Source organism: Haloferax massiliensis, from assembly GCF_001368915.1.
GTDB classification, from domain to species: Archaea; Halobacteriota; Halobacteria; order Halobacteriales; family Haloferacaceae; genus Haloferax; species Haloferax massiliensis.
The window spans coordinates 115,343-227,817 of record NZ_CSTE01000004.1 but is presented as its reverse complement, the minus strand read 5'-3'; the positions used below and the strand labels follow the sequence as shown (position 1 = coordinate 227,817).

Annotated in this window: 83 protein-coding genes and 9 pseudogenes (1 of these 92 cut by a window edge); 47 read left to right on the top strand and 45 right to left on the bottom strand. The window is 61.8% G+C overall.

What is annotated here, in order from left to right:
- From BN996_RS16215 to BN996_RS16190, 6 genes and pseudogenes are all read left to right on the top strand, one after another.
- A pseudogene (locus tag BN996_RS16215) lies at window positions 1-191 on the top strand (molecular chaperone TorD family protein); the annotation flags it as partial.
- A complete protein-coding gene (locus BN996_RS16210) occupies window positions 188-1,087 on the top strand; it encodes a DUF8068 family protein (RefSeq protein ID WP_089780777.1) in 900 nt (299 codons plus the stop codon). The pseudogene BN996_RS16215 and the gene BN996_RS16210, both read left to right, overlap by 4 nt.
- Entirely contained in the window at window positions 1,084-1,914 is an 831-nt protein-coding gene (locus tag BN996_RS16205) for a HEAT repeat domain-containing protein (RefSeq protein ID WP_089780775.1), read from the top strand. The genes BN996_RS16210 and BN996_RS16205 overlap by 4 nt, the downstream gene beginning before the upstream one ends.
- A gap of 2 nt (window positions 1,915-1,916) precedes the next feature.
- The gene (locus BN996_RS16200) at window positions 1,917-3,215 is read left to right on the top strand and encodes a P-loop NTPase (protein ID WP_089780773.1); all 1,299 of its coding nucleotides are present in this window, start codon (window positions 1,917-1,919) and stop codon (window positions 3,213-3,215) included.
- Window positions 3,216-3,225: 10 nt separating this feature from the next.
- Window positions 3,226-3,861, top strand: coding sequence for a molybdenum cofactor guanylyltransferase (mobA, locus tag BN996_RS16195; RefSeq protein WP_167344156.1), 636 nt, complete (start codon window positions 3,226-3,228; stop codon window positions 3,859-3,861).
- 303 nt (window positions 3,862-4,164) lie between these two features.
- Window positions 4,165-5,718 carry a glycoside hydrolase family 43 protein gene (locus BN996_RS16190; protein WP_089780769.1) on the top strand — a complete coding sequence of 518 codons (1,554 nt, stop codon included), beginning with the start codon at window positions 4,165-4,167 and terminating at the stop codon, window positions 5,716-5,718.
- Window positions 5,719-6,224: 506 nt separating this feature from the next.
- Here the strand turns inward: BN996_RS16190 and BN996_RS19845 are convergent.
- Window positions 6,225-6,308 (bottom strand): annotated as a pseudogene (locus BN996_RS19845) (integrase core domain-containing protein); the annotation flags it as partial.
- Window positions 6,309-6,310: 2 nt separating this feature from the next.
- Here BN996_RS19845 and BN996_RS19840 point away from each other — a divergent pair.
- Window positions 6,311-6,961 (top strand): hypothetical protein, encoded by a 651-nt coding sequence (locus BN996_RS19840; protein WP_139043139.1) that lies wholly within the window; start codon window positions 6,311-6,313, stop codon window positions 6,959-6,961.
- A 50-nt stretch (window positions 6,962-7,011) separates the two neighbouring features.
- On the opposite strand, the pseudogene BN996_RS16185 reads toward BN996_RS19840, so the two are convergent.
- Window positions 7,012-7,677 (bottom strand): annotated as a pseudogene (locus BN996_RS16185) (IS6 family transposase).
- Window positions 7,678-7,922: 245 nt separating this feature from the next.
- Between BN996_RS16185 and BN996_RS16180 the strand changes: the two are divergent.
- The gene (locus tag BN996_RS16180; protein WP_089780767.1) at window positions 7,923-8,963 is read left to right on the top strand and encodes an NAD(P)-dependent alcohol dehydrogenase; all 1,041 of its coding nucleotides are present in this window, start codon (window positions 7,923-7,925) and stop codon (window positions 8,961-8,963) included.
- On the opposite strand, the gene BN996_RS16175 is transcribed toward BN996_RS16180, so the two are convergent.
- The 7 genes and pseudogenes from BN996_RS16175 to BN996_RS20570 all read right to left on the bottom strand — a co-directional run.
- Window positions 8,958-9,725, bottom strand: coding sequence for an SDR family NAD(P)-dependent oxidoreductase (locus BN996_RS16175; RefSeq protein WP_089780765.1), 768 nt, complete (start codon window positions 9,723-9,725; stop codon window positions 8,958-8,960). The genes BN996_RS16180 and BN996_RS16175 overlap by 6 nt on opposite strands.
- 126 nt (window positions 9,726-9,851) lie before the next feature.
- Window positions 9,852-11,150 (bottom strand): TRAP transporter large permease, encoded by a 1,299-nt coding sequence (locus BN996_RS16170; RefSeq protein WP_089780763.1) that lies wholly within the window; start codon window positions 11,148-11,150, stop codon window positions 9,852-9,854.
- Between the two features lie 48 nt (window positions 11,151-11,198).
- Window positions 11,199-11,750, bottom strand: a complete 552-nt coding sequence (locus BN996_RS16165) for a TRAP transporter small permease (protein ID WP_089780761.1) — start codon at window positions 11,748-11,750, stop codon at window positions 11,199-11,201.
- Between the two features lie 25 nt (window positions 11,751-11,775).
- Entirely contained in the window at window positions 11,776-12,846 is a 1,071-nt protein-coding gene (locus BN996_RS16160) for a TRAP transporter substrate-binding protein (RefSeq protein WP_226908779.1), read from the bottom strand.
- A 173-nt stretch (window positions 12,847-13,019) separates the two neighbouring features.
- A complete protein-coding gene (locus BN996_RS16155) occupies window positions 13,020-13,973 on the bottom strand; it encodes a mannonate dehydratase (protein ID WP_226908778.1) in 954 nt (317 codons plus the stop codon).
- Window positions 13,974-14,170: 197 nt separating this feature from the next.
- Window positions 14,171-14,944 carry an IclR family transcriptional regulator gene (locus BN996_RS16150; RefSeq protein ID WP_089780757.1) on the bottom strand — a complete coding sequence of 258 codons (774 nt, stop codon included), beginning with the start codon at window positions 14,942-14,944 and terminating at the stop codon, window positions 14,171-14,173.
- Between the two features lie 832 nt (window positions 14,945-15,776).
- Window positions 15,777-16,331, bottom strand: a pseudogene (locus BN996_RS20570) (IS6 family transposase); the annotation flags it as partial.
- Window positions 16,332-16,597: 266 nt separating this feature from the next.
- Here BN996_RS20570 and BN996_RS16145 point away from each other — a divergent pair.
- From BN996_RS16145 to BN996_RS16105, 9 genes are all read left to right on the top strand, one after another.
- Window positions 16,598-17,770: an outer membrane protein assembly factor BamB family protein gene (locus tag BN996_RS16145; RefSeq protein ID WP_310893649.1), complete on the top strand. Its 1,173-nt coding sequence runs from the start codon at window positions 16,598-16,600 to the stop codon at window positions 17,768-17,770.
- A gap of 665 nt (window positions 17,771-18,435) precedes the next feature.
- Window positions 18,436-19,086 (top strand): DUF8071 domain-containing protein, encoded by a 651-nt coding sequence (locus tag BN996_RS16135; RefSeq protein WP_089780753.1) that lies wholly within the window; start codon window positions 18,436-18,438, stop codon window positions 19,084-19,086.
- A 265-nt stretch (window positions 19,087-19,351) separates the two neighbouring features.
- Window positions 19,352-20,725: an ATP-binding protein gene (locus BN996_RS16130; RefSeq protein WP_042665786.1), complete on the top strand. Its 1,374-nt coding sequence runs from the start codon at window positions 19,352-19,354 to the stop codon at window positions 20,723-20,725.
- 126 nt (window positions 20,726-20,851) lie between these two features.
- Window positions 20,852-22,138, top strand: coding sequence for a PQQ-binding-like beta-propeller repeat protein (locus BN996_RS16125; RefSeq protein WP_089780751.1), 1,287 nt, complete (start codon window positions 20,852-20,854; stop codon window positions 22,136-22,138).
- 101 nt (window positions 22,139-22,239) lie between these two features.
- A complete protein-coding gene (locus BN996_RS16120; RefSeq protein ID WP_052368087.1) occupies window positions 22,240-22,752 on the top strand; it encodes a metal-dependent hydrolase in 513 nt (170 codons plus the stop codon).
- 748 nt (window positions 22,753-23,500) lie between these two features.
- A complete protein-coding gene (locus tag BN996_RS16115) occupies window positions 23,501-24,997 on the top strand; it encodes a glycoside hydrolase family 16 protein (RefSeq protein ID WP_167344155.1) in 1,497 nt (498 codons plus the stop codon).
- Between the two features lie 100 nt (window positions 24,998-25,097).
- A complete protein-coding gene (locus BN996_RS20240) occupies window positions 25,098-25,268 on the top strand; it encodes a hypothetical protein (protein ID WP_157837761.1) in 171 nt (56 codons plus the stop codon).
- A gap of 15 nt (window positions 25,269-25,283) precedes the next feature.
- The gene (locus tag BN996_RS16110) at window positions 25,284-26,144 is read left to right on the top strand and encodes a glycoside hydrolase family 16 protein (RefSeq protein ID WP_042665783.1); all 861 of its coding nucleotides are present in this window, start codon (window positions 25,284-25,286) and stop codon (window positions 26,142-26,144) included.
- A 119-nt stretch (window positions 26,145-26,263) separates the two neighbouring features.
- Window positions 26,264-27,190 carry an alkaline phosphatase family protein gene (locus BN996_RS16105; protein WP_089780748.1) on the top strand — a complete coding sequence of 309 codons (927 nt, stop codon included), beginning with the start codon at window positions 26,264-26,266 and terminating at the stop codon, window positions 27,188-27,190.
- Between the two features lie 10 nt (window positions 27,191-27,200).
- Here BN996_RS16105 and BN996_RS16100 read toward each other — a convergent pair whose 3' ends face one another.
- The 3 genes from BN996_RS16100 to BN996_RS16090 are packed head-to-tail and all read right to left on the bottom strand — an operon-like array spanning window position 27,201 to window position 30,408.
- Window positions 27,201-28,391, bottom strand: coding sequence for a glycosyltransferase family 4 protein (locus BN996_RS16100; RefSeq protein ID WP_089780746.1), 1,191 nt, complete (start codon window positions 28,389-28,391; stop codon window positions 27,201-27,203).
- Between the two features lie 2 nt (window positions 28,392-28,393).
- On the bottom strand, window positions 28,394-29,464 hold the full coding sequence (locus BN996_RS16095; RefSeq protein ID WP_089780744.1) for a GNAT family N-acetyltransferase: 1,071 nt from the start codon (window positions 29,462-29,464) through the stop codon (window positions 28,394-28,396).
- Between the two features lie 2 nt (window positions 29,465-29,466).
- The gene (locus tag BN996_RS16090; protein WP_089780742.1) at window positions 29,467-30,408 is read right to left on the bottom strand and encodes a polysaccharide deacetylase family protein; all 942 of its coding nucleotides are present in this window, start codon (window positions 30,406-30,408) and stop codon (window positions 29,467-29,469) included.
- A gap of 267 nt (window positions 30,409-30,675) precedes the next feature.
- Here BN996_RS16090 and BN996_RS16085 point away from each other — a divergent pair, with 267 nt between their 5' ends.
- The gene (locus BN996_RS16085; RefSeq protein WP_082256467.1) at window positions 30,676-31,941 is read left to right on the top strand and encodes a sulfatase-like hydrolase/transferase; all 1,266 of its coding nucleotides are present in this window, start codon (window positions 30,676-30,678) and stop codon (window positions 31,939-31,941) included.
- Window positions 31,942-32,029: 88 nt separating this feature from the next.
- Here the strand turns inward: BN996_RS16085 and BN996_RS16080 are convergent, their stop codons facing one another.
- Both BN996_RS16080 and BN996_RS16075 read right to left on the bottom strand, forming a co-directional pair.
- Complete coding sequence (locus BN996_RS16080) at window positions 32,030-33,529, bottom strand: glycosyltransferase family 2 protein (RefSeq protein ID WP_226908777.1); 1,500 nt, start codon at window positions 33,527-33,529, stop codon at window positions 32,030-32,032.
- Between the two features lie 223 nt (window positions 33,530-33,752).
- On the bottom strand, window positions 33,753-34,553 hold the full coding sequence (locus BN996_RS16075) for an FkbM family methyltransferase (protein ID WP_089780737.1): 801 nt from the start codon (window positions 34,551-34,553) through the stop codon (window positions 33,753-33,755).
- 194 nt (window positions 34,554-34,747) lie between these two features.
- Between BN996_RS16075 and BN996_RS16070 the strand changes: the two genes are divergently transcribed.
- Both BN996_RS16070 and BN996_RS16065 read left to right on the top strand, forming a co-directional pair.
- Window positions 34,748-35,929, top strand: coding sequence for a carboxylate--amine ligase (locus BN996_RS16070; RefSeq protein ID WP_042665781.1), 1,182 nt, complete (start codon window positions 34,748-34,750; stop codon window positions 35,927-35,929).
- A gap of 115 nt (window positions 35,930-36,044) precedes the next feature.
- Complete coding sequence (locus BN996_RS16065; protein WP_089780736.1) at window positions 36,045-37,514, top strand: flippase; 1,470 nt, start codon at window positions 36,045-36,047, stop codon at window positions 37,512-37,514.
- A gap of 12 nt (window positions 37,515-37,526) precedes the next feature.
- On the opposite strand, the gene BN996_RS16060 is transcribed toward BN996_RS16065, so the two are convergent.
- Window positions 37,527-38,531 (bottom strand): glycosyltransferase family 2 protein, encoded by a 1,005-nt coding sequence (locus BN996_RS16060; protein ID WP_089780734.1) that lies wholly within the window; start codon window positions 38,529-38,531, stop codon window positions 37,527-37,529.
- 79 nt (window positions 38,532-38,610) lie between these two features.
- Window positions 38,611-40,836, bottom strand: a complete 2,226-nt coding sequence (locus BN996_RS16055) for a DUF2206 domain-containing protein (protein ID WP_089780732.1) — start codon at window positions 40,834-40,836, stop codon at window positions 38,611-38,613.
- A 659-nt stretch (window positions 40,837-41,495) separates the two neighbouring features.
- On the opposite strand from BN996_RS16055, the gene BN996_RS16050 reads away from it, so the two are divergent.
- From BN996_RS16050 to BN996_RS16035, 4 genes are all read left to right on the top strand, one after another.
- Complete coding sequence (locus tag BN996_RS16050; protein WP_089780730.1) at window positions 41,496-42,434, top strand: NAD-dependent epimerase/dehydratase family protein; 939 nt, start codon at window positions 41,496-41,498, stop codon at window positions 42,432-42,434.
- An 817-nt stretch (window positions 42,435-43,251) separates the two neighbouring features.
- Window positions 43,252-44,205 carry an AEC family transporter gene (locus BN996_RS16045; protein ID WP_089780728.1) on the top strand — a complete coding sequence of 318 codons (954 nt, stop codon included), beginning with the start codon at window positions 43,252-43,254 and terminating at the stop codon, window positions 44,203-44,205.
- Window positions 44,206-45,124: 919 nt separating this feature from the next.
- Window positions 45,125-45,535: a cupin domain-containing protein gene (locus tag BN996_RS16040; protein WP_089780726.1), complete on the top strand. Its 411-nt coding sequence runs from the start codon at window positions 45,125-45,127 to the stop codon at window positions 45,533-45,535.
- A 119-nt stretch (window positions 45,536-45,654) separates the two neighbouring features.
- Window positions 45,655-46,488: a phosphoenolpyruvate hydrolase family protein gene (locus BN996_RS16035; protein ID WP_089780724.1), complete on the top strand. Its 834-nt coding sequence runs from the start codon at window positions 45,655-45,657 to the stop codon at window positions 46,486-46,488.
- Between the two features lie 61 nt (window positions 46,489-46,549).
- On the opposite strand, the gene BN996_RS16030 is transcribed toward BN996_RS16035, so the two are convergent.
- From BN996_RS16030 to BN996_RS16000, 7 genes are all read right to left on the bottom strand, one after another.
- Window positions 46,550-47,809, bottom strand: a complete 1,260-nt coding sequence (locus tag BN996_RS16030) for an outer membrane protein assembly factor BamB family protein (RefSeq protein ID WP_089780722.1) — start codon at window positions 47,807-47,809, stop codon at window positions 46,550-46,552.
- Window positions 47,810-48,045: 236 nt separating this feature from the next.
- The gene (locus tag BN996_RS16025; protein ID WP_042665774.1) at window positions 48,046-48,789 is read right to left on the bottom strand and encodes an ABC transporter ATP-binding protein; all 744 of its coding nucleotides are present in this window, start codon (window positions 48,787-48,789) and stop codon (window positions 48,046-48,048) included.
- On the bottom strand, window positions 48,786-49,544 hold the full coding sequence (locus BN996_RS16020; RefSeq protein ID WP_089780720.1) for an ABC transporter ATP-binding protein: 759 nt from the start codon (window positions 49,542-49,544) through the stop codon (window positions 48,786-48,788). Before BN996_RS16020 ends, BN996_RS16025 begins: the two co-directional genes overlap by 4 nt.
- Entirely contained in the window at window positions 49,544-50,686 is a 1,143-nt protein-coding gene (locus BN996_RS16015; protein WP_089780718.1) for a branched-chain amino acid ABC transporter permease, read from the bottom strand. The genes BN996_RS16020 and BN996_RS16015 overlap by 1 nt, the downstream gene beginning before the upstream one ends.
- Window positions 50,683-51,624 (bottom strand): branched-chain amino acid ABC transporter permease, encoded by a 942-nt coding sequence (locus BN996_RS16010; protein WP_089780716.1) that lies wholly within the window; start codon window positions 51,622-51,624, stop codon window positions 50,683-50,685. The genes BN996_RS16015 and BN996_RS16010 overlap by 4 nt, the downstream gene beginning before the upstream one ends.
- A gap of 279 nt (window positions 51,625-51,903) precedes the next feature.
- Window positions 51,904-53,319, bottom strand: coding sequence for a substrate-binding protein (locus BN996_RS16005; RefSeq protein WP_089780714.1), 1,416 nt, complete (start codon window positions 53,317-53,319; stop codon window positions 51,904-51,906).
- A 177-nt stretch (window positions 53,320-53,496) separates the two neighbouring features.
- The gene (locus tag BN996_RS16000) at window positions 53,497-54,708 is read right to left on the bottom strand and encodes a Tm-1-like ATP-binding domain-containing protein (protein ID WP_089780712.1); all 1,212 of its coding nucleotides are present in this window, start codon (window positions 54,706-54,708) and stop codon (window positions 53,497-53,499) included.
- 448 nt (window positions 54,709-55,156) lie between these two features.
- On the opposite strand from BN996_RS16000, the gene BN996_RS15995 reads away from it, so the two are divergent.
- Complete coding sequence (locus BN996_RS15995) at window positions 55,157-60,373, top strand: PVC-type heme-binding CxxCH protein (RefSeq protein WP_089780710.1); 5,217 nt, start codon at window positions 55,157-55,159, stop codon at window positions 60,371-60,373.
- Between the two features lie 117 nt (window positions 60,374-60,490).
- Here the strand turns inward: BN996_RS15995 and BN996_RS15990 are convergent, their stop codons facing one another.
- The 3 genes from BN996_RS15990 to BN996_RS15980 all read right to left on the bottom strand — a co-directional run bounded on the left by BN996_RS15990 (window position 60,491) and on the right by BN996_RS15980 (window position 63,373).
- Window positions 60,491-61,891, bottom strand: coding sequence for an alkaline phosphatase family protein (locus tag BN996_RS15990; RefSeq protein WP_089780708.1), 1,401 nt, complete (start codon window positions 61,889-61,891; stop codon window positions 60,491-60,493).
- The gene (locus tag BN996_RS15985; RefSeq protein WP_089780706.1) at window positions 61,888-63,084 is read right to left on the bottom strand and encodes an inositol-3-phosphate synthase; all 1,197 of its coding nucleotides are present in this window, start codon (window positions 63,082-63,084) and stop codon (window positions 61,888-61,890) included. The genes BN996_RS15990 and BN996_RS15985 overlap by 4 nt, the downstream gene beginning before the upstream one ends.
- Before the next feature lie 79 nt (window positions 63,085-63,163).
- On the bottom strand, window positions 63,164-63,373 hold the full coding sequence (locus BN996_RS15980; protein ID WP_042664437.1) for a hypothetical protein: 210 nt from the start codon (window positions 63,371-63,373) through the stop codon (window positions 63,164-63,166).
- Window positions 63,374-63,545: 172 nt separating this feature from the next.
- Here BN996_RS15980 and BN996_RS15975 point away from each other — a divergent pair, with 172 nt between their 5' ends.
- From BN996_RS15975 to BN996_RS15950, 6 genes are all read left to right on the top strand, one after another.
- The gene (locus BN996_RS15975) at window positions 63,546-64,325 is read left to right on the top strand and encodes a TatD family hydrolase (RefSeq protein WP_193310970.1); all 780 of its coding nucleotides are present in this window, start codon (window positions 63,546-63,548) and stop codon (window positions 64,323-64,325) included.
- A 3-nt stretch (window positions 64,326-64,328) separates the two neighbouring features.
- Window positions 64,329-65,204 carry a sugar phosphate isomerase/epimerase family protein gene (locus BN996_RS15970; protein ID WP_089780704.1) on the top strand — a complete coding sequence of 292 codons (876 nt, stop codon included), beginning with the start codon at window positions 64,329-64,331 and terminating at the stop codon, window positions 65,202-65,204.
- Window positions 65,205-65,249: 45 nt separating this feature from the next.
- Window positions 65,250-66,212 carry a UbiA family prenyltransferase gene (locus BN996_RS15965; protein WP_089780702.1) on the top strand — a complete coding sequence of 321 codons (963 nt, stop codon included), beginning with the start codon at window positions 65,250-65,252 and terminating at the stop codon, window positions 66,210-66,212.
- Window positions 66,213-66,306: 94 nt separating this feature from the next.
- Window positions 66,307-67,158 carry a sugar phosphate isomerase/epimerase family protein gene (locus BN996_RS15960; protein WP_042665264.1) on the top strand — a complete coding sequence of 284 codons (852 nt, stop codon included), beginning with the start codon at window positions 66,307-66,309 and terminating at the stop codon, window positions 67,156-67,158.
- 409 nt (window positions 67,159-67,567) lie between these two features.
- Window positions 67,568-69,490 carry a PGF-CTERM sorting domain-containing protein gene (locus BN996_RS15955; protein WP_089780700.1) on the top strand — a complete coding sequence of 641 codons (1,923 nt, stop codon included), beginning with the start codon at window positions 67,568-67,570 and terminating at the stop codon, window positions 69,488-69,490.
- A gap of 246 nt (window positions 69,491-69,736) precedes the next feature.
- Window positions 69,737-71,401 carry a multicopper oxidase family protein gene (locus tag BN996_RS15950; protein WP_089780788.1) on the top strand — a complete coding sequence of 555 codons (1,665 nt, stop codon included), beginning with the start codon at window positions 69,737-69,739 and terminating at the stop codon, window positions 71,399-71,401.
- An 11-nt stretch (window positions 71,402-71,412) separates the two neighbouring features.
- Here the strand turns inward: BN996_RS15950 and BN996_RS15945 are convergent, their stop codons facing one another.
- Together BN996_RS15945 and BN996_RS15940 are read right to left on the bottom strand one after the other, a co-directional pair.
- Window positions 71,413-72,018: a YqaA family protein gene (locus BN996_RS15945; RefSeq protein WP_089780698.1), complete on the bottom strand. Its 606-nt coding sequence runs from the start codon at window positions 72,016-72,018 to the stop codon at window positions 71,413-71,415.
- Window positions 72,019-72,211: 193 nt separating this feature from the next.
- Complete coding sequence (locus tag BN996_RS15940) at window positions 72,212-75,238, bottom strand: FAD-binding and (Fe-S)-binding domain-containing protein (protein WP_089780696.1); 3,027 nt, start codon at window positions 75,236-75,238, stop codon at window positions 72,212-72,214.
- A gap of 154 nt (window positions 75,239-75,392) precedes the next feature.
- On the opposite strand from BN996_RS15940, the gene BN996_RS15935 reads away from it, so the two are divergent.
- Both BN996_RS15935 and BN996_RS15930 read left to right on the top strand, forming a co-directional pair.
- Window positions 75,393-76,274, top strand: a complete 882-nt coding sequence (locus tag BN996_RS15935; protein WP_042665293.1) for a GAF domain-containing protein — start codon at window positions 75,393-75,395, stop codon at window positions 76,272-76,274.
- Window positions 76,275-76,527: 253 nt separating this feature from the next.
- Window positions 76,528-77,292 carry an IclR family transcriptional regulator gene (locus BN996_RS15930; protein WP_089780694.1) on the top strand — a complete coding sequence of 255 codons (765 nt, stop codon included), beginning with the start codon at window positions 76,528-76,530 and terminating at the stop codon, window positions 77,290-77,292.
- 85 nt (window positions 77,293-77,377) lie between these two features.
- Here the strand turns inward: BN996_RS15930 and aceB are convergent, their stop codons facing one another.
- The 6 genes from aceB to BN996_RS19835 all read right to left on the bottom strand — a co-directional run bounded on the left by aceB (window position 77,378) and on the right by BN996_RS19835 (window position 86,445).
- Window positions 77,378-78,688, bottom strand: a complete 1,311-nt coding sequence (gene aceB, locus BN996_RS15925) for a malate synthase AceB (protein ID WP_089780692.1) — start codon at window positions 78,686-78,688, stop codon at window positions 77,378-77,380.
- A 465-nt stretch (window positions 78,689-79,153) separates the two neighbouring features.
- Window positions 79,154-83,908, bottom strand: coding sequence for a glycoside hydrolase family 2 TIM barrel-domain containing protein (locus BN996_RS15920; protein WP_209446896.1), 4,755 nt, complete (start codon window positions 83,906-83,908; stop codon window positions 79,154-79,156).
- A gap of 938 nt (window positions 83,909-84,846) precedes the next feature.
- Complete coding sequence (locus tag BN996_RS20235; RefSeq protein WP_167344154.1) at window positions 84,847-85,005, bottom strand: DUF7970 domain-containing protein; 159 nt, start codon at window positions 85,003-85,005, stop codon at window positions 84,847-84,849.
- Window positions 84,978-85,388 (bottom strand): DUF7970 domain-containing protein, encoded by a 411-nt coding sequence (locus tag BN996_RS15915; protein ID WP_089780689.1) that lies wholly within the window; start codon window positions 85,386-85,388, stop codon window positions 84,978-84,980. The genes BN996_RS20235 and BN996_RS15915 overlap by 28 nt, the downstream gene beginning before the upstream one ends.
- Entirely contained in the window at window positions 85,385-86,260 is an 876-nt protein-coding gene (locus tag BN996_RS15910) for a ParA family protein (RefSeq protein WP_089780688.1), read from the bottom strand. Before BN996_RS15910 ends, BN996_RS15915 begins: the two co-directional genes overlap by 4 nt.
- An 83-nt stretch (window positions 86,261-86,343) precedes the next feature.
- Window positions 86,344-86,445, bottom strand: a complete 102-nt coding sequence (locus BN996_RS19835; protein WP_226908775.1) for a ParA family protein — start codon at window positions 86,443-86,445, stop codon at window positions 86,344-86,346.
- 342 nt (window positions 86,446-86,787) lie between these two features.
- Here BN996_RS19835 and BN996_RS20935 point away from each other — a divergent pair.
- From BN996_RS20935 to BN996_RS20855, 3 genes and pseudogenes are all read left to right on the top strand, one after another.
- Window positions 86,788-86,939: pseudogene (locus BN996_RS20935) on the top strand (DUF7837 family putative zinc-binding protein).
- 196 nt (window positions 86,940-87,135) lie between these two features.
- Window positions 87,136-88,176, top strand: a complete 1,041-nt coding sequence (locus BN996_RS15905) for an NAD(P)-dependent alcohol dehydrogenase (RefSeq protein WP_042665289.1) — start codon at window positions 87,136-87,138, stop codon at window positions 88,174-88,176.
- Window positions 88,177-88,261: 85 nt separating this feature from the next.
- Window positions 88,262-88,481, top strand: a pseudogene (locus BN996_RS20855) (hypothetical protein); the annotation flags it as partial.
- 103 nt (window positions 88,482-88,584) lie between these two features.
- On the opposite strand, the gene BN996_RS15895 reads toward BN996_RS20855, so the two are convergent.
- Window positions 88,585-89,943 (bottom strand): restriction endonuclease, encoded by a 1,359-nt coding sequence (locus BN996_RS15895; protein ID WP_089780686.1) that lies wholly within the window; start codon window positions 89,941-89,943, stop codon window positions 88,585-88,587.
- 215 nt (window positions 89,944-90,158) lie between these two features.
- Here BN996_RS15895 and BN996_RS15890 point away from each other — a divergent pair, with 215 nt between their 5' ends.
- Window positions 90,159-90,590, top strand: coding sequence for a nucleotidyltransferase family protein (locus BN996_RS15890; protein ID WP_187367385.1), 432 nt, complete (start codon window positions 90,159-90,161; stop codon window positions 90,588-90,590).
- A 260-nt stretch (window positions 90,591-90,850) separates the two neighbouring features.
- A complete protein-coding gene (locus BN996_RS20850; protein WP_345784709.1) occupies window positions 90,851-91,009 on the top strand; it encodes a HepT-like ribonuclease domain-containing protein in 159 nt (52 codons plus the stop codon).
- A 291-nt stretch (window positions 91,010-91,300) separates the two neighbouring features.
- Here BN996_RS20850 and BN996_RS15880 read toward each other — a convergent pair.
- From BN996_RS15880 to BN996_RS15865, 4 genes and pseudogenes are all read right to left on the bottom strand, one after another.
- Window positions 91,301-91,633, bottom strand: a pseudogene (locus BN996_RS15880) (IS5/IS1182 family transposase); the annotation flags it as partial.
- Window positions 91,634-92,328: 695 nt separating this feature from the next.
- A pseudogene (locus tag BN996_RS20845) lies at window positions 92,329-92,713 on the bottom strand (enolase C-terminal domain-like protein); the annotation flags it as partial.
- Between the two features lie 77 nt (window positions 92,714-92,790).
- The gene (locus BN996_RS15870) at window positions 92,791-93,855 is read right to left on the bottom strand and encodes a TrmB family transcriptional regulator (RefSeq protein ID WP_042663141.1); all 1,065 of its coding nucleotides are present in this window, start codon (window positions 93,853-93,855) and stop codon (window positions 92,791-92,793) included.
- A 108-nt stretch (window positions 93,856-93,963) separates the two neighbouring features.
- On the bottom strand, window positions 93,964-95,973 hold the full coding sequence (locus tag BN996_RS15865) for a DUF7997 domain-containing protein (protein ID WP_193310969.1): 2,010 nt from the start codon (window positions 95,971-95,973) through the stop codon (window positions 93,964-93,966).
- 97 nt (window positions 95,974-96,070) lie between these two features.
- On the opposite strand from BN996_RS15865, the gene BN996_RS15860 reads away from it, so the two are divergent.
- From BN996_RS15860 to BN996_RS15845, 4 genes are all read left to right on the top strand, one after another.
- Entirely contained in the window at window positions 96,071-97,561 is a 1,491-nt protein-coding gene (locus tag BN996_RS15860; RefSeq protein WP_139043136.1) for an extracellular solute-binding protein, read from the top strand.
- Between the two features lie 63 nt (window positions 97,562-97,624).
- Window positions 97,625-98,617 carry a carbohydrate ABC transporter permease gene (locus BN996_RS15855; protein ID WP_042662590.1) on the top strand — a complete coding sequence of 331 codons (993 nt, stop codon included), beginning with the start codon at window positions 97,625-97,627 and terminating at the stop codon, window positions 98,615-98,617.
- Window positions 98,617-99,843: an ABC transporter permease subunit gene (locus BN996_RS15850; RefSeq protein WP_089780684.1), complete on the top strand. Its 1,227-nt coding sequence runs from the start codon at window positions 98,617-98,619 to the stop codon at window positions 99,841-99,843. Before BN996_RS15855 ends, BN996_RS15850 begins: the two co-directional genes overlap by 1 nt.
- A 2-nt stretch (window positions 99,844-99,845) precedes the next feature.
- Complete coding sequence (locus BN996_RS15845; RefSeq protein WP_089780683.1) at window positions 99,846-101,024, top strand: ABC transporter ATP-binding protein; 1,179 nt, start codon at window positions 99,846-99,848, stop codon at window positions 101,022-101,024.
- A gap of 217 nt (window positions 101,025-101,241) precedes the next feature.
- Here the strand turns inward: BN996_RS15845 and BN996_RS15840 are convergent, their stop codons facing one another.
- Window positions 101,242-101,658 carry a DUF8025 family protein gene (locus BN996_RS15840; RefSeq protein ID WP_226908780.1) on the bottom strand — a complete coding sequence of 139 codons (417 nt, stop codon included), beginning with the start codon at window positions 101,656-101,658 and terminating at the stop codon, window positions 101,242-101,244.
- A 184-nt stretch (window positions 101,659-101,842) separates the two neighbouring features.
- Between BN996_RS15840 and BN996_RS15835 the strand changes: the two genes are divergently transcribed.
- Window positions 101,843-103,021, top strand: coding sequence for a PQQ-binding-like beta-propeller repeat protein (locus BN996_RS15835; protein WP_089780680.1), 1,179 nt, complete (start codon window positions 101,843-101,845; stop codon window positions 103,019-103,021).
- 140 nt (window positions 103,022-103,161) lie between these two features.
- Here BN996_RS15835 and BN996_RS15830 read toward each other — a convergent pair whose 3' ends face one another.
- Window positions 103,162-103,533, bottom strand: coding sequence for a hypothetical protein (locus BN996_RS15830; protein WP_226908773.1), 372 nt, complete (start codon window positions 103,531-103,533; stop codon window positions 103,162-103,164).
- Window positions 103,534-104,090: 557 nt separating this feature from the next.
- On the opposite strand from BN996_RS15830, the gene BN996_RS15825 reads away from it, so the two are divergent.
- Window positions 104,091-104,405, top strand: coding sequence for a hypothetical protein (locus BN996_RS15825; RefSeq protein ID WP_004043267.1), 315 nt, complete (start codon window positions 104,091-104,093; stop codon window positions 104,403-104,405).
- 112 nt (window positions 104,406-104,517) lie between these two features.
- Here the strand turns inward: BN996_RS15825 and BN996_RS15820 are convergent, their stop codons facing one another.
- On the bottom strand, window positions 104,518-105,189 hold the full coding sequence (locus BN996_RS15820; protein WP_089780678.1) for a DUF6735 family protein: 672 nt from the start codon (window positions 105,187-105,189) through the stop codon (window positions 104,518-104,520).
- Window positions 105,190-105,256: 67 nt separating this feature from the next.
- Window positions 105,257-105,466: pseudogene (locus BN996_RS20560) on the bottom strand (hypothetical protein); the annotation flags it as partial.
- Window positions 105,467-105,633: 167 nt separating this feature from the next.
- Between BN996_RS20560 and BN996_RS15810 the strand changes: the two are divergent.
- Entirely contained in the window at window positions 105,634-107,514 is a 1,881-nt protein-coding gene (locus BN996_RS15810) for an ABC transporter permease (RefSeq protein WP_089780676.1), read from the top strand.
- On the opposite strand, the gene BN996_RS15805 is transcribed toward BN996_RS15810, so the two are convergent.
- Window positions 107,515-108,444, bottom strand: a complete 930-nt coding sequence (locus tag BN996_RS15805; protein ID WP_089780674.1) for an ABC transporter ATP-binding protein — start codon at window positions 108,442-108,444, stop codon at window positions 107,515-107,517.
- A 165-nt stretch (window positions 108,445-108,609) separates the two neighbouring features.
- Between BN996_RS15805 and BN996_RS19830 the strand changes: the two genes are divergently transcribed.
- Window positions 108,610-109,215 (top strand): hypothetical protein, encoded by a 606-nt coding sequence (locus BN996_RS19830; protein WP_139043135.1) that lies wholly within the window; start codon window positions 108,610-108,612, stop codon window positions 109,213-109,215.
- 190 nt (window positions 109,216-109,405) lie between these two features.
- Window positions 109,406-111,751 (top strand): PAS domain S-box protein, encoded by a 2,346-nt coding sequence (locus BN996_RS15800; RefSeq protein WP_089780672.1) that lies wholly within the window; start codon window positions 109,406-109,408, stop codon window positions 111,749-111,751.
- A 163-nt stretch (window positions 111,752-111,914) separates the two neighbouring features.
- Here the strand turns inward: BN996_RS15800 and BN996_RS15795 are convergent, their stop codons facing one another.
- On the bottom strand, window positions 111,915-112,475 hold the 3' portion of the coding sequence (locus tag BN996_RS15795) for a DUF5305 family protein (protein ID WP_139043134.1). Its footprint extends 483 nt past the window's final position; only the last 561 of its 1,044 coding nucleotides appear in the window; its start codon lies beyond the right edge, outside the window; it ends in the stop codon at window positions 111,915-111,917.

Below are 112,475 nucleotides of genomic sequence, written 5' to 3'. Positions count from 1 at the left end.
ACGACGCGGCGCGGGCGCGGCTCGATTTCCACGACCGCCACCTCCACGTCGTCGCCGGGGGCTTGGCTGAACGAGCGGCCGACACGCCCGGCTCGGGCCTGTACGGCGAAGTCGCGGACTTCCTCGACCGGTTCGTCGCCGCCGACCAGCGCGCGCTCGCCGCGCGGTTCGAGGGAGGTGACGGCGCATGAGCGGTCGCGGAGTCGAAGATGCGGTCGGTTCGGCCTCCCCGTTGGCCGATATCACCGCGCTTCGGTCTCGAACGCCCGGGCGAACGTTTCGGATACTGGCCGGGATACTGGCGCTGTGCCCGGTCGCCGCGGTGACGGCGTATCGCGTCGGCCACAACGTTCCCGGCGGCCTCCCGGGGGGCGTCGCGACGCTCGCGGCGGACTGGTCGGGCCTCGCCGTCGTCGGGCCCGCGCTCGCGGCGCTGCTTCTCGCGTCGACCGCCGACGCCGGAGCCGAACGCGTGGGGCTCGCCTTCGTCGGCGGGTTCGGAGTCCTGGCACTCGTGACGGCGGCCGCGGCGTGGCAGCCGGCCGCAATCGGCGTTTCGGTCGGCTTCGCGGTCGTCGCGGCGGACAGGCTCGCCGCGCTCGGACGGAAACGAGAGTGGAACGGGGTCCGACGAGCCGCGCCGGTCGGCCTCGCCGCGGTTGGCGTGGCGACCTCCCTCGCGGCGACCGCCGGCGTGATGCCGGCGACGCTTCGGCCGCTCGGCTCCGGGGTCGCGCTCACCGCGGTCGGCGTCGTCCCGCTCGCTGTCGGCTGGGACCGAACCAGCGCGCTTGCCGGTGTCGCCGCGGGAGCGACTGTGCTTGCAACCGCCGCGAGCGCACCGTACGTCGCGGGGGCGGTACTGCTCGTCGGCGGCGGTGTCGTCGGCGTTCCGGCGGGTCTCGTCGCCTTCGCCGCGGCCGGCGGAACAGCCGGCGTCGTCTCCGCGCTCCGCGACGGTCGGCTCGCCGTCGCACTCGGAGCCGCGTTGTTCTGCGCGGCCGGCGTCCCCGCGACGGTGCTCCGAGCAACCGGGGTCGTCGTCGCGGCCGCGTTGGTCGCGTACGACGGGGGTGAGCGAGCGTGAGAGACGAAGAGGAGGCGACCGACGGACCCCCGGACCCACAGCTACACCCCGAACAGAGCCCCGGATTCGGCGTCGACCCCGCGGGTCTCGAAGACATCGAGGTCGACCGCGACGTGACCATCGGCGAGGCGACGCTCGCCGACCTCGGTGCGAGCGACACGGAACCCGTCGAGGACCACCCGGTCTCCGACCTGCTTGCGTCGCTCGCCGGCGACGACGCGGTCGAACGCCGGCGGGCCGCACTCGCGCTCGCCGAACGGGAGGGCGACGAGACTGTCGTCGCGGCGCTGTCCCGCGCGGCGACGACGGACGAGGACGCCGAAGTGCGGCAGTTCGCCGTGGAGGCACTGGCGAAACACGGCGGCGACCTCGCGGCCGAGACCGCGCGGGCGCTGACCGACGACCCCGACCCGTGGGTTCGGGCCGAGGCCGTCGTCGCGCTCGACCGCCTGGACCGGGCGGAACACGAAGCGGCCATCGAAGCCGCGCTCGACGACGAGCACCACGCCGCCCGTCGAAACGCGCTCGTCTCGCTTTTCAAACTCCGCGGCGAGGGCGCGTGCGACGCGCTCGTTGCCGCCGCCGCCGACCCGAGCGAGCGGGTGCGAGAGTGGGCGGCGCACCTGCTCGGCGGAATCGACAACGACCGGGCGGACGAGGCGCTCGATAGGCTGACCGACGACGAGCGAAGCGTCGTCCGAGAGACGGCGGTCCGGGCCCGCGAAGTCGATTCCGGAAGCTTCCGTCGCCAGTTCACGGGCGTCCTCGACGAGACCGACCGCACCCTGCCCGGCGAAGACGACCTCAACCGAACGCCGAACCTCTGACCATGAGCGAACACGACCCGACGAACCACGACCCGGCGAATAGCGAGCCAGACACCGAGTCCGAGCTTCGAGACCGCGTCGAATCCGCGCTCCGAGCCGTCCGAGACCCCGATGCCGACGTCGACGTCTTCGAGGCCGGGCTGGTCGAATCGATAGCCGTCGACGGGGCGAGCGTGACCGTCCGCGCGGCCGTGTCGGAGTTCGACGACGCGAACGCGACGCGGGTCATGCGCGCGATGGCGCAGGCGGTCCGCGACGTGCCCGCGGTCGAGGGTGCGCACGTCGAGCCCGTCTCGCCGTCGTCCGGCGACGGTGCGACCGGCGTGGACGCGTTCGACACCGTCATCGCCGTCGCCAGTGCCAAGGGCGGCGTCGGGAAATCGACCGTTTCGACCGGCCTGGCGTGCGCACTCGCCGGCGAGCGTCCAGCCGGGCTGTTCGACGCGGACATCCACGGCCCGAACGTTCCCTCGTTGCTCGACGTCGAAGGCCCCGTCCACTCGGACGACGAAGGTCACCCGCTCCCCGTTTCGGTGGGGGGCTCCGACGCCTCGCTCGACGTGATGAGCGTCGGATTGATGGAGTCGGGCGCGCCGCTGGCGTGGCGCGGTGCGATGGCGCACGACGCGCTGACCGAACTGTTCGCGGACACCGCCTGGAGCGCCGACGACACGCTCGTGTTGGACCTTCCGCCGGGGACCGGCGACGTGGTCCTGACCACGCTCCAAGAGATTTCCGTCGACGGCGTCGTCGTTGTGACGACGCCCTTCGAGTCGAGCCTGGACGATACGGCGCGGAGCATCGAACTCTTCCGCGACAACGGGGTTCCGGTTCTCGGGGCGGTCGTCAATATGGGCGAGTTCGCCTGCCCCTCCTGCGGCGACACTCACCAGCTCTTCCCCGGTGAGACCGCCGGCGAACGGCTCGACGCGACGGTGCTCGCCGAACTCCCGTTCTCCCCGCGGTTTCAGGAGACGCCCGCGCCCGGCGACACCGGCTCGGCGTTCGAGACGCTCGCGGAGTCGGTCTCCGAGGCGGCGGCGACCGCGTGGGATGTCGACGCTCCCGACGACGCACTCGACATCCGCGGGGACCCGCCGGAGCGACGGAAGGAGCGGGTCGCAGAACGGTTCACCGCGCTCGCGAGCGGCGAAGCGTTCGCGCTCGTCAGCGACCGCGACCCGACGCCAGTCCGGCGGTTCCTCGGCGGACTGACCGACCGCGACCCCGCGGAAATCGACGGGTTCAGCGTCGAACGCCGAACGCCGAACGACTGGCTGTTGACTGCGACGAAACCGTAAGCGAGGTCCGATGAAACGACAGCCACCGGTGACCGGCGTCGTGCTCGCCGGCGGCCGGAGCGAGCGGTTCGGTGAGGAGTGCAAGGCGGCGGCCAGTTTCGATGGACGCCCGCTCGTCGAACGCGTCGTCCGGCGCGTCCGGGCGGCGACGAGGCGTCGACCGATCGTCGCCGCGGGACCGCGCGACAAACGCGCGGCTGTGGACCGCGTACTGAGCGACGCCGACCCCGTGCGGTACGTCGCGGACGCGAACTGGTGTAACGGCCCCGTCGCCGGCCTCTGTGCCGCGCTCGACGCGGTTTCGACCGACCACGTCTTCGTCTGCGGTTGCGATATGCCGCTGTTGTCGGTCGCGGCCGTGTCGTGGCTCATCGACCGTCACGCCGATTCGGGCGCTGACGCGACGCTACCGGTCGATTCGGCGGGTCGCCGACAGCCCCTCCACGGAGTTTACCGAACGTCGGCGTTGGCGGCGCGGTGCGACCGGCGGCTCGGTTCGAACAGCCTCCGCGCCCTCGTCTCCGAACTCTCGGTCGACCGCGTCGACTCGTCGTCGGCACCCGACTCCCTCTCGCTCGAAGCGTCGATGGCGAACGTGAACACGCGAGAGGAGCTCGGCGGGCTCCGTCAACGGTTTGCTGAGTGAGCTTGCGGCTATTTCTGAGTCAACTGTGTTGTGCTATTAACTCAATATATCTGCCGTGAACATCATCCACGGCTACTCGAAACTGAACAAGAATAGATCGCATGATACAACGAAGACCGCTCGCGATCGATTCCGACAACGGCCTCTTCGGCCGCATCCTAATTCGGTGTTTCTCGGGTGAGATGTGACAAATATCTATCAAACGTATATTAGCGACAGACCGCTTAATGAGGACGTCCAACGCCGCGCACTCGAAGCCCCTGAACACAACGTTTATTCGTGCGTTACTTGTTGTCAGCTATCATGAAACACGCCTCGGCGGTCTGGGACCCGAACCTCGACGACGGCCGGTATCGGAACCCGGTCATCTACGCGGACTACTCCGACCCCGACGTCGTTCGCGCGGGTGATGACTTCTTCATGACCGCTTCGAGCTTCAACGCCGTCCCGGGACTCCCGATACTCCACTCGCGCGACCTCGTGAACTGGCGACTCATCAATCACGCCATCGACGAGTTACCACCGGATTTCGACCGTCCACAGCACGGAAACGGTGTCTGGGCGCCCTCGATCAACTACCACGAGGGGACGTTCTACATCTTCTACGGCGACCCCGACCGCGGCGTCTACATGACCGAGACCGACGACCCCCGTGGTCGGTGGTCCGACCTGACGCTCGTGCACGAGGCCGAGGGGTGGATCGACACGGCACCGCTGTGGGACGACGACGGGAACGCGTATCTCGCCCACGCGTTCGCGAAGAGCCGTGCCGGATTCAACAGCGTGCTCAACATCGCCCCGATGGCACCGGACGGGACGCACATCACCGGCGAGAGCAGGCAGGTGTTCGACGGCCACGACGACCACCCGACAATCGAGGGGCCGAAGCTGTACGAGCGGGACGGGAGTTACTACATCTTCGCGCCCGCCGGCGGCGTTAGCGACGGGTGGCAGACGGTCCTTCGCTCGGACGACATCTACGGCCCGTACGACGACCGAGTCGTCCTCGCCCAGGGGGAGACGCCGATTAACGGGCCGCATCAGGGAGCGCTCGTAGGCTTAGACGGCGGCGAAGACTGGTTCGTCCACTTCCAAGAGGCCGACCCGTACGGCCGCATCGTCCACCTTCAGCCGGTCGCTTGGACCGACGGGTGGCCCGTCATCGGTCGCGACGAGGACGGCGATGGGACCGGCGAGCCGGTTCGAACGCACGAAAAGCCCGACGTCGCTGCTGAGACGCTTCCGACGATGGTCCCGCAGACCTCCGACGACTTCGAAGCGGCCCGCTTAGGGCTCCAGTGGCAATGGCACGGGAACCCGAAGTTCGGTTGGCACTCGCTCACTCACCGTCCCGGCGCGCTCCGCCTGTTCCGACAGCGTGTCGATGAGTCTGAGAACCTGTGGACCGCCCCGAATCTCCTCCTCCAGAAGTTCCCCGCCCCGGCGTTCACGGCGACGACAGAAGTCCGATGCGGCCTCCAAGAAGAAACCGGACACGGGGGGCTTCTCGTCATGGGCTCCGAGTACGCCTACCTCAGTATCCGCGAGAGCACGGACGGAGTCCGCCTGATACAGGGACGTAACACCAACCCATCGGAGGGCGACCCCGATACGGTCGTCGAACGAGTCCCCCTCCGAGGCCCGTCCGCACGACTGCGGGCGACCGTCGAGGACGGGGGCCGCGTCCAGTTCGCGTACGCGACGGACGATGCCGGCTTCGAGTCGATTGGAGAGCCGTTCCAAGCCCAGCAGGGGCGCTGGATCGGTGCCAAAATCGGTCTGTTCGTCGCGCGGTCGACCGACTCTGGGGTCGGTGATGGCTACTGCGACTTCGAGTACTTCGAGGTCAGCGACTGAACTGTCTCCAGAGGGGCGCACGCTCTGCGCCTAATATAACAGGAATTTTATCAATAATGCCGAGAGGCATTGTCTAGTTAAGCCAGTTTGAGGAATGAGCAGGCCGTTTGAGTTAATTTGGGACGAAGCTCGCAGACCTGCCCAGCGAGTGCTTTGAGACGGGATTTCCCATCTTTAGAATATTCACACAGTGGTGATTTCACACCGAGATCTCAGGTTGGAGTGGTCGCACTATAGATGATCTAATACTAAGCCAAAAGACACATTATGTTGGGAAAATGTCGTTAAGATAACAAATGGATAAATTTTGGTTACTACGGCAAGCGGTTGCTATTGCAGGAATTCTGTTTTTCGGCTTGTTACTGGGACAGTTCATTACCCAAATATCTCTGCCAGCACCACGATATTACAAATTACTCATCGTAGACACTATCGAATATACCACAATTATAACATCTATACTATACGCGATTCGAAAAGGAACCAATTGAGTGATCTGGCACTGTCTAGTTAGTAACCTCCTCAACCGGTGTTCGCCCATCGAGCGCTTGATGCGGTCTCTGAAAATTGTAGTATTGCACAAATTTTATAGATGTCACGTGCGACCATATTTCAAGAAGATACAATGAGACATATCATTAAAACAGTAACCGCCTTTTTTCTAATCAGTACTTGGGCAACGATCCTATTTTCACCGGTATTAACCTCGATTGGCTTATCAGTTGAGTATATTTTAATGATCGGAGTTGTGATTGCAACTACCTCAGTATATCTTTCTAAAAGGCGTATTTCTAACAATAGACTGATTGAAGAGAATATGCTTTGGCAGAATCTGCTAATATACCTCTCTGTTATTCTTGGTTCTGGAATCGGGGTACAATATATAATGAAGTTTGTTTTCGGGGTTCTTAGTGATACCCCTCCGGAATGGTTTGCTATTGTGATCGCCTGTTTTTATGTTTTTTTACCACTCATACTTGCTACTTGGGTTATATACAAAGTGAATATAGGAGACACTGCAATACCGCCTCTGCTTCGCATTAATGAATGGAATAGAAGAGCTGATAGTGGTCTTATGCTTATTGTAGCTCTTGTCGCTTTAACTTATAGTGTGAATTTACTTCCTGCTCAATTGGTTATCTTTTCTCCCATCCTTAATACCGGTGCACTATTATTTGGTCTATTTCATGTAGTAATCCGACGCATTGGTGTCTTCCATCCCGAATTTGAGACAACGTCATAAGCGCTGTAGATAGTACCATCTAAACAGCCTTTTTGAATAAGTAGCACTGTCTAGTTAGTGACCTCCCCAACCGGTGTTCGCCCATCGAGCGCTTGATGCGGTCTCTGAAAATTGTAGTATTGCACAAATTCTATGAATCACTCGCGGACGCTTCCGTGACTGCCCACCCACGAATTATGGAAGCGGTCGACTCGCATTTTGAGGGTGTGAAACCACTTTTCGATGAGGTTTCGCTCTACATAGTCAAGCCGACCGCTCAATCCTAATCGAGAGAGGGCAGTCTGATAGCCGTAGCCATCAACGAGAAACACAGTATCTGAGAGATCGTGTTTCTCGGAAAGTCGATGGAGAAACGCAGCAGCCGGATCGGTACCATGTCGTCCAAACAATTCGACATCAAGAACCAGCTTCGTCTCGACGTCTATTGCAGCGTACAACCAAGACCACTCGCCATTGATTTTGACAGCGGTCTCGTCGACCGCAACCCGCTTCGGCGTTGCCTCAGGCGGGTTGTGACCGCTGTCAGCCAGTCGATGTACCCATTGCCAAACCGCTTGGTGGGAGCGTTCAACGCCGAGTAATCGAAGAATTTCTTTTGTCTCTCTGAGTGAACAACCGGTCGCGTGGAGCTGGACGGCGAACGCCCTGACGGGCGTTGCCGTCCGCTCACGCTCCCAAGTTTCTTCTAAATCCGTCGCAAAGCACTCGCTGAGCAGGTCTGCGAGCTTCGTCCCAAATTAACTCAAACGACCTGCTCGTTCCTCAAACTGGCTTAACTAGACAGTGCCCTGTCCGCAATCTTGTCAGAATTCCGACCACCGTCACTAAGACGAGAAGTGCCACCGGGAGCCTCGCGAGCACATCCCGACTCTCCGGGGTCAGACTCACTTCACCCACGCTATCGCTTACTGCGTCACCACACGGCAAAAGGAATATAACGGTAATTCTCTTCGGTACAAGCATGCGAACCTGCGAGCTCACAGATGTTAGTGAATTCACACTTGTCGATCGAGACCTCCCGACAATCGGTCCCGACGAAGTGCTGGTTCGAATCGACCGCGTCGGCATCTGCGGGTCCGACTTACACTACTACCAACACGGCGAAAACGGAGGCAACATCGTCGAGTTCCCCCACGTCCTCGGTCACGAGGCCGCCGGTACCGTCGTCGAGGTGGGAGACGGGGTCTCCCGCGTCGGTCCCGACGACCGCGTCGCCATCGAACCCGGTCTCCCGTGCGGAGAGTGCGAGTACTGCGTCGGCGACGGCACCTACCACCTCTGTGAGGACATGGAGTACATGTCTTCGCCGCCCGTCGAGGGCGCGCTGACCGAGTACGTCGCGTGGCCCGCCGAGTACCTGTACGCGCTTCCGGACTCGGTGTCGCTCCGCGAGGGGGCGCTCGCGGAGCCGCTGAGCGTCGCGATGCACGCGTGTCAGCGCGGCGGCGTCTCCGAGGGCGACTCGGTGTTAGTTACCGGCGGCGGTCCCATCGGTCAGCTCGTCTCGGAAGTCGCGATGGCCCGCGGGGCCGAGACGGTCGTCCTGACCGACGTAGTCCCCGAAAAGCTCGAACTCGCCGAGTCCCGCGGCGTCGACCACGCGGTCGACGTGACGGAGTCCGACCCCGTCGAGACGATTCGCGAACACGTCGACGAACGCGGCGTCGACGTGGTTCTCGAAAGCTCTGGCTTCGGCGGCGCTATCGAGACGACGACCGAGGCCGTCAAACGCGGCGGCACCGTCGTCTTCGTCGGCATCCCTCTCGAACCCGAGTTCCCCACCGACATCGTCGAGACAATCGGCCAGGAGTACGACCTGAAGGGGTCGTTCAGGTTCAGTAACACGTATCCGGCGGCCATCGAGGGAATCGAAACGGGCCGGTTCGACGTGGACAGTATCGTGACCTTCGAGTCGTCGTTCGAGGACACGCAGGCCGCCTTCGACCGCGCGGCCGAGCCCGAAGAAGTAAAAGGCGTAATCCGCGTCAGCGACGAGCTATAGCGCGTTGTCGTTGTAGCCGCCGTCGACGGTGATGACCGCGCCCGTCGTGAACGATGCCGCGTCGCTGGCGAGGTAGACGGCCGCGCCCGCAATTTCGTCCGGCGTCGCGACGCGTTCCATCGGCGTTCCCTCGTCTATCTTCTCTCGCAGTTCGGTTCCCTCGTTGAAGCCGTCGCCGGCGAGCGGGGTTTTGACGAACCCCGGCTCGATTGCGTTGACGCGCACGTCGGGCGCGAGGTCGGCCGCCGCGGCGCGCGTGAGCCCGTTCACGCCGCTCTTCGCGGCGCAGTAGGCCGGGCGCTCCTCGCGGGCCTGTCGCGCGGACATCGAGGAGATGTTCACGATGCTTCCAGACTCCATCTCGCGGCCGAAGACGCGGCACGCCCGGAAGACGCCCGTCAGGTTCACGTCGATGTCCTGGTTCCACTGGTCGTCGCTCATCTCGGAGACGGACGCTCTCGCGACCGACCCCGCCGAGTTCACCAGGATATCGATATCACCGATGGCGTCGCTGGCGACCTCGTAGAGGTTCTCTATCGACTCGTTGTCTCTGACGTCGCACGTCACTTCGGCGGTCTCTGCGCCGCGAGCGCGGAGTTCCTCGGCGGTCTCCTCGACGGCGTCCGCACTGCGACTCGTCGCCACCACGTCGGCGCCGTCGTCGGCGAAGGCGAGCGCGATAGCCCGCCCGATGCCGCTCGTACCGCCGATGACGACCGCGGCGCTATCCGATACGGTAACCGTGGGTGATGTCTCAACCATACTCGATTCGACCGGCCATGGCATGCTAACTCTTGCGGTCGACAGACGAACTCACGGCGCGAACCGCTCTCGTACTCCCGTCTGCGCGCCGCCGGTGGTCGTCTAAAAAGAAGATGGAGCAGTCGCTCAGGCGAGCCCTATCGCGCGGGGAAGCCAGAGGACGAGCTCCGGGAAGACGATAATCGACAGGAGGGTGAACAAAAGCGGCAGGTAGAACGGGACCATGTGCCGGGTGATCCGTTCGAGCGAGACGCCGGTGACGGCGTTGAGCACGAACAGGATGACGCCGAACGGCGGCGTGAGCAGGCCGATCATCAGCGTGACGATCATCACGACGCCGAAGTGAATCGGGCTGATTGCGGTCTGCTCGACGATGGGCAGGAACACCGGCGTGAGGATGGTGATTGCCGCAATCGTCTCCAGCATCAGCCCGACGATGAACAGGACGCCGGCGATGAGCAACATGAGCACGAGCGGGTCCGTCGACACGCCCGTGATGGCCTGTGCGAGAATCTCCGGGAGCTGTGCGCGCCGGATGAGAAAGCCGTACAGGGACGCCGCCGCGACGATGAACGTGAGCGTCGCGGTGTGAGTCATCCCCTCGTCGAACGACGCGACGAGTTCCTCCCGCGAGAGACCGTCGTAGAAGACGGTCCCGATGATGAGCGTGTAGAACAGCGCGACTGCGCCCGCCTCGGTCGCGGTGAACCACCCGCCGAGTATCCCGCCGATGATGAGCGCCGGAGTGCCGAGAGCCGGGAGCGCCCGGTAACACGTCCGACCGATTTCGCCGAGGGACCACCAGTCGCCTTTCTCGTAGCCGTTCCGATGGGCGTAGAAACTACACAGTATCATCAACCCGACGCCCATCACCAGCCCCGGGACGAGTCCGGCGATGAACAGCGTGCCAATCGAGACCTGCGCGAGAATCCCGTAGATGATGAGCGGGACGCTCGGCGGGATAATCGGGCCGATGATAGACGACGACCCGGTGACGGCGACGCTGAACCCCTCGTCGTATCCCTCCTCGCGCATCGCGCGGTACTCGATGGCCCCCAGTCCCGCGGCGTCCGCCGCGGCGGTCCCCGTCATCCCGGAGAAGATGATACTGGCGACGATGTTGACGTGGGCGAGCCCACCGCGAATCGGGCCGACGATGGCCTTCGCGAAGTCGAAGATGACGTCGGTCAGGCCGAGTTTGTTCATCAACAGCCCCGTCTGGAGGAACAGCGGAATCGCCAACAGCACGAACGAGTTGGTTCCGGAGACCATCGTCTGGGCGACCAGAAGCGGCTCGAACGGAATCGACGTGGTCCACATGAGGATGAGACTGGTCAGCCCCAGCGCGTACACGACGGGTACCTCGAACAGGTACAGTACGAGCAGGACGCCGATGAACAGGCCGAGCAGGACGACGTCGGCCATCAGCGGCACCCCTCTTGGAGCGGGCGCATCTCGGTGGCGGGTCGGCGTTCAGTCTGCATTTTCGTCTTCTCCTTTGATGTCCTCGATGATCGTTTCGGGCTCGACGGCGACGAGCCACAGGTCGCGAAGCGCGTAGATACCGATACAGACACCGCCGACGACGGCGGGGGCGTACAGCCACGCTTCGGTGAACGGCGGGTGCGACGGGAGCGCTCCCATGCCGAATCCCCGGTTTTGCAGGTACAGCGGGTACGCTCCCGAGACCATGACGCCGACGAACGCGAGGATGAGGAGCGTCCGGAGACCGGTCAGCACCCGGATGACGCCGTCGGAGAGCCGCGAGACGAGGAGGTCGAGCGAGATGTGCTGTCGCTTTCGACTGGCGACCGCCGCACCGAAGAACGTGATGTACACGAGCAGCATCTGCGAGAGGTTGACCGTCCACGGGAGGCTCGACCCGAGTATCGAACCCAAGACCCAGCGGGTCAGAATCTGCAACCCGACGACGAGTATCATCAGCACGTAGAGTGCCAACGCGATGGACGTGACCAGCCCGTCGAAAAGCCGGCCGAGTTTCGTTGCGAGGTTTACTTCTTCCATGGGTGCTCTACGAGTAAGCGTCCGCTCAAATGTTTCGCACTTCTTCGAGCGACGGTTCCCAGTTATTCTCGAACTGCGTCTGGAGCGGCTCCTTCGCCGCCTCTAACCACGCGTCGCGGTCGGGTTCGACCACGTTCATCCCCTGTTCTTTCAGCGCTTCGATGGCCTGAGATTCCGATTCAGAGATGCTGCTGCTGAGATCTTGGATGCTCGATGTCAGCGAGTCGACCATCGTCGTCTGGTCCTCGTCGGAGATGTTCGACAGCGCCTGAGTGCCGAGCGTGAACCAGCCCGTCGACGCGAGGTGCTTGGTCAGCGTGTAGTACTCCTGCACCTCGTACAGCGAGGACGACCGGACGGTTTCGGCGGGGTTCTCTTGGGCGTCGACGACGCCCTGTTGCAGCGCGCTGTAGAGTTCGTCGAACGCGACGGTCGTCGGACTCGCGCCGATACCGCTCCAGATGTTCACCCACGGGGTGAGGTCGGGCACCCGCAGGTTGACTCCCTGAATGTCCTCGGGCGTCTCGAAGGCCTTGTTCCCGCTCGTGTGTCGGTAGCCGCGGTACACCGGCTCGTTCACGAGCATCTGCTTGCCCTGCTCGCGGAGGCGCTGTCGGCCGTCGTCGAAGAACTCCGTCTGGAAGGCGCGTCGCTGCTGTTCCCAGCCTTCGAAGACGAACGGCGACTCGACCCAGAAGTTCTTGGGGTCGTAGTCGATGACCCAGCGCGTCCCGATGATAGTCCCGTCGATGGAGCCGATCTGCGTCTGCTCCATGACCTCCTTTTCGCCACCGAAGGACTCCTCGATGGTGATTGCGACCCGCCCGTCCGTCTCCGCTTCGACGGAGGACGCCCACTCCTTGGCCATCTCGTTGATGACGTGCCCGCTGGGGAAGACGCTCCCGATGATGAGCGATTGGCTCTGACCGCCGCCACCGCTCTCTGTCGTGTCGGTGTCTGAGCCGCCTGACTCGGTCGTACCGTCGTTTCCGGAGTCGGAACCGCCGCCCATGCAGCCAGCCATCGATGCGATTGCCCCGGTGCCAGTAAGTAGCCCGAGCTGTTCCATGAAGCTCCGTCGGCTTTGTCTACGCATACCATTCACAACGATTCTACACTGGTACTTATATCTATCGCAATAATTCATTTTAATAATATATCATAGGATAGATCTCATCTGCTCCGGGTAGTTCGACTCGTCACTCGTCGCAGTCGCCGGTAGTCACCGGTCGGGGGAGGCAAGATGAGGCTGACCGGTCGGATACGGTGTTACCGTCCGCGTTCGATGAGGCCCTTCATGTAGCCGATTGCGAACAGTCGGCCCATGTCAGTGTACCCCGCATGCGCTTCTGCTCGGTCCTCCTCGCCGAGCATCTTGGGGACGTGGTCGGGGCGAATCGCTCCGTCGAAACCGATGTCTTGGTACGCTTCCATCGCCGCCGCCATGTCCGTGGGCCCGTCGTCGTGCCACGTCTCGACGAACGACTCGGGTGTCCCTTCGACATCGCGGAAGTGGACGAAGTGAATTTTCTCTCCGAGGCGTCGAATCGCCGACGGTACGTCTTCGCCCATCGCGGCGAAGTTCCCCTGACAGAACGTGACGCCGTGGTTGGGGCTCTCGTGAAGTTCCAAGACGCGCTCGTACCGTTCGAGCGACGTGACGATGCGGGGGACTCCCCGAAGCTCCTCGACCGGCGGGTCGTCGGGGTGCAGCGCCATCTTGACGCCCGCCTCCTCGGCGACCGGCACGACTTCGTCCAGGAAGTACTGGAGGTTGTCCCACAGTTCTTCCTCGGTGATGCCCGCCGCGGGGTGGTCCTCGGCGCGCTCCAGCCACTCGTGGTCGTACCCGGTGACGAGCGAGTCACCGCGGTCCGGAATCGAATCGGAGGTTCTGATGACGCCGACGGGGTTTTCCGTCCACACCCAGCAGTACACGTTGATGCCGAGGCGTCCCATGTTCCGAAGCAGTCGTTTCACCGTCTCGATCTCCTCGTCTCGACCCTCCTGACCGAGGACCGTTCGCTCCATGGGCGGGCGGTCCTCGACGACGTCCAGCGAGAATCCGTGGTCTGCGAACCGATTTCGGGTTTCGAGTAACGTCTCGTACTCCCACCACTCGTCGACGCCCCAGAACCGTACGACGGCGCTTTCGACGCCGAGTTGCTTGGTGAGGGTCCACCGTCTGTCCGGGGAGGGGGGCAGCATCACTGCTGGATTCATACACTCACATTCCAGACTCACTCCGACTAAAAGCGTTTCGCACAGATGACGGTGGTGTCGTCCGCCGAGTCCACGAATCGACGTCGATAGCGCCTCTCTCACCAGTTCTAGGTCTATAACGTATCTTCGTGAGATTGTGGTCCACTCATAGTGGAACGGGTTCGTTGGACTCGGTGAAACGACCGGGTGGACTGCGCTCAGTCGTACGCGTACTTGACCTCGATAACGTTCTTCCGGTCTCTGAGCGCTGGGAACAGCTCGTCCACGATTCGGTCGTCGTTGAACCGCTCTTTCGGTCCAGAAAGCGACACCGCGCCGATGACCGTCCCGTCGCTGACTAACGGGACCGCAATTGACCGAATCCCGTCTCTCCGCTCTTCGTCTTCGAGCGCGTAACCCCGCTCCCGTATCGCCTCAAGTTCTTCGAGGAGCGCGTCTCGGTCGCTGATCGTGTGGTCGGTCTTCGCCGGAAGCCCGTACTCGTCGACGATTTCGGTCACCCGCTCGCCGGGGAGTTCCGCGAGAATCGCCTTTCCGAGCGCGGTCCAATGCATGTGCGTGAACTCGCCGATCGGCGCGTTGTCGTACACCGCCTTGTCGCCCTCGGCCTGGTAGACGATGACCCGCTGTCCGTTCTCTTCGACGCCGAGATTCGCCACCTCGCCGGTCGACTCCGCGAGGTCCTTGATTTCGGACCGCGACGCGTCGTACACGTCTAAGCGCCCCCGGGTGACGCTTCCGTCGCGGAGGAACCGAAGGCCGAGCCGGTACCCGTGTTCGTCCTTGACGACGTACCCCGCCGCTTCGAGGGTTTTCAGATGCACGTGCGCGGTACTGGTCGGCACCCCGAGCGCGTCCGCGACGTCGTTAATCCGCACCGTCCCTTGCTCTCGCAGAACACCGATTACCCGGTACGAGCGCATGACCGCCTTCACGCGCTTACCACCGTCTTCGCTTTCGTTGGGTGCCATAGTTCGCCTTTCGGAGCGGGACAGATAAATTCTACTGATGGTGGAAGCGCCCCGCGAAGCCGGTAGCTACCGCGACCAACGCCGTCGAACGTGGGGTTTCCCCTCACTGCCGTCGTACCGGTACCGTGTGGCGTCTCTCCGATGATTTACGAATATTCATAATTAATCCGAATCGGTGGGTGATTCGACGGGATAACTTCGATTCCCGCTCAATTAGACACCTGTGCTCGCGCGGCGCACCGGGTACGGAGCCGCTCGCTCGCATTGCTTGACTCTACTATTAGTAGAACTGCGGTCCACCGCGGACAGCCCGACTCAGCCGCCGACTTCCGTTCCTGGCGGGTTCACCAGCACGAAACGGACCGACGGTGCACGCGAACTCCGCCGCTCGCGTCCCGATGACACACCGGTCCCTGCGACGTCGCTTCGGATGGGGCCGGCCGTGCATAGCAGGCCTACCCGTGTAACTCATGGGTGGCCCCGGGCATCCGCTTGAGTAATTCGTTTTCAGTGAGTTGTAATTACAGCGCTAAGACTGTCACGGTAATCACTTTGCGCCGTCAATTCGGGGTCACTGCGCCCGAAGTCGTCTACGTATCCGGGATATCCTGTGCGTTCTCGCCGGACAGGCCGGCGACGACGTGGTCGGTATACCGACCGGTGTAGGCGAGGAGCCTGCGAACGAGTTCGACGTCGATGACCTCCCGTCCGACAGCGGCCGAACGTCGGTGCAGCCAAGCGCGGTGTCGCGACCGCAATGACTCTGAAATATCATATATATGTCAATTCTGGATAAATACTAGTGAATCATACATTTTGTCGATTTCACCGTCTAGTTGGCCCCCTGAAACGGCGTTCTTCCGTCGAACGACTGATGTGGTCGTTGAAGAGTTAGTAATGAGTGAATACTGCAAGAGCCTAGCGGACGCTCAGCCGACTGCTCTCCCATGAACTGTGAAAACGGTCAACTCCCATTTTGAACGTGTGAATCGATTTTTAATCAGATTTCGGTCTGTGTAGTCTCCCGGACAGTTTTCCCCTAATCGAAAGAATGTAGTCTGATATTCGATGGTGTCATCCGGGAACGCCGACTCTGAACAGTCGTGTTTCTCACGGACTCCGTGGAGAAACGTAGCCATCAAACCAGTCCCTTGACGCTCGAACAGCGCAACGTCAAGGACCACTTTCGAACCGATATATTGTAGTTTGTGTCCAAGAATCCTCGCTATTGATCTTGACGCCGGTTTCGTCGACCGCGACCCGCTTAGCTGCGTCTTCGGCGGGTCAGAAACGCTGTTAGCCACTCGGTGTACCTACTGTCGGGTCGCCTGAAACGAACTATGCCGAGAAGCCGAAGACTCACTTCTGTCTCTCTAAGTGAAAGGCCTCGATACGTGGAAAATATCAACTATCATACTTCTGTTACTTGTTCCTCCACAGTGGGGAACTTGTCACTGAGTGCTCTATGTCTGTCTTCCTCCCCGAGATACGACTCAGATTTGCCAATGAAATATCTGGCTCTCTTGAAACCCTATCTGGACGACGTCAAATCGGATTAGGCCAGTGCGGCAGCCGCTACACAGATACGCGATTTCGACTTTCGAGCAGCATATCACCCCCGAATTAACGTATTTTCGGAAAGAACCCGCCCTCATGCCCTCCCACACGCGCCGCCAACTCCTCACAGCCCTCGGCTCCACAAGTATTGCGCTTGCTGGCTGTCTCTCGCCGTCTCGCCCCTCGGGAGATTTCGGAGACGTCGCCGGAACGTGGCCGATGAGCGGTCGAAATCCCGGTCACACTCGACGGGTGGCGTCTGGTCCGACGGACCCGAAGACGGTCTGGCAAACCGACCTCAGTCAGGTACGGGCCACTGGCACACCAGCTATCAGCGCTGGGCACCTCTACCTTCCCGTCGACGCGATCTCCGATACGGCACGCCATCGGTATCGGATTCACGCGTTGCGCGCGGCGACAGGCGAGGAACGATGGCAGGTGCCACTTCGGTCGGAGCCGAACGGACCACCCGCAGTACGTGGTGATCACATCGTCGTGACGGCCAAGCGGGCGCTCGAAAAAGGTCGTATCATCGGCTTCCAGACGCGGTACGGTGACGAGGACTGGCTCGTCGACATCGACGCCAGACTCACCGCCCCACCCACGATTGCCGATGGAGTCGTCTACGTCCCCGACTGGAGCGGTCGCGTCCGCGCTCTCTCAGTCGGGGACGGGTCTGTGCGGTGGTCACACCACGTCGATGCGGAGGCTGGTGGGCGAACATTCACCGAACCAGTCGCCGTTCTCGATGGGACGCTCTACCTCGGCTCGCGGTCAGGAAAGACCGGCCTCGTTGCGCTGGACGCCACAACGGGCGAAAAAGAATGGGTCGAATCTACACGCGCGGTGACTGGTGGGCCGGTAGCCCATCCCGAGGGTGTCGTCGTGCAGAGTCATCAACTCGTGACTGCGTTCGACACCGATGGAACACGCCAATGGTCGTTCAACATCCCCGATGCTGGGGTGCAACAGATCGCGGTCGACAGTCAACACCTGTACGTGTCCGCCGGGGACACGGTCCAAGCGATCGATTGGAATGGGGAGGACGCGTGGACGTACGAATCTCCCGGAGAGCGGGTGGGAACTCCGACTGTCGCCGGCGAGACGGTACTCATCCGAAGCGAAAAACGGCTTGTCGCGGTATCTCGGGCAACCGGGGACGAGCGGTGGAGCACGACCTCCGGTGGCGCGGGTCGTGTAATCGTGACTCCAGAGGCGATTTTCTCACCCGAGTCAGACGGAAGCGTGGTTGCACTCGGAGAGAGCTAGGAATCGCCCCCGTAGTCGTGCTTCGGCGTCTTCCATTAGGGATGCGCCTCGACGGCCCTCTTGAAACCCTCCTCTTCAGAGACGTATTGCCTGAAACAACCGCTCGCTGAGTATTGCGTATCTCGCAACCGCCCTACATATCACACCGTCTCGTTCATGAAGACAGATCACCGGCGAGGCCAACGAACCCGACACTCACTCCCAGGACCATAATCAGGAGTCCAATTTGACCAAACGCGTTTGAATCCGCCGCGAATAGGTCTCGACCCGAGATAAGAAACCCCCCGAATAAAACGAGAAGAAGACCGAAGTCAAACGCACTATCACTCAGATTCCCCGATTGAGAGCGGTCACTCATGTCTCTCGATTGAAACCGTCAGTTTATATTCTTTTTTGATAGACTCATCCTCTGTACCGTCCACGGCAAGCCAAAGTGTGACTCCTGCTGGGGGTTCCAACAGAGCCGTCTCGACCGATCCGGAACTAACGAACCATCGCGTCCTGCTGCTGGCGAAGCGGTACGTCGTTCGCAATGGCGAAGTCCTCTCCACAGGCCCCAGTTCCTCCGAACCGATCCACGAGTGGGTTGTTCGTCTCCAAAGAGGGTTGTGGGATGATTCGCAGAAGCCAAAACTATTTCACATCGATTACACATACGTACTGACATGGCCCCCAAGAGAGACGGCCTTTCAGTACTCTCCGGCGGTAGAGTCGCCCTCGGGAAACTCGTCGCCGCCACCTCGGTATTATACACGTGGTTACAAGGAACCGTTACGAGTCGACCTCTGCTCAAGCGAATCTGGCACGGGGTAGTCGGCCGACGACGGAGGACCTCAGTTGCGGCGGTCCTCTCGGCCCCGATAGCGGCAATCGTGACCGGACCGTTGGTGGCCGCAACGTACGGCTACAGTCGCGTTGAACAGTGGGTTCTGGGGACGTTAAACGCGACGGACCCGAACGCGATTGCGGTCATTGGCATCGTCGTGCTGGTCGCGGTCGCTGCAGCTTTCGCCGCCAGAAATTCCGGGTTAGTGCCCACAATCGGTCTCACTATGGGGCCGATATTTGGGATCGGTCTCGCACGCTATGGGATGATGGTCGAACACTTCTCGCCGAGTAAACTCCACCGACTCTTCGGTGCGACGGGGATGCACTTCGAGACAGTCGGTCCGCTGGAGACCCTCGGAACTGCCGTATTCCTCGCCTGCTTGTTCGGTATTCCCCTCGGGACGGTCGGGTTCACGCTCGGAACGATCAGTCGGAAAATTAGCGGTCTGTTCGGCCGCCGTCGCAACGGTACGCCCTCGAAAGCGTAGCCCGTAGCTCGTTTCTACTTGAACTTCGGCTCCACGGTTCGACGTCGGAACCACGATGATACGGTACGCGCGAACCCTGCCTTGGCTACAGCCGAGCCAAGTTACGTTCTATGCGGTCTCCGAACTCACATCCGTGTCCGGCCGCTCGTCGAGGTCCACATCGACGACGACGGTGTTTTTCCGCTCCCGGTGGCTGCGGGGCGCACCAGGCTGCGTCACGCCTCACCACAATCTTTATGCACGGGATAATATAATCTACTGCATAATGATTAACCGAGAGCGGGAATTAGAATGGCTGACCTCACATCTCAAACGAGATGACCGGCAGTTTCTCGTTGTGTACGGCCGCCGTAGAGTTGGGAAAACGACGCTCGTGACGACAGCACTCGATTCGCTCGAACAGGAGACCCAATATTACCTTTGCGACCAGCGAGGACCGCAACACAATGCAACGCAGTTTGCACGACAGTGCGCGGATCACTTCGACGATGTTCCACCCGACGTGGACACGTTTCTGGATGCGTTTCGATATCTCAAGGGACGGGCTGACGGCCCGTTTGTCGTCGCGTTAGACGAGTTTTCCTATCTCGTAGGGGAGGACGAGACCATCCCGTCGGTATTCCAGACTATCGTCGACGAGGTGCTCGCTGACACAGACATCTCGATCGTCCTCCTCGGCTCGTCGATATCGATGATGGAAGAAGGCGTGTTGAGTTACGAGAGTCCGCTCTATGGACGCCGAACTGGACAGTGGCGACTCGAACCGCTCACCATCGGTGACGTCTCGAAATTCTTCCCTCGGTATGATGCTGATGCGACAATCCAGACGTACAGCGTTCTCGGTGGGGTGCCGGCGTACTTAGAGCAATTTGACGGGACTCAAGACCTCTTTTCGAACATCGAACAGCACATCCTCTCCAAGGGCGCGTTCCTCTACGAGGAACCCGAATTCCTCCTCCGACAGGAACTCCGGGAACCGACCACTTACATGGCGATTCTTGAGGCGATTGCCAACGGTGCAACTCGTGTGACCGACATCGCGAATAGCATCGATAAGAAGGCAAGCGGCATCTCACGGTATCTCCAAAACCTGACTCAGTTAGCGCTCGTCGAGCGCGAAACGCCGGTCACAGATCCCGACGGACGCGGTGTCTACAAACTGACTGACCAGTTCGTCCGGTTTTGGTTCCGCTACGTCTCGCCGAACCGGGGAACACTCGAACAAGGGCGAACGGAACCCGTCCGAGAATCGATTGCTGAAACAGTACCGACGCACACGAGCTTCGCGTTTGAAGAGGTCTGCCGACAAGCCGCCCGAGCGCCGTCGTTCCCAGTTTCCAGTTCCCGAGTCGGTCGCTGGTGGTACAGCGAGCAAGAAATCGACGTGGTCGGATTGAATCCGCAAGCGAAGTCGCTGTTTCTCGGAGAATGCAAATGGACCACTAGCCCCGTTGGCCGGTCACTCCTAGACGACCTCGAAGCGACTGAACCGGACGTGCGTTGGCAAGGTTCCGACCGAGACGTTGCGTACGGGCTCTTTTCGCGGTCCGGTTTCACGGACGAACTCGTGGAGCGCGCAGCGCAGCGTGAGGACGTCCATCTATTCACCCCGTCAGATGTGTTGGCGCTGTTCGAGTAGGCTCCCGCGTTTTTGTCCTCCGTACGGGACGGCCGGTCCTCTGTCCAAAATACGCGATGCCGTACGCCGCTGCATTCCATCAGCCGACCACAAAATATCTAACAGCCAACACGAAACTGATAGTAGATGCCCTCCCCTCACCGTCGCCGATTCCTTCGTGCTTGTGCCGCCGCCGTTGGGCTCGGAACTGCTGGCTGTCTTGGTTCCGAGGTGCCTGCGGAGACGACGACAGGGACCGAGGCCCGGACAGAAACGGGAACGGAGACGACCGCACGTACCCAACCCACGCAGCCAGACCCCCCAGTCGTCTGGCGGCAAACGGTCGGGTCAGAAATCACGACTCCCCCGACGAGTACCGGAGATCGTCTCTACGTGGGAACGAAGTCCGGGTCTCTCGAATCGCTGAACACTACTGATGGAAGCAAACAGTGGTCGTATGACGCGGACACCGAACTCCGTGGTTCGCCGGCCCACGTCGGCGAGACGGTGTTCGTCATTGTTGGAAAGAACGATTTGTTCGAGAACCACGGCGTAGTCGCCCTCAACGCCGAAACCGGAACCGTGGAGTGGACGTTCAGCCCCGAGGCATGGTGGCTGGAAATTCTCGGCGTTACCGAGGATGTGCTGTACGTCGGGACCGAAGACGACGCGATTGAGGAGGCCGGTCAGACGCTCTACGCGCTCTCCGTCGCTGACGGAGCAGAGCGGTGGTCCGGCGAGATCGGCGACCCGTCTGGCGGACTCTTGACCGCTGAGACGATCTACGTTCCCACATACGGTCGCCTCTATGCGTACGATACAGCAACCGGTGAGCAGCGGTGGACTGCAGCGGTCGAAGATTATTCGTACCAGACGATTGCAGCGACCGACGAAACAGTCTGTTTCGTTGCCGACGAGGGCGATACCCGTGGAAAGCTCATTGCGCTGGATAGCGAGACGGGTGAGGAGACGTGGAGTCGCGACGACTGGGTCGCGACGTCGACGACGCTCCACGGTGACACTCTCTATGTCGGCGGCCAACACATCGCCGCATTCGACCCGGAAAGCGGTGAAAAACAGTGGCAAGCAGCCGAGTCAGGGTTCGTCCCACGGGTACCAGTTCAGGACGATGTTCTCTTTGCCGGTGGCGGAACGGTGCGAGCGTTCGATACTGAGGGCGGTACTCTCAGTTGGACGTGGACCCCCAACGAGGGCGTTGAGGGTGTGGTACCGTCTGTGACGATAGGTGACTCGTTGTACGTCGACTCGTGGGGGAGAGACGACCCGCGGAACCGATTCAAGTTCGCGCTTGATGTATCGGCAGGTGAGAAGCAGTGGGCGTTCGAGGATGGTTCCCAGCTTACCGATCTGTCGGCTGATAGCAATCATGTCTACGTCGGGTCTGCAAAGGGTACGGTCTATTCGCTGCAGTAGTCTCCGGTCACAAGTCCGGTGTCCGCTGAGAAGGCATTCGTCAACGGCGGAACTGGGTAGCGAGCGCATTACATAGTTCGACGCTCGACCAATCTACGTTGATGTGGCCCTGGGGACACCTGTTATTCGGCGCTCTCGCGTACTTCGGCTATCGTCGAATGCGACAGTTGGGCATCTCACGGGTCGGCGTCGGACTGTCGCTCACGCTCGGCACGCAGTTTCCGGACTTGGTTGACAAACCGCTCGCGTGGTACGTCGGCGTGTTACCGAATGGTCGGTCGCTTGCTCACTCCATCTTCACCTTCTTTCTCGTGGCGATCGTCCTCACTCGGATCGGGCGGAGGGTGGACCGAGATGAAGCGGTGTTCGCCTTTCTCTTTGGGTACTTCACGCACATCGTCGGTGACGTTGTCCCGCCATTGCTCGACGGCGACCTGTACTACGCGACGTTTTTCCTCTGGCCTGCACTCCCGGCAGTGGACTACGGTACGGAGCTCACGTTGCTCCCCCGACTTCAGGCGTTAGACCCCTCGCCAGCGCTCTTCGTCCAACTCGGTCTCCTCACACTCGTCGCGATAGGCTGGTATCTCCGAGCGCGCACTGCCCACAGCTGACCTGCTCGAACGCCGTCACTAGGTGTAGCGGTGACAATTAACACACAGTGTGAACCGCTGATGTATCAGATATACAGAATAGCTTAACGCGGGGTTAACAAACGGTTTCTGCGAAATTATCGTCAGAAAATATGTATTAAGAGACCGTTTTCCCTCGGCGAAAAAAGAATTTCCAACTTGATAACTATAATATCCTGTAACTATCTTGATTGACCAGTAGCCGAGTCCAGTATGTCGATTACATAGATTATTTTAATAAATTAGTTATATGACTATCTCAATTATATATAGACGATATATTGATTGAACCCGTCTACAATTAGAAAATTGAATTTATCTTAATCGCTAGCTTAAATTCGCAAAATTATAACGTGGTATTATCCTAGACATAACTCATTTGTTCAATTAACGTGCCAATATTTACAAATTCATTCAAAAAAGACATTTATACTCCACTGCCTTTCACGAAACTGTACCTATGAGAGACGACGAATGTCCGGATACACCGGACGAAGAAACGAACGCGAAGTCCCTCCACTGCACTCGCCGGAATCTCATGAAACTGTCCGGCGCCGGTGCCTTGACAGCACTGGGCGTCTCTAGCATCGGCGTGGGCTCTGCGGCAGTGACTGAAGGAGGCCCCGCAAACCAAGACGAATGGACCCTGACCTTCGAAGACGACTTCGACGGTGATTCTCTGGACACAGAGCAGTGGTCTATCGGTTGGGGCTGGGGAACCGGAACGACCATGAGTCCGACCGAAGTGGTCGAACGCAACGTCGATGTCCGCGACAGCAACCTCTATCTGAAGGGAACGCACGACGGAGACCAACCGTACGCGGGCGGAGTGAACACGAAGAACAAAGTCACCTTCGGCCCAGGCAGTTACTACGAAGCGAAGATCAAGTTCGCGCGGCGCGAGGGGTTCCAGAACGCGTTCTGGTCGAAGCCGAACACCGAGGCGTGGCCGCCTGAGATCGACGTCGTCGAACTGATGCAAGACGGAAGTGGGACGGACGATACCCATCGGTCACGACACCACATTCATTACTCGACCTCAACGGAGCCGGGAGACAATTCCACTCACGTCGGCCCCGGCGGCGGATACACGCCGGGTGACGACCTGACTGAGAACTACCACATCTACGGAGTCGAGTGGCAAGAAGACCGAATCACTCACTACGTCGACGGAGAAGCGGTCTGGGAGTCCACGGATAGCACCGCCATGCAGGCGATGCAGAACGGTGGTGTTCACTACATGATGTTCTCTCTGAACATCGACAACGTCGGCACGCCCGACTACTCGGTGCCGTGGGGCGAAGAAGTCGCGATCGACTGGGTCCGCCTCTGGGACCACTCGGGGACTAGTTCGGACAGCTCCACGACCGACTCGACCACTGACACGACCAGTCAGACCGACACAGAGCATTATCTCTGGGCCCGGTCGGGTGACGGCAACCCGGTCACGTTCGCGTTCGAGGCGAGTGGCGGGAACATCGGAATCGAACCGCAGGACACGACCGAGGATTACTGGGTCGCTGAAGACGGTACCGTCGCGGGTGGGACGACCAGTAAGACGTCGTCACTCCCCGGATTCCGGTTTACCGGTGACATCACGGACCTCAGGTTCGACGGCGACCTCGACATCTATATCGACAACTCACCGGTCAACACGGCCGACTTAGTCGACGATTCTGAACCCGGCCCCTACAGGCCGTCTGACCAGAGCCAAACGTCGGACTCGACGCAGACGACGACACTTCCCAACACCATCACCATCGACGGGAGTGGGTACAGTAGTTCGACCTCCTATACCGTCTCTGTGAGCGATGCGCTCGCCGAGACCGACTCGATTACGAGCGAAGACTCGGTCTCTGGGACGACCGCAAGCGGGGCGGTCGGTGCCGGGTCAGACACGTACCGATTCGAAGGCGATGTGACGGATATCGCGCTCGATGGACCCGCAGACGTCTACGTAAATGAGTCGCGCGTCGACCTCCTCGTCATCCGCCGTGGGTCGAACAGCAACGGGACCGTTTGGTACCTCGTTGAAACCGATGGGGCCGTCCAGAAGGCAGAGACGTCGTCGGGTGTCGCGGACAGCGGCGACGACGTCGGCAACTCGAAGATTCACGGGTCCGTGAAGGACGATTCGGACGCGTATTGGCTGTTCGATGGGAGTGTCCTCGACGTATCGACGTACGGCGGCGACGTCGTCGCGACGCTCAACGGCCAAGAGCTCTAATCCGTAGTAGCGCAGGCTACATCCGGATTCGGGGCTGTTGGAAGCACGGAACTGACTTTTTGACGAAGCGGCTTTGTGTCTCTACCCCCACAGTAGTAGCATGCGCTCGGAGACCTACAGCCGTGTGACCGGTGAGCGGCACCCGTCGATATCCCTCGGAGACTCTCTCGCCGGTGGTGGCACGACGGCGCTGTCGGTGAAGGGGGTTGTCACGCTCCTCGGAGAGCTCGTCGCAGTCACTCCGCGTTCGGACCTTCGTGCGAACGGGTGAGAGGTATTCGGAGATATGAACCGACGAGAGTTCCTCCGAGTGTCAGGGGCGACAGCCGGCGCTGCCGGCGCTGGTCTCGTCGTCGGCGGCGTCGTACTGAATCGAGAGTCGCTCGCTGATCGGTACGGAGACAGGCTTCGCGCACGCTCACCGGGGGAAGCACACTGGGAACTCGCTTTCGAAGATACCTTCTCGGGCGACTCGTTAGACGCCTCGTCGTGGTCAATCGGTTGGGGCTGGGGGGTCGAAACGTCCACGAGTCCGACTCGAATCGTTTCAGAGAACGTCCGAACGGAAGGCGGGTCACTCCGGCTCCGAGGGACACACGAACGGGGCGAGATACGATCCGGTGCCGTGAACACGAAGAACAAGGTGACGTTCGGACCGGGAAGTTATCTCGAAGCCAGAATCTCGTTTGCGGGGCGAACCGGCTTTCAAAACGCGTTCTGGGCGAAACCGAACACCGAGGCGTGGCCGCCCGAGGTCGACGTTGTGGAGATTTGGCAGGACGATTCGGGGTGGGACGATAGGCACATTTCGAGACACACCGTCCACTATTCGAGTTCGAGGGAGGTGGGCGACCGCTCGACACATAGGAACCTCGGTGCGTCGTATACGCCAGGTGGGGACCTCACGCGGGAGTTTCACACGTACGGTGTCGAGTGGCAGGCCGACGAGCTAGTTCACTACGTCGACGGGAAGGTCGTCCGAAAGTGGCTCGGCGAAACGCTACTGACCGCACTGTCCAACGGAGCCCCGTTTTATTTCATGTTCTCGCTCAATATCAACAACATCGGCACCGCCGACCAAACAGAGAGGTGGGGGGAAGAGATGGTGGTCGATTGGGTCCGACTCTGGGAGGATACGTCTCTGTAGACACGGTAGCTAATATCGTGGATAAAACACATCTGTGCCATAATTTCAACATATATTGTATTTTCCTCCGGAATACTTTGGGATAATTTGATATATATCAACGATCAATGGAGTGACGTATGGTCACTTCCCAAGAGTTACGGAAAGGTCTCGGAAGCCTTCCGGGATTCGTAGACAGATATGGTCTCTCAGGCGGTTTGCGTCGGTGGTTCGGAATCGTGTACCACCGTTCGACAGGGAATATCACAGGTCGTAGCGTCTTCGAGGAGGACTGGGACGTCTGTATACTCTTGGACGCGTGCAGGGCGGACGAACTCAGACGTCAATCGGACGGCTACGATTGGATACAGCGAGTCGACGACTTTCCCTCCGTAGCGTCGTGCACGTGGAACTGGCTCCCCAGAACCCTCGAACGAACGCCGGAAGACGTTCTTCAGGAGACGGCGTACGTGTCAGCCAACCCCTTCACTGACGAATTCTGCGACGAAGACACCTTCGGTGAGTTAGACGAAGTGTGGCGGTACGCGTGGGACGAGCAGTGGGGAACCGTCCGGCCGAGGCCCGTCACTGACAGAGCGATACACCACGGGAGGAACGCCGAGACAGAACGGCTCTTGGTTCATTATCTTCAGCCGCACGTCCCGTTCCTCACCGAAGGCGCCGAAGCGCTCGACCGCGCGAATTTCAGTTTCGGGAGGGAGAGTAATCCCGACGCATGGGACCGCGTGACGAGCGGAGAGTTGTCGCAGCGGGTCGCTATCGACCGGTACAGAGAGACACTCCGGTTCGTCCTCACCGACGTAGACCTCCTCTTACGGAACGTAGACGCGGAGCGGGTCGTGATTACTGCCGACCACGGCGAGGCGTTCGGAGAGTGGGGCATCTACGGGCATCCGAATCAGATCGACCTCCCGTGTTTGACGCAGGTCCCGTGGGTGACGACGACGGGAACAGACGAGGGGACACACACGCCCGCATCGTACGACACGCAACCGAGCGACGTCTCCCGCGACGCACAACTCCGCGCACTGGGGTACACCGAGTGACGGGAACCGGTCACGGAGTCCGAAGAACGGCCTGTTTGCCTCCCGACTCGTGCGCTCCGACGAGGGCGCTGTACACGTCGAGATACTGTTGCGCCACGCTGTCCCACGAGAGTTGCTCGCTCATCCGGACGCAGTTTTGCGACATCTCGGACCGGGCGGACTCGTCTCGAAGCACCGTCTCAAGAGCCGAAGCCAGCCGCGTGGGGTTCTCCGGGGGGACGACGAGCCCACAGCCCTCGTCTTCGACCTGTTCGGGGAACTCACTCGCTGTCGATGCTACGACGGGTTTCCCGAACGAGAACGCGGTCGAGAGAACACCGCTGTGTCCCTTCGTCCCGCTCTGATCTCGGTACGGCATCACGACGACTGTGGTCCGCGCGAAGAACTCCTTGACTTCGTCATTGGGGATGAACCGACGGTGAACCTCGAAGTTATCGGGATACCGTTCAATGGTCTTGCGCACTCCGCTCGGAAGCTGTCCGTCCCCGGCGATAATCAGATTGACATCCGGAATCGTTTCGCGGAGTATCTCGACTGCATCGACGAGTATGTCAAGTCCTTTCGGGGGAACGATGTTCCCGAAGAAGAGAAGCGTGTTCTCCTCGGGTTCACGGTCGATATCCTCGACGCCGCCGAAAACTGAGTACGCCCCGTGTGGGATGACGACGACGCCGTCCGCGTCGAATCCACGGCTTACGAGGACCTCTTTTTGTCGCTTCGTGTGGACGACAGTCCGGTCTTCATCGAGAGCTGGAATCGTGAGGTTGAGTATCTCTTCGATGAGGACGGGAGGGCGTGCGAGGCTGAAGCGGCTCACCGGCACTTCGTGTCGGGTCGTCACGAACGGATAGTCGTCCACATCGTGGAGTTTGGCGAAAAACTTCACCTGTGGGAAGATTCCGGTACTGTCGTGAATGACGTCCGGGTCGTACTGCTCGATTTCTTTCACCGCGCTGTATGAGTACAGGCCTCTGAAGATGTTCAGTGGATTGATATCTAACTTGTACAGCCCGGGCATCGAGATGCCGATCGGATCGAACGCGTTCACGAGTTCGATATCGTCACAGAACAGATCGTCCGCCGACGTTTCGGTCGGTTTGAACACCGTCACTTCGGCGGAATTCGCAACGCTGTTTGCGAGTTCGGCGGCGTAGTGGGGGAGCCCACCCGTGCTCTGTCCAACGATATAGAGTACGTGCATGGTCAGAGGCTGATGTCCTTCCGAAGCGTGGGACCGATGAGTTTCGTCACCGGAATCGGGAGTCGCTTCCAGGCTTCCTTTATCGGTTTGTAGGCCGATTTGTCCGGATGTGGAAGCTCAACCGGTCCGTTCGGGTAGTAGTGAAAATCGTCGTACTGAGTCTTCTTTCCGCCGAAGCTCTTTTTGAACATGTACACGCCCGTCCCCTCTCTCGTCCGTCCGAGTTCGTAGGATTGGTACCCGTTTTCGTGTGCGTGCTCCATCGATTTCCACAGTAGGAAACTCCCGCCCTGAAGGTCACGGTACTCGTAATCAGTGATGACCCCCCACTGTGAGACCGTTGACCCGCAGCCGAGATTCACGATGCCGTTAATCGCTCGTCCGTCGTGTCGTACCAGTCCCAGATGGAGTGTTCCGTGGTCTGCGAAGGTTTCCCAGACCCTTTTGAAGAATTCGAAGGAGTGGGGTGGAGACCCGTGGCCTCTCACCGACTGGAGATACAGCTCATAGTACTCGCGTAATTCGTCGAGTGACTCTCCGACGACGTACTCCAGGTCGTTTTCCCGGGCCTGGTCGATTTGCCGTTGTCGACTCTCCTTGAGACCGTCCCACATCTCATCGTGGTTGACGCCCACCGGAACGTCGAAGGTGACGAACCGATTTTCGTGTTCGAACCCCTCGAATTGCGCGTGGTCGACGGTCGTCCCACGGAGACTGACGAAATCAACTCCCGCGTCGTCCGCGATACGTTTCGCCTGCCGGACGAGATGCGTGGTCGTCGACTCCGGTGCGTCGTCGGCCAAGATGACCGACCCGCGTTCACCGTACGGGGGTGAGACGATCTTCGAACCAAAGAGACGGCTTCGAATCTCGACGAGGGGGAGTGCGCCGACGATGTCACCCCCATCTCGGGCGGCGAGCCAGTGCGTGTCGTGTCCGTAATTCCGACTGGCTTCGCGCCATCCCCACAGTCCAAACGGGGGACCGTCGTTCGATTCGACGAAGTCGTTCCACTCGCGCCTGTCTGTACAGTCCGTCACCGTCAACCGCGTCTTTGTCTTGCTCGTACTCATCTTCAGTGGTGGGAGGTTCCCTTCGAGACCTCGTGATTGGTTCGGGGCCGCGGTTCGTCGAACACGTCCTGCCCAAGTTCCGCACGGATCAATTCGCTCACTGGTCCGAACTCGAAGGTCGTGAGGAGCCGTTCAACTTTGTCTGCTAACCGCTCGATTCCCGCGAAACTCACCGCTCGTTTGTGGAACTTCGGTTCCGAAACGGGGACCGACGGGTTGAACTCCCACGGGTGGAAGTACAGGTTTGCCGGAATACTCGACTCGTTCAGCCGACTGACCGCCCACTCGAACAAACGAATCGGTGTGACCCGCGCGTAAAACCCCCCACCGATGGGGAGTCGTAACATCGTATTGGTCACGGCGAGGGGCGATTCTACAAGCAACTCTCTTTGGCTGCCGACCGCCGCACTCGAATCGAACGGCCGTCCGGGATGCACCCGGTACGGTCTCAACGGCCCTCCGGGGACGCCGTACATCGGCGTCTTCACCGGGAACACGCTCGAATCGTATCGGTACTCGCTCCGTGCGAGGACTTCGAACCCCCATTGTGTTCGTCTCGTCAGCGAGAAGTTTGGAAGTCGAACCCCCATCGGGAACTCGCCCGTCACTGATTCGATTGCAGCACCCGACTCAGCCAGTTCCCGCTCGAACTCGCTCGGCGAGAGATCGAACAGCGGTCTGTGAGTCTGTCCGTGAGAGCCGATCTCGTGTCCTAACTCGTGGATTCGGTTGATGAGCCATGGGTACTCGTCGGCGACGTCTCCCACGACAAAGAAGGTCGCCGCGACGTCGTGTCTGTCGAGTAAATCGAGGACGATTTCCGTGGATTCTACGATACGGTCTATCGGATCTCTCACCTCGTCGACGAGGAGCGTCGCAGTGTGCCAGTGCTCCAGGTCGAAGGATATCGAATTCCGTACACAGTCGTTACGCTTCTCGCTCACACGTAAGACACGGGTTGACGGTAGCGACTATTGTTATATATTTGATAATCGGATTATTGCTGAGTTAGAGCGTAATGTCACCCGTCCTTATATCTTCTATTCGTCCCTAGACACCCGTCAGACACGGTTTCGGCGTAACTGTCTGCCTGTGAACGTTCCGGACGATACCTGACGCCGGACGGAGGGTGGCTCTACTCCCGCCGATAATCAGATAGCTGACTGACACTAACCATTAGGTGGCCTCCCGTCGAATACGCTGTTGCTAGCATGACAGATACGACTGCGTCCACTAGTGGCACGCCTCTCTCGAAACTGGCCGACCGACCCAACGTGAATAACGTCTTGGTATTCGTGTCCGACGCGATGCGGTACGACTTCCTCCCGGACGAAGTGCGACAGTTGGGGGTGACGGCGAAGGCGATCTCCGCGAGTACGTTCACGGCGTCTTCGATACCGTCGTTGACCACGGGCCTGTACCCGGCGACACATGGCGTCTGGATGTTCGACGACCGACTCCCGGAACGGCCGCCGTTACTCGACGACGATGCATATGACGTCGGATTTGACACGGAGACGGTGTGGATCGAGCTCGACGCGCCCGATAAACCACCACTCCAGATTAACCACGTGGATACCGAGCGGACAATCGAAGACCTCGAACCGCCGTTCGTCAACTTCGTCCACGACGTCGGACCACACGCTCCGTACGGGTTCGAAAACGGGGTATTCGAATCAACGAAAGAGTTCTTCCGAACGCACGAGAGGCGTCGTCCGCAGTTGGTGAACCTCTACCGCCAAGACTGTCACAACTCTGCACAGCGATTCCTTCGGCTGTACGAACGACTATCCGAGGACGGACTCCTCGACGAAACGTTAGTCGTGTTCACGAGCGACCACGGTCAGTGTCTCGGCGAATGGACCAACGGTGGGCGCTTTGGGCACGGCCACCCGATGGCCCCGGAGAACGTGGAAGTTCCGGTCGTCTTCGCGGGGGCGGGACTGCCCGAAGGCGAGACGTACGACCCACTTCTGAGCGGTGTCGACGTCGCCCCCACGGTCATCTCTGCGCAGCGCGGAGAACCTCCCGCAGACGTGGACGGTGTCGACCTCTGGCGGTCCACTCCACGACCGACCCGAAAAGTCCGTTCGGACGTCTGGCAGCACCTCGACGTCGACGTCGCGGGGAGAGCGGTCGAACTCTCCGTCTACGCCGCGACATCCGCGTGGAATCGGTCGGGCGGATACGTCTTCCACCGGAAGTCCTCGGTCCAACGACTCGGTGCGATCGGATACGACAATGTATTCCGGGGGTACTCCCCGGCGTGGCTCGGAAATCTGTCTCCGACGAAGGCGCTGAACATGCTCTCTATCGCCTTGACGAGCAGCATGACCTACGGTGCCCCGGATTTCTCAAGAGACGAAGCGCAACGCGTCGTCCCCTCGCGTCTCGAACAGGCGACACACGAGGCGTCAGACGCCGGACTCAGCGACGAGCAGAAGACCCAACTGCGCGACCTCGGCTATCTACAGTGAGCCCCCTCGGCGTCGAGTCCTGATTCACCCGATTCGTCTATCTGCAAACTCGCTTCCCGCCCTCCAACCGGGTCAAACGGTCCCCTCGTCAGCGGTCGAACGGAGGATACTCGGTCGACGACCGACTGGATTCGAACAGCCGACTCATCGAGTGGAGAATGATCGCGGTGAAGCAAGCGAGCAACCCAGCGAGCACGAACAGCGTCGAAGTGACGGCCATACCGAGTTGGAACTCACCTGTCGTCAGATAGTTAGAAATCGTGAAATAGGCGATGAAGATTCCGACGGTCGAACCGAAGAACCCGGGAACGCCGAGTGCAGTCAACGGGCGTTCGAGTTCGACGGTCTTCAGGATATTCGATACGAGAGACAACCCGTGTGCGATAGGATGGTGGCTACTAGCGTTTTCGACGTCGTAGTCTATCGTGACCCCTACCTCTTCGAGTCGGTAATCGTTGTGATGGGCGTGATACAAGATGTCGATACTCGCGTTCATCTGGTCGCCGATACCCGAATCTAAGTTGATCGAGCGTATCGCCTGGTCGTTGTATGCGCGAAACCCGCTCTGTGTGTCGGCGACACGAGACTCTCGCCTCACGACGCCCATACTCAAGTTGGTCATGAGGTTGATGACTTTGAGACCGAACCGTCGATAGAACGGTGCGTTCGTCGACGCCCCCGCCACGAACCGGCTCCCGATCACGATGTCGGCGGCGGTCTCGTCCAGCTTACGGAGTAACTTCGGGACGTCGTTCGGGTCGTGCTGTCCGTCCCCATCGATGGTTACGAGCCTGTTCGCGTTCCGCCTGTCCGCTTCTCTGAACGCCGTGTTCAACGCGGCCCCGTAGCCACGGTTCGTTTCGTGTTCGATGACGGTCGCACCCGCATCGCGTGCAGCGATGGCCGTTTCGTCACCGCTCCCGTCGTCGACGACGAGGACCTCGTCGACATACGGTGCGACGCTTTGTACGACGGACGCTATCGTCGTCGCCTCGTTGTATGCCGGAATTGCGACGATAGCCGGCGATTCACTCGCCGATTGTAACTGGTCGCCGTTCGCCCGCTCTCGCGGTCTCGCTGAGGAACTCTCCGTCAGTTCGACGGAGCCGTCCGAGTCTCTCCGAATGGGCCGGGAAAGGACGTCGGTGTCACGCTTGTTCGATTCGCCCACCGCGCCTGTCGTTGCATCGGCGTCGACGAACACCTGTTCGACGGAGTCGTTCAGGTGGGAGACGATGACGAGGGTCTGACCGTCGAGCGCGCTCGCGAACGTCTTGTACGGATTGACCCGCCCTGCCTCGATAACCGGGTCGACGACGGTTGCGCCCAGCTCGGAGACGACATCTAATTCGTCTTCGTCGATAGACCGCTGATACGTGACGAAGACGTCGAACCCGTTGTTTCGAGTGTGGACGACGTCTCGTGGCAACGTGAGGATGTTCTCGTCGGTCGCGACAAATCCGATAGCGGGTTGCTCAGCATCTCGTTCGTGTGACTCGTGTTCTCGCTTCATCTCCCAACCACCCCCCGTCCTCGTATCGACTGCCAGTAGCGGCTCATATTTTTCCGTGTTCCATCCGCATTCCAATCACTCATCGAGTCGTCTACCCGACCGCTGCCTCTGGGTACAGCGTCGCTCATCAAGCTTCGGACCGGTATCTCCGGTTAACACGTCAACTCACGACGTATTTAATCTATTGATTACTCTACCTCATGGAATTTAATACTAGAGGTGAGAAATTATGTCTGGTGGTAAGGTCACGATGTTCGATTTGTGCTTCGAAACCGAAGGTCAGGCGGCCGGTTCGCGGTCATTCGCCTTTCCGTCCCACTACCGTGGGGTCTTTGTTCGGTCGGTCGACGCGGAGTGTCGATATCTGGTATCCGAACCTCGATAATATGGTTGTAATCTCGCTTGCGTTGTCGTGCGCCTCCACGTAGACGAGCCGGCACCGTTGTCCAGTGAGTGACGATTCCAGCCCCATGAGTACGGACGGCGCAGTCCCCTGAACGTCGATTTTGACGACGTTCGGCTCGGGGATTCGACCGGCTTCGACGAGACTGTCTCCGGCAATCGTTGTCGTCGGTATGGATGTGAGCGCCTCTCCGGTGGGATACCTCGTGTCGAGCGATCCGTGTTGTGCACCCGCATCGAGGGTGTCGTAGAGGTGAAACCTCTCTTCCGAACTCCCGTCGGAGAGCGGTCGTTCGACGACGGTCGCGTCAATCGAGTTTTCGGTGAGGTTCCGTCGAAGCGACTCGGTGTTCGGTGGATACGGTTCGAAACCGACGACAGCCACGTCGGGGACGCTGGACCCGACGAGGCAGGCATAGATTCCCATGTTTGCGCCGACATCGTAAAAGACGTCGCCAGCCCGTACGTTCGAGAGCACGTGTTCCAATACTTCGGCCTCGTCCCGGATTCTGTGCCGAAGGTTGTTCCACTCGACGAACGTACGAGGGCGGAACGTGGCTGTCGCCTCTCCGCAGGAGAACTCGTAGGGCGGGTGGGTGCGTAGATACACCTCGACTGTCGTCTCGAAGAGTCTGTTGCCGACGCTGTACGCCGGGGTCCCCCACAGGAGGTCTCCGATTTTGGAGACGAAGGTCATCGGGGAAGACTATCGCCGGGAACGCGCAAATAGTTGCGGGTAGCACGCACCCGACGAGGAAGTCACCCCAATCGCAAGTCAATTTACGTTCTTGAGAGCCTCTTCGTTCAGCAAACACAGACTCTCAAGCACAACGTGAATCATCTTGATAATCAATCATGATGAGGTGAAAAGTAGCGGAGGAGAAGACAATCATGTGGAAGTCGATCATCGTTCCAGCGAATCAATCTGTGAGCGTCGTCGCGTCGCTTCGGTCACTCTCGCCCGAAGGGGTTCATACAGTCGTCGTTTCGGAAGACGAAACTGTCCCAGCGTTCGCATCGAAGTACGCGGACGAGACCGTCGTCGTTCCATCACCGCACGAGGACGTCATCGCGTACAAAGATGCGCTCGTCTCGCTCTCGATGCGCCCCGACGTGGAAGCAATACTCCCCATCAGGGAGGAAGACGCCTACGTCCTCTCACGGTACGTTGAGGATTTCAAACCGCATGTCGAGATCGGCTGGCCGTCGTTCGATGCAGTCAGGGTCGCGCAGGACGGGTATCGATTGGCTACTGTTGCGGAAGACATCGGACTCCGCGTTCCGAAGACGGAACTCCTCACGGACGTGACAGACTGGGATCGAGAGCTCATCGTGAAACCTCGGTACGGAATCCTCACTCACGATTACGTGGACCATCTAGAGGCGACGGAGTGTGAAGGCAGGCAACGCCCCGAGTACATCCCGAGGGGCGTCTCGCCCGACGTCGACCGGCTCATCGAAGACATGCTTGGCCACGTTCCCGTGGTGCAGGAGTGTCACTGGGGGGAGGAGTACTCGTTCCGGGCACTCTACGACCACGGCGAGCCGGTGAAGACGAGTCTCCGACGGCAACTTCGCGGAAAAACGTACGCTGGCGGGATGAGCGTGTTCCGGGAGATGACACACGACCCAGCGGTCGAGGAGTTGGCCGAATCGTTGCTTACTCATCTGGAATGGAACGGGCTCGCGTCAGTTCAGTTCATCAAGGAACGAGAGACCGGCGAGTTCTACCTCCTCGAAATCAATCCGCGAGTGTGGGCTTCCGTGAATCTCGATATCCGCGCCGGCGCTACCTACCCGTACGACTACTGGCTCACGAATCAGGGTCGGAAAGACGAAATCAGACCGGGGTACGAGGAAGGCGTCGCGACGCATCTACTCGTCGGCGAACTCCAGTATCTCAGGAGCGTCCTCGTCGACGACTTCCCAAACGTCGACAAACCGTCGATGAGGGAGGCGTTCGTCGACGTCGCTTCGTCCGTCTACCAGCACCCCCACTTCGATTACATCTCGTTCGACGACCCCAAACCGTTCGCACGAGGTGTACTCAACACCCTGTTCAGTGCATCGTGACGCAGTCACGCCCCGGCCGCAGGTCAGCACTCGAACCGTGTCGGTCGGAGAACGTCGTGCCTCGTAGCGGCAGGGTAACTATTCGTTGCCCACTCGCTAGCGACACTGTGCCATCATGGATATAGGACTATCGACGTTCAAGCTGTTCCTCTCAAAGACGGGACGTGCTCTACTGATGTTCGGTGGCATCATCTACTTCTCCCGAAACCTCGGGCAGACGCAATTGGGTATCTTCTTCCTGTTCTTTGCCGTCCAAGGATTGCTCTCGATTCCCGCCGATTTCGGCCTCCGTTCCGCACTCGAAAAACGGCTGAGTGAGGGGGAAGACCCCGTCCGGACATTGAGTTCCGCACTCGCTCTCAAACTGGTGTTGCTCACGGTGGTCTCACTCGGCGTCCTCGCGTTTCGGGGTCGAATCAACGACTATCTCGGTGGAGACCTCGCAGTGTTGTTGGTCCTCGCCGTCTTCCTCCGGGAGCTCTCGCTGCTGTACATTCATGCGGTTCGGGGCCGACTTCGGGTCGGCCGTACCGCATCAATCGAGTTCGCCCGCCGACTCACTTGGGTCGGGCTCGGTTCGTTTTTTGTCTCGCGTGGATATGGACCCGAGGGCATCGTCTACGGACTCTTAGCAGGCTCAGCCGTCGCGTTGGTTTGGGCGGTTCTCGCCTGCGACATCGGCCTTGGTCGGCCGGCACTCCCACAGATGCGGTCGCTGGTCGATTTCTCGAAGTACGACGTCGTGAACTCCGTCGGGGGGAGCATCTACCAGTGGATGGACTCTGCCCTCATCGGGTTTTTCCTCGTCCAGAGTTACGTCAGTGCGTACGAGGTCGCCTGGCAGGTGACGCTGCTCGTCCTCATGTTCAGCAAGTCGATCTCGTTGACGCTGTTCCCCCAGATCAGCCAGTGGAATGCGGATTCGTCGGTGAAGCAGATAGAGTCGACCATCTCGACTGCCATCGGGTTCGCGGTGTTCTTTTCTATTCCCGCTGTGGTCGGGGCGGTGATATACGGCTCCGACGTTCTCGAATTCCTTTTCGGTCCTGAATACGTCATCGCATCGCTGGTCCTCGTCGTCTTGATGATAGAGAAGTTCTTCCAATCCATCAACGATATCGTCGGGGTTTCGGTCAGGGCAATCAACAGGCCGAACCTCGCCGCAAAAGCGACCGTCGCCGCCGTCGGTGTCAATTTAGTCCTGAGCCCGATTCTCATCGTCACTATCGGATTCGTCGGTGCCGCGGTGGCGACGACCGTCTCGTGGGTCGTAAACGCACTCCTTCAAACACGCTATCTCGGCCGATACGTCGATTTCTCGATTCCGTACCCCCTCATCGGATGGTTTACGCTCTCGTCAGTGGCGATGGGCGTTGTCGTCTACGGCGTCAAGACGCAGTTCCCGGTCGATACCGTGTTCTCGTTAGTGTTACAGGTACTGCTCGGGGGACTGCTCTACCTCGCGTTCTCCGTGTCGATTCCGGACGTCAGACACCGTATCGTGCTGCCCGTGGTTCGATTGCTCGCATCCCGTTACGTTTCGGACGAACGGCGTTCAGGGCGTGGACAGACGAGCGATAAGTAGCCGCGATTCAATTCAATTGCTCGTCTCCCAGAACACCCGCTGTGGAGTGCCGTCTCTCCCGAAGAGGCGACCGGGGTGCGGACCGTACCACCAGAAGAACAGCATCGTCTTCCGCGATTTGATTCGCCGAATCGTCCGCGGGGAGACGACGCGTCTCGCCTCAAGGGTCGTCTCTCGTTCGTCGTAGAGACGGCGATAGATGTTCCAGAGCGAAGACGGCCGCCGAGTGAGTAGCAACCCATACACTGACCACAGAACCGTCGAGACCACTACATAGCGCATCGGGAGGTTACGGAGTGCGAGTTTGATTCGGTTCCCGACCAGCCGCTCCTGCGTTTCGAGGTCGGTACGTCGTGCTTCGGGCGATTTCTTGTGCCAGACGGCGACCTCGGGCGTAAAGAGGATATCGTAGCCACTTTCGTGGACGCGGAACGAGAGGTCCATCTCCTCGAACCCGTACACGAAGTCCTCCGGGAAATCACCGACTCGGTCGATGACCGCGCTTCGAATCGCGTTTCCGACGCCGACGAAGTTCGTCGCGCGATACGGGACAGTCGGTGTCATGTCGAATCGCGGTGGGTCGGGCGTCTCGTGGGGGTTCACCTCGTCGGTCCGGTAGTCACGGCACTGGAAGGCCAATACACCGATCTCGGGATTCGAATCGAACAGACGGACGACGGTCTCCGTCGCATCGTTACTGGTCAATACCGCATCGTCGTCGATGGTCACGAGAATGTCGCCCGACGCGAGGTCGTATCCGATATTCCGCGCCTGTGGGACGCCCATCCGGCCGGGGAACTCGTGATAGTGGACGGTCGGTTCGTCGAAGCGACCGCCGTCCTCAAACATGGTCGAGGTCTCGTCCGTCGAGTTACTGACTACGATTACCTCGATAGGGTCGTAGGTCTGGTCGAGGATGGACTCGATAGCCTCTCTCAGGTCGTCCGGCCTGTTGTACGTCGCCAGAACGTACGACACGAGCGGGTCAGTGGACGGATCTGTCGATGCCACAATCATCCGATACAACATCGTATCTCAGTAAAAGCGTTTCGGGGGTGGTACGTTCGCTCCGGTTTCTCCAAGGCGAATCGAACCCTCACAGGTCGTCGGAGTATCCGTCTGACCGCCCCTCGATTCTCACGATAGTCACCTCGTCGTTCCGGAAGACGACCGTTCCAGCTTCGGTCACGTCCTCGGCATGCTCACGCGAGAGAGACGTAATCGGGAGACGCTCGGACCCGGAAACGTCCCTGACGCTCCGTTCCCGAATGAACACGTACCCGCGTTGCAGTCGGCTCTGGTCGAACTCTGGGTGCCAAGGGCTCCGCAGTCGCTCGATTCGGACGTCGTAGTACGTCTCCGGAGTCGTCGAACGGAGCAGTTGGTAGCTCACCGAGTCAGTGTATATCGTGACTGTGTCGTCCGAAGGTGAGGCGGCACTCGGAGAGCGGTACGAACCGGAACCAGTGAGCCCGGCGTGTTCCTTGAGCCACGCGGCACCAGCGCGTTCGTCGTCAGTGAATACGTAATCGTTGGCGTTCGAGTCGAACGTGGCTGTGTCCGCGTTCCCGACCGCGGCATACGCGGCACCCGAGTTGAGGACGAACAACGCGCTGAGAAGAACTGCGAGGAGCGACCACCTGGGACGGAGGTCTCTGGGTTTCCCGAGGCGTTCGAGCGCCGTGACCGTCGCCGCGAACAGAGTCCGAAAGCCGAGGGCAACGAACGGTGCGAGGACGACCAACACCATCTGGTACGTCCTGTCGGCCCAGAGGTTCGCGATGACGAAGAACGTCGACGCGAGGAAGACGAACATCGGTATCGAGAGCGCAGTGTACTCGACGTACTCCGTGCGTTCGCCGCGACGTAATCGGACTCCGTGAGTGACGACCCGTGACAGCAATCCAATCCCCAGCAGTGCGGTCAGGACCAAGTAGACGAGGACGTTGAGTTGGTCGAGTACGGTCACCTGGCCACCGATGTAGTTCGCACCGGTTCCGACCGCCGTGCCAACGACGAGATTGGCGACCTGCTGTCCGATGACCAACGGCATCCGCAGAATCTGGTTCAGTAACTGCGGCGAAAACGTCGCGTACCAAGCGATGGCCAATCCGAGAAATGTGACGGGGTATACGACCGAGCTATCGTGTTCGAACTCGTCGACGACGCGACGAACCACACCAAGCATGAGATGTCCGGCGAGCAGCGACCCGCCAAGCACGAATGCCGTCCCGTAATGGGTGTGAATAACGCCGATACTCAGTAAGACGGCGACGGCTTTATTGCCGACTGTCGATAGGCCGTGCTCGAACAGGAGCAGCAAAAGCAGTACGACGAACAACTCCGAGAGTAACTGCTTCCCCGGAGTGAGAGAGAACGAGATGTGATAGAAGATGAAAAAGAAACTGCCGAGCAGCGCCTCCCGGTTCCCAAAGATACGCCGTCCGACGTAGTAGATCCCGACGGGGACGAGTGAAAAGACGAACACGTACGCGACCTTGAACACCGCCGCGACTGAGACGTCGGCGAGTGTCGAGATAGCAGCCGGGACCGCGGTCACCATCGGGAGCGCCGTGATTCGACTCCCGACGCCGGGCGACCAGACGTGGGTCTCCTGTATATGCTGGGCGAGGAAGTACTGGAACTGGACGTCTGCACCGATGACACCACCGGTGAGGAGGTTTCGATGGAGGAACGTCGCAAGTCCGATGAGGAAGATGGCCAATGGGTACTGCGTCGGCGGGAGGAACCGAGTCGAGCTGACCACGACAGCAGCGGCGACGAGAACGACGAAGAGGAACATCAGCGAGGCGTCCCCACCGTCGTTCATGAACCCCGCGGCCAGTACCGCAACGACTGGAACAGCTATCAGCCCCGCAGTCAAACGAGTCGGCGCGACCCAGTCAAATCGCGCCTCTGGTGTTTCAACAACGTGCAAAAGCGCGGTTATCAGCAGCAACACGACGGTCAAGGAGATAGCCAGCGGTTGCAACGAAAACGTGTCTTGGACGTTCAGTAGCGGTGTGAGTACGCCGACCGAGGTGACGAACAACGAAAGGAAGACGAGGCTCAACCCGACTGCGTAGAGTACGGCTTCTCCACCCCGAGTAATCCGGAGCCGAGCGAACTGCGTGAGTAAGAGGCCGGGCAAGAAAAATAACAGGAGGAGCGTGCTTCCAACCCTGAGACCGGAGACGAATATCCCAGCCGAACCTAGTCCAAGAGTCAACCAAAACAGCGCGAGTAGCGTCACGATAGTAAGCTGAATCGATACTGTCTGTGAGAGAGATGGGTGCGCTACCCTGTTCAATTTCGGAAACATGGTCGTGATTCGAAGGCTATGATTCGAGATATCACTCAACCAATGTAAGTAATAGGACCGTTATTCGATACTTTCCTCAGACGATGAATGATGGCTTGTCCCGGCGCTCGTCTGGACGAGTCACCGCCGACGCTGACTGAGAACCGAACCTTCGGCGATAGTCAAGAAGACGGACGAGTGGATGTGACACTCGGTCTCACGACGAACATCAAAATAGGTTGAAAATCACACACGTTTGTAACTATAGCCGGTGGAGAAGTGTTGTCGGTGGTACTGTCCTCATCGCTGTTTGATTAGGTAGAGTATACCGGGAGTATACGCGGGCCTCGACCACCGGTGCCCGGCGGGGACGCGGCTGAGAGCCTCGAAATCGGCCGCTTCGTTGGCGGTCAAAGTAATTACAAATTTAGTCTTGTAATGAAAGTGCGAATTAAGCCGGGAGCCTTGACAGTTAGTAATGACATATTCCCAACAGTAGGTCGCCAAACCGGGCGGCGGCGGGAAAATATCGCATTCGAAGTTGAACCTGGGACATATAATCCATGTCTATAATCCGAAAAATAAAAAATTTTAGATGTTAATTTTGACGACGGAGACGTTCAGGCCACTGACTAAGACACAAAGTAACCTTGAGTCGACATTGCGATGTGGGTAGTGTCATGGCAGACATTAGTGGGCAGACAGTTCTCGTCACAGGCGGTGCCGGATTCATCGGGAGCCACATCGTAGACGTACTGGCCGAGGACAACGAGGTCAGAGTCGTCGACGACCTCTCTTCGGGTTCTGCTTCTCGACTTCCCGACTCGGTAGAGCTGGTACAGGCCGATATTCGGGATTCTCGCGCGATCGCCGAAGCGACGTCCGACGTCGACCTCATCTTCCACCAAGCGGCGAAAGTGAGCGTGAGCAAGTCCGTCGACGACCCGTTCAGATGCCATTCTGTGAACACGACTGCGACGCTCAGACTTCTTGAGTCGGCCCGGCGAGAAGACGCGCGAGTCGTTCTCGCGTCGAGCGCGGCAATCTATGGACGCCCCAGAACCGTCCCGGTCCGCGAAGACGAACCCAAAGAGCCGAAATCGCCGTACGGCTTACAGAAGCTCTCGATAGACAGATACGCCCGACTGTACCACGAACTCTACGGTCTGGAGACGGTGGCGCTTCGATATTTCAACGTCTATGGGCCACGACAATCGAACGGAGACTACAGTGGTGTCATCGGTACTTTTCTCGAACAAGCGCGGGCGGGCGAACCGATCACCGTCGACGGAGACGGCAAACAAACACGCGATTTCGTCTACGTCGACGACGTCGTACGTGCGAACCTCCTCGCTGCGAAAACAGACGAGTTCGGTGTTGCATACAATATCGGTACGGGGTCTGAGACGGCGATTCACGAACTCGCGGAAATCATCAAGAACGCGACGGCCAGTAATTCCCCAATCGTCCACGGCGACCCACGACAAGGAGATATCCAGCGCTCGTGTGCGGACATCTCCCGTGCGGAGAGTCGTATCGGATATGCTCCACAGGTCGCACTTGATGACGGTGTCAAGCGGTTACTCACCTCCTATGGAGCGAGCCCGTCCACGGTGTGAACCCACTGCACACTGAGAGAGTCGATAGTACATTGCGAAGGGCTTGGTAAGTCGAAAAATCGACGTGCCGTGGGATGGGTCTCGTAGACCGCTCAGCCGACGGGTTTCGAGAGAACTCGGGGGCGTGAGCGGACAGCGAACGCCCCGATCAGCGTCGCTGTACAGTTCCACGCGACCGGATGTTCACTTGGAGTGACGATACGTCGAATCGACGACGTTAGTCCCACCGGTCGCTATCGGGGTTAATGCCAAGTATATTGTTCTATTTTTACAATATAAACTGTGCAAAACCCGCCCTTGACGTCGAATCATTGAGCCGGTCTGGTATCGGTCCGGCGACTGCGTTCTCTATCACTTCTCGGATAATACGCAATCCCTGAGAGACCGTGTTCCTCGTTAAGTGACTCGAATGTCGGCCCCAATCTGTTGATTAGAGTTGAGTGGTCGGCTTGGCCATTCTGAGCGAAATTTCATGAAATATCTCTTTTAGATTCTCAACGTTCGAGTCGACCGCGTTTATTATCCGTGGGCCAGCCCTCGTTCGAGCGTCCGAGAGTAGTTCACGATACTTGCATTCCTATGTCCATTCTACCGACCCGATTCTGTGTTATGTTAAACGCTTTCTCCGGAACTACTTGCTCGCACATCTGCTCGCTCACACGACCTCCGGCGGTGAGTAGCGCCGACCCGCGCGCGGCGATCACCGATACTATTTATACGGGAAGCGCAATGGGACTGACATGAGCCGACAGCGACAGCGCAGAGTGTTAGTTGAGCGCGCCCGGCCGCCGAATCGACCTACTTCGAGGTACGAGCCATGTCGTTGACGGGGGCGTTCACGAACGCGATTCTCCCGATTCTCGGCGTCGCCGTCGTCGGGTATCTCCTCGCGCGAACGACGGACATCGACGTCGGGCCGATAAACACGCTCGGACTGTACGTACTCATCCCGGCGTTGGCGTTCCACAGCATCGCCACGACGACCCTCGGGGGCGGGGAAGTCCTCAAACTCGGCGTCGGCGTCGTCGGCTACGCGCTTCTCATGATTGCCATCGCGTGGGGCGTCGGCCGACTCGCCGGTGAATCGGGACCGCTCCTCGGCGCGCTCATGTTGGCGGCGGCGTTCCCGAACTCGGGATTCGTCGGAATCCCGCTGTCCGGGTTCGCCTTCGGCGAAGTCGGACGGACGACCGCCGTCATCTACCTCACTATCCAGAACCTCGTCGTGTACACCCTCGGCGTCTACATCGCGTCGAACGGCTCCGATAGCGGGGTGCTGGACGCCGCCACCGAGATATTTCGGCTCCCCCTCCTGTACGCCATCGTTGCCGGCGTTCTCGCCCGTGGGCTCGGGCTCGTCCCGCCGACCGACTCGGCGCTCATGGAGACCGTCGGACTCGTCGGCGACGCGTCGATTCCGGTCATGCTGCTCATCCTCGGCATCCAGTTGGCCGAGACCAACGTGTCCGTGATATCGCGGTCGCTCGCGCCGTCGGCGCTGAAGCTCGTCGTCGCGCCGCTCGTCGGGTTCGGCCTCGCGCTCGCGTTGGGGTTCGGCGACCCGACCGTCGCGAAAGTGTTCGTCCTCGAATGTGCGACCCCCGCCGCGGTCATCCCGCTGGCGCTCACCATCGAGTACGCCGACGACACGACGGTCGACGGCATCACCGCGCCCGAGTATCTCAGCACGACCATCTTCACGACCACCGTTGCCAGCGTCGCCGTCCTGACCGTTCTCGTGGCTGTCTTACAGGCGGGCGCTCTGTACTGAGCGCGACGACGGCGGTATTCGAGGCGTTCATCGGTAATGCCTCCCGATTCACATTTCGAAATATCGTTTCGGTCGCGCAACTCGCGCCTCGTCTGAGCGCCCGGTAGACGGTTCCCCCCGCCAGTTGCGGAGCCGTTCGATTGCGGTCTCGTAAACGCTTCGCGTCCTCGCGACGGCCGCTTCTCACGCGGAGTTTGGGGTGCAAGCGCCGCGAAGATTCGCACCGTCTACGCGGGAGGTATCGGACAGAATCTGTCTGTTGGCCCCACGGCCGTTCCTCCTCGTCTCGTAAACTGCGAGTGCTGACAGAATATATTACAGACGTACGCTTGTAATAGATATATTACGCATGTACGTCTGTAATGGCGGTCGAAAATACGGGTCGAGTACCGGCGCAGATACCTTCCGCCCTCGCGACTCCACGCCGTATTTTCGATATGAAAACGGATGTCCGAGAGCCGTCCGACTCGTCACCACGCCACACTCGTTCGACGCGCGAACGGCGGCCGTCGTTGCCGGTCGAACCCCGCACAGCTCGCGTGAGTAGGACGGTCGCCCGGGTTCGACGAGCGGATAATCTCCCGTACGTGGCTCCGATTCCGCTCGTCCCCGCGGAGTACGTCGTTCAGTCGCCGACAGATTCCGTCACGATTCGCTCGCAATCATAGTTGTCTATTAATAATTTACAACACGCGAACGGGCCGGGGCGTCCGCGTGACCGTCGCCGACTCGCATAGCGTCGAATCACCGTGTGAGGCCTCCTACTGCTAGTCCAGTCGCGTTGGCCGTCGACCTCAACTCTGCACCGTCGTTTTCCTCTCGAAAATCGTTCGAGTCGCTCGCGAGCGCTCGACGAACCTCTGACCGCATTCCGGCCACCAAAATATTTAATAATTGATACTGTTTGACTCAACACGTCATGGTATCCGAAAAGCGGTTCGTTCAGGCGGACGACGTAGAGACGATTGAATTGGACTGGGGCACGCTCAAGTGGATGAACACCCCCGAAGTCACCGGCTCTGAGGGGTTCAGCGCCGGCGTCGTGTTGCTCGAACCCGGAAAGGGCCACGAGCGACACACCCACCCCGACAGCGAGGAGATACTGTACTTCCTCGGCGGCGAGGGCGAACAGACCATCGAGGACGAGACGCGCACGGTCGGCGCGGGCGACATGGTTCACATCCCCAGCGGCGTCGAACACAGCACCATCAACACGTCGTGGGAGCCGCTTCGGTTCCTCGCGGTCTACTGCCCGCCCGGCCCGGAAGCCGAGATTCGCGACGACGACGACGCGACGATTTTCCCGCCCGGCGAGTTCCCGGGTAACTGACCCGCGCGGGCGAGCGGTTTCTCCCCGACGCCGTCCCGACCGCGTCGCTCTCCCGGCGCCCGGTCGCCGGTCGTTTCTTCCGAAATATTAAAGTCGTATGCGATGGCCTGTCAACTCGGATGAAGTATACTCGTGCTGAATCACTCGACCGTATCGAATCCACGATCGAATCCGGTGACCCGGTCATCGGTGCCGGTGCCGGAACCGGCATCTCCGCGAAGTTCGCCGAACGCGGCGGCGTCGACCTGCTCATCATCTACAACTCGGGGCGCTACCGGATGAACGGTCGTGGCTCCCTCGCCGGTCTCCTGCCGTACGGCGACGCCAACGAAATCGTCGTCGAGATGGGCCACGAGGTCATTCCGGTCGTCGAGGACACGCCGGTACTCGCCGGCGTCAACGGGACCGACCCCTTCCGCGAGATGAGCGTGTTCATCGAAGACTTGCGCCGTCGCGGCTTCTCGGGCGTCCAGAACTTCCCGACGGTCGGACTCATCGACGAGGACAGTAGCTACCGGAAGAATCTCGAAGAGACCGGGATGGGCTACGACAAGGAAGTCGAGATGATTCGCGAGGCGAGCGAGCAGGGGATGCTGACGTGCCCGTACGTCTTCACCGAAGAGCAGGCCAAAGCGATGACCGAGGCGGGTGCCGACGTCATCGTCTCCCACATGGGCCTGACGACCTCCGGCGACATCGGCGCGGAGACGGCGCTCGACCTCGACGACGCGGCCGAGCGCGTGCAGGCGCACCACGACGCCGCCAAGGAAGTCCGCGACGACGTGCACGTCATCTGCCACGGCGGTCCCATCGCGTGGCCCGACGACGCGAAGTACGTCCTCAACAACACCGAGGGCGTCGTCGGCTTCTTCGGCGCGTCGAGCATCGAGCGCCTCGCCACCGAGGAGGCCATCGAGGACCAAGCGCGCAAGTTCAAGGACATCGACTTCTGAGAGCGCCGAAAGGAGCTACCGAACGCGGACCGTCGCGAAAGCCGCCTCGCGCACAGTCGAATTACTCGACCGCGTACACCTTCGCGTCGGTTCCGCCGAAGTACAGTCGCCCGTCGACGAGCGCCGGACTCGACCCGACGCCCCGCCCGTCGATTTCCATGAACCACTCTTCCTGTCCGTCCGTCGTGATGGCGTGGACGCCGACGCCGTCGCCGTCCGACTGCCGGTGCGTTCCGACGTAGAGCACGTCCTCCGTCAGAACGGGGCTGCTCCCGACCTCCAGCGCCGGCGTCTCGAAACTCCAGTTCTCAGCGCCGCTCTCGCGGTCGAAGCGGAACACCTTCGCGTGGTTCGTCGTCGGGTCGTCGAGGGTGTTGTACGGCGTGTGGCCGACGTAGACGGCCTCCTCGCCGACGGCGACTGACCCCGAGATGTACCGGCCCGCTGTGTCGGCCAGCCACTCCCGTTCGCCCGTCGCCGCGTCGGCGGCGTGAACGTTCCCGTTCCAGTCGGTGAAGTAGACGGAGCCGTAGGCGACCGCCGGACTCGACCATATCATGTCGCGCGTCTCGTACCGCCACTCGACTTCGCCGGTCGACCGCGACAGCGCGTACAGCGCCTCGTCGGAGGAGCCGACGTACACGCGGTCGTCCGTGACCGCCGGACTGCTGACGACCTCGTCGCCGACCTCGTACTGCCACTCCGTCTCGCCGGTCTCCGCGTCGAGGGCGTACACCCAGCCGGTCTCCGAGACGTTGGCTTCCTCGGCGTACCACGCGCACGCGAGGTTGTGACAGCCGACGCCGGTGTAGACCGTCCCCTCGTAGACGGTCGGGCTCCCCCGAATCAGGCCGCCGAATCCCCGAGACCAGCGCTCCTCGCCGGTCTCGGCGTCGATGGCGTACAGGTGTTTGTCGTACGACCCGATGTAGACGACGCCGTCGGCGTACGCCGGCGTCCCCTCGATTCGGTGTCCCGCCTCGAAGGACCAGCGTTTCTCGCCGGTCTCGGCGTCGAGCGCGTACAGCGAGCTATCCGCGCTGCCGATGTAGACGACGCCGTCGGCGACGATTGGGCTCCCCCAGAACGCGTCGCCCGCCTCGAACGTCCACTCGACGGTTGGCTCCGAGTCGAGCGGGGACACGTCGCCGATGTAGCCGGTGTTGTACCGTCCCCCGCGGAACGTCGGCCACGAGGTGACCGGCTCGGACACGGGGTGGTTCTGTGACGCTGACGCGACCGGTCGCTGACACCCCGCGGCGAACGTGAGCGCGGACGAGGAGAACGCGGCGAGAAACCGTCGTCGGTTGGTCCGTTTCATGTCCCGTGTGTTCGAGTGTCACGAAATAATATTGTCGACTGACTGACGGCGACCGGGGACGAAGAATCCACCTCGAAATGCGAGACTGAGCGCCGGGACAGGAACCGGAACGAGAGTCGAACGAGAGTCGAACGAGAGCCGAGGAGAGAGTCGAAACGAGAACGAACCGAACCGGAAGCGAGGAGGGGTTGAATGGAGCGCAATCGGTCGCGCCGCGGGGTGCGAGGTCGGTGCGGTCAGACGACGAGGTATTCGTCGAGGTCTTCGGATTCGAGTTCGTCCACGGTGCCTCTGTAGACGATGTCACCCTGGTCGAGCACGTAGCCGCGGTCCGCGATGCGGAGCGCCTCGCGGACGTTCTGCTCGATGAGGAGCACCGTCAGCCCCTGGTCGGCGATTTCCGCGACGGAGTCGCCCACCGCCTTGACGATTTGCGGGGCCAGTCCCTCGGTCGGCTCGTCCAGCAACAGCAGTTTGAGGTTCGGGAGCCTGAGGGTCCGCGCGATGGAGAGCATCTGCTGTTCGCCGCCCGAGAGCGTCCCGGCCTGCTGGGCCCGCCGCTCGTCGAGCCGCGGGAACAGGTCGTACAGCTCGTCTATCGACATCGTGCTCTCGCCGCCGCCGAGGCCGCCCCGGCGGATGGTGTTCCACCAACCGCGGGTGATTTTCGACATTTCGAGGTTCTCTTCGACCGTCAGTTCGGTGAACAGCCGCCGCCCCTCGGGGACGACGCCGATGCCGCCCATGGCGATGTTGTCGGCCGGCCAGTCCGTGATGTCGTCGCCGTCGAACCGAATCGACCCCGACCGGACGGCGGGCGGTTCGGTCCCGGCGATACTGCGGACCGTCGTCGTCTTCCCCGCGCCGTTGCGGCCGAGGAGCGTGACGACCTCGCCCTCGTCGATGTCGAGGGAGACGCCGCGGAGGATGTGGCTCGGGCCGTAGTAGGCGTGCACGTCGTCCAGTTCGAGCAGACTCATTGCTCCTCACCTCCGAGGTAGGCCTCGCGGACGGCCGGATTCTCCCGAATCTCCTCGGGGGTCCCCCGCGCGATGAGCCGACCCTGATGGAGCGTGAAGATGCGGTCGGAGACGTCGAAGACGATGTCCATGTCGTGTTCGACGAGGAAGATGGTCATCCCCCAGTCGGCAAGCAGGTCGTGGATGAGGTCGACCGTTATCTCGGTCTCCGTCGGCGACATGCCGGCGGTCGGCTCGTCCATGAACAGGAGGTCCGGGTCGGTGGCGAGTCCGATGGCGACCTCTAAGCGCCGCTTGTCGCCGTACGGGAGCGAGCCGGCTTCCATCCGGGCCTTCGAGTCGAGGCCGATGGTCTCCAGGATGTCGTTCGTCCGCGTTTGGACCTCGTCGAACGAGTCCCGTCGGCGGAAGAAATTGACCCGGAACGAGCCGTGTTCGGCCGCGAACGACGCGACCTGCACGTTCTCCCGCACCGTGAGTTCGGGGAGAATCGACGCGGTCTGGAACGACCGACCGACGCCGAGCTGTGCGATTTCGAACGGCTTCATGCCGACGAGTTCGTTCCCGGCGTAGAACACCTCGCCCTCGGTCGGACGCAGCCGACCGGTTATCGTGTTGATGAGCGTGGACTTGCCGGCGCCGTTGGGGCCGATGAGGGAGACGAGTTCGCCCTCTTCGACTTCGATGTCGACGCCGTCGAGCGCCGTGAGCCCGCCGAACTCCTTGGTGAGTCCGTGGGTTTCGAGGAGCGCCATCAGTTCTCACCCCCCGAGGAGTCGCCGGTCGAGTCGCGGCCGGTGACGGTGTCCAGCAGTTCTCTGGGTTCGCGGAGCGCGCCGGTGAGGGCGGTCGTCATCCCCCAGATGCCGTCGCGGTAGACCCACACGACCGTCGTGAACGAAAGCGACAGCAGGAGGAGCCAGTAGTTGCCGAGCGTCGGGAAGCCGTTGACGATGCCCTTGAAGTAGAAGAACACGAACGTTCCGATGACCGGCCCGGCGAGCGTGCCGAGACCGCCGAGGACGGTCATCACGACGACGTCGCCGCTGACGGACCAGTAGAGTCGCTCGACGCCAGCGAACTGGGTGTTGACGGCCATCAGCCCGCCGGCGAGGCCGACGATGGACGCCGACAGGAGGAACGCCGCGAACTTGTAGCGCCAGACGTCGAGACCGACGAACGCCGTCCGCGTCTCGTTCTCGCGAATCGCCTTGAAGATGAGTCCGTAGGGGGACTTGCGGATGCGCGTGATAGAGGCGACGACGGCGACGAAGAAGACGCCGACGAAGAGATAGAGGTTGTTCACGACGAGTTCGCCGAGGAGTCCGCCGTACTGGTGTTCCAGTTCGAAGAGCCCGAGGACGGGCGAGCGCGGCACTTCGAGGCCGTTTATCCCCTTCGTGATCTCCACGAGCGGCTCTCGGGCGAGGAAGTAGAGGAACTGCCCGATGGCCAGCGCCACGATGGAGAAGTACACCGTGTGGAGGCGCAGGAGAATCAGCGCCGCGACCGCACCGAGGGCGACCGCCGCCAGCGTCCCGACGACGATGACCACGAGCGGGTCGTTGTACACGTGAATCGCGAACAGCGCCGCGGCGTAGCTCGCGGTCCCGAAGAACATGGCGTGACCGAACGAGAGGAGACCGGTCTGGCCCAACAGGAGGTTGAACCCGAGCGCGAATATCGACCAGATGAGGATGGTAATCGCCAGCCCGTGATATCCCTGGAAGATGTCCGAGACGACCGGTGCGCGGCCGAACGCGTACGAGAACAACAGGACGAACAGCACCGACGACAGGAGGACGAACGACTCGGTGTGTTTGATACCGTCCCAGGTGTCCCAGCTGATCAACGGCGATTCTTCGTCTACGGTCTTGTGGATGTTGTCCGTGCTCATTGTCCGACCTCCGCCGAGGGGAAGATGCCGCTCGGTCTAATCGTCAGCACCACGATGGCCAGCAGGTAGATGCTTGCCTGCGTCATGCTCGGTTCGAGCTCCGTCGCCACCGCGAAGGTGAGCCCGGCGAGGAGCGCGCCGACGACGGTCCCGCGCAGACTGCCGACGCCGCCCATGATGACGATGACCAGCGACGGGATGATTATCTCCATGCCGATCTCGGAGGTCACGTTGAAAAGCGACCCACCGAGGACGCCCGCGAGCCCCGCGTACGCGGCCCCGACGGCGAATATCAACAGGAACGGTCGCCCGATACGGATACCGAGCATCTGCGTCATCTCGGAGTCTTCGGTCCCCGCCCGAACGGCCAGCCCGTAGTCGGTGTATTTGAAGAACGCGAAGATGCCGGCGACGAGCAGGAGCGTGAGCGCGACGACGAGGACGCGTATCGTCGAGGCCGCGCTCATCCCCGGCGGCGTGCCGACGACGGGGAGGGATATCGCGCCCGTGAGCCACTCCGGACGCGGGTAGATGGTTCCCGTCCGGCCGAAGAGGATGGCGACCAGCTCCTGGGCGGCGATGAGGATTCCGAATGTGACGAGGAGTTGGTCGAGGAGTTCTCGTTCGTAGAACGGTTTCGCAATCCAACGTTCCATGGCGACGCCGACGACGAAGATGACCACCGGCGTCAACACGAGCGCGGGGACGAACCCCCAATCGAGTCCGACCTGCCCGAACCCGCTCAAGAGCCCCCCGTACTGCTCGCTCGACGCGATGAGAAGCCCGATGTACGCGCCGCTCAAGTAGAGGACGCCGTGGGCCATATTCACGTATTTGAGCGACCCGAACACGATGGAAAGCCCGACCGCGACGAGCAGATACAGCGACGCGACGCTCAGTGCGATAAAGAGGAATCCGACGACCCCGTCGATGTTCATCGCTTCCACCTCGGTACAGATGTGAGTAACCACTTCATGGTGTGCACGATTATTCATGCATTCTTCAGTATGTTAATCTTGTGCTTCGCTGGCTTCTGACACGCCAGCGGCCCGCTCTCCGGATGCGGCGGCGGCGGTCGTCTCCGGGCGTCGACGCGAGGCCCGTGCGACCGAGAAAAAGCGGCGTTCGAGCAGTCGAACGCGGGTGGGGTGACCGCGTAGGGAGTCCCGACTGCCGAAAAGGGAGTTGGTACGTCGTATCGAGGCGCGGTCAGGTCGTCACTCGTCTCCGTACTCGTTGTCGCCCATGGCGCAGTTGGACGCCGGGAACTCGCTGCACTCGTAGACGAGCGGGTCGGTCGTCTCGACGATTTCCGTCCGGATGCCGAGTTCCTCGGCGCGGTCGTCGCCGACGCCCTGCACCATGTACCACGGCCGTTCGACCTGGTGGTCGCACGTCCGGAACGCGGAGTCGCCCCACGCGAGGCTCCACTCGAACTCTTCGAGCGTTCGGACCACGGTCGGCGGGTGGAAGGTCCCCGCGTCCTCGACGGCGGCCGCGTACACCATCATCGACTCGTAGGTGTGCAGCGAACTCTGGTTGGGCGTCTCGCCGTACTCCTCCTGGTAGGACTCGACGAACACCTGACTCGGTTCGTTGTCGGCGTTCGGGTTCCACGGCTCCATGCCGAGGACGCCTTCGGCGTCCGCGCCGAGCGGGTCGAGGGTGAACGCGCTGACGTGCGGGATGATGACCTCGATGTCGTCGGTCAGGCCGGCGTCTCGCAACTGCGCGAGGCCGCTGGCGGCGAAGTTACCGAAGCTGGAGAAGTACAGCGTGTCGGCCCCGGAGTCTTCGAGCGCCTGAATCTGGGAGCTGTGGTCGGTCTCACCCTCCGCGATGGCGGCACCGCCGGCGTCCTCCCACGGCCCCTGTTCGGTGAGGTATTTCCGGGCGGCGTCGCGGTTCGACTGCCCGTAGGAGTAGTCCATGTAGATGTGGAACAGCGAGCGGTCCTCGCCGAGGACCGAGGGTGCGGCCTCGCCCATCGCCATCCCGATAATCTCCGCGTGGAACGTCGGGTGGAAGTAGTACCGCGAGCAGTTCTCGCCGGAGATGCCGGCGGACGTGGAGTTGCCGCCCATGAACGGGACCTTCTCCCGCTGGGCGACGTTCTGCATCGCCATCGTCACCGTACTGGACATGCCGCCCGTCCAGAACTGGATGTTGTCCCGCTGAATCATCCGGTCGATGTTGTCCTGTGCCGTGTCGGCGCTCCCGGCGGTGTCGGCCTTCGTCGGCTCGACCTGATAGCCCATGATGCCGTCGCCGCTCAGACGGTCCCAGTAGTCGACGAGGCCGCCGCCCTCGTTCAGGTGCTTCACCGCGAGGTCGAAGCCCTTCTCCTGGTCTTGGCCGTCGGGACCCAACGCGCCGGAGGTCGGCCCGTTGAATCCGATGCTCACGGAGTTCCCCTCGGGCGGGAAGTTCCCGATGGCCTCGTACTCCTCGCCGCTGTCGCCGCCGGACGTGTCCCCGCCAGAGGAGTCGTCGCCCCCGCCGCCGCTGTTGTTCTCGCCTTCGGAACCACCCCCACCGGAACAGCCCGCGAGTCCGGCCGTGAGTCCGGCCGTCCCGATTGCTTTCAGATAGCGTCGCCTGGATTCGTCAGTTAGCGCTGGTTGATCAGTCATGTTTCTTCGGAACGCTGGTAGTCACATGGTGTCATGGTATAGTTAAACTTTGTGATTATCCGGGTAGAAAACAGGTCGTACGGGCGATGTCGTGCGCGAAATCCCGTGCGCTGGCGCTCCGGGCGTCGGTGCGCGGAGCGAAGCGCTCGCTCGTCGCCGGAGTCGGCGTCGGGCGTCTTACGCCGAGGCTCGCATCCGGCTGTCGATGGCCTTCGCGAGCGTTCGCGCGAACTCGTCGTCGTTGATGTTCGCCGGCGATTCGATGACCTCCACGTGGTCGTCGAGATGTTCGCGAAGCGCGCCGAACAGCGCGTCGTCGGCCTCGGGGTCGTAGAAATCCTCGCCCTCCGCGTCGAGCATCGAGACGCCGCCGAGCGGGAGCGCGAGCGCGGTGGGGCCGGTCGCGGCGTTGAGCTTCTCCGCGATGATGCGGCCGAGTTCGGCGTTCTCCTCGGGCGTCGTCCGCATCAGCGTCACCTGCGGGTTGTGGACGTGGAACTGCCGGCCGTCGAACTCGTCGGAGACGGAGTCTCTCGGCCCGAAGTTGACCATGTCGAGCGCGCCGGTCGAGACCACCTGCGGGATGCCGCGCTCGGCCGCGGCGTCGAGTCGGTCGGGGCCCGCCGCGAGGACGCCGCCGACCAGTTCGTCGGCCCACTCGGTCGTCGTGACGTCGAGCACGCCGTCGATGACGCCCTCCTCGATGAGCGACTCCATCGCTCGGCCGCCGGTCCCGGTCGCGTGGAAGACGATGGTCTCGTAGCCGCGCGCTTCGAGCCAGTCGCGCGCCGTCTGAACGCACGGCGTCGTGACGCCGAACATCGTGATTCCGATGGTCGGCTTCTCCTCGGTCTCGGCGTCCGGTTCGTTCGACACCATGCCGACCATCGCGAGCGCCGCGTTGGAGATAACGGTCCGCGAGAGCTGATTGAGCCCCTCGATGTCGGCGACGGAGTACATCATCGCGATGTCGTGGTAGCCGACGTAGGGTTCCGTGTCGCCCGACGCCATCGTCGACAGCATCAGTTTGGGGACGCCCATCGGGAGCGCGCGCATCGCGGCCGTCGCGACCGAGGTGTTCCCCCCGCCGCCCAGCCCGAGGATACCGTCGAGTCGGCCCTCGTCGTGGAGTCGAGACGCGACGACTGCCGCGCCGTCGCCCATGATTTCGATAGCCTTGCCGCGGTCCCCGGCCTCCCGAAGCGCTTCGAGCGTGCTCCCGCCCGCCTCGGCCACGGCCGCGGCGTCGGTGTCCGGTTCGATTTCGGGGTCTCCCATCACGCCGACGTCGACGAGGTGGACTTCGAGCCCCTTCCCTTCGAGCACGTCGCGGGCGAACCCGATTTCCTCGCCCTTGGTGTCGAGCGTGCCGACGATGACGACGCTCATCGCTCACCCGCGGCGGACCGCTCGCGTCGGGCCGGTCCGTCCCCGTGGTTCGAAACCACGACACCCCGCGGCGTCGCCGTCGGTACGACAGACTGTGTGTATGCGCGGTTCATACTTGCAACCGTGGCAACACGACAGACTGTCATTAACATTTGGGTTGGTCCAACGTTCACCGACCGCTGCGGCGGAGAACCTCGCGGCCTCCGCTTACCATCGGACAGTACATTCAAGTAATATTAGTTCATGAAATTTGGTAGCCCAACACAGTGAGCCGACGGGAGTAATGGCTATACTCCTGTTACACCCCGGCCGTCAGGTCGGGCGAGCAGGCGGGAGGGAGCCGTCCGTCGGTCCATTGACGGGGTACGCGGCTGGACTGCGGTCGCGAGAGCGGCGCAGCCCTGTAATCGCACGGTAACCAACGACGACAGCGACCGACGCAACACACATGACACACGACGACGACACGACACGGGAAGCGAACGCCGGCGACGGCGACAGCGAGCGACTGAACATCAACAGGCGCGACTTCATGAAAGTGAGCGGCGCCGGGGCGGCGAACTTCCTCGGGGCCAGCGGCGTCGCGCAGGCGAAACAGCTCACCACCGACGACACGATTCGCCTCGTCGCGACGGAGGGTGACGTCCTCGCGGCGTACACGAACGAGGAGTCGGTCATCGAGGGGTCCGGCCTCGCCGACGCCATATCCGACTGGCGTCAGGGCGACCTGACGACGAACTCCCTGTTGAAGGGAATCAACAGTTGGCGCAACGGGACGGAGGTCGAGACCTCGGCGGACTCGTTCTCGTGGGTCGCGACGGCGCCCGACGAGATGGAAGACACCGTCAACCCGACGCTCGTCATGCACGAGGGCGAGGAGTACGAGATAGAGCTCTCGAACGTCATGGACGAGGCCATCACGTTCGTCCTCGCGGACCCGACCGGGGAGGAGATGCAGTCCTTTTCCACGATGGAGGGGTCCGGCGACTCGCAGACGGTCACCTTTACCGCCGAGTCGTCGATGGCGATGTACTACGCCGAGGAACACCCCGAGCAGATGCGGGGGAGCGTCGAGATAACGCCGCCGCCGGCCGAGGACAACATCAGCGTCCTCATGATGGGCGGTCCGCAGGGCGGCAGCCACAACGGCCCCGCCCGGCAGGTCCAGCTCACCGAGTACATGCTGAACCGCGGCATCGAGGTCCAGTACACCGACCGCCTCGCCGACCTCGAACCCGACGTGCTCCACCGCTACGACGCGTGGGTCATGATGGACAACCGCGGCGCGAACTACGGCCAAGAGCTGACCGCGGAACAGGAGCAGTCCATCGTCGAGTTCGTCGAGAACGGCGGCGGCTTCATCCCGATTCACAGCGCCTCGGCCTGTTTCACCGGCTCGGACGCCTACATGAACCTCGTCGGCGGTCAGTTCGCCGACCACAACTACAACGAGATGACGACGAGCTTCGCCCAGCCGAGTCATCCGATTCTGTCGAACCTCGACCCCATCACGGTCGAAGACGAGACGTACCGCCACACGAACCTCAACGACGACATCAACGTCCTCGCCTACGGGCAGTTCCCCGACGGGGACAGCATCCCCGAGTACGACGAGGGCCGCGAACAGGGCGAGCCGTGGTCGTGGACCCGAACGCAGGGCGACGGTCGCGTCTTCTACACCGCGTGGGGCCACGGCAGAGCGCCGTGGGCCACCGACGGCTTCAAGGCGCTCATCGAGAACGCGATTCGCTGGGTCACGAAGAACGAAGACACCATCGCCGACGACACCAAGGTCCTCAACGACCTGGAGTTCATCGACGCCGACATCCCGTACTATCCGCCGCCGGAGGGGAGCCTCCTGACGCCGGAGGTCCCCGAGGAGGTCGGCAGCGGGACGAGTTGGAACAAGATGCAGCGGGCGCTGAATCCCAGCGAGACGGTCCGGCGGACGATTACGCCGGAGGGCTTCGACCTCAAACCGTTCGTCACCGAGGCCGACCTGCCGGACGACGCGAAGGGGAACATCCTCGACGCGAAGTTCGACGAACAGGGTCGCGTCTGGCTGTCGGTCACCCGCGACTACCCCAACGAACTGGGGCAGAACCGCGACAAAATCGTCGTCTGCGAGGACACCGACGGCGACGGGCAGGCCGACGAGTTCACCGTCTTCGCGGACGGGCTCTCGATTCCCCCGAGCATGGTGGTCGTCGACGACGGCGTCGTCGTCACCGACCTCGATGACCCGAGCGAGAGCGGGAAGTTGGTCCACCTCGCCGACACGGACGGCGACGGACAGGCCGACGAGCGAACCGTCCTGTTCTCCGGGTACGGTAACGGCGACACCCACGCCGGTCCCAACGAACTGGTCCACGGCATCGACAACTGGATTTGGGGACAGGTCGGGTACGGCGGCTTCAGCGGCACCATCGCCGGCGAGGAGCGAAACTTCAGCTCCTCGGTCTACCGATTCAAGTTAGAGGACGGCTCGGTCACCGACTTCGAAATCGTCGGGGCGCTCCCGGGGAACCAGGCCGGCCTCGGCTTCACCGAGGAGGGCCTCGCGTTCGGCTCGGCCGCGACCTCTGGCCGACCGAGCAACTACTTCGCCATCCCGCATCAGCACTACGACCTCATCGAGGGGACCGGACCGAACGACTTCGGCGCGGCCTCCGACTCGAATCGGTTCCTCCCGGTCACGGACCGCGTCCGGCAGGTCGACCTCCACGGCGGGTACACCGCGGCGACCGGCCACACCATCTACACGGCGCGTGAATATCCCGAGAAGTACTGGAACAACACCGGCTTCGTCGGCGGCGGAACGGGACACCTCCTCGGGACGTTCTTCCTCTCGCAGGACGGCGCGGGGTACACCAACCACTACGCCCACAACATCGCGGGCGCGACAGACGCGTGGTTCGCGCCGTCGTACTCCTCGGTCGGTCCGGACGGTATGCTGTGGTTCATCGACTGGTACAACTACATCTACCAGCACAACCCGACACCCGACGGCTTCGACAACGGCCCCGGGAACGCGTACATGTCCGAGGTACGCGACCACGCGACCGCCCGGCTCTTCCGCGTCGTCTACGGCGACGACGACGGCTACGAGCCGACCGACCTCGCGGACGCGAGCGTCTCTGAACTCGTCGAGGCGCTGTCGAGTTCGAACATGTTCTGGCGGCGGACGGCCCAGCGGCTGTTGGTCGAACGGAACGAGACGGGCGCGCTCTCCTCGCTCGTCGACCTCGTCACGACGGAGACGCTCGACGAGGTCGGCCTCGACCCGGCGGCGATTCACGCGCTGTGGACGATGCACGGCCTCGGCGCGCTCGACGCCGACACCGGGAACAGCACCGCGATTCAGGCCGCGCTCGGCGCGCTGACGCACTCCTCGCCGGGCGTCAGACTCACCGCACTCCGCGTCCTCCCCTCGACGACGGACACGCGGGGGGCGATTCTCGACAACGACCTCCTCAACGACGAGGACGGTCGGGTCGCCATGTGGGCGCTCGTCGCGCTCGCGCAGACGCCGGCCGACGACGCCTCCGGCGAGGCGGTCTACCAGATGATTAGCGACGAGTCGAACTACCGGGACACGGTCCTCGTGGACGCGGCGTCGCTCGCCGGCGCGACCCACGCCGACGGCTTCATCCCAGCGTACGAGGCCAACGAGGACACGAGCGACGGCGGCGACACCGGCGACGACCTCCCGAACCTCATCGAGAACCCCTCGTTCGAGACGCCCGTCGGCGGCGACACCGGCGACTCCGACGCGATGCCCGTCGGCTGGTCGAACACGGGCTACTCCGGCTCGCCCGAGTTTTCGTACGCCGAGACCGGCTACGAGGGCGACCGGAGCGTCCAAGTCTCGTCCACCGAGGGCGCGGACGCGTCGTGGAACGCGACGGTCGCGGTCGACCCGAACACCGAGTACACGCTCTCCGCCTACGTCAAGACCGACAACGTCCAACTCGTTGACGGCACCGCAATCGGCGAGGGGCCGCTCGGCGCGACCATCAGCGTCGAGCAGATAGCGAACGCGGACTCGGGCACGCAGTGGGACACGATTCCGTCCGGACTGACCGGCACCAACGACTGGACGGAGGTGAGCACCACCGTCAACAGCGGCGACCTCGAAGAGCTCCAGATTAACTGCCTGTTCGGCGGCTACGGCGAGGCGACCGGCACGGCGTGGTTCGACGGCGTCTCGTTGACCGACCCGGACGGAACCGACGTGCTCTCGAACGGCTCGTTCGAAGAGAGCACCGGCGGGAGCGAATCCTCGATGCCCGCCGACTGGACGACGAACACGTTCGCGGGGACCGCCGAGTACACCTACGCGGACGCGGGCCAAGACGGCAGTCAGAGCGTCCAAATCTCGTCCACCGAGGGCGCGGACGCGGTCTGGCTCGCCGACGGCATCTCGGTCCAGCCCGAGACGGAGTACACCCTCAGCGGCTGGATTCGAACCGAGAACGTGCAGGCGAGCGACTCGGCCCGCGGCGCGCTGTTCAACGTCCACAGCACTGACTTCGAGACCGACCCGCTGACCGGAACGAACGACTGGACCGAGGTGAGCACCACGTTCACGACGGGTGCCGACACCTCGACGGTCCAGATTAACTGTCTGTTCGGCGGCTTCGGCAACGCGACGGGGACGGCGTGGTTCGACAACGTCTCGCTGACCGACCCCGACGGGAACAACCTCCTGCCGAACGCCTCGTTCGAAGAGGCCGCGGACACCGACTCGTCGTCGGACCCCGAGGGGCCGGCGAACTGGGAGGGAATCACCTACGGCGGCACGGCCGAGTTCACCTACACCTCGGACGTGGCGCGGACGGGTGATTACAGCGTTCGCGTCGACTCCACGGAGGGCGCGGACGCGTCGTGGTCGCAGTACCGCGACGACCTCGAACCGAACTCCGAGTACCGCTTCCGGGCGTGGGTCAGGACCTCGGACGACTTCAGCAACTCCGAGGACGGCTTCGGCGAAATCGGAAGCTCCTACGGCGTCACCATCAACGTCCACTCGCTCGGACAGGGCTCTGTCACCGACTACTACACCGACCCCGTCGACGACTGGCAACTGCTCGAAACGACGTTCTCGACCGGCGCGTCGCCCGGCGAGTTCCAGTTCAACCTGCTGTTCGGCGGCTGGGGCAACGCCACCGGCACCGCGTGGTTCGACGACACCGAACTGACGCGCATCGGCGGCTCCGGCAACGGGCTGGAACTCGTCTACGACCGCGTCACCGAACACGTCGATGCGACCGGCGGCGATGGCAGCGACGACGGCGGTAGCGACGACGGCGGCAGCGATGTCATCCCGTCCGGGTCGACCATCGAACTCGAAGCCGAGAGCAACGAGGGTTGGACCGGCGTCGCGCCGTCCGGTATCGCGGACGCGACGAACCCGACGCTCACCCTCGAAGCCGGCGGCGAGTACACGGTCACGTGGACGAACCGAAACGGCGCGCCCCACAACTTCGAGGTCGTCAACGGCGACGACTCCGTCGTCAACGACATCTCCACGTCGTACCTCGCGACGCAGGGCGAGTCACAGAGCGTCACGTTCACCGTCACCGACTCGATGGCGGAGTACGTCTGTCGCGCCCACAGCTTCCGGATGCGCGGCACCATCGAAATCGCGAGTTCGAGTAACTGAGCGGGCGAACCCCGTTCCGACTGCGGTCCGCGGCGTCTTTTCTTTCGTATCGAACTCGAACCGAGCGACGCGGAAAATCAGTGCGCCAAGCGCGCCGCGGCGATGGCGGTGGCGAAGCTACGCTCGCGGCCCGGCGAACAGCGACGGGCGCTCGAACCCGAGCGACACGTCGTCCGCGATGCCGAGGAGGTCAGCGACCGTCGGGGCGAACCGCCGGGCATCGACGACGCCACCGGATGAGCCGTCGGGCGCCGCCGGCCCGCCGAAGCCGTAGAAGCCGTGCGTGTCTGGGTCGACGCGACCGTGCGACCCGGACACTTTCGTCGGGTCGAGCGTCACGAGTCCCTCGTCGCCGAGGAACAGTTCGCACGGGTCGAAGCCGGGCTTGGCGTGGATGTCCATCTCCGTCGCGTACGACGGCGCGTCGGCGTCATCGGTCCACCAGTAGTACTGGAACCACGCGTCCGCGTCCGAGACGACGACGAGGTCGCCGGCGTTCGGGTGGTCCGCGTCGCCCCGCGCCTCGCCTTCGAGCACCGCGTCGACGCCGGGGAGCGCTTCGAGCACCTCTCGGGCGGCCGCCGGCCGGTCGGTGTACACGTGCGCGATTTGGTGGTCGACCATGGCGAACGCCGACGACGCGGCGATATCGACCTCCTCGCCGCCATCGCCGTCGTCGCGCACGGAGAGCAGGCCCGCCTCGCGGAGCGCTCGGTTCGGAAATACCGGGGTGTCGACCGCGTTGATGCCGTACTCGTTGACGACGCCGACCGCCGTCTCGGACCAGCGGGACGTCGCTTCGAGCCAGTTGAGGAACTCGCCGACGAGGTCGTCGACGACGCCCACCGCCTCCCGGAGTTCAGGCGAGTCGGGGCCGTGCCGCTGGGCGTCGTAGTCGAGGTGCGGCACGTACACCCACAGCAGGTCCGGGTCGGACCGCGCTATCGACTCCCGCGCGGCCGCGAGAATCCACTCGCTGCTCCGCTCGTCGGCGACCGGCCCCCAGTAGTTGTGCAGCGGGAAGTGGCCGTACTCCTCGCGGAGGCCGTCGTAGAAGCCGTCGGGGTTCGTCCAGCAGTCCATCTCGACGAGGGTGTTGTCCTCGTCCTCGATGGGCGACGGCGTGACGGCCACGTCGGCGCTCGTCCCGATGAGGTGTTGGAAGAACAGCGCGCCGGTCGTGAGTCCGGCCTCGTCGCTCGCGGCCTCCCACAGTCGGGTTCGCGTCCCCCGGTCGCGCTCCCAGAACTCGGCGACCTGGCGCTCGCGGTCGAACTCGCCGCTGGACACGTCGCCGTGGGCCGCGGGCGACCGCCCGGTCGAGAGCGTGGTCTGCGCGGGGACGGTGACGCTCGGAAACGAGGGTTCGAGCGCCCCGGACGGCTTTCCGGCGAGCAGGTCGGCGACGTTCGGTGCCAGCCCCTCGTCGAGGTGTTCCTGCTGGAGTCCGACGATATCGAGGACGACGACGCGACCGGCACCGGGCGCACTCGCGTTCGAGGGACTGTGAGTCGTCACAGTCCCTCCGCGTGGCGCTCCGCGTAGTCGTAGAGGAGTCGGAACTGCTCGGACAGTTCGTGGCTGTCGACGCCCTCGGGCGACTTGAAGAAGGACGCGAGGTGCGGCATCGTCCCGCCCTCGCCGCGCTCGTCGGCGAAGGCGGCCAACCGGACCAAGTCGAGAACGAGCGGCGCGGCGAGCGCCGAGTCGGCTCCCTCCCACGTGAACTGCATCTTCATCTCCGTCCCGAGGAAGCCCTCGAAGTGGACGTGGTCCCACGCGGTCTTCCAGTCGCCGAGCGACGGCGTGTAGTCGATGCGGACGGCGTTGTGGGTCTCGTAGCCGAGAATATCGTCCAGCAGGCCCCCCTTGCTCTCTATCTTCCCCGCCTTGTTGGCGTCGTCTTCGAGGACGAGTCCGTCGCTGTTGCCGAGGATGTTGTGGCCCTCCCACGAGAGGACGCGCAGGTTCCGCCCCGCGAACATCGGTCCGAGCGCGGACTTCATCAGCGTCTCGCCGGTCTTCCCGTCGCGGCCCATGTGCGGGACGCCGTTTCGCTCCGCGAGTTCGCGCAGGCCGCCGAGCGAGGACCCGGTACTGGGCGTGAAGTTGACGTACGGGTGGCCGTCGAGGAGCGCCGCGTAGGCGTACAGGGCGCTCGCGGGGAGGTTCGGGTCGTCGCGCTCGACCGCCGTCTCGAACGCCTCCACTGTCTCGTAGTCGCCGGGCGTCGGAATCGGCGGCTCGGTCGACGCGGCGTTCACGACGACCAGCCGGTCGACGTCCTGCGAGTCGGCGAAGGCGGCGTAGTCGGCCCGTATCTCCTCGACGATGTCGGCGACGGCCACGTCGGCGCTCGCCGTCTCCGAGGACATCCCCTCGACCGCCTCGCCGCACCGCCGGGCGGTCCCGAGTTCGACCCGCTCGTCGATTTCGCGCAGGTCCTCGCGGACCGCGTCGAGGGTGTCGGGTGCCACGACGCCGCCGTGACCCGCCATCTCCTCGGCGGTCTCCTCGATGCGCTGGGACCGGATGTCGTGGCCCCCGAACACGAGGTCGTCGACGGCGGGAAGGTCCAGCGCGGCCACCGGTTCGCGGGCCGTCACCATTCCGGTCGTGTCCGCGACTCCGCGTGCGATTGCGCGCGCGCCGGTCATCGAGACGCTCGCGACGTTACCTCTGGCTCCGATAATCCACACTCCGACTGTCATCGACTCACGATTGCGGTGGGCGATACATAACCTTGTCCGTCAATCATGTTGTTTCCGCGCCGATGCCGGGGGCGACCGCTCACCAGTCGAGGGAGGTGTCGGCGTCCCGCCTGTCGAGTTGGTCGCCGTGCTTGCTGAAGTCGAGGTTCCGGTCGAGGACCGTCTCCTCGGGGTGTCGCCACGTCTCGTCGCAGTCGACGCAGCGCCACTCCTCGTAGGGACGGCCGTCCTCGGGGGTGACGCGGTTCGATTCTATCGGCTCGCCGCAGAACGGACAGTGTTCCGGCATGCGACTACGGCGTCGGCGCGGACGAGTAAATAGCTGTCTCCGCCGGCGTGCGGGGTCGCCTCGGTCGGGCGTTTCGTCCCCCACTCCGGCGTCGTCATCGAACCCACCGAAACAATGATTAACTACCATCAGAGAGGTAGGTCACATGTCGATACCAATTATCGACCCGCACATGCACATGGTCTCTCGGTCGACGAGCGACTACGAGCGCGCCCGGCTCGCGGGCGTGGAATGCTGCGTCGAACCGGCGTTCTGGAGCGGGACGGACAAGCGACACGCGGCGTCGTTCTTCGACTACTTCGAGCAGATAATCGAGTTCGAGACCGACCGGGCGGAGCGGGCGGCGGGCATCGACCACTACGTCACCGTCGGCCTCGAACCCAAGGAGGCGAACTACCCCGAGATGGCCGAGGCGGTGATGGACGGTCTTCCCGAGTACCTCGACCGAGAGCACGTCGTCGGCCTCGGCGAAATCGGGCTGGACCAGGGGACCGACGCCGAGGAGTACGCGTTCAGACGCCAACTCAGGATGGCGGAGGAGCGCGAACTGCCGGTCATCATCCACACCCCGCACACCCAGAAGCCCGAGGGGACCGAGCGACTCGTCGAGATGATTCGGGAGGAAGACGTGACCGAAGAGCGAATCGTCATCGACCACAACACCGAGAACACGGTCGATATCTCGCTGCAGACCGACTGCTGGCTCGGCTTCACGCTCTACCCCGGGAAGATAGACGCCGAGACGACCATCGACATCCTCGAAGAGTACGGCACCGACAAGATGTTGCTCAACAGCGCCGCCGACTGGGACCCCTCGGACCCGCTCGCGGTTCCGAAAGCCCGAGACAAGATGCTCGACCGCGGCTGGGACCGAGACGAGGTCCGAAAGGTCGTCTACGACAACCCGCGGGAGTTCTTCGGCCAGTCGCCGAACTTCCACTACGAGGTGTGACCGATGGAGTTCGGCTTCTCGATGAACGCGTTCCGGCAGCGAACTCTCACCGAGGGCGTCGAGGCGATAGCCGACGCCGGCTACGACGGCGTCGAAATCCTGCTCGACGACCCGCACCTGTTCCCGGGGACGGCCGACGGCGACGACCTCGAACGCGCTCGGACGCTCCTCGACGACTGCGGTATCGAAGTCAGCAACTGCAACGCGTTCATGCTCAGCGCCATCGAGCCCTCCGCGGAGAGTCGGGCGGCGACGTTCAACCGCGATACCGAGGCGTTTCACCACCCCTCGTTCGTCGAACTCGACCCCGAGGACCGACAGGCGCGGGTCGAGCACACGAAGAACGCGCTCGCAACCGCGGCCGCGCTCGGCTCGGAGAGCATCTCGGTTCCGCCGGGCGGGCCGGTCCCGGAGCGCATGTCGCGGGCCGATGCGCTCGACGCGCTCGTCCGGGGCCTCCGCGAGGTCGCCGACGCCGCGGAGAAACTCGGGGTCGACGTGCTGGTCGAACCCGAACCGCACCTGCTCATCGAGACCTCCGAGGACTTCCTCGACCTCGTCGACCGGGTCGACTCGCCCCGTATCGGCTGTAACTTCGACGCGGGACACTTCTACTCGGTCGGCGAGGACCCGGTCGAACTGGTGGAGACGCTCGCGCCTTACACGCCGCACTACCACCTCGAAGACATCCCCGCGGACCGCACCCACGAACACACCCAACTCGGCGAGGGGGCGATGGACATCGACGGCTTCCTCGACGCGGTCGAAGCGACCGGCTACGACGGCTACGTCACGGTCGAACTGTACCCCTACCAAGAGACCGCGGCGGAGACGGCCCGGACCGCGATGGAGTACCTCGAAGCCCATGGCTGGGCCTGACCGCCCGAGTCGGACACGAATCCCCGTCCGGGCGACTGACCGACGATGAATCGAACGAACGCCACACCCGCGGCCGGCGACCTTCGACGCTCGCTTTCGAGCCTCGCCAGACTCGTCCGCGCCCCGAACCTGTTCACCGCGCCGCCCGACGTCATCCTCGGGGCGGTACTGGTCAGCGGCGGTCGCCCGTCGGTCCCGCTGTCGTCGCTCGCCAGCGTCGCGCTCGCCTCGGTCCTGCTGTACGCGGCGGGTACGACGCTCAACGACTACGCCGACGCCGGCGAGGACGCCCGGCACCGCCCGGAGCGACCGATTCCGTCGGGGGACGTGTCGCGCACGCGAGCGAGAAATCTCGGCGTCGCACTCCTCTGTGCCGGCGTCGTCGTCGCCGCGGCCGCCGGGGGACCGACCACCGGCCTCGTCGCCGCCGCCCTCGGTACGCTCGTCGCGCTCTACGACGGCGCGCTCAAGGACACGCCGCTCGGCTTCGCGGCGATGGGTGGCTGTCGGGGGGCGAACGTCGCCCTCGGCATGGCGGTCGTCGCGGGGTCGCCCTCCGCTCCGACGGCCCTGACGGTCCCGGCGTGGGTGTACCTCGTTCCGGTCGTCGTCGCGCTCTACATCGCCGGCGTCACGTACATGGCCGAGCGGGAGACCGGCGCGGGCGACTCGCGGGCGGCGCTGGTCGGGATAGCCGGCGTCGGACTCGCGGTCGGGTCGGTGGTCGCGGCCGCCGCGACGGTCGGCGTCGACCCAGCCGACTCCGCGACGCTCGCCGTGGCCGGCGGACTCCTCGTCTGGTTCGCGGCGTGGACCGGCCGCGACCTCCTGACCGCCTACGCCGACCCCCGACCGGGCACCATCGGCCCCGCGGTCGGTACGTGCGTCCTCGGACTCGTCGTGCTGAACGCAGCGGTCGCCGGACTGCTGAGTCCCGCGTGGGGCGTCGTCGCGGCGGCGTTCGTCGTCCCCGCGGTCGGCCTCTCGTCGGCGTTCGACGTGTCGTGAACTGGTCCGGCGCGTCGGCGACGGAGACATCGCGCTCCGTCTCGGACGTTGGCAGTACCAAAACAATTATTCATGTGTGACTGTACCACGACGTATGGTACAGTTAGCCTTCTCCACGAACGCGTACACGCGTTTCGACCTGCCGGAGGCAATCCGACGAATCGCCGATCACGGCTACGACGGGGTCGAGATACTGGCGGACGAACCGCACGCGTTCCTCGCCGACTTCGACGAGACGGACCGCGAGCGCGTCGTGGCCGCGCTGGACGAGACCGGACTCTCCGTGTCGAACATCAACGCGAACACGACGTGCGGTTACTACGACGACGCGCCGCCGTCGGCCTTTTTCGACCCGACGCTCATCTCGGGCGACGAGGAGGACCGCCGGTGGCGCATCGAGTACACGAAGGCGGCTCTCGACTTCGCCGCGCTGGTCGACGCGCCCGCGGCGTGCGTCGCAAGCGGGTCGGCGCTCCCCGGGACGCCGCCGGGCGAGGCCTACGACTACCTGCTCGAATCGCTCGACGAACTCACCGACTACGCCGAAGGCGTCGGCGTCGACCTCGGTATCGAGTTCGAACCGGAACTGCTCGTCGAGTGCACCGAGGAGGTGCTGACGCTCATCGACGACGTGGGGAGCGACGCGCTCGGCGTCAACTTCGACGTCGGCCACGCCGCCGTCTGCGGCGAGGACCCCGCCGAGAGCATCCGACAGTGCGCCGGTCACATCACCGGCATCCACCTCGAAGACATCGAGGGCGGCCGCGGCGGAAAGCACTACCACCTCATCCCCGGGGAGGGCGATATCGACTTCGAACCCGTCTTCGGTGCGCTCGACGACATCGGGTACGACGGCTTCGCGACGTTCGAACTGTACACCTACCCCGACGAACCCGACGAGGCGGCCCGGCGCGCGCGAGACGAACTGGTCGAATACGCCCGCTGACGGGCGGAACACCGGCGCGAATTCGCGGTTCGAGACACCGGACAGCGACCCGAGCGGACTCGAACTCCCGCGAGCGGCGTCCCGCGAGTGGCGTCGCGGTCCCCCCGACCCGCGGCCGTTCCGAGATAATCGTTAACTATTTGCATGGCGCTTTCGATTCACACGCTGACTGCATGCTTTCCAGCAAGAGCGAGCTATCCGCATCCAGAGGTAGCGCGCGCCCGAGACGCCAGTCTCCCGACCGACGAGTCGAACAGACACCGCCGGCGACCCCGCCCCGCCGAGACGAGCCGAAGCGGCCGTCACAATCCCAGTCCGCTCGCTCATCATGAGGCCGGACATTCCACGTCCGGGGCGGTCGGCGGAGCTCCGGCACGCGCTTCCGGTCGTCGTGGTGGCAGTTCTCTTGGTGGTCGGTTCGCTCGGACTGGGCGCGGCTGTCGCGCCGGTCGCCGCGGACGCTCACGGCGGGACCCTCGTGCGGACGGTCGACGACGCGACGCTCGCGCCCGGCGAGTCCACCACCGTCACGGTGGAGATAAACGCCTCCGAGCGGGGGAACTTCACCGTGGTCGAAGCGCTGAGTCCGGGCTTCGCGTCGGTCGAACTCGTCGACGACGACGGCGCGGACTTCTCCGGCGTCCGCGACGCCAACGACGAACTGTTCGCCACTTACGGCGACCGAGAGAACGTCACGCTCCAGTACCGCGTGACCGCCGCCGACTCGGCGAATGCGACGACCCACGAGCTCACCGGCTACGGCGACTTCGGTCTCGAAGACACCCGAGCCACGACCACCGGCGACGGGGAGATCAGCGTCTCGACCGACGGCGGGTCGAGCGTGATTCGGTCGGTCGACGACGCGACGCTCGCGCCCGGCGAGTCGGCGACCGTCTGGGTCGCCGTCGACCGCGACCGGGCGGCGAACTTCACGCTCGTCGAGGAGTTCAGCCCGGCGTTCGGCTCGGTCGAAATCGTCGATGCCGACGGCGCGGACTTCTCCGGCGTCCGCGACGCCAACGACGAACTGTTCGCCACCTACGGTGAGCGGGAGTTGGCCACGCTCGTCTACGAGGTGACCGCCGACAACGACGCGACGGCCGGCACGGTCTACGAGTTCGACGGCTTCGCGGACGCGAACGGCTCGCAGTCCGCGACCGGCGGGTCCGGCGAAATCAGCGTGCAGGCGTCGGACGGCGACTCCGGCGCGGTTCGGTCGGTCGATGACGAATCCCTCGCGCCCGGCGAATCGACCACGGTACGGGTCGAGGTCGACCGGGACGAGGCGACGAACTTCACCATCATCGAGGAGTTCAATCCCGCGTTCGCGTCAGTCGAACTCGTCGACGACGACGGGGCTGATTTCTCCGGCGTCCGCGACGCCAACGACGAGCTGTTCGCTACCTACGGCGACCGCGAGAACGTCACCCTCGTCTACGAAGTGACCGCGGGCGACGACGCGGGCGCCGCCACGGCGTACCAGTTCGACGGCTTCACCGACGTGAACGGGTCGGAGCTGACGACCGGCGGCACCGACGAACTCGACGTTCAAAGCGGGTCCGACGACGGTTGGGACCTCACTCGCTCGGCAGACGACACGACGCTCGAACCCGGTGAATCGACCGTCGTCTCGGTCGAAATAACCGGGAACGAGACGACGAACTTCACGCTCGTCGAGGAGTTCAACCCCGGCTTCGCGTCGGTCGAACTCGTCGACGACGACGGCGCGGACTTCTCCGGCGTGCGGAACGCCAACGACGAACTGTTCGCCACCTACGGCGACCGAGAGAACGTCACGCTCCAGTACCGCGTGACCGCCGGCGAGGACGTGGACGAAGACGCCTCGTACCAACTCGACGGGTTCGCGCAGTTCGACGCCGACGGCACGGAGATGGACGTCGACGGCGTCGAGTCGCTCACAGTCGGTTCCGACGGAGTCGCCGGCGGTGGCGGCGGTGGCGGCGGTGGAGATGACGATGACGATGACGACGACGGGAGTGGTGATGACGACGACACAGACGACGGGAGTTCCGACACGCCCGAGTCCACTGACTCCCCGGACGACGGCGACGATGAGGACACCGACGACGACAACGGTGACGACGGCGGTGACGACTCGAGTGATGGGGACGACTCAGACGACGACTCGGACGACGATGACGACGGGTCGGACGACGACTCGGGTGACGGAGCGCCCGAGACGGCGACCCCCGAGACGGACACGTCCGTGACGACCACGACGGACACGCCCGTTCCCGGGTTCGGTGTCTCGGTCGCGCTCGTCGCGCTCGTGCTCGGCTCGGTCTTCCTCGCGCGCCGGCGAACGAACTAACGGGACGACGAGACGATTGGCCCTCCCCGCACCTTCTCCGTTCCCCCTCGAACCTCCGTCGACCAACGCGTCCTCCAGCCTCTCGAACAGCGTTCTCGGGCCTGACTCGGACATTCAGAAGTTTTAATATAATAACTCCCAAGTCGTAGTTCAGGGTCCATCATGACAGAATGGTCTAGGCGGCGGTTTCTACAGACAGGCGCAGCCCTCGGCATCGCCGGAACGCTCCCGCAGACGACGACGAACGTGTCGGCGGCGTCACCGGCGTTGGATAAGTTCGTGCAACCGCTCCCGATTCCGTCGGTTCGAGAGCCCGACGGACAGCGAGACGGCGCGGACGCCTACGAGATCTCGGTCTCCGAGTTCACCCAACAGCTCCACCCGGACCTGCCGGAGACGACGGTCTGGGGGTTCGACGGGTCGTACCCCGGGCCGACCATCGAGGCGGACGCCGGGAGTCCGGTCCACGTTCGATTCGACAACAGCGACCTCCCCAGCGAGCATCTCTTTCCCGTCGACGAGCGAATCGGCGGCACGACGTCGGAGAACCACGCCGGCTACGACGGCCCGGTCCCGGAGGTCCGGACCGTCACCCACTTCCACGGCCTCGAAGTCGCCCCCGCGAGCGACGGACAGTCCGACATGTGGACCTCGCCGGGCGGGGTCGAGGGGCCGCGGTTCGAATCGGAGTGGCAGGAACTCCCGATGGAACAGGGGCGAACGACCTCGACGTACCACGACCACACGCTGGGTATCACCCGGCTCAACGGCTACGCCGGGCTCCTCGGTCTCTACTCGATTACGACCGACGCCGAGCGCGAACTCGGTCTGCCGTCGGGCGACTACGATATCCCGCTTCTGTTGCAGGACAAGGAGTTCAACGACGACGGCTCGCTGTACTACCCCGAGGAGTTCGTCTCGGCGTTTCTCGGCGACACGGCCGTCGTCAACGGAGCCGTGTGGCCGTACGTCGAGGTCGAACCGCGGCGGTACCGCCTCCGCGTCGTGAACGGCGCGAACCACCGGTCGTTCGACCTCCAGTTCGAGAACGAAAGCGGGTCGGGCGTCCCGACGATGTATCAGTTCGCGCCCGGTCACGGCTTCCTCGAATCCGTCGTCCCCATCGGGCCGAGCGGCGACCTCGATTCGCTCCTGCTCACGCCCTTCGAGCGCGGCGAACTCGTCGTGGACTTCTCCGACCACGCGGGCGAGACGCTCACGCTCACCAACGGCGCGGACATGGGTCCCGAACTGACCGACCTCGTACAGTTCCGCGTTTCAGACCCGTCGACGCCGCCCGAAGACGCGAGCGCCGACCCGACGGCCCTGTCGCTGCCCGCGCCGGCCTCGTACGACGAGAGCGACGCGCGGGTGACCCGCGAGATGACGCTCGGGACCGAAGTCGACATGGAGAACGACTTCATCAAGTACACCCTGAACGGCCACGTCTTCGGCGACGAGGGCGCGCCGGTCTACCCGCAACTCGGGTCGACCGAGATATGGGAACTGCAGAACGAGTCGGGCGGTCGGCACCCGATTCACCTGCATCTCGTCACGTTCCGGGTCATCGGCCGCGGGCCCGACGGGACCCAACCCCCGGACCCGAACGAACTGGGGCCGAAGGACACCGTCCGGGTCGACCCCAACGAGCGCGTGCGGATAATCGCCACGTTCGAGGGGTACACCGGACAGTTCCCGTGGCACTGCCACATGCTCGAACACGAGGACAACAAAATGATGATTCCGTTCGTCGTCGAGAACCCCATCGCGGCCTACGCGAACGAGGAGAACGTCGTCGACGCGACGGGCCTGACCGACGCGGTCGGCGACTGGCGGAACGACGACCTCGAAACCGAGGTCCTCCTCGAAGTCATCGACCAGTGGCGGAGCGGCGACGAGGTCGCCGACTGAGCGCCGTCGAGTTACTGCATCGGGTCCGCAGACGGCTCCGAAAACCACCGACTGCGTACGGCGTACGCGACGAGGACGACCGCGGTGGCGACGCCGATAATCGAGTACACGTCGACCTCGGAGAGCGACCGGGCGGCCTCGCCGAGGTAGACCGCCAGTATCGCTTCGAGCGCGTACCGCCCGCCGCGGCCGAGCACCGACGCCGCGAGGTACGTCCGGAGGTCGAGGTCGAACACGCCCGACCCGATAGAGAGCAGTTCGTACCCCTCCGGAATCGGCGCGAACGCCCCGAACGCGACCGTCGCGAACCCCGAACGCTCGAAGTAGCGCTCCACCTTGTGAATCCGCTCGCCAGCGAACCGCGAGTCCAGCGCGCGTCGGCCGCCCTTCTTGCCCATGAGGAAGCCGACCAGCCCCGCCGACACCGACCCGACGGTGGCGACGACCGCGTACAGGAGCGCGAACTCGGGGTTCGTCGCCGAAAGGGGAACGAGCACCAAGTCCGGCGGGACGGGCAGCAAGAAGAATTCGAGGAACGCCACGAGCAACAGTCCCGGCGCGCCGAGCGAGGCGAAAAACGCGGTCGAGAGTTCGACGGTCTCCAGTACGTCTAGCATCGTCGTCTCTACGCACCCGCTGCTGTCAGTAATAAGTATCGCCGGTCGTGAACTTCGGCTCCGCGGGCGGGAGCCTTCGAAACGAGGAGTCGCCGCGGGTGCAAAGCGGCGGGTTCGGTGCTGGTTCGTGAGTCGCGTCGGGCCTTGTGGTTCGCGGGGGAGTGCGTCAGGCTATCGGGTGTCGGTGACGTGGTCAGTCGAGGGCTTCGGCCATCTTCTCGATGGGGTGTGGCGGGCGGGACTCGCCGGGTCTGTCGCCGAGTTGGGAGCGACACGACGCGCCGGGTGCCGTGACGACGTCGCCGGGGCTCTCGTCGACCTGACCGAACAGGATTTCGCCGATGCCCTTCGAGAGTTCGTAGTGCTCTTCCTCGTAGCCGAACGACCCGGCCATCCCGCAGCAACTGGAGTCGAGCGGGTCGACGGCGTAACCGGAGCGACGCAGGACGCCCACCGCGTGGTGGTCCTTGTTCGTCGCCTTCTGGTTGCAGTGTCCGTGGTACGTCAGCGTCTCGGCGGGGGCGTCGAAGTCGAGGTGCTCGTCGGCGCGAACGACGTCGAGGTACTCCATGATGCCGTAGGCCGACCCCGAGACGAGTTCGACGGCCGTCCCGTCGAGGAGGTCGAGATACTCGTCTTGGAACATCACCGCGTCGGAGGGCTCGACGAAGACGACCGACCAGCCGTCGTCGACGTAGGGGCGGAGCCGCCCGACGTTGTGTCGTGCCCGGTCGCGGGCCGTGTCGAGCATCCCCATCGAGAACGCGGCGCGACCGCTCGATTCGAGGTCGCTCGGAATCCGCACGTGGACGTTCGCGGCTTCGAGGACCTCGACGGCGGCTTTCCCCGGTTCGGGGTAGTTGTAGTTGGTGTAGGTGTCGGGGAACAGAAGCACCTTCCCTCGGGCGTCGGCGGGCGACACCGACGACCCGCCGCGGGCCTCGAACCACTCTTCCAGCGACTCGCTGCTGAACGTCGGCAGTTCGCGCTCGCTGGCGATGCCGAGGACCTTCTCCATCAGGAGGCGGCTTCCCGGTAGCTCCGCGGCGACGTTCGAAAGCGGGGCCAGTTTGCTTCCGAGTTCGGACAGCGTGTCGATGTTGCCGAACACCCGCGAGCGGAGGCTGGTGCCCTCCTTTTGGTGGTACTGGTGTTTCACCTCGGACTTCAGCTTCGCCATGTCGACGCCGGTCGGGCAGTCGCTCTGACAGCCCTTACAGCCGACACAGAGGTCCAGCACCTCGGTCTGGAAGCGCTCGGAGTACAGTTCGTCCTCGGGGAGTTCGCCCGAGATGGCGGCCCGGAGCATGTTCGCGCGCCCGCGAGTCGTCTGGACTTCCTCCTTCGACGCGCGGTAGGTCGGGCACATGGTGTTCGAGTCGGTCTGTCGGCAGGTGCCGCAACCGTTACAGAGTTCGACGAGGTGCGAGAACCCCCCCTCGTCGGAGAAGTCGAGGTCGGTCTGGGGCTCGACGGACTGGTAGTCCGGACCGTACCGGAGGTTCTCGCGCATGTCCGCGCCGACGCCGCGGTCGCTGTCCGGTCCGGGGTCCGAGGGTCCGTCTCGGTAGACGACGTTGCCGGGATTGAACACCCAGTCGGGGTCGAACGCCGTCTTCAGCTCCTTGAACGCGCCCCAGAGTTCGGGCCCGTACATCTTCGGGTTGAACTCGGTCCGGGCCATCCCGTCGCCGTGCTCGCCCGAGAAGGCCCCGTGGTGTTCGACGACGAGGTCGGTCACGTCGTCGGTGATGGAGTGCATCTTCTCGATGCCCTCGTTCTCTTTGAGATTCAGAATGGGGCGGATGTGGAGCGTCCCCGACCCGGCGTGGGCGAAGTACGCGGCGGACGTGCCGTGGTCCTCCAGCACGTCCTCGAACTTCTGGACGTACTCCGCGAGTTCCTCGGGCGGGACGGTCGCGTCCTCGATGAACGGGTAGGGTTTCGGGTCGCCTTCGAGGCTCATCAACAGCGGAATCGCGGCTTTGCGGAGCTTCCACAGTCGGCCTTGGCTCTCCTCGGAGTAGGCTTCGAGCACGTCGAACGCCGCGCCGGAGTCGACGAAGTGGGCGTTCGTGTCGGCGACCGCGGCCTCGAAGTCGTCGACGAGTTCGTCGTCCCACTCCAGCATCAGCGCCGCCTTCGCACCCTCCGGGATGGGTTCGGCGTACTCGGCGTAGCCCTCAGACTCGCGGGCGAGGCGGAACACCTCGTCGTCCATGAGTTCGACGGCGCTGACGGGGAATTCGAGGGCTTCGGGAACGGCCTCCATCGCCTCGACGAGGTCGTCGAAGCAGTACAGCGCGAGCGCCGTCTCGTCCGGTTTGGTGACGAGCGAGACGGTTGCCTCGACGATGACGCCGAGAGTCCCCTCCGCGCCGACGAACAGCTTCGAGAGGTTGATGACCTCCTCGCCGTCGTCGTTCTCGTAGATGACCTTCTGGAGGTTGTACCCCGACACCGAGCGCTTGAGCGACGGATATCTGTTCTCTATTTCTGACTCGTGGTTCTCGACGAGGCCCCGAACCGTCCGGTAGATGTCCGCCTCCAAGTCGCCTTGGGCGAGAATCGACTCGTACTCGTCGCCGTCGAGGACGACCTCGCGGGTGTGAATCCGCGACCCGTCGGCCAGAATCACCTGTAACTCCTCGGTGTAGGCGTCGGTGATGCCGTAGCGGACCGAATGCGCGCCGGTCGAGTTGTTGCCGATACCGCCGCCGACGGTCGAGCGGTTCGACGAAGCTGGGTCCGGCGCGAACTTCAGTCCGTGGTCGGCGAGCGCGGCGTCGAGGTGGTCTTGGACGCATCCCGGCTGGACGGTCGCGCGCTTCGCCTCCGGGTCGATATCCACGATGTCGTCCATGTACTTCGTGAAATCGACGACGACGCAGCCCCGGCCGACGGTCTGGCCGCCCAGCGATGACCCCGTTCCGCGTGGCAGAACGGGGACGCCGTGACTCGTCGCCGTCTCGACGGCGGCGCGCACGTCGTCGGCGTCCCTCGGCACGACGACTCCCGCGGGTCGCGCCTGATAGATACTGCCGTCGGTCGCGTACAGCACCTGCGCGTACTCGTCGAACTTCACGTCACCGTCGACGCGGCCCCGTAACTCCGACGCCAACGCGGAGTACGCCGCCACGTCCGGCCGGTCCAAGTCTAGCGTCGTCGCCGATGTCTCTCCTCCCCGAGGGGAGTCGAGAATGTCTTCGACTGCCATCATCAATGGTACACATACGCACGGATTAAATCCTCTGGTGTTGCGACGCGTTCTCGTCCCCCGAACCGCCCGCGACGGCCGAGGTGGGGATTTATATTCACGTCCTTGGTACGTAACCACATTCATGGTCAGGTCACCGAACTGGAACCAAACTGACGTGGCACGCGCTGTCCCGGCAGCGTCCGAAACGGAGGTCGACCAACTGCTCGCCAGCCTCCAGCGACTGACCGGCATCGGCGTGTGGTCGTACGACGTGTCGAGCGACGAACTGTGGTGGAGCGACGAGGCAAAGCGGATACACGGGTTCGACGCGTCGGCGACGCCGACCGTCTCGGACGTCGTCGACCAGTACGCCGAGGCCGACCGCGACGGCGTGATGGGCCGCCTCGCCGACGCTATCGAACACGGCGAGTCCTTCTCTATCGACGTGCAGTACGCGAGCGAGCGAACGACCGAGCGGTCGATACGGCTGGCGTGCGAACCGCTGGTCGAAGACGGTCGGACGGTCACCCTCCACGGCGTCGTACAGGACGTGACCGACACGAAGCGACAGGAACAGCGCATCGAGATTCTCCGGCGGACGAGTCAGGAGCTACGGAACGCGAGTTCGAAGGCGGAGGTCGCGGAGATTCTGGCCGACGCGGCGAAGAACGTCCTCGGTCTCGTCAACACGACCGTCCGCTTGGTCGACGAGAACCGGAGCATGCTCCAGACTATCGAGGCGACCGAAGAGTGTCTGGAACGCGCCGGCGACCGCCCGAACTACTCGGTCAGCGAGGACACGCCGGCCGCGCGGACGTACCGGACGGGCGAACCGGTCATCCACGCGAACCACGAGCACACCGAAGACGACCACAGTCGGGGCTCGCTCCGGTCGGGGCTGTACGTCCCCATCGGGAGCCACGGGGTGCTCAGCGCCGGCGACGTGGTCGTCAACGCGTTCGAGGAACACGACCTCGAAGCCGCGAGCCTCCTCGGACAACTCGGAGCGGAGGCCATCACGCGCATCGGTTGGGTGAAACGGTCGCGGGCGATTTGACGCGCGAACGAACAGTCGCGACGGGACACCGAACGCGCTCGCATCGTTGAAACGCGACGACGGAGACGCGCCTCGATTCACTCACGCCCGGACTGGCCGCCTGAAACTTCTCGGCGTCCGCGTTCGTCGCGGTGCTGCGTTTGTTCCCGAAGAAATCGTGGAGAAACATGCCCGAATTAGTGGGGCTTGCTGGCCAGTTCAGTTGATTTACATTATGGCAACAGTTATCAACCATCATGATAATAGTCGATGTATGATCGAGAACGTGACCGGGCGACGGCTCAAGACGACCCAGGCCTCGTTGGAGATTCTCAGCCTCATTCTCGAACACGACGGTCTCACGCTCGCCGAGCTGGACTCCATGGTCGACAGTTCGAAGAGTTCTATCTGCAGCCACCTCAACACGCTCTTGGAGAGTCGGTATCTGGTCAAACGCGACGGCGTCTACCACGTCAGCTTCCGGGTGGCGTTGTTGGGCGAGCGTGCGAGACACCGGTACCCGAGCGACGAGGTCGTCGAACGCGTCGTCGACGAACTGGCCCGCGCGACCGGTCAAGAGGCGAACTTCACCGTCTTCGAACACGGCCGGCTGCTCATGTGCTACGGCTCGTCGACCGACGAGGGGCGGGACGCGAACGGCATCCGCTACCGGTCGGAGTATCACCTGCACAACACGGCCGCGGGGAAGGCCATCCTCGCGGAACTGGACCGCGACGAGGTCGAGTCGATTATCGACTACTGGGGGCTGCCGAGGGAGTCCGAGGGGACGATTACGAACTCCGACCAACTGTTCGACGCGCTGGACGAAATCGCCACCCAAAAGTACGCCGTCGTCGACGAGGAGTTCGCGCCGAACCTCATCGCCATCGGCGCGCCGGTCCACGACGGCGACGGGCGCATCGTCGGCGGACTCAGCGTCGGCGGGCCGAAGTATCAGGTTGACATGACGCGGCTCGAACGCGAGTTCGCCGACGAACTGCTGAGCGCGGTCGAGTCGTTAGAAGCGGAGCTCTCGTAGGCGGACACCCCCGTTTCGGGGACGTCGGACGCCAAAAGGACAGACGCGGGTTGGTTGTGCGTGTCTGGCTGACCGGCTGGCTGCGTTAGTCGTCTGTCCCGACTGCCATCGCGCGCTCGACGATGTCCGCGCCGTACATCTCTTCGAGCGCGTCGTGCTGGTCCGGACGGTGCTCGTACACGTCTTGGAACAGGGCGACCGGCGTCATCGCGGCCTGATACGTCGCCTCGTCCCACATGCGGTCCTTAGCGATGTCGACCTCAACGTCATCGATGACCAGCGTCGTCGCTTGTGTCATCGCAATCGCGCCCTTGCCGGCCTCCTTGGCCGCCTCGAACTCCTCCATGGAGTCGACGATGTCGTCCATGCTCGGGACGTAGGTGGTCAGGTCGAGGAGTTCCTCGTGGAGTTCCTCGCCGTCGCACTCCAGTTCCTCGCCGTCGACGCGGAGCACGTAGCTGTCGTCGCCGACCTGTTCGAGCGAGAGTTCGTCGCCGTCGTACACCTGACGGCCGTCCTCGTCGTCGAGTTCGATTTCGTCGTCGTCGAGTTCGAGGAGCCAACTGCCGGTCTTCGGCGGCAGGGGTGCCTCGTTGGCGGTGACGACCTGTCCGGGCGTGAGCGCCCAGATACCCGTCATCCCCATGGCGCGGTTCTCGACCATGCGCTCGCGGTAGCCCTCCACGTCGCGGATGTCGTCGTAGGGGCCGTCGACGGCGATGCAGTCGGCGGCGCTCGCGCCGCGAGAGGTGTTGTGCCGGAGTTCGGCCCACGCCGGAAGCTCGCCGGTCGGCGTCATGGCGCGCATGTCCTTCGTGTAGTCGACCTGCCCGTCGACGAGGAGGAACAGTCGTTCGAGGTTGTTGGACGGCTTGCCCTTCTCCGCGCGGAGGTCGCTCATCGCGAGTTCGGCCTCCCCGCTCTCGATGATGACCGACATCGACAGGCTTCCCTCGTCGAGGCCGTGTTCGTTCTCGATGATGGTGAGGAACTCGTCGGCTTTCTTCCAGTCGTCGAGGTCGCCGACCTCGGGGATGACGAAGCCGTCGATGTGTTCGACCGCCCCGTTCTCGGGGTCGGTGATTTCGAGCATCTGCTTGAAGCCCTCGTACCGGGTCGTGGGGTCGTCGCGGTGCCACACGACGCGGGGGTGAATCTCGCCGGGGAACTCCGCGCCGTGCTCGGAGACGACCTCGACGAGGTTCTGGACGCCCTCGTCGCGCATCGACGGTGCCGTGGCGTCTTCGTTGTCCGGAATCCACGTGTCGGGGGCCTGCATCCCCCGCAGTTGTGCCGCGCTCTGCAACATCTTCGCCGAGTTCTCGCCGCCGACCGCGGTCGGCGAGGTGAAGAACGTGCGTACGAACTCTCGCTCGTAGTTTCTGTCGCTACTCATGTCGACAGTCGAAACGTCTCTTGCGAAACATATTAAACATTTAGACTCGCCCAATCGGAACTCCCGATTCGACGCCCCGGCGGGGAACGGGCTTCCGCGACTCGTCCGACGACGCACCCGACAGGCGGCCCGTCGTTCGCGCTCCACATCAGACAATCATCATCTTACATTATGTAAATGGCTACAATGCTATGTGTTCACATTATACAGATATAGGGTGTTAACCCCGGTTTGATTACAGACATAGCTCTGTAAACCCGTCTTCGACACTGTCGTGAGAGCGACCGGCGTTCGGATTATGTAAATGGTTCTCGGCCCCTCGACGTTTGTTTGGGGCTCTCGGAACCCCGGACGTTCGCACGACAGTACCCGTTGTCAGACAGGGACGGATTCGGCAGGACAAACTGCGAAAGAAGGTTCAACGGGGCCTCGCAGATGAAAAAATTCGAGACGTCGGTTCGGGGGCTACTCCTGCGGGTCGGGGAGCCGTCGGTTCGCCAGCGCCATCGGATCGTCGTCGTCGGAATCGAACGGCCGAAGGACGACGCTGAACGCGGTGGACTCGACCGGGACCTGATACCGGTCGAGCGGCTCGGTCGGCGTTCCGCCGAGGCCGGTCACGCGGTGGTCGAGGTTGAACCCGACGGACCCGCGGTCCTCCAGTTCGTACTGGTGTTCGGCCGCCGCGAGATTCGCCCACTGTTCGAGGCTGACGTTGGCGTTCCCCTCGCCGAACGTTCCGAGGAGCGACACCTCACCGTCCGAGAGCGTCGCCCACCGCGTCTGTGCCTTGTTCCCGTTGTCGGTCGGGGGGAGATACGGGACGTACTGTTCGTCCACGGTTCCCTCGTAGCGGCCGATTGGAACACCCCACTTGCGGTCGGGATAGGTCTCCAGTTCGCCGCGTCCGTACCACTCGAAGTCGTCGAATCGCTCGGGGAGTTCGAGTTGGACGCCGGCTTTCGGAAGCCAGCCGTCTACCGTCTCGCGAAGCCCCTCGTTGGGACGGGCCTCGACATCGAGAGCTACGTCGCCGCTTCCGTAGATGCGGTAGCGGTAGCTGGTGGCGAAGCCCGGGCCGTTCGCATCCCCGACACTGTTGAACTCGTCGAGCGGCAACCACGCCACAGCGCCGTCGAGCGGTGTGTCCGCGGCGAGCGAACCGAGTTCGTCCTCGGCGAGCGCGCGGTCGTAGATTCGCACCTCGTCCAGCGCGGTACCGTCGGCGACGCTCGACCCGACCTGCGTCGGCGCGTCGACGTGCTGAAGCGTCCCCTCGTAGGACCCGGTTCCGAGTCGCTCCCCGTCGACGAACAGCGTCATCTCGCTGCCGTCCCAGACGCCCGCAACGTGGTGCCAGCCACCCGCCCAGTCGTCCGGCACCGGCCCGTCGGCGACGTGCCAGCCGTCGGCGTTGAACACGAACTCCAGATACCCGTCACGACCGCTCTCGCGGCGCTTGAGGAGATACTGCCGTCCGCCCTTCGAGACGTAGACCTGCGCCGCGCCACCCTCCTGCGGCTCGCCGGGGCGGACCCAGAACTCGATTGTGAGTCCCGCGTCGGTGACGTCGAGGCTCTCGGACCGCCCCAGCGAGAGCGAGCCGTCGTCGGTGAACTCGACGGCTTGCCCGGAGGCACCGGTGACGATTCCGGCCTCCCCCGTGAGTACGCCGTCGTTGTCGTGTTCGGAGCGGTCCGGGGTCGCCAGCCGACGCGCCGGCTCAGCGCCTTCGGCGAAGCCCTCGACTGCGACCTCGACGAGCGACTCGTCGCGGCGCTCGACGCCGACCGACTCGACGGAGTGCGTCAGTTCGTCGAGCCCCGCCTCGTACCACGAGAGCGCGGGGGCGCTCCCCCACTGTTGAATCTCGTTCATGACCGGGGCGCGCCACGAATTGAACAGCGGGCCGCGTTCGAGTAGGTCGGTTCCCTCGTACGCCATCGACGACAGCGTCCCCGCGTCGTCAGCAACGACGTACTCGAAGCCGTCACCGGAGACGGTGATATCGCCGCCTTCGTCGACCGAGAGCGGCCCCATCGAATCGAGTGACGCGGTCTCCGGTTCGGGCGCGTCGACGGGAACCGCTAACTGCTCGAACGCGATTTCGTGGCCGGCATCGGCGTACGTGGTGCTTTCCGCCAGCGTGAACCGCACCGTCAGTCGGTACTCGACGCCGGCCCCGGGATTGGACGGCGCTTCGACGGGAAGGCTGACGCGGCGGGTCTCTCCCGGGCTGATGTCGACACCGAAGTCACCGGAGCGGAGCGGTTCGCCGTCGGCGGTCAGTTCCCACCGCCCCTCGACGCCGTCGAGCGACGTGAAGTTGTACCGGTTCGAGATGTACACCTCTCCCGCCGCGACGTCGGCGTCGGCGACACCGACCGGCTGGTGGCAGTGTTTGAGTTGCCACAGCTCGGGCTGTGGGTCTCTGTCGGACCAGACCAATCCGTTGAGACAGAACGCCCCGTCGGGACCGTCGCTGTGGTAGAACTGGAACGCCTCGCCGTCCGCCGCGGTGTCGTTCAGGTCCTGGTTGACCCAGTCCCAGATGAACCCGCCGACGAGACTCTTGTCTCGCAGCAGGTCGGCGAAATCGTACGCGACGGTTGCGCCGTCCCTCAGTTCGCCATCGGCATCGCTCGTCTCGTCGGAGTTCACAGCGCGGTCGTAGATGCCGAGGCCGTCGACCGCGAGGGCGGCCTCGCCGCCGATTCGAATCGGCTCCTCCCCGGCGCGAAGGCCCGAGACGGTGTGACTCGACTCGCCCGCGAGCGCGCCGTCGACGTAGATTTCGAGCTCGGTGGAATCGGCGACGCCGACGACGGTCGTCCAGCCGTCGAGACCACTGTCGGGGACCGGAGCTGAGACCGTGCTCTCACCGCCTCCGACCGAGAACTGGATTTCGCCGTCCGAAACCGCCAGCGCGTACCTGCCGTCGTCGACGACGATGGGAACGTCGGCGTCCATTGCGGTCCCCTCGTCGACGGAAATCGTCGCGCCGACCGTGAACTCGCCGCCGTGTTCGAGTTCGGCGTCGCGTCGAATCTCGATCGCGTCGCCCGCGCCGAGTTCGATGGCTCCGTCGGTGTTGCCTCCCGGTGCGGCGTCCGGTCCGGGGACGACAGCCGGCGAACCGACGAGCACGCCGGGGTTCTCGGACCCCGTCCGGTCAGTCGCCTCCCGGACGGGCGGCTTTATGTACTCGTTCCACATCTCGTGTACGAGCCCCAGACTGTTGCCCATCGCGTGGTTGTACTCGCCCATCACTACGGGGCGGAGCCCGTCGCCGATGTACGACCCGTCACCGACCGACAGCAAGGTACCGATATCGGCGTACCGAGGCCCGAGCATGTCGCTGTACTCGACGTTCCAGCCGCCGCCGTTCGGCTGGTGATAGAGGATGCGGTCAGGGGCTACCCCCTCTACGTCCCCGTCGAACGACTCGACGGTCTCGACGCCGCTGACATCGGCGGTATCCTCGGGGATGAACTCGTCAGAGTCGGCCGCGAGCGACGCCATCTCGATGTGCTCGGCACCGGTCCCCGCCTCGTTGCCGGTCGACCAACTGAAGACCGAGGCGTGGTTGCGGTCTCGAAGCACCATTCGGCGGAACTGCGCGACCGCCTGGTCGTGGTAGACTTCGGTGTTGGCGAGCAGTCCCTGCCACCAGTGGGACTCGACGCAGACTTCGTCCTGCAGGTAGAGGCCGTACTCGTCCGCGAGTCGGTACAACGACGGGTCGTTCGGGTAGTGGGACGTCCGGACCGCGTTGATGTTGAACTGCCGCATCGTCTCGATGTCCTCCCGAACGCGCTCGATCGGGACCGTTCGCCCGAAGTCCGGGTCGGTCTCGTGGCGGTTCACGCCCTGAATATCGACCGACTCACCGTTGACCAGAACCTCGGCACCGTGTCGTCCGCGGGTCGTCTCGTAGGTCCGGAAACCGACCTTCTCCAGCATCGCCTCCGTTGGCGTGCCGCCCGCGGGTACGAGTTCCAACACGAGCTGGTAGAGGTTCGGCTGTTCGGCCGACCACTTCGCGGGGTTCGGTACGTCGGCATCGAGCGAGACCACCGCACCGTTTTCGTCCACGGTCGCGGTCGACGAGAGAGTCGTGACCTTACGCCCGCGGGGCGGCCGGCCGCCGGGACCCGCGTCGTCCGGCGGGCCGCGGCTCCGGGATGCCTCGTTCCCCTTTTCCTTCCCGCCGTTTCCGCCTGCCGCGTTCGCACCTTTTCCGCGCGGTGGTCCGCGGCCCGGTTTCGTGCGGGCGGTCTCGTAGAGGTGCGCGCGAACCACGTACTCCCCGGCCGGAGCATCGCCGTAGTTCGCTATCTCGGCGTCGATACGAAGTTCGCCGTCCTCGTAGTCGTCGTCGAGGTCGGTGCGCGCGTAGAAGTCCCTGAGGTGTACCGCCGGCGTCGCGAACAAGTAGACGCTCCGGAAGATGCCGGCGTACCGGAACATGTCGATGGTCTCCAGCGCCTCGCTGTCGGACCAGTGGTACACCTGAACCGTGACCTGGTGGTCTCCTCCGGCCTCGACGTGGTCGCTGACGTCGAACTCGGCGGGCGTCATCGACCCCGTCCGGAAGCCGACGTACTCGCCGTCGACCCACACGAAGAAGGCCTGCTTGACGCCTTCGAAGTGGAGGAACGTCTCACGCCCGTCCCACGTTTCTGGAACTGCGAACGACCGCCGGTACGTGCCGACGGGGTTGAGGCCGTCGTCGTCGACGCCCGGAACGTCGACGGTCCCGTCCTCGTTTGGAACCAAATCGCCGTCCTGATTCGGTTCGTAGGCTTCCCACGTGATGGCGTTGTTCGCGTAAATCCGCTCGCCGTACCCCTGCGTCTGCCAGACACCGGGGACGTCTATCGAGCCCCACTCGTCGCTCGCAAGGCCGTCGTACGAGTCGGGAACGTCGGCAGGCTTCCCGTGAAACGCGAACTGCCACTCCCCGTTGAGTAGTTGGACGTACTCCGACTCCGCGAATCGCGATTCGATTTCCGTAAACGGCTCGTCCGCCGTCCGAGCAGCGCGCACGGACTCGTAGGGAACGGCGCTCGTGACGTGAGTCGGCTCGACGTTCTCCGCGACTTTCTCGGGGTCTTCGAGGTACGCCGCGAGGTTCGAGATTCGACCCGGGGCGCTTGGCGCATTCGTCGCTGCCGCGGCACCGGACTGTGAACTAACCCCCACGGCTACTGCAGCCATTCCGGTCGCCTGCAAGAACTGCCGTCGCGTCGGTGTGAGCCGACTATCGGGTGACTGTTCGGTCCGTGTCTTCCGCCGATTTGAGTGTGTCATAATGCTTCGATTGCGCGGTCGGAGGTCCAGAGCAGTCGTCCACCGCGTTCCTGACGCGCAGTTGAGAAACTACGGTCATCGATTTGTAATTATATACAATTTACTTAATCCTAATGGCCCTCCACATAGAGCTAATAGAACCGAACAAGACAGTGTCGGGTTGCGGACTTCTTAACCACTCAATCTTCGAGTCAACACGTTACATGTCTGGCAGAGAACCTCCCCCCGTGTATTGATGGGGTACGCCGGAAGCGACTCTTGAATCCTTTCGGGTAGTCGTCGCTCACTCTCGGCTTTCGCCAAGATTACAACCCGTTCACCACACGACGCTCTGCGAGCGTGAACACGGGATTCGTCTTCTGTGTCCCGCGTCCGCGCGTCGCCTGTCGACGCGAGCGAAGAGCCCCCGTGATCGCGGTTTTTCAGCCCTGAGCGATACACCATTAGTCGGTAGCCATCTGAGAAAGACTCTACTTCTAATGGTAGTCGTTGGGGTACGACTCGCCGTTCTGCGTGTCGCTGTTGCAACGACGCGGCGTTTCTCAGGTAGTCTACGATTTTAAATTCTGTATAGCGATATTAGATATATCCACTACCCACTGGTTTTCTCGCCCCGAGTGCTAAGTCTCGTTGTCTCACAGGGACAATGAGCCAATTAAAATTTGTATTTCGATGTTATATCTGTCCTAATTCCGAAACTCTTGGTCCTTAGAACGAGCCACTAACGAGCGACCCTTGTTGCTTAGTATCGAGAAATCATTCGACCGGTCAAGGATTCGAACTGTGACCAATCCCTGTAGGCTGTCGGTTTTTGCTATCTGACAGTCTGTGAGCGCCTTTTTCAGCTAGTCGAAGGTCATCCCGTAGCCCCACTCTTCGAGGCACTCTTCCGTTTCGTCGAGGTGTTGCAGTCCAACCTTCATGAGCGCTTCACGGAGGTCGGTGAGCGAGACGTTCTCTTCGAACCGGTCTTCAGCTAGTCGAAGGTCATCCCGTAGCCCCACTCTTCGAGGCACTCTTCCGTTTCGTCGAGGTGTTGCAGTCCAACCTTCATGAGCGCTTCACGGAGGTCGGTGAGCGAGACGTTCTCTTCGAACCGGTCTTCGAACTCTCGGAGGGCGTCTCGCTCCGCGACTTTCGTCTCCTTCTGCAAGAACAGCGGAACCCGGTCACGGCCGTCTTGGACGCCGTCGCGGCGGAATTTGTATGGAATCTGGATCTGTTGGCGAGACTGTTTTTCGTCTTCGTCCTCGGCTTGGTTCGAACCACCCTCATCGTCCTGCTCAGGTGCTGGTTCCTCAGCCTCGGGCGCTGTATCGGTCTTCGATTCGGTCGACGAATCGTCCGCGAACGGGTTTTCACCAGCTCCTTTCTTCATCCCAGTCATACCGTCATCACCTCGTGGTCGACGTCACCGGGTTCCGGTGGGTTCGGCGCTTCGATGCCGACCTGTTGTTCGAGATGTCTCGCGATGCGGTCGAACTGCGCGAGCGTCTCGATTTCGTAGTCGCGGCGGCGGTCGCGATGTTCGCGAACGTACTTGAACGCCGAACACTGTTCCATCCAACAGCCTTCCATGAGGGAGGCACGCTCGCTGATGATTTCCGGAATCGGATAGTCGATTTCAGTCAGCACCTGCCGTTGGTCACGCGTGTTTTTGAATCCGGTCGGCACGGCGGCGAGCACACCGACGTCGATTTCGAGTTGGTCTTCGAAGCCCGCGACGAGGGCTTCGAGCCCTTCGACTGCCGCCCGGCCTTTGGCGCTCGGCTCGACGGGGATGACAAGCGACCGCGTCGCGTGAATCGCGTTGTAGAGGTGTGGCCCTTCAGTCGCTGGCGGGTCACAGATCAAGACATCGTACTCCTCCGGGACGCCGGCCTCGCGAAGCACGCGAAGTAGCTGTGCGTGCATCCCGAACGCTTCGCCCATGGCCTCTGCCTGGTCTTTCTCTCGCTGGAGAAAGTCGGCTAAATCTGAGAGCATATTGTGTTCGGGAACGATATCGACACCCTCGACGGTTCGAATGAGGTCGTCGAAGTCGCCGTTGGGGCGTCGAATCATATGCCGGACGATGTTATCGACTGAATCCGTCCGCTGGTCGTCAACGCCGAAGAGACGCGAGAGGTCGCCGTCCTGCGGGTCGAGCGGAACGACGAGCGGTTTCAGCCCCGCCCGAGCGTGCGCGACCGCCAGATTCGCTGCGGTGGTCGTCTTCCCAACCCCGCCCGCCTCGCTGTAGGTCGAGTACGTGAGCATACTGTCTCATCAAGAACGTCCACCTTGAATCTTCTGTACATACCACCATTGTGTTCACTACGTGGGTTCATTCGTTGTATTCACTAATGAACATTCCCCGCCCGAGCGTGCGCGACCGCCAGATTCGCTGCGGTGGTCGTCTTCCCAACCCCGCCCGCCTCGCTGTAGGTCGAGTACGTGAGCATACTGTCTCATCAAGAACGTCCACCTTGAATCTTCTGTACATACCACCATTGTGTTCACTACGTGGGTTCATTCGTTGTATTCACTAATGAACATTCCCAATGAACGAACAGAATGAATATTTGTGATGAGCACACTCAATGGACAGTGTGGTGTGAAGGGACTACAGTCATCCATGGCCTCGGAGGTCGCGACGGGCAACTCCGATAAACTAATGAACAAAGTTAATGAACACAATCCATGAACGACGTCACTGAATAATACTCTGGCCAAACATCTTTGCTGTGGCATTGTGTGAGAACTACTGGAGACAGATTGTGTCACATGCGTCTCTCTAATCCCGTGTGACGAGTGATCCGACGATGCTTGGCCGATGCCCTGACTGTGGCGAAGAGATAGAGTCTCACCAGTTGCTTATCGAGTTTGAGGAGGTCGATGGGACGACTGGCGTGTTTGCAGAGTGCTATTCATGGATGATGTTGTCCGCCCAGAGTGACCCCTAGTTAGCTTTTGTATGACCGTGTGGAGAGCCCACACATAGCCAGCAGGAACGTTCATGTGGTATGTAGCACGTCGTTGAGCCACGCCCCGACTCTGTCATCCCGCACCATGCGCTCCTGTGTGGCCTGTAGCGGCGGCCAAGGCAATCTATAACGAATATTTATGCCGATAGATGCGAGAGAATGTGTCGCATGCAAGCCGCGAGACTACACGAGTACACCGACGACATGAGCGAAGGACTGTCGATCGACGAGGTCGACCGCCCGGCGGCGACGGGCGCGAGCGACGTGATAGTCGAGGTAGAGGGTGCCGGCTGGTGCCAGACTGACAACCACATCATCGAGGGGATGTGGGCAGAGTACGTCCCGCAGGAGCTCCCGTTGACGCTGGGTCACGAGAACGCGGGGACGGTAGTCGAGACGGGTGAGAACGTCGACATCGTCTCACCCGGTGACCCGGTGATTTGTCACCCGGTCCAGACCTGCGGCACGTGTCGTCCCTGTCGGCTCGGCGAGACGATGTACTGTGAGAACGACAAGTTCAATGGTCTCACGACGGACGGCGGCTTCGCTGAGTATCTCCACACGAGCGAGCGCTCCGTGATTCCCCTACCAGAGGGGGTCGAGCCGATCGACATCGCCCCCCACGCCGACGCCGGGATCACCGCCTACCACGCCGCGAAGAAGGCGGTCACGGAACTGAACCCCGGCGATCACGTGGTCGTCATCGGCGTCGGGGGACTCGGTCACATCGGCCTGCAGTGTCTCGAGGCGATGAGCGCGGCGAAGATCACCGCGGTCGATCTGAAGGAGTCGGCGCTGAACCTGGCGGGTGGCTACGGTGCCGACTACCTCGTGAATCCCTCCGAGGACGACGTGCCCACCGAGATCGAGGCGATCACGGACGGCAACGGTGCGGCGCAGGTCCTCGACTTCGTCGGTGAGGACGTGACGACGGCGTACGCACCCGACATCACCGCGGCCGGTGGCGACCACCACATCATCGGCTACGGCGGCCACATCCACGAACCGGCACAGGCGCTAGTCAACGGAGAGTTCTCCTTCGTCGGCAACATCGTCGGTCGGTACGCCGAGTTGCAAGAGCTGGTCGCGCTCGTCGAGCAGGGGGACGTCGACCTCCACACGAGTCGGTACAACCTCGATCAGGTCAATGAGGTCGCCGAAAAACTCGAGCACCGCGAGATCGACGGGCGTGCCGTGATCACGCCGTAGGCGAACTCTCTCGCCTGTTCAGTGTGGACGAGGATCGAACAGAACTAATCGACTCTTTCTCCGGCAGATGATCTGACAGCCGAGAGGCGGCTTCTCGCTCCATCACCACGAGGATGACGTTAAGGGAACGTTCGATCATCGATGGGACCGCCATCCATTGGACCACAATGCTCGTGACCACACTCATCCCGGCCCAGATGCACCGACTCCGTGATGATTCATCATATCCGAGTGATTGGCGTGATGTCCCCTCGATGGCTCTTGGCGAGATTGAAGCCAGGCAGCGTGCATTCTGGGAAGGCTGACCACCTGCTATGGTGTCAATTCACTGCCTGTCGTACGCTTCATCGAGATCATCGTGCTGTTAAACGACAATCGCTTTCGTCGGGTGACGTTCCCCCCAAAGTGCTAGACAACTCCTGACGTAAGAATGAACCCAAGTAAGAGTACGACGCTGACGAGAAGACCACCAACGAGTGGTGTATTCTCCATTGCTTTCTCGTGGAGGGCCATCTGTTCGTATTCTGAACGAAATTCTTCGAGATTCTCCTCGTCGTAGAAGTACTTCGTTTTCAGCACAAATCTCTCGGTGACTGCACAGCCCGTACAGACTGGGGTGCCTTCGAGACGTTCCGTTTTGATGTGCGAGCCACAGTTGATGCTCCCACAATTTGCGCAGTAAGTGTACGATTTCGCGTTTTCTTTCTCACAGTGGACGCAGCGATGAATTCCGTCTTCAATGGCTACTCGGGAGGGTCCTGCAGCGTAGTACGAGTACGGATAGGTGTACTGCTGGAGTTGCAGTGTCTGTCGAACCCGTGGGACGTAGAGCGGTGAGATGGCTTGAACAGAGATATCCGATTGCTTCGGCTCACACTTCTTCTCGTAGGTGACATTGTTGCCTCCTGTGTAGGTGACAGTCGTCGTGTGATGTCGCTGGAGACGAGAGACTGCCCACTCTTTGTAGTCGGTTTCTGTCTGCCCGTAGCGAGTGACGTCGACGTCGTCGAACATCGTGCTGAAGCGGTCGGAATCGAGTTCGACTGCTTGCTGGCCGTTGTTCGCGATGAGGTCTGCGAGACGGCTGTCTGCGATGCTGGGTTCTCCTCGTGTTGCATGGATGACGAAGCGGTTTGATTCGTTGATGCGGTGGATGACACCGACTGAGGTTTCGAAGACAGCGTCTGTTCGTGCACTAATCGTGAGATAGGGCTGGAAGTCAACGAGCTTGTGTGGTTCCGGGAGTGTGTCTGCGTCGAGATTTTGGATGTCACGGGCTGCTTCACGTACTGGTGCATCAACGCCGCTTGCTGGATCGAACGGTCGGAGTGTTTCGTTACAGAGAATCTCGATGCGGCCGTTATAGAGGTCCAAGCCGACTTCGTCGGCGATGTCTCTCAGGTCGGTACCGTCGATGAGCTCAATTGGATATGGATCGCCGTTCTGTCTAAGGCGAGTCGCGTACTCCTCGGCGGGTGCAGAAAATTGTCCTGTCGTGACGACGATACCACGCTTTGGGCCATCGTAGTCGTACGTCGCGATGGCTGAGTGGAGCTTCTGGACGACAGGTCGTCCGACAGAGCCTGTGTGTTTGCACTCGACGACAACTCCACGGCGTGTCCCGTCGACGACTTCCTCCATGAGGATATCTCGTCCTTCGTCGGCGGTTTTGCGTGCCTGATGGACGTTTTCATACCCGAGATTCCGAAAAACGTCCTCCATCAGGTCTTCAAATTCGAATCCGGAGAAATCGTCTAAGAGTGGCATGACAATTTTACTTGACAACCAGACGTACTGTAGCTATTAATGAGTTGTCTCTTTGTCACCGGATGCTGTAACGCCCGTCAATGTGAAAGCGGTGAGCCGTCTACTCCCCCCTCGACAGAGTTCAAGCCGACTCCCCCGTGGCTTTCTGAGACACACTCCATAACTTGTCTCAGTCCGTCGGAATTCTTCTTCGACGATACACCATGGATTTAGACATGGAACCGAGTGATGGACGTTCAGAGGTGTTTTCTGCCCTCAAAGAGGCAGTCTGTTCTGACTCGGATATCGAATTCGTGGTCGCATTCGGCTCACAGATTACGGGTGAGGCGACGGCGACGTCTGATCTCGACATCGCAGTCAAGTTTGCGGACAGCCTTTCCGGCCGCGACCGATTTGAGAAGCAGTGTTTCCTGTCGGGTGATCTTCAGTGGGAGGATGCGCCATTCGTTGATGTCTCGGATATTGAGACGCTTTCGCTAGATGTTGCACACGACGCAGTCAGCGGTTCGTTCGTCTGCGGTGATGAGCAGGCATTCGAACAGTTCAAGACTGAGATTGAAGCACAGTTCGCCGAACAGCGCGACGACCTTCGCCGTCAGCAACGTGCGGTAATTGACCGCATTGCGGAGGAGGGACTGCGTGGCTGACGAGCGAGCTGTCTCAATCAAGCTTGAACAAATCGAACAGTATTATGGCGAACTGAAAGACGAACAGGAGACGCTGTCTCGTCAAGAGTTCTTGCAAAGTACGACGGAGCAGCGTGCTGTTGAGCGAATGTTCGAAAACGCGTTCAAGCATGCTCTGACCTTGCTCAGCATGTTGCCACACGCGATTTCGGACATACTGGTAGTTCTTCTAAGGGGCAGTTCGTGTCTTGTGTCGAGAAGGCATCATCGACGATAAGACAATGGCCACCCTGGTCGCTGCGATTGGGTTTAGAAATGTCCTCGCACACGAATATGGGCATGTTGATGCGGGAGAAGTCTACGAGTCGCTTCAAACAGGACTCGGTGTGTACGCGACGTATAGTCAGCAGATTGCTCAGTGGGTCCAAAGCCATTCGTGAGATGAGGAATTACTTATCCGGATAACCTCGCTTAGGTGGAAAAGTGAGGGTGTGGTTTTTCATGATCAGTCCGAAGCTAGTCTATGTTCTGATGTACTATCTTGTAGGTCGGTGTTCTCGTCGACCTTTGACTCACAGCAACACTGTGTACCTGAAAATTCAGATGTCAATATTCTGTTTCAACCCTCATAGGGCTGAACTTCTTCCAGTACAGACAATTGCATACTTCCCAAGTAGAATAATGACTACTAAATCCTTATTTCAATAACTTATTCATCTACCGAAATTCGACATCCCGTTAGTCGGTAGAAGCGTAACTGAGAGATTAAGAAGAACACGCCACACAGCCATGTCGAGTCGATTGAACGCTTTACACAACGTTGAGGGAGAGGGAAGTTCCGTCAGGTCGATGGCACTCCGAACCCGGGGCATCTCGATGAGTTCGTCGAGAAGCGTTCGGTACGTCGTATTCTTCCGCACCTTGAGGCATAGCAGGACAATGTGTTGGTGTAGTGTGTACCGGCGTTTCGAGAACTTCGAGGAGTAGCGAGCGACAGCTCGACGAGCTAAGTGAAATGCCTGCTCAACGAACTGGAGTAACCGAGATCTTGGGAGGGCTTGCATCCGGTCAGACTACCGGACGAACCTGTAACTTACTGAGGATTTCAACAGAGCCGGATCGTTCATTTTTACCTTGCGGGCGTGAACATCACCTTTTGAGATGATTTCACCCGACGGAGTCAAGACTTAATCCTAACCGAGAGATTACAGTCTGATACTCTAGCTGTCACTGAGAAACATGACCTCTGAGAAGACCTATTTTCTCGAAGGACAAAGGAAAATACAGTTACTAGATTTTTCCAAACAATTTGAATCACAGATATACTTTCCCAGAGTGTTGTATTGTAGGATCAATTTTGTACATCATCGATCTTTGACAGCAGCTCGTTGACCGCCTACTTCGGCGTGTCCTCACATGGGTTGCAACCAATGTCATATTTTATCTATTTGTCACTAACAATCTAATGAGATCGTTCAGCACAGAACCGGATAGCGAACGCACTAATGAGTATCTTCATAATGATTCGAGATCTAATAGTTTCGTCCGAGTAGAGCTCACGTAAACCGTACCATGCACTCACACTCCCAAATTTCTAAACCCCTTGCAACGCACTCACTGTGAGGGCTGTGATCGTCACGACCAATTCCCTCAACGACCTACCCTTCCGGAAATAGCGTAGACAGTACTCAGCATAGAGATCCAATAAAAAACACGTGTGAGGCTTGAGATAGTCGAAACGAGTGACGCACCGCCCGAACTACTGAAGTGCGGCTTGCTGGTCCTGAGTTACGATCCGATTGAGTGTCCGGGTCATTTCGTTCTGCACGATCATGTACGCTTCGTCGACACCCATCCCGGCCTAGCGAGCAGTTGAATCGGCTGAGTGGCGAGGGCGGCGTGCGTGCAGACGCGTGCAGAGACATCGGTTTCCGCACAACTACCCCCAAGATATGCATCCGTCCCCGTCCCCTCGCAGTATTGGACCGCAGCAATACTCTCTGTGAGTTCACCGAGATCAGGCGTCTTGATCTGCACAACATCCACTGCGCCAGCGTCAACGAACGCGGTGATATCGTCATAGTGTTACACCACTCGTCCGCGACGATCGAAACTGGAACCGCCGCGTCGGCGAGTCCATCTCTTCAGTTCGAACTCGCTTAGTGTGCAGCCCGAGTGTCTCTTGAGACGGCGACTAGTCGGTGAGAACGTACAGGAAACGCTATTCCTGTTCTGTATCACTGACCGAGCGGAAAATGACGCGTCGGGCCTCGAAATCCTCCAAGAACGCCTTCGAGCCGCCGACGGTAAACGTGTCGTCAGACGTCTCAACGACGAACGACTCCTGGGTCGGAAAGTCGTTCGAGAAGGGCCGGACGAGGCTCTGTTTCACCGCCACGATCGTCCCAGTAGTCGTCTCGAACGCCGCGTTACTCTGGGTGGGACGAATGTCCATCTCGGCCGTGACGACAGCACCGTCCATCAGATGTAACGTCGCGTCGAACACCGCATGGCGGAAGCTCGTGAACGTCGCCGGCAGTTGGCTTTTCGACCCAACGTGTACCTGCTCACCCATCGGCCAGTAGTTGGCGATAAATGAGTCAAACAACGAGGAGACGATATGCTCCTCGGCGTGATAGATGGCGTACTCATCCGAGTTCGAGTTCAGTATCGCATCTGCCGAGGCAATGATACCGTCACCCCGGTCAACGGTCAGCGTCACTGGCGCCGGGGCGCTCCACGTCTGGATGATACTCGCAGTCGCACCGTCGATCGAACTCGTGCCGTCGTATTCCGTGACGAGAAGCATACAAAAGACTCCCCGGCTCTGGGCCTCTCTGAGCGAGTCTTCGACCCGATGAAGAACCGATGCGGGAAGTGCGAGAACGAGTTCGGATTCAGCGGTGTCGATCAGCTTGTTGAGCTGAGCGAGTATCGTCCGTCGAGATTTGATGATACTGAACTTCTGCTGTTCGTAGCTCTCGGAGTCAAACAGATCCTCTAACTGGGATTCGACGGTCTGTAGTTGAGAAACGAGATTATCGATGCCCTCTGCGGGCGGAATCGCTCGTAACTGCGTCGGTTGGACGTGGTCGTCGATTTCGATGAGGTCGCGCTCCTCGAGTTTCCCGACGATATCGTACGCGTAACTCTTAGAGATGTCAGCCTCTTCGGAGACGACCCGGATTGTCGTAGCCCCGTTACGGAGTATCGTCACGTATGCTCGCGACTCCTTGTCCGAGAGCCCGATCCGCATGAGGCTGTCCACCACCTCGTCTTCCACCATACCCAAGTGTTCGGCCAAGGCGGGGGATAAATCTTAGTATGGGAGTACAGACAGGGAGCTGTCCGGCGGGTAACCGCCTCGAACCCCGTTGTTCGAATGTAACACTCCCTACTCGGTGCGGGCACCTCGGGTGACACGGGATGCGTGCGTGGCTAGTCGAATGGCGTGGGACCAACCCAACGGCGTCGCGCTGTCCGGCGCCCCAGTGTCGAAGAACTGCTCTGGGAGGTACCCCGATGGAAGGCACAGACTGCCGTCGAGATCAATTTGGTCGAACAACTGGTCGGCCCACTTCTCGGAATCGTACTCGTCGGTCGACGAGAAGAGTCGAATCGACTTCTCGGCCGCGTACGCGCCCCAGCCAGTCGAGACGGTCCAAACCTTCTCGCTTCCCTGCCCTCGCTGCCGCCACGTATCGCCCTCGAATCGCGTGAGTCCGGAGATGTCGTCGGTCTCTTTCCAGAGCCTGGAGAACGCGGTGTGGAGATGGCGCTCAAGCCGCCGCAGTCGTGTTTCGCCGATGTCCTCGATGGCCCGGTAGGCGAGGTAGGCGTCGACGAGCGAGAAAGTCGTGCTGTCGACTCGGTCGTCCAAGTTACCGTCACCGTCGTCTAATCGAAGCGCGTAGATTCCCTCGTCGGCGGCCCACGCCATATCGAGCGCGTCGAAGACCTGCGTTGCCCGCGTAGCTGCGCGCTCTCTGGTGGCTGCATCGCACGTGATGGCCGCAATCGTACTGTAGGCCTGAACGAACTTCGCGGCAGTGTGCGTGAAACGACCATTCGTATTCTCCCACGCGTTTTCGCACACCGTCGGAAAGCCATCGTCTTCCAGCGAACTGTCGAGCCCGTCGACTCCCGACTGTAACGCGTTCTCGATGGCCTCGACGGTGACGTTTCGGAGCGACTGTCGATATGCCGAGAGATACTCGGCGAGGAAAACGAGGACGCTCGCAGTCTGGTCGGCTTGGTACTGCGTTTCCGTGCCCTCGATGTGGCCGTTCGCCCATCCCGGCGCAAGCCGGCCGTTCATCGGCCACACCCGGTGAGGCCACCGGCCGTCAGGTAACTGTGTCCGCAAGTAGAACTCGGCGCTCTGTCGGTGTATCTCGGCTGCATCGAACCCGAGCGACTCGTCGGCTTCCAAGAGAAACGTCGAAACTTCTCCGTCGTCTCGGAACCACGTGTAGCCGTAGCCGCCGGAGTACTGGTAGTATGGGTCGAAATCCGGTCCCGCAATTCGGGCCCCAGTCGGTGCGGAGAGTAACTCAAGGACCGAAAGGTCAGTCGCGACAAGTCGGTCCGTGACCGTGGGGTACTGTCCGGCCTGCCGTGCCGTCGCGAGGAGCGCGGCTGAATCGCTGTTAGTTCGTCGCGTTCGGGTCGCGACCGCAGAGAGCGCATCCGAGCGCGACTGCGTTTCGATGTCCGACAGCAGGGTGACGAGACTGGTCTCACCGTCCTCGAAAGCGACGCGGACTCCAACACCGCCGGTGAGGCGGCTCTCCTCGTACTCTTCGGACGCGCCGAACTCCGGAAACGACCGCGATTCCGCGGCGAGTATCTCGTCGAACCGTTCGAGTACTTGGGGCGTACACTCCACGAACTCGGTCGAGGTGCCGAGATAGTCGTGTTCGCGGTTGTGATACACCTCGACGGCCTCGTCGTGGATTAGCTGCCCGACGCGCCCGTCTCGCCCCTCCGGGCTGATCTCGACGAACCCGGCCAGTTCGGCATCTTCCGGCGCACCGTCGCCAAGCTCAAACGTCGTCGTGTGGGCGAGTCCATCGGTAACGTCGCGTTGTATCACGTCGAATCCATCGAGACGGTGCGTCGTCTCGACGAGCGACCGGCCCGCTCGGTACGTCTGGCTCCCCGTGTCGAGCGCATCGAACCACTCGACTGCGTCACCGACACGGACGCCGAAGCGTGAGGACACGATGCCGCTGAATCCCGAAAGTGGGTACGAGTAGTCTCGGAGCGACCCGGCTGGTGAAACGTGAACGAGGCGTTGGTCCGACCCGCTGAATCTGCCTTGCTGCGTACGCCGTTCGCCCGGAAATACGTCGGTTGCGTCTTCGTTCTGCTTGTAATCGTCGAGTGACCGTCGGAGTCCCATACACCTACTGGCCACAGAGTTCAGATAAAGTTCTTGTGATATCTCAAAGCTAATCCCTAAAGTATAAGTGGCCCTATTTTGATGAACAATTCGGACGATGACAGCGAACCCAGAGACGAGCAAGACGACGAAGAAGAGCGTCTCACGACGGCGGTTTATCGCCGCTGCAGGTGTGACGGGGGCCACAGCGGGCCTCTCCGGCTGTGCGAGTATGTTCGGCAACGGCTCCGACACCGGTGCACAGGTCGGTGAGTCTGAAAGCGGCGGAACGACCGTCGTCTGGGGCTTTGACGCGACTGTCGCACAGGACCACGCGGACCAGCTCCGCACTGCGCTACACGAGAAAGGAGGGCTCTCGGACGACATCCGCGTCGAGTTCCAGCCGGGCCAGCCGGACAGCGGGAAGCGTCGCTCGACGTACAACCGGCTCTTGAGCTCTCAGGAGACGACGCCGGATATGTTCATGATGGACAACGGCTGGGTGAACATCTTCATCCAGCGGGGACAGCTCGCTAACCTCTCTGAGGTTCTCCCCGAAAGTGCGCTTTCGACCATCGAAAACGAGTACTTCGGCGGGTTCACCGAGACGGCCATCGACCCCGCAAGCGGGGATCTGTTCGGTGTTCCGCTGTACCCCGACTACCCGACGATGTTGTACCGGAAAGACCTCGTCGAAGAGGCCGGCTACAATCCGACCGAGGAGAACTGGGCCACCGAGCCGATGACGTGGAAGCGGTGGTCGAACATCGCTGCTGAGGCGCAAGAGGTCTCGGGCGTCGATTACGGCTTTACCACCCAGTGGGATATCTACGTCGGAACCGCCTGTTGTACCTTCAACGAGGTCCTGTCTTCGTGGGGCGGCGCCTACTTCGGTGGTCGCGAGAACCTCTTCGGTCCCGTCGGCGAACGACCCGTCACCGTCGATTCGGACCCGGTCGTTAACTCGTTGAATATGATGCGAAAGTTCGTCCACGACGAGAGCTTCGACGGGCAGTTCAGCGACTACGGCGGTGGCTTCACACCGACGAACATCCTCGGGTGGATCGAAGACAGTTCGCTCGCGCCGTTCGTCGACGGGAACGCCGTGTTCCACCGCAACTGGCCGTACGCGATTAACCAAGCAGCGTCGGAGTTCGGCGACGACCTCGGGACGATGCCGCTTCCCTACGGCGTCCCCGAAAGCGAGGCGCAGTTCCCCGGAACCGGTGGGTCCACCTCCGCACTCGGTGGCTGGCACATTACTGTCAACCCGAACAGCCAGAAGCTCGACGCTGTCACGCAGGTCATCCAAGCGTCGATGCGCGAGGAGTTCCAGCTGTTCCTCCTGGAGGTCGAGGGATGGCTACCGCCGCGGGCGAGCCTGTTCAACTCCGAGACGGCTTCGGAGCTCGAACCGACCGGCGACTACATGGACACGCTCCGCGTCGCCGGTGAGAACACGATGGCTCGACCGGTTACGTCCGTCTGGAACAACCAATCGAGCAAAATCGCAGAACAAGCGAACCGTGCGGTCGGACAAGAGGTGTCGTCGGCCGAGGCGATGGCGACGCTCCAATCCAGCCTCGAAGAGACTGAGAGAAGCAACTGACGAGCTGAGAGCTCCACACTCAACAGATCAAACCATGAGTCCCACACCTCTCGGAGGGATAGTATGAGCGCCGATACGGCTGCGGAGCCGGCACGTGAGTCACGGCAGTCGGGGCCAGTCGTCGTCTTCTTGCGGTGGCTGGAGAACCTGAGCGACACGCAGTACGCGTACCTACTGCTGACCCCAGTATTCGTCCTGCTTGGTATCGTGGCTATCTACCCACTCTTGCGGACGTTCGAGCTGTCACTGTACGCCGTCTCGACTGACCTCTCCAGTGTCCGTTTCGTTGGTCTCGACAACTACGTCGCGCTGTTCACCGGAGAGAAAAACCGGTTCCTCCCCGGTGGAACGACGTTCCTCCCGACCGGATTCGACGCCGCGAGTCTCCTCGATAGCGCCCTCGTAATAACCCTCATCTTCGCCGTGGCCAGCGTATTGTTCGAGACCCTCATCGGACTGGGTCAAGCGCTCGTCTTAGATCAAGACTTCTACGGCCGGCGGTGGGTCCGTGCGGCGATTATCATTCCGTGGGCCGTCCCAATCGTCATCCAGGGGATGATGTTCTTCTTGATGTTCGACTCGAACGTCGGATTCGCGACGCCGATTCTCGCCGACCTCGGAGTAGTGGCACCAACCAACACGCTGAACGATACGGTCAGCGCGACGTTCATCATTATCGTCGCTGACATCTGGAAGACCTCGGCGTTCATGGCGCTACTCATCCTTGCCGGGCTCCAGAGCATCAATCGTAATCTGTACGACGTGGCCCGCGTCGCCGGTGCGAGCAAGTGGCAGCAGTTCAGATACATCACGCTCCCGCTCATCCTGCCGACCATCGGAGTTGCAGTATTATTCCGCTCGGTGCAGGCGATGCGCGTGTACGGTATCATCGATACGGTCTCAAGCTGTACCGTCGTCCCCTCACTCTCCTGCATGGTCGTCTCGACGTTCAACACGCACGAGGGGACGTCCGCGGCCATCGCATTCGTGACAGCGGCCATCATCGGCGTCGTCGTGATGGGTATCATCCTGTGGCAGGGGGAGGACGCGATATAATGTCCAGCGAAACCGACGGCACGGCAGACGACGCCGGTCCGCTCGCGCGGTGGGCACGGAACGCGATCCACAACCCACGACGGGTGTATCGAGCGCTGTTCTACGTCGCGATGGCATTTTTCATGGTCACGACAGTATTCCCGTTCTACTGGTTACTCGTCCTCGCGGTGACGCCGCAGGGGAACCTGCTTTCCGGGAGTTTCCTCCCGACGGTCGAAATATTCGGTGTCAGCGGCACGTTCCCGCTCCCCGTTCCGAAAGGATTCAATCCGACGGCATTCGTTACCGTCTTCGAACAGGTCCCGTTCCACCTGTACGTGCTGAATAGCTTCGTGCTAGCTGCCACGACGACAGTTATCGTCCTCGTCGTCGCGAGCCTCGCGGGCTACGTGTTCGGACGGATCGAGTTCCCCGGACGCGCGCTGTTGATGCTCGGTATCCTCGCCATCAGCTACTTCCCGCCCGCAGCGTTCGTCATCCCGCTGTTTCAGGCGTTCGCCGGTAACGCCCCGATAACGATTCCGTTCATAGGTGTCCCGCTATTCACGCCGCCCCGACTACTGAACACCCCGGGGTCGATGGTCATGCCGTTCAGCGCGCTGTTCCTGCCGCTTTCGATATTCATCCTCACGACCTTCTACGGGCAGATTCCCGACGGGTTGGAGGATGCCGCGCGGGTGGAGGGAACGACCCGACTGGGCGCGCTATTCCGCGTCATCGTGCCGCTTTCGGCACCCGGCGTGGCGACCGCGGGCGTCCTCACGTTCATCAGCGTCTACAACGAGTACTTCTTCAGCTCGATTATGGCGACGTCGCCCGAAGCGTCCAAGTGGTCGCCGCTTTCGATATTCATCCTCACGACCTTCTACGGGCAGATTCCCGACGGGTTGGAGGATGCCGCGCGGGTGGAGGGAACGACCCGACTGGGCGCGCTATTCCGCGTCATCGTGCCGCTTTCGGCACCCGGCGTGGCGACCGCGGGCGTCCTCACGTTCATCAGCGTCTACAACGAGTACTTCTTCAGCTCGATTATGGCGACGTCGCCCGAAGCGTCCAAGTGGTCGCCGATCGTCGGCGGGATTCTCAGCTACCAGACTCAGTACACGACGCAGTACAACCTCATGGCCGCAGCGAGTGTTGTTGGGGTTATCCCCGTCGTCGTCCTCGTCATCATCGCGCAGGAACGCATCGTCAGCGGACTGACCGCAGGAGCACTTAAAGAATAACAATGGCACGAGTACGACTCGAACACGTAAGCAAGCACTACGACGACGTAACGGCGGTCGACGACATGAACCTCGACATCGACCACGGCGAATTCATCTGCTTTGTCGGCCCGTCGGGATGTGGGAAGTCGACGACGATGGAAAGTATCGCTGGACTCACGAAGCCGAGTGAGGGCGAAATCCACATCGGCGACCGCGAGGTGACGGACCTCCCGCCGAAGGACCGCGGGGTGGCGATGGTGTTCCAGAACATCGCGCTGTTCCCCCACATGGACGTCTACGACAACATCTCCTTCGGGCTTCGCCTCCGCAACTACGACAAGGAGGAAGTCGAGCGCCGCGTCGAGCGCGCCGCCGAAATCGTCCAGTTGCAGGGCATGCTCGAACGCATGCCCGACGAGATGTCCGGCGGCCAGCGACAGCGCGTCGCCATCGCCCGTGCCATCGTCCGTGAGCCTGATGTCTTTCTCATGGACGAGCCGTTAGCGAACCTCGACGCGAAGCTCAAGGTCCACATGCGGACCGAACTCCAGCGCCTCCACAAGGAACTGGACACGACCATCATCTACGTCACCCACGACCAAGAAGAGGCGATGACGCTCTCGGACCGTATCGCCGTCCTTGACGCCGGCCAACTCCAGCAGATAGACCCGCCGCTGGTCTGTTACAACGAGCCGTCGAACCTGTTCGTCGCGGGCTTCATCGGCTCGCCCTCGATGAACTTCGCCGAGGCGACGGTCACAGAAGACGCGCTTTCGACAGCGAACTTCTCGCTCGCGTTCGATCCGGCGTCTGTCGAGGCTGTTGAGGTGGGTGACGAGGTAACCATCGGGATTCGTCCCGAAGACATCTATCCCGGCGGAGCACGGGTCGAAGTCGAAGACTCCTCTTCGCTCATCGCCGCGCGCGTCGATATTCTCGAACCGATGGGTGACGAGATATTCGCGTACATGCTGTTGGGCGAGGGTCGAACCTCAATGGACCAGTCAGGGACTGATGACCAGTTGCTGATGAGCGTTGAGCCCGACTCGACGATTCGGGAAGACACGGACGTCGAAGTCGTGATAGACCGGGGGAATGTCCACCTCTTCGATACGGCGTCAGGAAACGCACTCGCCCACGGCCTATCCCCCGTTTCAGGCAAGTTAGAGACCGAGACGACAGCCGACGCAGACGACTGAAGCGACCCGGCAACCTCACCGTCGGCGACGGTGAGACGCAGTAACTCTTGGAGGCCACCGAAAGAAACCGCTCTCTCGGGCCTCCTCTCCTCACACCAAGAGTGTGCCGAGCACAGATGGGTTCCGCAGTTTCTATCAAGACGCGTTGAAATCCATACTTTCCTGCAGGGCGGAGTTTAGCCTTGGTTTTTCCATAATGGGGGGAGAATAGGTTCCGCTACCCCTCATCGTATAAGTGTATTAGTGGAAACGGTGAGGTCTGATATTCGTCAGACAGTCTAGATAGATTCCCAACGTAGAGAAGAATGCTGTTCACTCGTTGGTTATCGAAGTCGACTGCGAACGAGTCCGCCCCGTAGGCGGCGTGGTAGGCGCGGTGGCGTTCGAGCGAGCCAGTCACCTTGAAGTGGAAGAATGCGGCCGCCGTGTCGGGCTTGCTCTGTGTTTCGACCTGCGACTCGACGGATGCGGGAAGCGGGATCTGGGGCGTCTCCGCGTCGATACTCGCAGCGAACTCCTTCGCTTCCTCGACGGTTGCTTGCGAATGTGCCGGTGTCTCGCCGGTGAACACGTTCACCGGGGGTTCCGTCCCGTCGGTGAACAGGACGTCTTCGAAGGTGTGTGTTCCGAGGATCGCCTCGGGACCTAACTCGCAGTCGTGAAACGGATCGTCGCCTTGTTACTCGGGCATCAAATCACGAGCCTCCGGCGGGACTCACCCATTCCGGCCCCTGAAAAACAGCAGTTGGCTTCGAGTAACCCGCCCACCGATGGATACCCAAAACCCCTATGGGTTCTGTATCCGACGTTTCGGTCAGATGCCCTCCATATCGCGCCGTGAATACCTTGTAGTCTCAGCCACGACGGTTCTCGCGGCAACTGCCGGCTGCCAGACCAATTCGTGTACACCGACAGATCCTGGCGTCGCGCAGTGGCCACAGACACGTGCCTCTCCGCACAATACGAACGCCGTTCCCGATCAGCCGACGCTCACGGCTGGCGGTGATTATTGGACGAGTTCCCTCGCAGACGATATCGATATCACCGGACTCGTTGCCACAAATGATACGGCTGTCGTCGTCGGCCGCGCGCCTCGCGAGCAGAATGGTATCGTGACCACCGTACAACTCGACGACGGGTCCTCCGAGACGACCCACGAACTCAATCGGCGTCCAACTGGGCCGCCAGCCCTCGCAGGTTCGATTGCTGTTACGCCCGTACTTGGCGACTATACTGAACCATCGACTGGCGGGATCGTCGCACTCGACACCGCTAGCTGGACGACCACTTGGACACACGATACGGCTGGCAGACCCAATCCGGCGACCGTCGCTGACGACCTCCTCGTCGCCACGAGCGATCGGGGCGATGTAACCGCTCTTGATACGTTTACCGGCGATACGCAGTGGGCGCGGTCGTTCGGTGACGATCACCAGCGTGCAAGCATCCCGGCACCGCCGGCCATCGACAATGACTCTGTGTACATCACGGCAGATGGCTCTGCCGCCCAAGGAATCTACGCGCTAGACCGCGAGACGGGTGAGACCCAGTGGGGGATCCCTGGGCCAAATATCCCGGAACCGCTCGTCCGCACGGAGGATGTCGTCCTCGCGAGCTACGACCGTTACGAACTCGTGGCGTTCGATGCCACCAGTGGAGACCGGCAGTGGTCAAAAGCGATGTACGATGGTGACCTGTTCGCGCCAGCGGTCGGGTACCGCCGCGTTTTCAGCGCGGACAAGGAAACCGTGTATGCGCTGGCCGTTGAGAGTGGAGACGTCCAGTGGGAACAAGCCCTTGATGTCGCAGGCCCCCCATTGGTCGTTGGGGAGTCGGTCGTCGTTCCGACGACTGACCGGACTGTCGGTCTGAGCATTGAGGACGGTAGCGAGCTGTGGGCTGTATCCGAGGCATCTTCGACGGGACGTGTTCCTGTCAGCCATGGTCTGATTTACACGTCAGGGAATACGGTGACGCTGCGAACGAACTGTGAATGATTCACCGACAGCGACCGATAGGTAGTGCTATCACCAAACATCTCGATTGTTGATATAAATTCGCCACCAGAGGCACCGAACCGGTTGACTCTGTCACATCTCCGTATCAGACATCAACCTGAACTGCCTTCTTCCTCTTCTTAGTCAAACTCGAAGGTGCCTGAATCCGATGCGGTAACGGTCTCCCCAAACGTCCCTGATTCGGTTGCCTGAACCGAGAACGAACACTGCAACGTCGATGGGAGTGCTTGCGGGTCTCGAATGACAAACGGGAACTGGATTGTCCCATCGAGGCCGATGTCATCTATATCCATTACGAACTGCCGGTGGGTCGTCCCACCCCAGGCCCGCTGATAGTAGGTGTTGAAGCTGTCACTTCGCGTTGGTGGGCTGACCAGGTAGGTGAGTTGGCCGTGTTGGTCGAAATAGGTATTCGGAGTGGCGAACGTCGCCGTGAACTGATCCAGCTTGTAGGACGATGACGGATCGATACTCGCGTTGAAGGTGACCACAGTGACGGAATCGAGCCCTCGGAGTCGAATTGTGGTTTCCTACGGATTTCGACGTACCCGATGCTCTCAGCGTCGGATTGGCCCGGGAAATCCCACGACAGTTCGTCTTCCGAGTTTTCGTGAACGACGGTATCAAGCGTTCGTGGCCCGGTTCCAGGTAGTCCACTACACCCAGCAAGAGCGCCGGTGGCAACCACTCCTCCTGCAGCTAGGAACTGCCGACGTGTTCGGTTCCCGTGATCGTCCTGTGGAGGCCGCGGGGACTCAGGCATTATACCGAATTGGCAAACAACTCAATTAGTTCGTTTGGTCGTACCGTTCCACCCGAAGTGCTTGCAGTGGCTGTTTCAGAGGGTTCGGCCTACGGTACAATTCAAATTTTCGGCCTTGTTGAAATACTATCACCCAGATATTATTCGCGGCGAAACAGCGGGTGGAGGGTCTGCGAAGTAACCATCTACTTGCCGTCAGAACGGCCTCAGATAACGAAATCGCATACCGGGGGCGAAAGTGACGGAGCCCAACCATTTTTCCGACCGAGGTCTGTACGCATTCATATGGTTACGTCAGAATCACGTACGCCCGCCAATGTTCCAAACCTCTACGACGGGCTTGCGGGGATTGTCGTGGTCTCCATCCTCGCGGGGGCGTTTCTGTACGCACAGCAACCGATATTCGGCCTACTTCTGACGGTCGCCTTCGGTTCAGCGTACGCGACTGGCCGTATCGACGACTTGGAACACGGCGTTGTCGTTGCTGGCCTCTGGGGATTCGTGATTGCGTCGGTTTGGTCCATCGGCACGTTCCTCAGTTTCGGTGTCGCCACTATCCTCGCTGTCATCGGATACGGTTACTGGCGAGACGCTTGGTAAGCAGGCATCGAACTTGTAGACGGTACACCCACGTCCAGTTGCTGGTCTCTACTTACTGACCCTCATTAGTATGTTGGTTGTTGAGGATTCCAACAGGGCCAAATCGCCCTGGTTACCCCCTCTCGGAGTGGTTCAGGATCGCCTTCTCGAAGGGCAATTCCCCAGTCGGAATGAGCAACTCCTGCCGGTCTCCGACCCACTCAGCGAGCTTCCGTTTCAGATACTGCCTCGCCGTCGACGGTGTGAAGACGCCTTTGTCGAGCATGTCGCCGCCGACGTCTTTGAAGGCCGCGAACTGTCCCTGCAGGTGGCTGTCGCCAACAGGCTCGCCGTCGTACCAACGCACCGTCGCAAGCGCGCCGTTCCCGACCGTCTCTCCCTGTTCGACTGTCTCCGAGTCGTACTGGAGCCCGAACCACAGCGTCCGATAGGCGGTCACCTCGAACGTCGTCGACACCACGAAGAACGCCTCGTGGTGGAGGTAGTCGAGATGGTCAGCGACGATCTCGTCGAGGGTGAGCCCGCTGGCACGAGGCTTCGGCTCGACGACCGTCGACGGTCGATCCTCGTCAGCGAGGTAGCCGTCGACGGCATCTGCCTCGAGGCCATCGACCAGTTCAGCCAGCAGCTGTTTCGCCCACTTGGAGTCGGTGTCGTCACCACCGAACGGCGACTCAGCCGAAATTCGGTGCTTGAGCTTCAGGTTCGCTGCGCCCCAATGGCTGTAGTGGAGTGTGTACTGTCCGTCCGTGCGTTCGTACGCAACGAGTGCGCGGTGTCCCATCGAGCAATCACCTCACGGGGCGACCGCGACTGGATCGCCCCGCACCCCTCCCGGGGGACGAACAACTCTACTCGTCGATCGGCTTGAGGGAATTGAGATCGGCGTGGAGGACTTCGCCGTCGCGAACGACGTACCGCTTCGCAAGCACGGGGAAGCGGCAGTTCGTGAACCCCGCCGTCTGGATGTCGAGTTCTTCACCGGGTTCGAGATGGTTGGCCAGCTTTCGGAGGAACTCGTGAGTGACGAGACCTCCTTCGTAGTCCGGAAGTCCATCCTCACAATTCGTTGAACGGCACCGTAGTTCCCGCAACGAGACAGGAGGAACAGAAGCTGAGCAAGCGCTTGTTCACGTCTGACTCGATATACCCGACTACTAGACTGAACAGAATCAACAGTCCTCCCCAATCACAAGTTCTTATACAAGTGCGCAAAACCTGCTCCAGTATGCCCTCCATGTCAGTCGTACGAACAGAGTTCCAGCGATGCCTCCGAGGAAAGACGCCGTGGCTTCTGGCGCTCTGTCTCCTCCTCGTGAGCCGCGTCCCCACGAGTCCCGAACAGGCCGTCGTCCGACACCTCGGCGACGCCGCCGCGTTTCCACGCGCTCAGACCGCCGTCGCAATTGTCGTTCCGTTCGCCGCCGCCGCGCTGGGCTTCCGATCAGTCGTCGGCGAGCGCGAGAGCGGCACCGCCCGCGTGCTCCTTGGCACTGAACTCTCCCGCACCGACCTCGTCGTTGGGAAGGCTCTCGGCCGCGGAGCCGCCATCATGGTTCCCGTCCTCGTCACCACGCCGCTGCTCGTCGCCTACGGTACGTACACGTACGAGAGTATCTCTCTCCCCGTGCTCGCTGGCCTCCTCGTCGCGGCGGCCGCCTATGCGTTCGCGTGGACGACCGTCACCGTCTCGCTCTCGGCCGCGATGTCCTCGACCACGCGCGCCGCCGGCGTCGTCTTCGCCGTCACGCTCCTCCTCGGGATATTCTGGAGCGACATCACGGTTGCGCTCCTCTGGAATCTCGTGACGGGCTCCACGCCGAGTAACGAGATGGCCCACCCCGAGCTGTTCTCTGCTCTCAAATGGTTCTCTCTCCCGAGCGCCTACTACGTGCTCACGGATTGGCTCCTCGGGGTCCCGGTCGGTCCCGGAAGTGCCGCGCTCCAAGTGAGCGACGCGCTCCGCAACAACGGGACGCTCGCCACGGCGTCCCCGCCGCTGCCGGTATGGGTCGGTGTCCCCATCTTCCTCGCGTGGCCTGCCCTCGCGCTCCTCGTGGGCGTCTCGGCAATCCGCTACGGCGACCTCACCCCGCGTGGTGGCCCCGGCCGGCTCCGCCGTACGTGGGCGAACCGTCCGTCACTCCCGCGTGTCGCCGTAACGCCGGCCACAGCGGTCGTCGGCCGCGGAGGCTGGGTGGATTCGCTCCCCGGACGGTGGCAGCCGCTCGCGCGACGCGAGTTCCGCCGGCTTACGCACGGCTCCGGCGTCTGGCTACTCGGCGCGACAGTCCTCGTCGCCGGAGTCCTCAGCCTCTCGCCGTCAACACTTGTTCGAGATGCCCTCGGAGCGCGCGTGCCGCTTGCTGCCCTGCAATCGCCGATCAGCGTTATCGGCGGATTTGGAACGCTTCTGCTGACATTTCGCACGGTCGTCACCGAACGCGACTCCGGGAGCATCCGTATGACGGCCGGGACGGCCGTTTCGCGCTCCGCGACGCTCGTCGGTGTTATCATCGGACGAGCCAGCGCAATCGCGTTCTCGCTCGTCCTCGTCGTCCTCGGAACGTGCCTCGTCGCCATCCCCCAGCACGGCGTCGCCCCACCACACGTACTCGTCGGGTTCCTTGCGGTTACTGTCGCTTTCGTCTACTGCATGACGGGATTCGGCGTCGCGCTCTCGACAGTCGTACGCCGGCAGATGGTCGCGGGCGTCGCCGTCCTTGTGCTTGCCGGCCTCTACCTGACGTGGTTCCAGATTTCGAACATCGTCTACGGCGCGCTCACCGGGACGGCCGTAAACGGTTTCTCCCCGCCAGCGAGCCCGACGTACCTTCTGCTCCGGTGGGCGCCACCAGCGAGCCTCTATCACGTCGTGACGAACGCCCTCCTCGGCGTTCCGAACTCTGCCGGGAACGCGGCCGGGGTACTCACCGACGCGCTTCAGTCGAACGTCTTCTCAAATATTGTGGTCGTGCGGGCGGCCTACGGCGCGGATGTCCCTGTCTGGTATCTTCATCCGGCGGTCGCCCTCGGGGAACTCCTCTGCTGGTTCGCACTCCCAGTCGCGCTCGCCCTCATCAGCTATCGGCGCCGCGCACTCGATTGATTACGGCGCGTCCTCGCTTGGCGCCGTCGGCTCACCGTCGGCCATGGCGACGAAGGCGTCCTCTATCGTGCCCACATCGACGTCGAACGACCGAATCGTCGCCCCGGAATCGTCGAGTGCTTCGAGCGCACGATAGCGAGTCGCGGCGTCGCAGACGACCTCGATTCGACCGTCCGTTCGCGTGATACGCGTGACGCCATCGATGGCTCGCACGGCCGCGAGCGCGGTATCATCGGCGTCGGCGTCGATACGGAGGCGGCTTTCGACACCTGCCGTCGCGCGGAGTTCTGCCGGCGCGCCTTCGGCGACGAGTTCGCCGTCGGCGAGCAGGCCGACGCGGTCGCAGACGCGCTCGACTTGGTCGAGGACGTGACTGGAGAAGAAGATTGTCGCACCGCGGTCGCGCTCGTCCGAGACGACTTCACGGACTAACCGAACTCCATACGGATCCAGTCCGGAGAACGGCTCGTCGAGGATGAGGAGGTCTGGATCACCGGCGATGGCCATCCCCAGGCCGAGGCGTTGTTGCATCCCCTTCGAATACCCCCCGGCGCGTTGGTCAACGGCGTCCGTGAGGCCGACACGGTCGAGGATCGTCTCGGGGTCGCCGGTCGCGTCGTTCGCGTCGAGGATGTAGGCGACGTGTTCGCGGCCGGTGAGCGAGCCGTAGACGCCGAAACGGTCCGGGAGGATGCCGGTGCGGGCGTGAATCGTGCTTGCCTCCTCGCGGACGTCTAACCCGAAAATCCGCGCTGTCCCCGTACTCGGGCGTGTGTAGTCCATCAGCATATCAATGGTCGTGGACTTCCCGGCGCCGTTCGGGCCGAGGAAGCCGTACACCTCGCCCTCGTCGACGGTGAGGTTGAGGTCGGCGACGGCGGGCGCGCCGTCGTAGCGCTTCGTGAGGCCGCGCGTCTCGATGGCGGTCATCTCCGGTCACCGCCCGCTCTGGGCGTTCGTTCGCTGGCGACGCGTGTGGGCTGGAGGGCCATGCGCTCCCGTATTCTGTGAACGTGGAAAAGTCTTCGCGGTACTCGGCGCGACGAGGTGCGGTGCCGAAGTGAGTTAGATATTGGTTCGCTAGTATGCAACAGTATGCTCACAGAAGGCGAGGTTCGCGCCCTCATTGCCCTCCACGGTGAGCAGACGGTCTCTGAACTCGCAACGAACTACGTATTGCATTTTGTTCCACCAAAGAGTACCCAGAAGACATATCATCTCGACAAAAAAGAAACAAATATGTCAACAGGTGGAGCACCGGGGTTCGTTACAACTCTCCCCCTCGTGGCTCTTATCGGTCTCTTCGGTAGTTCGGCAACAATTGCCTACTGTATTCGAGTACTCGCTACCCGATACGAGACACCGCCACCGTTTTCAACAGGAAGTCTCACGCTCATCAGCGTGCTAGGACATTTGGCGGTTCTATTCACCGCAGGAACTGTCCTCGCCGCAATTGGTGGAATTCCTGCGAGTCCTTCCTTCTTCGGTCCCGCAGTCCCAGTACTCTTGTTTGGCTATGGACTCCCTCTCGTAGTCATCGCAGTTCTCATCGGGAAATTAATCGAGTGGCGCAGTCAAAATGAACCGCCACGTCGATTCGTACATAGTTCGAGCACCGTGTTCGCATTCACCCACTTGCTATCGATCCCTACGGTTTGGGCTATGTTTGTTCTAATTGAATTACTGATTCACAGCAACTGAAGTTGAGTTTTTGTTACCAATTTTTGTTGTGAGTGTGTGACTGTTGAGTGGGAAGTTCTAATCAACGGCTGTTTCAGCGTGAAAGGTGTCGAAGAGATTGGATTTCAACAGAGCCTGAAAATATAAGGAGGTGGCAAGACATTCCTCAACCAATAGGACTGATTCCGGAGTGGATGACTCGGACGCAGTAATGACAGTCGTCGTTGTTGGCGCCACGGCGACGTCCGATATCGAGTCTGCGGCACGAACACCGCAACCTGGCGTGGATATCGAACGGACACAGAGCGTAGAGCAGGCCTTTGATTGGGTTCGCGAGAGCGACCCAGACGTCCTGCTCGCTGAAGCCCCACTCTCTGGGATGGACAGCCCGGATTTCGTACGCGTGGTCCGCTTGCTCGACGAAAACCTGACAGTCGTCATCGCGGAGTCAGACGAGGAACGTGCCAGAGCGGCCAGAGTGGCTGGTGCCGATGAAGTGATTTCATCACCGGAAAAGTCAGGAGAGATTATCGCGTCCCTAGAGGAGGTTGCTAGCGGAGATGAGGGTTACGCGGAGGAACTGGAGAGCCAGCGGCGGTATCGAGAACTGGTGCAATCTTCTCCCGCACCGATTAACGTCTTCGACAAGGGGGGGACAATCCGCTACTCGAATCAGGCGACCGCCGACCTGCTTGAGGTAGACAGCCCGTCCGAACTGATCGGCAGATCGATCTTCGACTTCATCGACACCGAGCATACAGATATCGCGGAGGAGGAGGTAGCTCGGGTGATCTCCGCGGAAGAGGCAGCCGGACCGACGCAGATGCGAATCGTCAGTGAAGAGGGCAACGAGCGGCACATCCAGGTTTCGACTGCACCCGGGGAACTCCGCGGCGAAGCTGTCGGTCAGGCAGTGGTTGTCGACGTCACGGCCCTCCGTGAAACCGAACACGACCTTCGAGCCGAACGACAGTTCGTTCAAGATGCACTGGACGCCCTCGATGACATATTTTTCGTCACGGACAGAGGTGGGCGGCTCAGGCGCTGGAATGCAGCCCTCTCGGACGTCAGTGGGTACTCCAGCTCGGAGCTCGATGAGAAAGCCATTGTTGAACTGATGAGCGCTGCAGACGAGTCTCACATCTCCGAGGCAGTCGTTACAGCCCTCGAAGAAGGGACGGTGATCACTGAGGCGACGCTTGTTTCCAGATCCGGGAAAGCAATCCCGCTCGAAATCTCTCTCCAGCAGATTACGGATACGGAAGGAGATCTCATCGGGATGGTCGGAATCGGCCGGGACATCTCCGACAGGAGGCGGCGTACCCAGCAGCTGAAGGCGCAACGCGAGCAACTGTCGGTACTCGCCCAGACGAATCGGTTGGTTCGAGAGATCAATGCGAAACTGATCAGGGCGAGTAATCGGCGCGAGATCGAGCGAGTCGTCTGTGAGCAACTCGCGGAGGCCGGGCCGTACGAACTCGCCTGGATCGGCGATTTCAACCAGGCAAGTGAGCGATTCGTTCCACGGACTGTAGCCGGCGAGGGAGAGGATTTCCTGGACACACTCGCGTCTGGAATCGACACGGACACGACCAGAGAACCCGCTGAGCGCGCGCTTCGCACGGGTGAGGTGCAGTTCTTCTCCGTGTCCGACCCCGAGTTCGACCGTTGGCAGGAGGCCGCAGAAGCACGCAGCTTTCGCACCGTAACGGCGATCCCGATAACCTACCGATCAGCCACGTATGGGGTCCTCACCCTCTATGCCGGCACGAACGATGGCCAGGAAGTCCTGAAAAAGGATGTCCTTCGAGAGTTGGGGGAGTCGATCGGGGCCGCGATCAACGCGACCCATCGAAAACAGGCGCTCCACCCTTCTCCGGGGACAGAACTCCGAATTCGGATAACGGATTCGACCGAATTCTTCGTTCGATTCGCCACTGAACTCGACTCGAAGGTGACGCTGGACAAGTCAACGCCGCAACCCGATGGCACCTACAGTCTGCAGGTCTCGGTCGCAGATTCCGAACGACTCTCCCGAGTCTGCAATCAGTTCATCTCGATCGAGACGCGGAGCCGGCACGAGGACGGCGGCGATGACATCTCCGTCGAGTTGCAGGTGACGGACGTCGGTCTAGTCGAATGGCTTGCAGACCATGGCAGTACGCTAGTCGGGCTGACTGCGTACCCGGAGTACTGTGAAATCACGGCCACCACTCCGCCGGGAACCGATAGCCGGGCGTTCGTCAACCAGCTCAAGTCGAGTTTCGGCGGCGTGGACCTACTCGCCAAGAAAACGGCCGCAAGTCGGCTGGGCCCGTCCTCGTGGGATATGATCACCAAAACGCTCACGAACCGGCAGTACGAGGCGCTCACAACCGCGTATGACGAGGGCTATTACGAAACCCCGCGCCGAAAGAGCGGGACTGACATCGCGGACATGATGGGTATCTCGGCGCCGACGTTCGGCAATCACCTTCGGAATGCCCATCGGCGCATCCTCGAAGAAGTCCTCGCGAGACCGCCGGACCCGAGTGACGAGTCCACATCCGACAGGTGACGGGAACGCGGTGACCACGGTTCTCGACCCAAGGGCCGGCTTACGAAGGGGTGGCCCGAAGCCTAGCGCGGCAATTCACACTCACTCGACTCGAAATCCCTGAGAAACGAGGGTCCGGTTGGTGTCTGCCATGATTACGTGGGTTAGGGTCGCTCGAGAGACCCTAAATCCGTTCCTCCACGTAGACGTAGACGATACGTGAATCGAACACGGCGTACTTTCCCTGTGCAGGATCGTACAGGATTCTCTTTTCGGTATCGATTGCGAAGTCGACGAGGTCTTCTAACGTATTGAGTTGTGCTGTATTGACTGGGTGGTGTGCTGGGAGTGAGCCCTCTGAGATCCATTCCGCGTAGCGGGCTTTGTGGAGGGCCGCCCGTTCACGGTCGGGATCGAACCGATTGGCGAAGACGACGGTCAGGCCTGCTCCGACCAGCCCTCCGAGACTGAGCAATGCAAATACGAGTGTCGTGTGGGGGAAGATAACCGTACCCAGGATAGGGAACGGAAGAGAGCTTGTTTTTGCCGGGTCCACCCGGACAAGGCTCTCCGTCGGGTGTAGCTCGTCCTCTACAGACCCGTGGCCGATTTGGTACGAGTCTTTGCTGATTCGGAGCGGTCCGCGGTGGCGCAAGGAGCCAGCCCCAGTTGAGGTGTCGTATCGTGATTCAGCGTCGAGATACACCTGAATCTGTCCAGCATCGCCGATCTCAGATTCGAGTCG

What these genes read in the sequence shown, in the direction of transcription:
- BN996_RS16010 (WP_089780716.1), bottom strand. Translation starts at nt 51,624, where the DNA reads ATGAACATCGACGGGGTCGTCGGATTCCTCTTTATCGCACTGAGCGTC.
- BN996_RS15970 (WP_089780704.1), top strand. Translation starts at nt 64,329, where the DNA reads ATGGAGTTCGGCTTCTCGATGAACGCGTTCCGGCAGCGAACTCTCACC.
- BN996_RS16020 (WP_089780720.1), bottom strand. Translation starts at nt 49,544, where the DNA reads ATGGCGCTCCTCGAAACCCACGGACTCACCAAGGAGTTCGGCGGGCTC.
- BN996_RS16155 (WP_226908778.1), bottom strand. Translation starts at nt 13,973, where the DNA reads ATGAATCCAGCAGTGATGCTGCCCCCCTCCCCGGACAGACGGTGGACC.
- BN996_RS16120 (WP_052368087.1), top strand. Translation starts at nt 22,240, where the DNA reads ATGTGGCCCTGGGGACACCTGTTATTCGGCGCTCTCGCGTACTTCGGC.
- BN996_RS16075 (WP_089780737.1), bottom strand. Translation starts at nt 34,553, where the DNA reads ATGACCTTCGTCTCCAAAATCGGAGACCTCCTGTGGGGGACCCCGGCG.
- BN996_RS16100 (WP_089780746.1), bottom strand. Translation starts at nt 28,391, where the DNA reads ATGCACGTACTCTATATCGTTGGACAGAGCACGGGTGGGCTCCCCCAC.
- BN996_RS16095 (WP_089780744.1), bottom strand. Translation starts at nt 29,464, where the DNA reads ATGAGTACGAGCAAGACAAAGACGCGGTTGACGGTGACGGACTGTACA.
- BN996_RS16165 (WP_089780761.1), bottom strand. Translation starts at nt 11,750, where the DNA reads ATGGAAGAAGTAAACCTCGCAACGAAACTCGGCCGGCTTTTCGACGGG.
- BN996_RS15810 (WP_089780676.1), top strand. Translation starts at nt 105,634, where the DNA reads ATGCCCTCCATGTCAGTCGTACGAACAGAGTTCCAGCGATGCCTCCGA.
- BN996_RS16130 (WP_042665786.1), top strand. Translation starts at nt 19,352, where the DNA reads ATGATTAACCGAGAGCGGGAATTAGAATGGCTGACCTCACATCTCAAA.
- BN996_RS15930 (WP_089780694.1), top strand. Translation starts at nt 76,528, where the DNA reads ATGATCGAGAACGTGACCGGGCGACGGCTCAAGACGACCCAGGCCTCG.
- BN996_RS15920 (WP_209446896.1), bottom strand. Translation starts at nt 83,908, where the DNA reads ATGGCTGCAGTAGCCGTGGGGGTTAGTTCACAGTCCGGTGCCGCGGCA.
- BN996_RS15980 (WP_042664437.1), bottom strand. Translation starts at nt 63,373, where the DNA reads ATGCCGGAACACTGTCCGTTCTGCGGCGAGCCGATAGAATCGAACCGC.
- BN996_RS15845 (WP_089780683.1), top strand. Translation starts at nt 99,846, where the DNA reads ATGGCACGAGTACGACTCGAACACGTAAGCAAGCACTACGACGACGTA.
- BN996_RS16210 (WP_089780777.1), top strand. Translation starts at nt 188, where the DNA reads ATGAGCGGTCGCGGAGTCGAAGATGCGGTCGGTTCGGCCTCCCCGTTG.
- BN996_RS16105 (WP_089780748.1), top strand. Translation starts at nt 26,264, where the DNA reads ATGGTCACTTCCCAAGAGTTACGGAAAGGTCTCGGAAGCCTTCCGGGA.
- BN996_RS15895 (WP_089780686.1), bottom strand. Translation starts at nt 89,943, where the DNA reads ATGCCACTCTTAGACGATTTCTCCGGATTCGAATTTGAAGACCTGATG.
- BN996_RS16025 (WP_042665774.1), bottom strand. Translation starts at nt 48,789, where the DNA reads ATGAGTCTGCTCGAACTGGACGACGTGCACGCCTACTACGGCCCGAGC.
- BN996_RS16065 (WP_089780736.1), top strand. Translation starts at nt 36,045, where the DNA reads ATGGATATAGGACTATCGACGTTCAAGCTGTTCCTCTCAAAGACGGGA.
- BN996_RS16200 (WP_089780773.1), top strand. Translation starts at nt 1,917, where the DNA reads ATGAGCGAACACGACCCGACGAACCACGACCCGGCGAATAGCGAGCCA.
- BN996_RS15910 (WP_089780688.1), bottom strand. Translation starts at nt 86,260, where the DNA reads ATGCTCACGTACTCGACCTACAGCGAGGCGGGCGGGGTTGGGAAGACG.
- BN996_RS15945 (WP_089780698.1), bottom strand. Translation starts at nt 72,018, where the DNA reads ATGCTAGACGTACTGGAGACCGTCGAACTCTCGACCGCGTTTTTCGCC.
- BN996_RS16115 (WP_167344155.1), top strand. Translation starts at nt 23,501, where the DNA reads ATGAGTCCGACCGAAGTGGTCGAACGCAACGTCGATGTCCGCGACAGC.
- BN996_RS15965 (WP_089780702.1), top strand. Translation starts at nt 65,250, where the DNA reads ATGAATCGAACGAACGCCACACCCGCGGCCGGCGACCTTCGACGCTCG.
- BN996_RS16040 (WP_089780726.1), top strand. Translation starts at nt 45,125, where the DNA reads ATGGTATCCGAAAAGCGGTTCGTTCAGGCGGACGACGTAGAGACGATT.
- BN996_RS15860 (WP_139043136.1), top strand. Translation starts at nt 96,071, where the DNA reads ATGACAGCGAACCCAGAGACGAGCAAGACGACGAAGAAGAGCGTCTCA.
- BN996_RS16045 (WP_089780728.1), top strand. Translation starts at nt 43,252, where the DNA reads ATGTCGTTGACGGGGGCGTTCACGAACGCGATTCTCCCGATTCTCGGC.
- BN996_RS15975 (WP_193310970.1), top strand. Translation starts at nt 63,546, where the DNA reads ATGCACATGGTCTCTCGGTCGACGAGCGACTACGAGCGCGCCCGGCTC.
- BN996_RS16005 (WP_089780714.1), bottom strand. Translation starts at nt 53,319, where the DNA reads ATGACTGATCAACCAGCGCTAACTGACGAATCCAGGCGACGCTATCTG.
- BN996_RS15800 (WP_089780672.1), top strand. Translation starts at nt 109,406, where the DNA reads ATGACAGTCGTCGTTGTTGGCGCCACGGCGACGTCCGATATCGAGTCT.
- BN996_RS15835 (WP_089780680.1), top strand. Translation starts at nt 101,843, where the DNA reads ATGCCCTCCATATCGCGCCGTGAATACCTTGTAGTCTCAGCCACGACG.
- BN996_RS15905 (WP_042665289.1), top strand. Translation starts at nt 87,136, where the DNA reads ATGCAAGCCGCGAGACTACACGAGTACACCGACGACATGAGCGAAGGA.
- BN996_RS16015 (WP_089780718.1), bottom strand. Translation starts at nt 50,686, where the DNA reads ATGAGCACGGACAACATCCACAAGACCGTAGACGAAGAATCGCCGTTG.
- BN996_RS20240 (WP_157837761.1), top strand. Translation starts at nt 25,098, where the DNA reads ATGCGCTCGGAGACCTACAGCCGTGTGACCGGTGAGCGGCACCCGTCG.
- BN996_RS15995 (WP_089780710.1), top strand. Translation starts at nt 55,157, where the DNA reads ATGACACACGACGACGACACGACACGGGAAGCGAACGCCGGCGACGGC.
- BN996_RS16180 (WP_089780767.1), top strand. Translation starts at nt 7,923, where the DNA reads ATGCGAACCTGCGAGCTCACAGATGTTAGTGAATTCACACTTGTCGAT.
- BN996_RS20850 (WP_345784709.1), top strand. Translation starts at nt 90,851, where the DNA reads ATGGCCACCCTGGTCGCTGCGATTGGGTTTAGAAATGTCCTCGCACAC.
- aceB (WP_089780692.1), bottom strand. Translation starts at nt 78,688, where the DNA reads ATGAGTAGCGACAGAAACTACGAGCGAGAGTTCGTACGCACGTTCTTC.
- BN996_RS16000 (WP_089780712.1), bottom strand. Translation starts at nt 54,708, where the DNA reads ATGAGCGTCGTCATCGTCGGCACGCTCGACACCAAGGGCGAGGAAATC.
- BN996_RS16125 (WP_089780751.1), top strand. Translation starts at nt 20,852, where the DNA reads ATGCCCTCCCCTCACCGTCGCCGATTCCTTCGTGCTTGTGCCGCCGCC.
- BN996_RS15825 (WP_004043267.1), top strand. Translation starts at nt 104,091, where the DNA reads ATGGTTACGTCAGAATCACGTACGCCCGCCAATGTTCCAAACCTCTAC.
- BN996_RS16030 (WP_089780722.1), bottom strand. Translation starts at nt 47,809, where the DNA reads ATGAAACGGACCAACCGACGACGGTTTCTCGCCGCGTTCTCCTCGTCC.
- BN996_RS16145 (WP_310893649.1), top strand. Translation starts at nt 16,598, where the DNA reads ATGCCCTCCCACACGCGCCGCCAACTCCTCACAGCCCTCGGCTCCACA.
- BN996_RS16035 (WP_089780724.1), top strand. Translation starts at nt 45,655, where the DNA reads ATGAAGTATACTCGTGCTGAATCACTCGACCGTATCGAATCCACGATC.
- BN996_RS16070 (WP_042665781.1), top strand. Translation starts at nt 34,748, where the DNA reads ATGTGGAAGTCGATCATCGTTCCAGCGAATCAATCTGTGAGCGTCGTC.
- BN996_RS16050 (WP_089780730.1), top strand. Translation starts at nt 41,496, where the DNA reads ATGGCAGACATTAGTGGGCAGACAGTTCTCGTCACAGGCGGTGCCGGA.
- BN996_RS15890 (WP_187367385.1), top strand. Translation starts at nt 90,159, where the DNA reads ATGGAACCGAGTGATGGACGTTCAGAGGTGTTTTCTGCCCTCAAAGAG.
- BN996_RS15865 (WP_193310969.1), bottom strand. Translation starts at nt 95,973, where the DNA reads ATGGGACTCCGACGGTCACTCGACGATTACAAGCAGAACGAAGACGCA.
- BN996_RS16190 (WP_089780769.1), top strand. Translation starts at nt 4,165, where the DNA reads ATGAAACACGCCTCGGCGGTCTGGGACCCGAACCTCGACGACGGCCGG.
- BN996_RS16160 (WP_226908779.1), bottom strand. Translation starts at nt 12,846, where the DNA reads ATGCGTAGACAAAGCCGACGGAGCTTCATGGAACAGCTCGGGCTACTT.
- BN996_RS15820 (WP_089780678.1), bottom strand. Translation starts at nt 105,189, where the DNA reads ATGGGACACCGCGCACTCGTTGCGTACGAACGCACGGACGGACAGTAC.
- BN996_RS19835 (WP_226908775.1), bottom strand. Translation starts at nt 86,445, where the DNA reads ATGCTCACGTACTCGACCTACAGCGAGGCGGGCGGGGTTGGGAAGACG.
- BN996_RS15805 (WP_089780674.1), bottom strand. Translation starts at nt 108,444, where the DNA reads ATGACCGCCATCGAGACGCGCGGCCTCACGAAGCGCTACGACGGCGCG.
- BN996_RS16085 (WP_082256467.1), top strand. Translation starts at nt 30,676, where the DNA reads ATGACAGATACGACTGCGTCCACTAGTGGCACGCCTCTCTCGAAACTG.
- BN996_RS16055 (WP_089780732.1), bottom strand. Translation starts at nt 40,836, where the DNA reads ATGTTTCCGAAATTGAACAGGGTAGCGCACCCATCTCTCTCACAGACA.
- BN996_RS19830 (WP_139043135.1), top strand. Translation starts at nt 108,610, where the DNA reads ATGCTCACAGAAGGCGAGGTTCGCGCCCTCATTGCCCTCCACGGTGAG.
- BN996_RS15915 (WP_089780689.1), bottom strand. Translation starts at nt 85,388, where the DNA reads ATGACTGGGATGAAGAAAGGAGCTGGTGAAAACCCGTTCGCGGACGAT.
- BN996_RS15850 (WP_089780684.1), top strand. Translation starts at nt 98,617, where the DNA reads ATGTCCAGCGAAACCGACGGCACGGCAGACGACGCCGGTCCGCTCGCG.
- BN996_RS16110 (WP_042665783.1), top strand. Translation starts at nt 25,284, where the DNA reads ATGAACCGACGAGAGTTCCTCCGAGTGTCAGGGGCGACAGCCGGCGCT.
- BN996_RS15940 (WP_089780696.1), bottom strand. Translation starts at nt 75,238, where the DNA reads ATGATGGCAGTCGAAGACATTCTCGACTCCCCTCGGGGAGGAGAGACA.
- BN996_RS15960 (WP_042665264.1), top strand. Translation starts at nt 66,307, where the DNA reads ATGGTACAGTTAGCCTTCTCCACGAACGCGTACACGCGTTTCGACCTG.
- BN996_RS16175 (WP_089780765.1), bottom strand. Translation starts at nt 9,725, where the DNA reads ATGGTTGAGACATCACCCACGGTTACCGTATCGGATAGCGCCGCGGTC.
- BN996_RS15855 (WP_042662590.1), top strand. Translation starts at nt 97,625, where the DNA reads ATGAGCGCCGATACGGCTGCGGAGCCGGCACGTGAGTCACGGCAGTCG.
- BN996_RS16135 (WP_089780753.1), top strand. Translation starts at nt 18,436, where the DNA reads ATGGCCCCCAAGAGAGACGGCCTTTCAGTACTCTCCGGCGGTAGAGTC.
- BN996_RS16170 (WP_089780763.1), bottom strand. Translation starts at nt 11,150, where the DNA reads ATGGCCGACGTCGTCCTGCTCGGCCTGTTCATCGGCGTCCTGCTCGTA.
- BN996_RS15870 (WP_042663141.1), bottom strand. Translation starts at nt 93,855, where the DNA reads ATGGTGGAAGACGAGGTGGTGGACAGCCTCATGCGGATCGGGCTCTCG.
- BN996_RS16150 (WP_089780757.1), bottom strand. Translation starts at nt 14,944, where the DNA reads ATGGCACCCAACGAAAGCGAAGACGGTGGTAAGCGCGTGAAGGCGGTC.
- BN996_RS16060 (WP_089780734.1), bottom strand. Translation starts at nt 38,531, where the DNA reads ATGATTGTGGCATCGACAGATCCGTCCACTGACCCGCTCGTGTCGTAC.
- BN996_RS19840 (WP_139043139.1), top strand. Translation starts at nt 6,311, where the DNA reads ATGTCACGTGCGACCATATTTCAAGAAGATACAATGAGACATATCATT.
- BN996_RS15985 (WP_089780706.1), bottom strand. Translation starts at nt 63,084, where the DNA reads ATGACAGTCGGAGTGTGGATTATCGGAGCCAGAGGTAACGTCGCGAGC.
- mobA (WP_167344156.1), top strand. Translation starts at nt 3,226, where the DNA reads ATGAAACGACAGCCACCGGTGACCGGCGTCGTGCTCGCCGGCGGCCGG.